This is a genomic window from Paraburkholderia sediminicola, from assembly GCF_046030555.1.
Lineage (GTDB): Bacteria > Pseudomonadota > Gammaproteobacteria > Burkholderiales > Burkholderiaceae > Paraburkholderia > Paraburkholderia sediminicola_E.
In genome coordinates, this window is sequence record NZ_JAQQCH010000001.1 from 461,374 (window position 1) to 575,468 (window position 114,095).

The following is a 114,095-nucleotide window of genomic DNA, read 5'->3' on the forward strand; positions in this document are numbered from 1 at the left end:
GCGCCGATGCAGGTGTAGCACTCCAGCGCGCTCTCGACCACCACGCGGAACCCGTAGACATCCAGCACCTGTGAGAACGACAACTGCTTGTCGCGCATCTTCTTGTAGATACTGAAGATGGTTTTCTCACGGCCGGTGACTTCGGCGTCGAGCTTCGCGTCGACAATCGCGCGCTGCACCGACTCCAGAATCTTGCCGACCACTTCCCGCCGGTTGCCGCGCGCGGCCTTGACGGCTTTTTCGAGCGTGGCGTAGCGATGCGGGTTGAAGTTCGCGAAACTCAGGTCCTGCAGTTCGCGATAGGTATTGTTCAGGCCGAGCCGGTGCGCGATCGGCGCGTAGATGTCCAGCGTTTCGCGCGCCACGCGGCGGCGCTTCTCATGCGGCACCGCACCCAGCGTGCGCATGTTGTGCAGCCGGTCGGCGAGCTTCACCAGAATCACACGGACGTCGCGCGCCATGGCAAGCAGCATCTTGCGGAAGTTTTCCGCTTGCGCCTCTTCGCGATTGCGAAACTCCATTTTGTCCAGCTTCGACAACCCGTCGACCAGTTCCGCGACCTTCGCGCCGAATCGCTCGGCGAGTTCGGCCTTGGTCACGCCCTGGTCTTCCATCACGTCATGCAGCAGCGCCGCCATCATCGCCTGGGCGTCGAGATTCCAGCCGGCGCAGATTTCCGCGACGGCGACTGGATGCGTGATGTAGGGCTCGCCGCTCTGACGATACTGGCCGAGGTGGGCTTCGTCGCTGAAATGGAACGCCGCCTTGATGTCCTTGATCTCTTCCGGCTGCAAGTAGCCGGCCAGAACGGATGTCAGCTTGGCGATCGAAACGACGTCATGCCGGCGCGGTTGCTCCGGCGTGGCGGTCGGCCCGAACAGATGGCGAAATGACTGTTCGAGGACTGCGTCGATGTACTTCCGTGCAGACGAGGGCGAGTCGGTGTCGTGTTCCACTTCCGTGGCGGTGGGCGGTGTAGCACTCAATTTCGCCTCCGTAGCGGTTAGGGTTGGACACCGGTCTGCACGTTGATGCAATTACATGTGGCAAATACGTGTGGCAAATGCGGGCAATCGAAAACGGAGCAGTGCGCCTTAAACAGGCACCTTCTTCAGCATTTCGACGCCAACCATGCCAGCTGCGATTTCACGCAACGCGACAACCGTGGGCTTGTCGCGGCTTTCGATCTTCGGCGTGTGGCCTTGCGCGAGCTGACGCGCGCGATAGGTTGCGGCAAGCGCGAGTTCGAAACGGTTCGGGATCTGTTTGAGACAGTCTTCGACGGTAATGCGGGCCATGTTGGATTCCTTCTCAGTATGTTGCTTATTCTACCTTATGTGCTCGACACACCGCCGCGCTCACGCGTGTGGCAGGTGAATGCCGAGCTGCACGAAAAGCTGCGTGTGGCGCGCGTATTGCGAGGCGAAGCGCGAACGCGTCGCGGCCACGAGGCAGCGCAGTTCACCGAGCGCGCGTTCGAAGTTGTCGTTGATCACGACATACTCCGCTTCGGCCGCGTGCGCCATCTCGCTGCCGGCGGCCAGCAGACGGCGCGTAATCACGTTCGGTTCGTCCTGGCCGCGCTTTTTCAAACGCTCTTCGAGCGCATCCAGAGACGGCGGCAAAATGAAGATTTCAACTGCGTTGTGAAACTGTTTCTTCACCTGTTGCGCGCCTTGCCAGTCGATTTCGAGCAACACGTCATGCCCGCTCTTCATCTGCTCCTCGATCCACACGCGCGAAGTCGAGTAGTAGTTGCCGTGCACTTCCGCGCTTTCCAGAAACTCGCCAGCCGCGTGACGCGTCAGGAAATCGTCGACCGTCGTGAAGTGATAGTGCTCGCCGTCCTGCTCCTTCGGACGCGGCGGGCGCGTCGTGTACGAAATCGACAGACGAATCGCGTCGTCGCCGGCGAGCAGCGCGTTCACGAGCGTCGACTTGCCCGCGCCCGAAGGCGCGACCACCATGAACAGGTTGCCGGGATAAGCACCGGCGTAGGGGTTGCGCGGTGCGCTGGTTTCGCGTGTGTGGTCGGTCATGTTATCGAGGCTCCTGCCTTACTCCAGATTCTGTACTTGCTCGCGCATCTGTTCGATGAGCAGCTTCAGGGTCATCGACGAATCGGCCAGTTCCTTCGCGGCCGCCTTCGAGCCGAGCGTGTTCGCTTCGCGATTCAATTCCTGCATCATGAAGTCCAGACGCTTGCCGACCTTGCCGCCCTTCTCGATCACATGACGCGTTTCGTTCAGGTGAGCCGTGAGGCGCGACAATTCTTCGGCGATGTCGATGCGGATGCCGTACATCGTCACTTCCTGGCGAATCCGTTCGTTGATTTCTTCGCGCGAGACAATCGTCGCTGCCGTATCCGGCGCGGCGATACCGAGCGCTTCCTGCAAGCGCTCAACGATTTTCTGCTGATGCTTGGCGATCAGTTCCGGCACGAGCGGCGTGATCTTCGTGACGATCGCTTCCATCTCGGTGACGTTGGCGAGCAGCATCGTCGCGAGTTGCGCGCCTTCGCGGCCGCGCACGTCAATCAGATCGATAACCGCCTGCTTGCCGCATGCGAGCACCGCGTCGCGCAGCACTTCCGGCGCCACGCCGGTTTCGGCCAGCACGCCCGGCCAGCGCAGAATTTCGCCGGTACGAAGACGCCCGGCTTCCGGGAACGTCGAGAGTACCGTGCGTTCGAGCAGGGCCAGTTGCGCGAGCGCATCGCGATTGACCGAGCCCGCGTTAGCCGACTGCTCACTGCGCTGCAGGTTGATACGAATGTCGACCTTGCCGCGCGAGAGCTTGTTCATCAGCATTTCGCGCAGGGTCGGCTCGCAGACGCGCACGTCTTCCGGCATCCGGAAATTCAGATCGAGAAAGCGCGAGTTCACCGTGCGCAGTTCGACCGATACGCTCACGCCGCCTGTGCCCGAGGCCGCGACGAGTTCGCGCGTGGCGCTCGCATAGCCAGTCATGCTGTAGATCATCGTATTTCTCGCGATTGTAGCCATGCGTTTGACGATGGCCAGAGAGTCGAATCGCCCGGCGTGTACGAGACGCGGAGCGGGGAATCCGCATTATCCCATTTTTACCGACTGGACCGCATTGCACGACCGCCGCCGCCCGGGAAGTGTCATCCCGCGCAGGGCCCCGCCGCAGGCGGACGGCCGTCCGGCGGACAGGCGGCCCCGCGCCTGACGCGATCGGCGGTAAAATCGCGCTTTCCCTCCCGCTTTTCTTCCAGACCGATCCCAACATGACCAACAACACCCAACGCCCCAGCGGCCGCCCGGCCAATCAGCTGCGCGACGTGCGCATCACGCGCCACTACACGAAGCATGCGGAGGGCTCGGTGCTGGTCGAATTCGGCGACACCAAGGTCATCTGTACAGCGAGCATCGCCGAGAGCGTGCCGTCGTTCCTGCGCGACCGCGGCCAGGGCTGGCTGACCGCCGAATACGGCATGCTGCCGCGCGCCACGCATACCCGCAGCGACCGCGAAGCCGCGCGCGGCAAGCAAACCGGCCGCACCCAGGAAATCCAGCGTCTGATCGGGCGCGCACTGCGCTCGGTGTTCGATCTCGAGAAACTCGGCGCGCGCACGCTGCATATCGATTGCGACGTGATCCAGGCCGACGGCGGTACGCGCACGGCCAGTATCACCGGCGCGTTCGTGGCCGCCCACGACGCGGTGGCCAAACTGCTGGCTACCGGCCGCATCGAAATCTCGCCGATCAGCGATTACGTCGCCGCGATTTCGGTCGGCGTGTACGACGGTCTTCCGGTGCTGGATCTCGACTACGACGAAGATTCCCAATGCGACACCGACATGAATGTGGTGATGACGGGCGCGGGCGGCTTCGTCGAAATTCAGGGCACCGCCGAAGGCGTGCCTTTCTCGCGCGATGAAATGAATTCGCTGCTCGATCTCGCGAGCGACGGCATCAACACGCTGATCGCGAAGCAGAAAGAAGCGTTGGAGCAAAAGAGTGAGTGAGGTTCGTCAAGGCAACAGGGCTGTTGCGTCCGGTTCGCCGTTGAAAAAAGTCGTGCTGGCGTCGAACAACGCGGGCAAGCTGCGGGAGTTCGCGGCACTGCTCGGCGCGGCCGGTATCGACCTGATTCCGCAGGGCGAGCTCAACGTGCCGGAGGCGGAAGAGCCGCATCCGACTTTCGTCGAAAACGCGCTGACCAAGGCGCGGCACGCGGCGAAGCTCACCGGCCTGCCCGCGCTCGCCGACGATTCCGGCTTGTGCGTGCGCGCGCTGCGCGGTGCGCCTGGTGTCTATTCGGCGCGCTACGCGCAGCTTGCCGGCGGCGAAAAGAGCGACGCGGCGAACAACGCCAAGCTCGTTTCAGCCTTGCAGGGTGAAACCGATCGTCGCGCGTATTACTACTGCGTGCTGGCGCTCGTGCGTCATGCGGACGATCCCGAACCGCTGATCGCCGAAGGCCGCTGGCATGGCGAAATGCTCGACGCGCCGCGCGGCAAACATGGCTTCGGCTATGACCCGTACTTCTTCCTGCCTTCGCTGAATGCAAGCGCCGCGCAACTCGAACCGGCGGTGAAGAACGCCAGCAGCCATCGCGCGATTGCCTTGCGCCACCTGCTCGCGCGTTTGACGGAGGAAGCGTGATTCCGATCAAACCGGCGCCGGTCGATATCGGCAACGGCGTCATCAAGGCATTCACGTCGCCAGGCAGCATTCGCCTGACGTCGTTGCCGCCGTTGGCGTTGTATGTGCACTTTCCGTGGTGCGTGCGCAAGTGCCCGTATTGCGACTTCAACTCGCATGAATGGAAAGGCGACACGTTCCCGGAAACCGAGTATCTCGACGCGCTGCGCGCCGATCTCGAATTGGCGCTGCCGCTCGTGTGGGGCCGCCAGGTCCATACGGTATTCATCGGCGGCGGCACCCCCAGTTTGCTGTCGGCAGCGGGGCTCGACCGGATGCTGTCCGACGTGCGCGCGCTGCTGCCGCTCGACGCCGACGCGGAAATCACACTTGAAGCCAACCCGGGCACCTTCGAAGCCGACAAGTTCGCGCAGTTTCGCGCGAGCGGCGTGAATCGCCTGTCAGTGGGTATCCAGAGTTTCAATGAGGCGCATCTGAAGGCGCTCGGCCGGATTCACGACTCGGCGCAAGCACGGCATGCGGTCGAAGTGGCCGCGACCACTTTCGACAATTTCAACCTCGACCTGATGTTCGCGCTGCCGCAACAGACGCTCGCGGAATGTCAGGCTGACGTGGAGACCGCGTTGTCATTCGCGCCACCGCATTTGTCGCTGTACCACCTCACGCTCGAACCGAACACGCTGTTTGCGAAATTCCCGCCTGCCCTCCCCGACGACGATGCGTCCGCCGACATGCAGGACTGGATTCACGAACGCGCCATGGCCGCCGGTTATGAACGCTACGAGGTGTCCGCGTATGCGCAGCCGCATCGGCAGAGCAAGCACAATCTGAACTACTGGCGCTTCGGCGACTATCTCGGTATCGGCGCGGGCGCGCATACCAAGCTGTCGTTTCCGAACCGCGTGCTGCGTCAGGTGCGCTACAAGCATCCAACCACCTTCATTGAGCGGGCGTTGGCCGGCACGGCGGTGCAGGAAGAGAATGAGGTCGGGCCGCGCGATCTGCCGTTCGAATTCATGCTGAATGCGCTGCGACTGGTGGAAGGGTTTCCAGTGCATCGATTCATCGAGCGCACGGGGATGTCGATGACCTCGATCGAGCCGGCTTTGCAGGAGGCGGAACGTCGCAAGCTGATTACGCGCGACCACGAAAAGATCGCGCCGACGCCGCTTGGCCAGGCCTTCCTGAACGATCTGCAGGGGCTGTTTCTGAAAGATCCGCAGTGATTGCAGACCCGCTGAGCGCCGCAACGAGGATTTTTCAGGTTACAATTTAGGGCTTGGAGGTGTGGCCGAGCGGTTTAAGGCACCGGTCTTGAAAACCGGCGAAGGAGTGATCCTTCCGTGAGTTCGAATCTCACCGCCTCCGCCAGACGATTAATGAATACGGGCCTCTCGGCCCGTTTTTCATTTCTGGCCATCAAAGAACCCGCCAATCGGCGAATGCGAAACATGTCGAATGGGTAAGCAACTGTAAATAAAGCCCGATTAGACCGAGGCTTCGTAATTTGCTGTCACAAGGCAGGCCGAACGAATGCGGCTGCCGGCTCCTCCAAGTCGTAAAGGGGGAGGAACCATGCTCAAATTACTGCTTGCGATAGGTTTCGGATTGGGCCTTTCCGGATGTATCGTCGCCCCACCGTATGGGTACGCACCGGCATACGGATACGCCCCTGGCTACTACGCCGCCCCGAGCGTCAGCGTCGGTGTTGGCGTCGGCGGTTATTACGGCGGCCGCGGCAGGTGGTAAGTTCTGGCCAGGCCGGGACCCCGCTGGTATCCGCAGGTATTCGTTAACCAGTCAATCCCCTGGCGCCGCCCACGTTAAGGGGAACCCCTCTCTCAACATCTCGCTCCCCTGGCCGATATCAAGACTATCTGTGCTGTCAGCACACGCCAGGGAGTCGTCCATGAAAGTCCGCACTTTAGTCGTTGCATTGACCTGGGTTGCCGCGAGCACGGGCGTAGTGTCCGCGTTTGCCGGCACGTCGACAGCGCTGTCCGACGATGACAGCGCGGCGGTGTTCGGCTCAGCCAGGTTGTCCAATCTGCAGGAAGTCGGCGGCAGCGCGAAAGCTGGCGCGTCCGCCGCTATCGTAGGAGCGAACGCGCTGAGAGGCGCAAGCGGCAACATCGGCGTGAACCTCTCAGCCGGTGCGCTGAACGCGCAGGCCAATCAGATTGCCCTCGTCACCACATCGCAAGCTGCGATCGTCTCGCAACAGAATCTGCATACCGTCGCGCGGTTGACGGGCCGCGCCACCGCACAACTCAGTGCCGGCTCACTGGCGGCAGTGAGCGGCAACGTCGGCGTGAATATCGCGTCCGGCGTGGGCAATGCGCAGTTCAACGGGCTCGTGGTTCACTGAACCGGCGACGCCTCGATACCGCAACGACTTAAATCAGCGCGGTCACCTCGACCTCGACCTTCAAGCCGTAATGCAGATGTGGAACCGGCACGACGGCCCGCGCTGGCCGGGCTTCGCCTGCCCAACGCGCGTAGATCTGATTGAAACTCGCCCAGTGTTCGACATCGGCGATATAGACGCGCACCTGCACCAGTTGCGCAATGTTGCTGCCAACGCCTTCGAGCGCTGCCTGCACATTGGCCAGCACCTGTTCTGCCTGGACCTCGAACGAGGCTTCAGCGAGCTTCTCGCCCTGCGCGTTGATCGGCAACTGTCCCGAGACGAAAACAAAACCATTCGCAATCGCGACGTGACTGTAATGGCCGCCCGGCTTTGCCAAAGCAGCGGGATTGTCCATGTGCGGCAGATGCGCGTCGTGCTGGCTAACAGCCATGAGTAAAACTCCAAAGGGGATAGCGCCTTCGCGGCGGGTGATGACGCACACGCGACGCACCCGCGACGCACCCGCGACGCACATGACGCTGCCTGCCGCCACACACCTGAGACCCGTCACACGCTAAGCACGTCCAGCTTCTCGCGCGCGTCGGCGCAACGGCGATTCAGGTCGCGATGCATCAACTGGCTGTCGAGCAGCGCTGATACATCAGACAAACCGTAATCAAAGCGCAAGACGTATTCGATGTCTGTGTAATCGTGATAGGCGCCGCTGTCTGCCAGCTTCTGCGCTTCGGCGAAAGCTGCATGTTGCCGCTCGCCGTTCATCAAATCTCTGATCGCCATGATTGCCGCTCCGAGGAACAGTGACTCCATCATAGCAATGCAAATTGAAACGCACGGTCGCGCGCACGCAACACCTGGTGTTTTCCGTAGTCGCGTGAGTGAGTTAGTGCGAAGCGTGCAAGCCGGCGTGCCGCGCGCTTGCACGCCAGGCAACCGTACCGTATGCACCATTCAGCGGCAAACACGCACCTTGTGCATCTTCAAGCGGCAGCGACGGGCACTTTCATTCCGTGCCATTTGACGACCAGAATCCGGCCGGCGTAACACAGCACGCCCGCGACACCCACAACGACGCCCATGCCCTTGGGCGAGCCATCCTGCCAGAGCCCAACCGCAAGACTCGACAGCGCGCCGAGCGCAAGCTGCACAGCGCCGAACACGGCGGCCGCGGCGCCGGCATTCACCGGATAGCGATGCATAAGATCGGTCGTGCAGTTAGCAGACAACAGCCCCACCACCCCGACCACGAAGAACAACCCGAACACGATTGACCACAGCCCGCCCCACCCTGTCAGCGAAACGAGACAGACGAACAAGGACGCGATGCAACTCACGGTCGCGGCAAACGAAATGATCGGCAGCGAACCGAGCCGGCCGACGAGCCGCGTATTCATGAAGTTACCGAACATGATGCCGACGATATTCAGCGCGAACAGAAAGCCGTAATGCTGTGCCGATACATGGAAATATTCGATGTACACGAACGGCGTCGCGGTGATGTAAGCGAACATCGACGCGAACGCCATGCCGCCGCACAGCATGTGCCCCCACGCGACCGGATCGCGCAGCAACTTGCCATAAGCACCGAACGATTTCAGCAGTGCCGAGTGCGCACGCTTTTCGCGCGGCCACGTTTCCGGCACCTTGAGGAACGCGGTCACCGCACACACCGTACCGAATAGCGTCAGCACGATAAAGACGACGCGCCAGCCGCCAAGCAACAGCAACTGGCCACCGATCAGCGGCGCGAGCAACGGCCCGATTGACGTGACGATGGCGAGCATCGACAGCACGCGCGCGGCATCGGTCGGCCCGTGCGCGTCGCGGGCAATCGCGCGCGCCAGTACCGAGGCTGCGCCCGCGCCGAGCGCCTGCACGAAACGAAACGTCACCAGCGACCCGATCGAAAACGACAGCGCACATGCCACGCTGGCCAGCGCATACATGATGATGCCGCCGAGCAACACGGGCCGGCGGCCATAGGTATCCGACAGCGGACCGTAAAGCAGCATCCCGATCGAAAAGCCGAACATGAAGCTCGTGAGCGTGGTTTGCGCGGCGCCGGTGCTGATGGCGAATGCCTGCGCGATCGTCGGCAGGCTCGGCAGGTACATATCGATGGAAATCGGCCCGCATGCGGCAAGCGCACCGAGCAACAGAATCAGCCGGCCATCGGGCCGGCTTCTGGTGACGTGAGACATGGGAATCCAGATGAAGCGCCGCGCCGTCATCGGCAGCGAAACGCGGTGAAACGGGGAAAACAGCAAATGACGACCCCAATTGTACGCGACGGTTAAACCATCCACCGCGCCCAGGCATGGCGGGGCGGCCCGCCCATGCGCCGCGACAAGCGCGCCGCCGATCGGTTAAGCTGCCGCGAGAACGCTTTCTGGCGTCACACAAACCGGTCCGCTGCGCCCTTCCACACTGCCCGCCCCAACCCTTACATGACTGCTTTCCTGTTGATCTGGAGCCCCAAGAAATGGCCACGGCCCGAATTGCCCGACGTGGCGAAGCGGGTTGCCGCAGGCATAGCGGTGGCTGACGTGTGGGGCTGCGGATTTGCCCGCAGCATCCTGCCTGGCGATCGCGTGTTTCTGCACCGTGTAGCACAGGAGCCGAAGGGCATTTTCGGCTCTGGCTACGTGACGCGCGCGCCGTACGAGGTCCCTGACTCCGCGACGAAGCGTGGCTACCGCTTGTGCATCGACTTCGTATACGACTGGGTGGTCGATGCCCACGAGGGCGTCGTGATTCCGCGCGAGGCGTTGCGCACGCATCCGTTTTCGGTGCAGACATGGGACGCCCAGAGCTCGGGCACAGTTATCAAGCCGATCGCGGAAGGCGCGCTTGAAAAGCGCTGGGCGGAGCTCACCGGCAAGCGCAAGCCACCGAAGCTTGACGCCCCGAGGGGCCTCATCCGTTCCAGCAAAGTAACGGCTCACAAGGCGGCAGCGGAAAAACCCGCGGCAGAAGGTCACACAAGGACGAAGCCAGCGGCAAAACGCCCGCCCAAGGTCCAACCACCGCCCCAGGATTGATGAAGTACCCATCGGCGCGCGCAGCGCCGCCGGAAGAATGACGCCCTTGTCATCAAGGCTGAATGTGCGAGGGCACAGATTCCAGATGCACCACTACCGCGACTGCGCGGGGGACCCGCTTAAGAATGAGCGGTTGAGCCGCTTTCTTTGCTTATCTTTCTTTGCGGCGGCAAAGAAAGTAAGTGCCGCCCCGCACAGGGGCAACGCTAATAGACCACTAAGAATTCAAGAAAAGCCGCAGAAAACAGCAACCCGCCCCAACACTGCCCAACCCAAAACCTCTTCACGCTGACTCCGGTACAATTTCCCCATCACCCCTCAGCGCCACGCGGAGCGCAAAAACCAGCCCCCGCGCCGCTGCGCAACCCAAATTCCAGCCATCACCATGTCTAAAAACCAGACTCTCTTCGAGCGCGCGCAGCGCACCATCCCCGGCGGCGTGAACTCGCCGGTCCGCGCATTCCGTTCGGTAGGCGGAACGCCGCGCTTCATCGAGCGCGCGCAAGGCCCCTACTTCTGGGACGCGGACGGTCAGCGCTATACCGACTATATCGGTTCGTGGGGCCCGATGATCCTCGGCCACGTCCACCCGGAAGTGCTGGAAGCGGTCCAGCGCGTGCTGGGCAACGGCTTCTCGTTCGGCGCGCCGACCGAAGCGGAAGTGGAAATCGCCGAAGAAATCTGCAAACTGGTGCCGTCGATCGAACAGGTTCGCATGGTGTCAAGCGGTACCGAAGCGACCATGAGCGCGCTGCGTCTCGCGCGCGGCTTCACGAACCGCAGCCGCATCGTCAAGTTCGAAGGCTGCTATCACGGCCACGCGGACAGCCTGCTGGTCAAAGCCGGCTCGGGCCTGCTCACGTTCGGCAATCCGACTTCGGCGGGCGTGCCGGCCGATATCGCCAAGCACACCACGGTGCTCGAGTACAACAACGTCGCGGAACTCGAAGAAGCGTTCAAGGCGTTCGGCAACGAGATCGCCTCGGTGATCGTCGAGCCGGTGGCGGGCAACATGAACCTCGTGCGCGCCACGCCCGAATTCCTGCAAGCCTTGCGGCGCCTGTGCACCGAATACGGCACGGTACTGATTTTCGACGAAGTGATGTGCGGTTTCCGCGTCGCTCTGGGTGGCGCGCAAGAGGTCTACGGCATCACGCCAGATCTGACGTGTCTGGGCAAGGTGATCGGCGGCGGCATGCCGGCGGCAGCTTTCGGCGGCCGGCGCGACATCATGGCTCACCTCGCGCCGCTCGGCGGCGTCTACCAGGCCGGCACGCTGTCGGGCAATCCGATCGCGGTCGCGGCGGGCCTGAAGACGCTGCAACTGATCCAGGCGCCGGGCTTCTACGACACGCTCGCCGCCCGCACCGCGCGTCTCGCGCAAGGTCTCGCGACCGTCGCGCGCGAAGCGAAGGTGCCGTTCGCGGCCGATTCGCTCGGCGGCATGTTCGGCCTGTACTTCACCGAATCGGTTCCGACCAGTTTCGCCGAAGTCACGAAGAGCGACGTGCCCCGCTTCAATGCGTTCTTCCACAAGATGCTCGACGCAGGCGTGTACTTCGCGCCATCGGCGTATGAAGCGGGCTTCGTTTCGATCGCGCACGACGACGCGATCATCGACGCGACGATCGACGCAGCGCGCGGCGCGTTTGCCTCGCTCGCGGCCTGAAACCGGCGAGACGCAAAACCCGCCGAAACCAGCCTAGCCACCGTACCCGACCGGATCCCGATGTTTTCGCAAACCGACTTCGTCCATATGGAGCGCGCGCTCGCACTGGCCAGGCGCGGCATGTACACGACCGACCCGAATCCGCGCGTCGGGTGCGTGCTGGTCAAGAACGGCGAAGTGATCGGCGAAGGTTTCACGCAGCCGGCCGGCCAGGATCATGCCGAAGTGCGGGCGTTGAAGGACGCGCGTTCACGCGGCCATGATCTGCGCGGCGCCACAGCCTACGTGACGCTTGAGCCATGCAGCCATTTCGGCCGCACACCGCCGTGCGCGAATGCGCTGATCGAAGCGCAGGTCGATCGTGTGGTGGCGGCGATGGAAGACCCCAATCCGCAAGTTTCCGGGCGTGGCCTCACGATGCTGCGCGACGCCGGCATTGAAGTTCGCTGTGGACTGCTCGCCAACGAAGCGCACGAACTGAACATCGGCTTCGTGTCGCGCATGACACGCGGCCGCCCCTGGGTCCGCATGAAAGTGGCGGCGTCGCTGGACGGCCGCACCGGCTTGCCGTCGGGCGTCAGTCAATGGATTACCGGCGAAGCGGCGCGCGCCGATGGTCATGCATGGCGCGCCCGCGCGTCGGCAATCCTGACGGGTATCGGCACCGTCAGAGAAGACGATCCGCGCATGACCGTGCGCGCCGTCGACACGCCGCGCCAGCCGCAACGTGTGCTGATCGACAGTCAGCTCGACGTGCCGCCCGAAGCACAGATTCTGGCCGGCGCACCCACGCTGATTTTCTGCGGCAATCTCGACGAGCGCCATGCCGAGCGAGCCAGCGTACTGCGTGATCGTGGCGCGGAAATCGTGCAACTGGCGAACGCGGCGGGCAAGGTCGACCTGCCCGCCATGCTGAAAGTGCTCAGCGAGCGCAACGTCAACGAACTGCACGTCGAAGCGGGCTACAAGCTGAATGGCTCGCTGCTGCGCGAAGGCTGTGTGGACGAACTGCTGGTCTATCTCGCGCCTAGCCTGCTCGGCGTGGATTCGATGAGTATGTTCAATCTGAACGCGCCGGAAACGCTCGATGGCCGCACGCAACTGAGCTTCCATACAGTCGACCGCATCGGCGACGATCTGCGAATTCTCGCGCGCTTTGTGCCCCGCTCCGCGCCGGATCCGGCACCCGAAGCCGGAACCGGAACCGAGCCCGCTCCACAACCAACTCCGAATTGATCAAGGATTAGTACGATGTTTACAGGAATCGTCGCGGCGGTGGGCCGCATCGAATCAGTCAAACCCCTCGGCACGGACGGCGACGCGGGCGTGCGTCTGAACGTCGAAGCCGGCGGGCTCGATCTCGAAGACGTCCAGCTCGGCGACAGCATTACCATCCAGGGCGCCTGCATGACGGTGGTGGAAAAAGGCGCCCATTCGTTCGAGGTGGACGTGTCGCGCGAAAGTCTGAACTGCACGGTCGGTCTCGGCGAACCGGGCGAGGTCAATCTCGAGAAGGCGCTGCGCGCGCATGACCGGCTCGGCGGCCATATCGTCTCCGGCCACGTGGACGGACTCGGCACCGTCACGCATTTCGCGCCGGTCGGCGAGTCGCACGAACTGCGCGTGCTGGCGCCGCGCGAAATTGGCCGCTATCTGGCTTACAAAGGCTCAATCACGGTTAACGGCGTGAGCTTGACCGTCAACTCGGTTAAAGATCGCGAAGACGGCTGTGAGTTTTCGATCAATCTGATTCCGCACACGGTGCAGGTGACGTCGCTGAAGAATTTGCGCGAGGGTTCGCAGGTGAATCTGGAGATCGATCTGATTGCGCGGTATGTGGAGCGGATGCTCTCGGCATCGCAGGACGGCCAACAGCCGTTGAAGTAATCGGATTGACGGGCCTTCCCCGTCATCGCAGTCCAGCGGTGTCGGCTGGAAGCGTTTTTTTGGTCGCCTGCCGTAGCTGGACGCAGCCGCTAGTTCGTTGCCGTCGCAGCTTGAACGCCGAACCCGATCCGCTGACGGACATCCAACTGTTGGAGTGACCTACGGGCGGCGTTCATTGCGAACGCCGCCCGGCCTCGCGGCTCCCGCATCAACGAACCGGTCGGTTACGCTTCAACTACGTCTCACTTGCGCTTCAATTGCGAGAGGTCCCGCACGGCGCCACGGTCAGCGGAGGTCGCCAGCGCCGCATAGGCCTGCAACGCCTGCGACACCACGCGTTCACGATCCACCGGCAGCCAGGCCTTGTCGCCGCGTGCCTCCATGGCTTCGCGACGGCGCGCCAATTGCTCGTCCGACACCGCCAGATGCATCTTGCGATTAGGAATGTCGATCTCGATCACATCGCCTTCTTCCACCAGACCGATCGTGCCGCCTTCGGCCGCTTCCGGCGAAGCATGTCCGATCACCAGGCCTGACGAACCGCCCGAGAATCGGCCATCGGTAAACAGCGCACAGTTCTTACCCAGGCCCTTGGATTTCAGATACGACGTGGGGTAAAGCATTTCCTGCATGCCCGGGCCGCCCTTGGGGCCTTCGTAACGGATCACGACCACATCGCCCGCCACGACCTTGTCACCCAGAATCGCTTCAACGGCGTCGTCCTGGCTCTCGAACACGCGCGCGCGCCCGGAGAAGACCCACTGCGATTCGTCGACACCCGCGGTCTTGACGATGCAGCCCTTCTCGGCAAGGTTGCCGTACAGCACGGCGAGGCCGCCGTCTTTCGAATACGCGTTCTGCTTGCTGCGGATACAGCCGGTCTTGCGATCTGTATCGAGCGACGTGAAGGTGGCTTCCTGGCTGAATGCGACGGTGGTCGGAATGCCGCCCGGCGCCGCGCGGAAGAGTTTCTGCGCTTCTTCGCCCGCGCCGCCAGCGACGTCCCACTTGGCGATGGCATTGCCCAGTGTGCCGCTATGCACATTGCCGCACGACAGATCCAGCAGCTCCGCACGCGCCAGTTCGCCGAGAATGCCGGGGATGCCGCCGGCACGGTGCACGTCTTCGATATGGAATTTGTCGGTGGCGGGCGCCACTTTGCACAGACACGGCACTTTGCGCGAGATGCGATCGATGTCGGACATCGTGAAATCGACGCCGCCTTCCTGCGCGGCTGCCAGCAGGTGCAGGACCGTATTAGTCGAACCGCCCATGGCCACATCAAGCGCCATGGCGTTCTCGAATGCCTGCTTGCTGGCGATGTTGCGCGGCAGAACCGAGGTGTCTTCTTCCTGATAGTAGCGGCGGCACAGGTCCACCACCAAACGGCCGGCCTGTTCGAACAGGCCCTTGCGCCATGCATGCGTGGCGACGATCGTGCCGTTACCGGGCAACGCCAGACCGATTGCCTCGGTCAGGCAATTCATCGAGTTCGCCGTGAACATGCCCGAGCAGGAACCGCACGTCGGGCAAGCGCTGCGCTCGATTTCCGCCACTTCCGCGTCGCTGACCCGGGAGTCACCCGCCTTGATCATGGCGTCGATCAGGTCGATCTTGGCGATCACCTGGCCGTCTGTCGGCGATTTGACCTTGCCCGCTTCCATCGGACCGCCGGAAACGAACACGACGGGGATGTTCAGGCGCATAGCGGCCATCAGCATGCCCGGGGTGATCTTGTCGCAATTGGAGATGCAGACCATGGCGTCGGCGCAATGCGCGTTGACCATGTATTCCACCGAGTCGGCAATCAGTTCGCGCGAGGGCAGCGAATACAGCATGCCGCCGTGACCCATGGCAATGCCGTCGTCCACCGCGATGGTGTTGAATTCCTTGGCCACACCGCCGGCCGCTTCGATTTCCTTCGCGACCAGCGCGCCGAGATCGCGCAAATGCACATGACCCGGCACGAACTGGGTGAACGAGTTCACCACGGCGATAATCGGCTTGCCGAAATCGTCGTCTTTCATTCCGGTGGCGCGCCACAAGGCGCGGGCGCCGGCCATATTGCGGCCATGAGTCGATGTGCGTGAGCGATAGTGCGGCATGATCTTTCTCGAACGGGTTAGCGGGGATTGGTTTTCTGGATTCTGGAGGAGGCCTTCGCGGGCGCGACGAATTATAGCAACGTCGCCCTGTCAAACCGCCGCCAGACAGCCCAACGGCCTGGCCAAACGGCCTATGCCACCCGGCCTAGGCGACTTGGGGGCGCGCGTGGCGTAAAATACGCGCTTTCTTCGAAAATCTCCCGCCAACATGACGCTCGCCTCCACCCAAGAGATCATTGCCGAACTGAAATCAGGCCGGATGGTGATCCTCGTCGACGAAGAAGACCGCGAAAACGAGGGCGACCTTGTGATCGCCGCCGAATTCGTCACGCCGGAAGCGATCAACTTCATGGCGCGCTACGGTCGCGGCCTGATCTGCCTGACGCTCACCCAGGAACGCTGCAAACTGCTGAACCTGCCGCTGATGACCTATCGCAACGGCACGCAGTACGGCACAGCGTTCACGGTCAGCATCGAAGCAGCCGAAGGCGTGACCACGGGCATCTCGGCGGCCGACCGCGCCCGCACGATCGCCGCGGCGGTCGCGCCTGATGCGAAGGCCGAGCACATTGTGCAGCCGGGGCACGTGTTCCCGATCATGGCGCAGCCCGGCGGCGTGCTGGTGCGCGCCGGCCACACCGAGGCCGGCTGCGACTTCACCGCGCTGGCAGGCCTCATGCCCGCTGCGGTGATTTGCGAAGTCATCAAAGACGACGGCACGATGGCGCGCCTGCCGGACCTGATGGAATTCGCCAAAGAGCACGATCTGAAAATCGGTACGATCGCGGATCTGATTCACTACCGCAGCCGTACCGAATCGATCGTCGAGCGCATTTGCGAACGGACTATGCAAACCGCGCACGGCGCGTTTCGCGCGGTGATGTATCTCGACCAGCCGAGCGGCCAGCCGCATATCGCACTGGTGCGTGGCACACCGAATCCGGAGCACGAGACGCCGGTGCGCGTGCACGAGCCGCTGTCGATGCTGGATCTGCTCGAAGTCGGCAAGTCGACTCACTCATGGACGCTGGATGCGGCCATGAAAGAGATCGCCCAGCGCGACCTCGGCGTGATCGTCCTGCTGAACTGCGGCGATTCGAAGGATCATCTGGTCGACGTTTTCAAGGCGTTCGACTCGAAAGAAAAGGCTGAGGCGCTCAAACGCCGGCCGGTCGACTTCAAGACGTACGGTATCGGCGCGCAGATTCTTCGCGAGCTCGGTGTCGGGAAGATGCAGGTGCTGTCGAACCCGCGCAAGCTGGGCAGCATGTCGGGTTACGGCCTCGAAGTCACTGGTTTCGTACCCATGCCGGGCAGCACCGCACAGGCTCCGCAACAAGGCTGATCCGACCATTCACGCGCTTAAGCGCCAACTCAAAACACTACGGAATTCACATGGAAATCGGACAATACCAACCGAATCTCGACGGCGACGGACTGCGTATCGGCATCGTCCAGGCGCGTTTTAACGAACCCGTCTGCAACGGCCTCGCGGATTCGTGCATCGAAGAACTCGAACGCCTCGGCGTGACCGGCGAAGACGTGCTGCTGGTCACCGTACCGGGTGCGCTGGAAATCCCGCTGGCGCTGCAAAAGCTCGCCGAAAGCGCGCAATTCGACGCACTGATCGCGCTAGGCGCGGTGATTCGCGGCGAGACGTACCACTTCGAACTGGTGTCGAACGAAAGCGGCGCGGGCATCACGCGTATCGGTCTCGACTTCGGCATTCCGGTCGCGAACGCCGTGCTGACCACCGAAAACGACGAGCAAGCTGTCGCACGCATGACCGAGAAGGGTCGTGACGCAGCGCGCGTGGCCGTCGAAATGGCGAACCTCGCGGTCGCGCTCGAGCAACTCGGCGGTGACGACGAGGAAGAAGACGAAGAAGAGGAAGAAGCATGAAGAGCGCACGCCGACGCTCCCGCGAACTGGCCACGCAGGGGCTTTACCAGTGGCTGCTGTCGGGCTCGCCCAGCGGTGAAATCGACGCGCAGCTGCGCGGCGCGCAGGGCTTCGACAAGGCCGACCACGAACACCTGGACGCCATTCTGCACGGCGTGATCCGCGATTCTGAAGCGCTCTCCGCGGATATCGCACCGTGCCTCGACCGCCCGATCGACCAGCTTTCGCCGGTCGAACGCGCTGTTCTGCTGGTCGCCGCGTTCGAACTGAAGAATCATGTCGATATTCCCTATCGCGTGGTCATCAATGAAGCGGTCGAACTCGCCAAGACGTTTGGCGGTGCAGACGGCTACAAGTACGTGAACGGGGTGCTGGACAAGCTGTCAGCGCAATTGCGCGCTGCCGAAACGCAGGCGGCTCGCAAGCCTTGAGGGCAAGGCGGGACGAGCGCGCAAGGCGCTGTCCCGCTTTTGCCTATGAACTGGATTTGATCGTATGAACTCCGTGACCGAACCCTTGGTGCGGCTTGCTGCCCGCGTGGATGCCATCCAGCCTTTCTATGTGATGGAACTGGCAAAGGAAGCCGCGCTGCTCGAGCGCGATGGGCGCGACATCATCCACATGGGAATCGGCGAACCCGATTTCACCGCCCCCGAGCCGGTCATCGAAGCGGCCGCGAGCGCCCTGCGCCGCGGCGTCACGCAATACACCAATGCGCTCGGCCTGCACGCGCTGCGCGAGGCGATCTCGGCGCATTACGCTGACTTCTACGGCGTCAGCGTCGATCCGGCGCGGATCGTCGTCACCGCCGGCGCGTCTGCCGCGCTGCTGCTGGCTTGCGCCGCGCTGGTCGATCGCGATGACGAAGTGTTGATGCCCGACCCGTGCTACCCGTGCAACCGCCACTTCGTGATCGCCGCGGAAGGCAAGCCGGTGCTGGTACCAAGCGGGCCGGCGGAACGCTTTCAGCTGACCGCCGCCGACGTCGAGCGCTTGTGGAACGAACGCACGCGCGGCGTGCTGCTGGCGTCGCCGTCGAACCCGACCGGCACGTCGATCGAACCGGCCGAGCTCGAACGCATCGTCAAGACCGTGCGGGCACGTGGCGGCTTTACGATCGTCGACGAGATCTACCAGGGCCTCAGCTACGACGCCAAGCCTGTCTCGGCGCTCTCGTTCGGCGATGACGTCATCACGGTCAACAGCTTCTCAAAGTACTTCAACATGACCGGCTGGCGTTTGGGCTGGCTGGTGGTACCGCCCGGCATGGTCGGCGCGTTCGAAAAACTCGCGCAGAACCTGTTCATCTGCGCGTCGGCGCTCGCGCAGCATGCGGCGCTGGCCTGCTTCGAACCGGAAACAATCGCGATCTATGAAGCGCGCCGCCTCGAGTTCAAGCGCCGCCGCGACTTCATTGCCCCGGCGCTCGAATCGCTGGGCTTCTCGGTGCCGGTGATGCCCGACGGCGCGTTCTACGTGTACGCCGATTGCCGGACGGTTGCGCATCAGGCGGCCGGAGACAGCGCGGCGCTCACCAAAGAGATGCTGCACGAAGCGGGCGTGGTGTTGGTACCGGGTATGGACTTCGGCACGCACGCGCCGAAGGATTACATCAGGCTGTCGTATGCAACCGCCCTGCCGAAGCTGGAAGAAGCCGTCGAGCGGCTGGCGAGGCTCTTCGGACGGCACTGAACGAACGGGCATGCGCGCTGCGCTGGGGTTTGAGCTGGCTCCAAAGGGACCTACGCTGGCCTTGGCGGGTGCCATGCCTGATACGCACCCCGCGGCCGCGCGCTCCATCGCACAAGCGCGCCAGCCATAAAAAAAGGACACCCTCGGGTGTCCTTTTTTGTTGCGGCCGCTCTCGCGTCACGTCAACGGGGTTACGCAGCCAACAACCTCAAGCGCCCAACTCCGAAGCCGATGCCACATGCTTGGGCGCATTGGAGCTGGCGTCGTCCTGCTCGGACACAGGCGTCTTCACCGTCGTTGCCGCGCTCAGCGGATGACCGGCGTCGAGCGTCACCTGCACGCGCTTGCCGTTAGCTGATGCCGTAGCAGCCGTAGCCGTGTTCGACGCCGTCAGAACCGGAGCCTGCGGTGCATTGATCGGCACCTTGCGACCACGCGCCACATCGCGCAGGCGGCCACGCTCGGCCATCACCTTGGCGCCATAGCCACCGTCGTCCTGCGAGGTCGAGCCGACGTAGAGACGCAAGCCACCCGGCAGCGAACCGCCGCGTGCGATGCAATCCTTCAGCACCAGCGCACCCACCTTGATGTTCGCAACCGGTTCGAGCGCCGCGCTCTGACCGCCGAAATACTGGAATTTGTCCGAGTGGACCTTGGACATCACCTGCATCAGGCCCTGCGCGCCCACGCCGCTCTCGGCGTACGGGTTGAAGCCCGATTCGATTGCCATCACGGACAACAGAAGAAGCGGGTCGAGACCGACTTCGCGGCCGGTGTCGAATGCTGCCTTTACGAGCTCGCTAACGGGCTCCTGAGCGACGCGATAGCGCCGCGCCAGGTACGACGCGACCAGGTCCTGCTCGCGGGTCGAGACCAGCACACGATCGTCGCGTGCGTCGGCCGAGACGCGCTGTGCCGGGATGAGCCGCGCCAGCGCCGAGACGCTTTGCATGGTGCGCGGGTCGAGGCCGTTCAGCGCCGCCACGCCCATGCCGGACGTGCCGGTGCCGTCGAAGGCGCTGTCATAGCTGGTATTGCTGACGGTGACGTCATTGTTGCCGTTGTTCGCGCCGCTAGCGGCGTCGCTGCTGGTCGAATTCGCGGACAGCGAGTCGTCAGAGGACGCGCCAGGCGGTCCAAAAGCCGGCAGCGGGTTGCCCTGCAGCAGACGGGCGGGACCGGCTTGCACAGCGGCGGAAATGACCGGCATCAGCTTGGCGGCAAGTGGGCCGCGCCAGGCCGGCATCAACCACAGTGTCATTGCCAGCACGACAGCGATTCCGCCGACGATGCTGAACAGGTGATGACTCATTCGCGTCCCGCGACGCAACGCACCACGCACAACTTGCGCAATACGTTCATCGGGACGCCACGATAACCAGGCGTTCATTCAGATCTCCCATGTTGCATGATCCGCGAACTCCGCCAGTTGAACAGGCGGTAACACACGTTCGCAGAGTCAAGACATCGCGCGCTCTGTCTGGTAAGGGCAGCAGCGACGTCGGGAAAACGGCAAATACCGTTTGTGGGGAGCCGTCTCGAAAGCGGCCCGCGGCATGCCAAAAAACATGCGGGCGGAGGCTCCCACGCGAAAAACCAGCGTCAATTGGCGCTGGCGAGGTCTTCAGTAAGACCGTCAAATACCGTGCAGGGGGTCGGTAAACGGTGACGCGTTGCGTCTGCTGGGACCGGGGGCAGTGGTAAAAAGGTTCACGCCCTGCAACCAATGTGGACGGATTCTATGCAGGGTTTTATAGATCGTCAACACTATAGATAGGCAAATGTATAACTAATTGTAATAATGAACGGTGTTCAGTCCGTCCAGAACCGCGCGGTGCGCGCCTCTTGAGCTATCTCAATTACTCCTTGCGATGTAGGCCATTTGGCCAATCTACGTCCGCCTGCCAACACAGGTAAAATCGACAATCGTTTTGGCACCGCGAAACCTGCGGCACCCTCCTTTTTGCCGCTTGCGCGGCCCTTTACCGCACCAGATGAAATACAAAGACCTGCGCGATTTCGTCGGCCGTCTCGAAACGATCGGTGAACTGCGCCGTATCTCGCAAAACGTCTCGCCAATCCTGGAAATGACCGAACTGTGCGACCGCGTGCTGCGCGCCGGCGGTCCGGCGTTATTGTTCGAGAGTCGGCAGCAGCATGCGTTTCCGGTCCTCGGCAACCTGTTCGGCACACCGCGCCGCGTTGCGCTCGGCATGGGTATCGACGCGCAGGCAGGTGAAGGCGATGGCGCAGCGCTTGAGTCGCTGCGTGACGTCGGCCGCCTGCTCTCCGCATTGAAGGAACCAGAGCCGCCGAAGGGGCTCAAGGACGCGGGCAAACTATTCTCGCTCGCGAAGGCGGTGTGGGACATGGCGCCCAAAACGGTAAGCGCGCCACCCTGCCAGGAAATCGTCTGGGAAGGCAACGATGTCGACCTCGGAAAGCTGCCGATTCAGACCTGTTGGCCAGGCGATGCAGGACCACTGATCACATGGGGCCTGACCGTCACAAAAGGTCCAAATAAGAGCCGACAAAATTTAGGCATATATCGCCAGCAACTGATCGGGCGCAACAAACTGATCATGCGATGGCTCGCGCATCGCGGCGGTGCGCTCGATTTCCGCGAGTTCGCGCTGCAGAATCCGGGCAAACCGTATCCCGTGGCTGTCGTGCTGGGTGCCGATCCGGCAACCATCCTCGGTGCGGTCACGCCGGTGCCCGACACGCTCTCCGAATACCAGTTCGCCGGGTTGCTGCGCGGCGGCCGGACCGAACTCGCGAAGTGCATCACGCCGGGCGTCGACGGCTTGCAGGTGCCCGCGCGAGCGGAGATCGTTCTGGAAGGCTTTATCTATCCGCAGGAAGGCACGCCCTCGCCCGCTCCCGCAGGCGCACCGCCGCGTCCGACGAAGGGGGCGTCCGCTGGCTATGAACACGCGCTCGAAGGCCCCTATGGCGACCACACCGGCTACTACAACGAGCAGGAGTGGTTTCCCGTCTTCACGGTCGAACGCATCACGATGCGGCGCGACGCAATCTATCACTCCACCTACACCGGCAAACCGCCCGATGAGCCCGCCGTGCTCGGCGTCGCGCTCAACGAAGTGTTCGTGCCGCTGTTGCAGAAGCAGTTCACCGAGATCACCGACTTCTATCTGCCACCCGAAGGATGCAGCTACCGGATGGCGATCGTCCAGATGAAGAAGAGCTACCCGGGTCACGCCAAGCGCGTGATGTTCGGCGTGTGGAGTTTCCTGCGGCAGTTCATGTACACGAAGTTCATCGTCGTGGTCGACGAGGACGTGAATATCCGCGACTGGAAGGAAGTGATCTGGGCCATCACCACGCGTATCGATCCTGCGCGCGACACCGTGCTGGTCGATCGCACGCCGATCGACTATCTGGATTTCGCTTCGCCGGTGGCAGGTCTCGGATCGAAGATGGGGCTCGACGCGACCAACAAATGGCCGGGCGAAACCGATCGCGAATGGGGCCGGCCGATCGAGATGGACAAAGCGGTCAAACAGCGGATCGACACCTTGTGGAATGAGTTGGGTCTGTAAAAACAGCCCTCGAATCACACGGTTGAATTTTTAGGATTCTGTCGGCATCGAAGCGATCCGGTCACCCGCCGGATCGCGCGCGCTCGAACAAGTCTGAATAACAAAACTGATGGAGCAGTTGCGCGGATGCATGCCTTTTCAATGATGTCGGATGGATTTTTTCTGTCGTTGTCGTTGTGCCTGGACATCGGCCTTGTCAACGTCGCGATGATTTCGCTGACGCTGTCGCATGGCTTCAAACCTGGCTTCTGGCTAGGCCTGGGTTCCTGTTTCGGCGATCTGGTTTACGCGGCGCTCGCGCTCGCGGGAATGGCGGCGTTGCTGCAGTTCGAATCGGTGCGCTGGGTGGTGTGGATCGGCGGCGCGGCGATCCTGCTGTTTCTCACCTGGAAGATGGCGCGTGAAGCGCTGTTCCCGGCGTCGGCCCCTCCCGTCGCAGGAGAAGCGGATGCCAAAGCACCCCATCTTTCCCCGTGGCGCGGTTTCTTGCGCGGGGTCTTGCTGGCAATGTCATCGCCTTCGGCGATTCTGTGGTTCGCAGCCGTGGGCGGTGCGCTAATCGCGAAAGCCGGCGCGACCAGTGTGACGACTGCGCCGGTGTTCCTCGGCGGCTTCTTCCTGGGTGGCTTGTGCTGGACAATTTTTATCTGCGGGCTCGGCAGCCACGGACGCAAACGCGCCGGTACCGGTTTGCTACGCGTGTGCCACGTGTTGTCCGCGCTGCTGTTCGCGTACTTCTCGTATAGCGTGATCGTGAACGGGTATCGCGATCTGATCGTACAGACCGCACAACAGGTTGCTAGCTAAAAAAGGAACGGCTCGCCTTGGCGAGCCGACTTCCGTCGATTTCAACGTGCACGCAACTTGAAGCCAATCAGGCCAGATACTGCGCCAGCTTCGCCAGATCGACGTTGCCACCGCTTACCACGACGCCCACGCGTTTGCCCTTCACCGGCACGATACCGTTGAGCACGGCAGCCGCGGCGAGACAACCCGTCGGCTCAACCACGATCTTCATGCGCTGCGCGAAGAAACGCATCGTCTCGATCAGTTGCTCGTCGCTAACCGTTTCGATCCGCGCAACCAGCTTCTGAATGATCGCGAACGTGTAGTCACCGAGATGCGTGGATGCAGCGCCGTCGGCAATCGTTCGCGGCGCGTCGATATGCACGATCTCGCCGCGCGCGAGCGATTGCTGGCCGTCGTTGCCCGCTTCGGGTTCAATGCCGATCACGGTGCACGCCGGACTCAATGCCGCCGCCGACAATGCGCTGCCACCGATCAGTCCACCACCGCCGAGGCAAACGAACAGCATGTCGAGCGGGCCGGTTTCTTCTATCAATTCCTTAACCGCTGTACCCTGCCCCGCGATCACGTGCGGATGGTCGTACGGCGGAATCAGCGTCATGCCGCGCTCCTCAGCGAGCCGCCGGCCGATCTCTTCGCGATTCTCGGTGTAGCGGTCATAGCTGATCACTTCGCCGCCATAACCCTTGGTCGCCGCAACTTTGGCAGCGGGCGCGTCGTGCGGCATGATGATCGTCGCGTGAATCCCTGCAAGGCGCGCCGATAGCGCAATCGCTTGCGCATGATTACCCGACGAGTACGTCAGCACACCCGCTTTGCCCTGCTCCGCGTCGAAATGCGAAATCGCGTTGTAGGCGCCGCGAAACTTGAAGGCACCCATGCGCTGAAAATTTTCGCACTTGAAGAACACCGACGCGCCCGTGCGCTCGTTAAACGTGCTCGAGGTTAGAACGGGGGTACGGTGAGCGATGCCTTCCAGACGCGCAGCGGCGTCGAGTACGTCGTCGAAAGTGGGAGCGGGAAGCGCTTGCATCGGCGAGACTCTCCAAAAGCGTTGGCGAAATAGCCATTCTCCCAGCTTCGCCTACGCTTTGGTACGTCGCCGCACAAATACAAACGGCGTAACCCGGCGATCAAGCCGGCATTACGCCGTCAACCTACGTCTGCGCTTTTCTTGCGATTAGCGGCGGTAGTAACCGTGGCCGTAGCCGTGGCCATAGTAACCGCGACCGTAGTAGCCGTGATGGTAATAAGGACGGCCATACCCACCGTAATACCCACCCACCACGACTGCCGGCGGAGCGTAATAGCCCGGCGCATAAACCACTGGTGGCGGCGGCGGTGCGTAATAGACCGGCGGCGGCGGAGCATAAACCGGATACGCCGGCGCGATCGGAATGCCAATACCTATACCGACAGAAACGTGCGCCTCTGCAGCAGTAGCGAACCCCACGCCGAGTGCGGCGGCAACAACAAACGGAACGATCTTTTTCACTTTTATTCTCCTGGCGCGGCCCACTAAGGTCGCCGACTTTGCATGCCTTGCATGCTATGAAATCAATGTATCGAAAAAGCCCGCGCATAGATGTTCGCATTTGTTGCAAATTGCAATTGGCGGCAATAGGTCGGAATTTGCGTCCATGCGACGCCAGCCGGATACAAGGTCTAACCGGCTGAGAACCAAGGGTTTGCCAGCGGGCGAGGGCACACAAATCCACTGCTTTGTGGGTCCTGCGGGCTCAGGCACTCACTTGTCAGTAATCTTTGATTACAAATTAGCTTCAATCCTGACGGCCCAAATGAAAAATGCCCGGCGCAATTGCGCCGGGCATCTCTTACTCGTGAGCAAACGGTGTTTTCAGCCTACCTTCACGTAGGCGAATTCTCTGGAGACGTTGGGCGGGACATACGCGCCGCTGATACGTACGCGTGGCGTCAAACGCTTCTTCTGGTCCCACCAGCGACGGCGCTGCGAATGCGTCAAGAACCGCAAGTGCTTTCGGTAAGAAAAAATATTCATCGTTACCTCCGGAATCTGACTGCGAGACGAAAAACCCGGAACAGCGACTGCCAAACCAGCTCATGAGGAAATTGTGAGCAGTTTTCGGACCCGCAGGGCGTGTGCGACCAGATAACCGACCGGACGCGCCATATCGCGCGCGAACTGATCAGAGGAATGCCGGTCCCGAGACGCGCCACTGACGGGCGGATGCGATACTTCTGCTTTCCCGTTCAAGTGTCCCGTCTGGAGCACGCAACCATGTCCCAGTCCTCTCTGCCGCGCCTCGGCTTCATCGGAGCGGGACGGCTCGCGCGCTGTCTCGCGCTGAGCTTTTCCCGCGCCGGCTATCCCGTCACGGCGGTGGCGAGCCGCACGGCGGCCTCGGCCAGCCGGCTCGCCAGTCAAATCGAACATTGCGCGGCGTTCGACGATCCACAACAGGTCGTCGACGCCGCCGATATTGTCTTTTTAGCCGTTCCCGATGACAGCATCGGTTCGACAGCGCACACATTGCGGTACGCGGCGGACGCGGCGAGCGGCCCACAAGGTAAAGCGCTCGTGCATTGCAGCGGCGCCTCACCGGTCGAACTGCTGGCCCCGGCGCGCGATCAGGGCGCCTCGATCGGCGGCTTTCACCCACTCTACCTCTTTAGCGGCGACCTCGCCGACGTCGAACGGATCGCCGGTTGCTCGGTAACGATCGAGGCCGATGGGGCGCTCAAAGACGCGCTGACGGCGCTGGCCGTTGCCTTGCGCTGCCATCCACTGTCGATTCCAGCGGGCGGCCGCATGCTGTATCACGCCGCCGCGCATTACGCCGCCAGCTTCGCACTGTGCAGCCTCGCCGAATGCGTAGCGTTGTGGCGCACACTTGGCTTTGCTGAAGAAGACGCGCTGCGCGCGCTGCTGCCAATGCTTTCCGGCACCATCGAAACTGCTCGCGACAAGGGCCTGCCCAACGCGCTCGCCGGTCCGGTGTCGCGCGGCGACACGGGCGTCGTGGAGAAGCAGTTGGCGTTGCTGGAAGGCCTCGGCGGCGATCACGCCGCGCTATACGGTTTGCTATCGCGGCGTGCGGTCGGGCTGGCCGAACGCCGCGCCAAACCGCCCGCAGCGATCGAGGCGATTGCCGAGGCGGTGGAAGAATCGCTCAACCGGTCGCTGAATCAGGCCGCAGCAGGTGCAAGCGTCAAGTAAGCCGTGATAATGTGACGTCCGGCGCCGCGCGCAATCCGCCAGCGCCGCGCCTAGGGACCAACAGACGAGAACGCACAATGATCAAGGTCAGCATCCTCTATCCGTACCGGGAAAACGGCCACTTCGACGTGGACTACTACTGCGTCACGCACATGCCGCTTGCGGCGAAGCTGTTCGGGCCGTCGCTGAAAGGCTGGTCGGTAGATGTCGGCATCAATGCCGGGCCACCGGGAACGCCGCCGCCGTACGTCGCCGCGGGTCACTTCCTGTTCGATAGCGCGGACGACTTCTACAAGGTCTTCAAGCCGGCCTCGGAGCGCCTGGTTGCCGACATCCCGAATTACACCGACGGTGGCAACGGCACGATTCTGATCAGCGAAATCAAGATTTCTGTGTGATATCCCGTGGCTGGGTGCGGCTTGGCGGCATGCAATTCGCCAATTAACCTGACTCGAACATCTGGAAATTGATCTACTGCGTCCCCATTTGTGACGCGTAACGCGCCTCCCGCAGGAATGGCGCAGGCAATCCAAATGAACCCGCCGGTGCACCGATCGGTCAGCGCCGGCATCCCGCGGCCGATCGACGGCCGTCATCCGAAGGATAAGGACACGAGATGTTTGGCGATATCGCCCGTTTTCTGCTCAATACCGTCTTTACGCTGTTCGGCGCCGCGTTGCTGCTGCGCGCATGGTTGCAGGTCGTGCGCATGCCGCCGTACAACCCCGTCACGAACGCCGTGCTGCACGCGACTAACTGGATCGTGCTGCCATTGCGGCACATCCTGCACAGCACGCGCAACATCGACTGGGCAAGCCTGGTCGCGGCGCTGCTTGCGGCAATCATTTATGTGGTGCTGATGGTCGTGCTCACGGGCGCCGATCCGCTCACGCTCGCGCCGACCCTGCTGATCGTCGCGGTGCTGACGCTCATCAAGTGGGCGCTGAACCTGATCATCTGGATGACGATCCTGATGGCGTTGCTGTCATGGCTCAATCCGCGCTCGCCGGCCATGCCGATCCTGTACCAGCTGACCGCGCCGTTCCTGAATCCGCTGCGCCGTGTAGTCCCGCAACTCGGCGGCATCGACCTTTCGCCGATTCTGCTGTTCGTGATCGTGCAGGTGCTGCTGATGGTGGTGACGCGTGCGGCCGTTCAGTTGACCTACTTCGTGATCTGAACAGGCCCTCTGCGCCTTCTGAGTAAGGGTGGCGGCAGCGCGATTTGCGCTAACCGCCCCTTCCCGAGTAGAATCGTGCGCTCTGCGGGCGTCGTATAATGGTAATACCCTAGCTTCCCAAGCTAGAGCCGTGGGTTCGATTCCCATCGCCCGCTCCAGATTCTTTTTAGCTCACCTGGCGATTGGCCAGGCGGCTTCGCGAAAAGATCTGAATCTGCCGTACTTTCCGCCAGTTACACCCTCCCCGCCTGTCATCCGCTGCGCCCATCCAGCACATGGCCGAAACGAAGCCCGCCAATAGAAGCTTGTTCAACTCTCAACACCAGTGGTTTGCTTCCCACACCAGACGCGCTGATGCAGCGGTGTGATACCGCCCGAGAATATAGCGAATCCCGCCCTGACATTCCTCGACAGCATTACCGAACGACTTTTCGCCATTCGGATTCAATTCATACTGAGGTCGTAACAGTTGGTACATCCCGCGTGTGCACAACTTCCCGCTGCGCGTGTCCACCATGCCACCGGACTCCTGCGCCATTAACCACAGTAAATCGTTGAATTGCGTGAGCGCCACGCCTTCAATGGCCATGGATTTACGAAGTGCATTCTGGGAGGTAGTCGGAACCGCAGTTGGATCGATAGCGACCCAATCCGTTTTAGCGGCTTTAGCCTGACGATGATTGTGTGCGTGTTTGCCCATAGTGGATTTTCGTTTAGATAATCGTTGCAACAGGATGGCTTACAACGCGATTAAATCATACGAATGGCTGTCATGGTTATGAAAACGTAATCTTGGTACCAACGTCAGGCCATCTTTACGCCGGCCATCGTCTGGACGCACCCTTTTCGGGTGTGCTACCTTACGCGCACTTGCAACGCCCGCTCCACCTTCCTGCTGAACCGTCAGCAGAATCCAGCACGAGCCGCCTCCCATGAAGGCGGCTTTTTTGTAGTGGCAGCGGCCGGGCATAGTGATTCGAGCGAACCGCGTCGGCGAGCAGCGGCTCGTGCCGCACAGGCACACACGGCGCCTCGTAACACGCCATGCAAGCCGCCAGGCCCTCACCCTTGAGCAGTATCGACAATGATCCACGATCCAAACGACACCGGCCTGCCGGACCAACTTCCGCCGGCTTCCATCGAAACCGAAGGCCAGGCGGCCGACACCGGTACCGGCTCCGACGCCCCTCAAGATGAAGCCTTGCATCGACGCCGCATCCGCAGCTTTGTCACGCGTGCGGGTCGCGTGTCGACCGGCCAGCGCCGCGCGATGGACGAACTCGGTCCGCGTTTCGTCGTGCCGTTTACCCCGCAGCAACCCGACTGGAATAGCGTGTTCGGCCGCGCCGCGCCGCGCGTGCTGGAAATCGGCTTCGGGATGGGCGCGACCACCGCGGAGATCGCCTCGCACCGTCCCGACGACGACTTCCTCGGCGTCGAAGTTCACGAGCCAGGCGTCGGCGCGCTACTGAAGCTGATGGGCGAGCAGGAACTGTCGAACATCCGCATCATCCAGCACGACGCAGTCGAAGTACTTGAACAGATGATCGCGCCGGACAGCCTCGACGGCGCTCATATCTTCTTTCCGGACCCGTGGCACAAGGCGCGCCACCACAAGCGCCGCCTGATCCAGCCGAAGTTCGTCGCATTGCTGGTTTCGCGTCTGAAACCGGGCGCGTATCTGCACTGCGCGACCGACTGGCAGAACTACGCCGAGCAGATGCTCGAAGTGCTCGGCGCCGATCCCGCGCTGGAAAATACCGCCGACGGCTACGCACCGCGCCCCGAATATCGTCCGGTAACGAAGTTCGAACGCCGTGGGCTAAAACTTGGGCATGGCGTGTGGGACCTGGTGTTCAGGAAGCGCGTCGCGTCATAACACCGCGCACCACACCTCGTTCGCCGTAAGGAAAAAGGTCCGCAAACGCGGACCTTTTTTCATGACTCGACAGATAAGCGGAGACTCAGTCCGCCCAGCTCAACGCACCGCTATAGCCGACCAGCAGGATCAACAGACCGAAGCCGATCCGGTACCACGCGAACACGGTGAAATCGTGCGCTGCGATATAGCGCAGCAGCCAGCGCACGCAGGCGAAGGCGCTGATGAAGGCCGCCACAAAGCCGAGCGCGAAGCTGCCCAGCGCGTCGGCGGACAGCAGGTGCCAGTCTTTATACAGCTCGTACGCCGTCGCGCCGAAGATGATCGGAATCGCGAGGAAGAAAGAGAACTCGGTGGCGACGCGCCGTTCGAGGCCGAATAGCATCCCGCCGATGATCGTCGAACCGGAGCGCGACATGCCCGGGATCAGCGCGAAACATTGAGCAAGGCCAACTTTCAACGCATCCAGCGGGCCGAGATCGTCGACGTTCTGAACGCGCGCCGCCACGTCGCCTCGCGCGCGCTGACGCGCTTCCGCCCACAGGATTACCACCCCGCCCGCCACCAGCGCGAACGCGACCGGCACCGGTGAAAACAGCGCCGCCTTGATGGCCTTCTCGAACAGCAAGCCAAGCACGACCGCCGGAATCGTCGCGATGATCACGTTCAGCGTAAAGCGCCTTGCGTCAGGCCGGCTGGGCAAGCCGACCACCACGCTGCCGATGCGGCGGCGAAACTCCCAGCACACGGCCAGAATCGCGCCGAGCTGGATCACGACATCGAACGTTTTCGCGTGTTCGTCCGTGAAATTGAGCAGACTGCCCACAACGATCAGATGGCCGGTGCTCGACACCGGCAAAAATTCCGTCAATCCTTCGACGACGCCCAGAATCAGCGCCTTGCAAGCCAATAGCCAGTCCATCCGTGACCCTCATCGCTGTAGATAGTCGGAACGAACAGGGTCAGCACGATATGCGCGCGGCCCTGCCGGCCGCGCGCAGCGTCATTTCTCGACGATTTGCACGCGTATGCCGTTTGTAAGGATGGTGATTGTACCGGGTTCGTAATTCACGCCGGCAAATTGCAGTTGTTCGGGCTTGAAGGTGTAGATCGGATAGTTGGTCAGCAACTGCGTGGCGAGCACGGCCGCCGCGGCATTGATCTGCTGCGTGTAGGCCTGCGCCTGCCCACTTACGCTGACATTGTCGACATTCGGCGACTTCAGCACGACCGACTTGCTGGCGGCGTCGTAGGCCAGTTCGCTCGACAGCGTGAAGACGCCGTCGACCGGTTGCGGCATGAACGGGCTCACAAGCCGCGCGTCGAGCTTCACCGAAACGCGGTTCGCGTCCGGCAGAAAGCCGACCACCGGATTCGTCAATGCGACGTCAAACACTTGCGAAACCGTGCGCTGATACGGGAATTTACGCTGCACCGCGTCCTGCACCTGCTGCTGCGAGAACGTGTAATGCGAAGGGATGAATGGAAAGGTCGGCGTCGCGCAGGCCGCCAGCGACACGGTGATGCCAAGTGCGGTGCAGCCTGCCAGCGCGGCAAGCAGGAAGCGGCGCCGGGTCGGCGCAGCGGGTCGAGTCATGCGAAATCTCCTGTGGAAGCCTTCTCAAGCATGCAATTGCATTGGGTCGCCTGGATTCGGATCAATGGATGACGTGGCAGTTCGCTCAGGCGCGCTATCCGTGCGCCGTCGGCTGCGGTTGAGTCTGCGTTTCAAGCTGCATGAGCCACGCGAGCGCTTCGCTGCGGTTCGTGCCACACATCTCCATCTGCGGTTGCAGTCCGGAGCAGCACGCCGGCCGCTCCGGCTGACCGAAGATCGCGCAACGCAGATCGTCGCCCAGTTGCACGCAGCGCACGCCCGCCGGCTTGCCATTCGGCATGCCCGGGATCGGGCTCGAAATCGACGGCGCAATGCAGCACGCGCCGCAATCGGGGCGGCACGCGTGACCGGCTACATGGAACGGGGACTCGCGCTTCACAACGCTATTCGGCACATCACTCACGACATTTTTCCTGAACTCGACAACACACAACGCTATACCAGACCCGCATTGTGCCACCGCATCCCGTGCGACCTTTTTACACAATCCGCCAGAGGGTCGCCCAACTAAACTTGATGCGTAGAAAGGCCACGCTCAAGAGGCGTCTGCGCTGTTCAATCCGGTGGTGCCAACCGCCACCGGCTCTTGCCTCTTCCGCGGTGGCCGTCAAACTTGAGCCTCTCATGACCACCGCCAATACGCTATTCCGCCCTGACCTCCTCGCGAAATACAACGCGAACGGTCCACGCTATACGTCCTACCCGACCGCCTTGCAGTTCCACGACAAGTTCGATCCCGCCGACTATTTGCGCGCCGCCGCAGATCCAGGCGCTTCCGCCACCGATCTATCGCTGTACTTCCACATTCCATTTTGCGACACCGTGTGCTTCTACTGCGGTTGCAACAAGGTCGCCACGAAAAACCGCGCACACGCGCGTCCCTATGTCGCACACCTGAAGCACGAAATGGCATTGCAGGCAGCCTGTTTCGACACGCGACGCCCCGTGTCGCAATTGCATTGGGGCGGCGGCACGCCCACGTTCCTGTCGCACGAAGAAATGGCGGAACTGATGGCCGCGGCGCACGAGCACTTCGCGTTGCTGCCCGATACCGAAGGCGAATATTCGATCGAAGTCGATCCACGCGAAGCGTCGCCCGAGACCATTGCGCATTTGCGCACGCTCGGCTTCAACCGGCTGAGTCTCGGCGTGCAGGATTTCGATCCGGTGGTGCAGCAGGCGATCAATCGCATTCAGCCGATCGAGATGACTGCGTCGGTGATGCAAGCCGCGCGCGATACGGGGTTCCACTCGATCGGTGTCGATCTGATTTACGGGCTACCGCATCAAACGGTCGACAGCTTCAGCCGCACGCTCGACACGATGATCGAACTCGCGCCCGATCGCCTTTCGGTGTTCGCGTATGCGCACATGCCGCAGCTCTTCAAAATGCAACGGCAGATGGACGCCGCCACGCTGCCTTCGCCAGCCGTACGCCTCGCGATCCTGCAACAGGTGGTCGAGCGGCTCACGGGTGCAGGTTACGTCTACATCGGCATGGATCACTTCGCCCTGCCCACCGACGAACTCGCGCGCGCGCAAGCGCAGCGCACATTGCATCGGAATTTCCAGGGGTACAGCACGCGCGCGGAATGCGATCTGATCGGTTTCGGTGCATCGTCGATCGGCAAGGTCGGCGACGTGTACGCGCAGAACGCCAAGGACCTGCCCAGCTATACCGCGGCAATCGACACAAACAAACTCGCGATCACGCGTGGCGTGCGCCTCACTGCGGACGACCGTCTGCGTCGCGATGTGATCACGCAATTGATGTGCAATCTGGAACTGCGCTTCGATGAATTCGAAGCCGCGTACGGCATCGGTTTCGCCGATACGTTCGAGCCGGAACTGGAACGGTTGCGCGGCTTCGAGCAGGACGGCCTGGTGTCGATGAGCACCCGCAAGCTCGAAGTGCAGATGGCCGGGCGCATGCTCGTTCGAAACATCGCAATGGTGTTCGACAGCTATCTCGGCCAGCAGACGCTCGAACGATTTTCACGCACGGTTTGACGGTTAAGCATACGAAGAAGGCAACCGGCTTGCCCGTCGTCGAATTTTCCGCCATAATCTGCGTCTTCGCCGCGCGGCCTCCTCTGGCGCGTGCGCTAGAAGACCTGCCCAGGTGGTGAAATTGGTAGACGCAGGGGACTCAAAATCCCCCGCCGCAAGGCGTGCCGGTTCGATTCCGGCCCTGGGCACCAAGTGAAATCAAAGAGTTAGCGTCCCTCCTGCTACTTTGAGATACCGCGAAATACCCTCTTTTTCGCGAAAAATTTTCCCAGTTTGTCACACGTCTAAACGTTGACGCTCAACGTATCCTTTGCAATACTCCTTCCCATGCTGCGGGGAGGCAGGTCACACTCCCCTGTCCTGCAGGGACGAGATCAACTGCGGGGAACTGCCCATCAATAGTCGACGTCGGGTCGACTCCCTCGATCGGTGGAGAAGCGGCAAGCCACTATGCGAATGCGGGTGCAGAGAGCGCTCATCAGATTGAGCGTTAGAGATTAAGAGGTCCACGGGCCAAACCTATCTCGCTTGCACCGCGCCGCTGTCTCCAATTTCCCGACTTTTCCTAGCTTAGGCCCGTGGGCCGACCCGGTTGCACCGGGCCGTTAGGGAAAGTCCGTGCCAACAAACCATAGCCCCACTCTCGACCTACTCGAGACGTTGTTCCCCGGTCGCCTGTTAATACGCGCTACTGAGGCCGGTGAATGTCTAAGCCTCGCAGAGCAGACGACGCGCAATAAGCTGCACGCCGGAACATTCCCCGTGAAAACCGTGCTGCTAGGCGGCAAGCGTCTCGTGAAAAAAACCGACCTCGCCCGCTATATCGACGAGCTCGGCATCGATAAGAAACAACGCGGCCGGCCGACGAAAGCCTCAGTGATCGCGCTTGAGCGAGGTGGCCAATGAGGGGCGCGGGCGCAGATCCGCACGTGCTCGCTTTGCTCGGCCAGCGCGAAGCAGAAGCTATGGCTCGCCTCGGAGCCCGGCAGCAAGAGGAGAAACAACAGCAGCTCTCTCTCTTCCTGCCAGGCATGGAAGAGCACATGCGAGCCATGCCAAATTACCTTAGTCGGTCGCCCGTATTTGCCCCAGTTACCCCTGAAAAAAACCAGCGATATGAGGGTGAGGTACTGTACGAAACCGAGCTCGTGACACTGAAGGGCTGGGGTAAGCAACTCTGCGAGGACCACGCGGACATCTGGCTGCACTCCATGCACCTTGCCTCAACGTTAGGAATTCCTGCAGTGATCAACCGCGCGGAATTTCTGTGTGCGTTGGGCCGCAATACAAGTGGAGCCAGCTACCGCTGGTTGCACAAAGGCATCACTGCTCTAAGCACGTTTTCCATCGCGATCGAAGCCCGCTCAAAAAACGGAGAAACTAAATACAGCATCGGGTATCACCCGCGGAGCCGCCTGATGAATATGCTGGGTGGCTTGGATTACGACGACAAACTCGACGAGTATTGGCTCTTCGTGGACGAGCGTTGGCGGCAGACCTTTAGCAATCAAGAGTACGGGTTCGTCGACTGGGACAAGCGTCTGCAAATCGGCCGGAATCAGGACCTAGCGAAAAGCTTGCAGCGACTCGTGTCAACTTCCGTAGACACCGTCCAGAGGCATAGCTTGGAGTCGCTAAAGGTTCGCGCCCGGTACACCAGTCCAATGCGCAAATTTCGGGGTGCGGTGAAGCGCGCAATGGAAGAACTGGAGCGATGCGAGATCATCGCCGGTGGTCGGATAGAGCACAGTACTAAAGGCAAGGAGCAGGCCGTATGGACAAAGCTATGAGCCACCTGCCCGAATGCTGCGTTCGTTCGCCGGCGCACGGTGCTCTTCCTTCGGAACCAGGCGAGCGAGACGGCCACTTCCGCGTCGTAATGGCGTTCCGCCCCGATCGTAATGGCGTTCCGCTTTGTCGTAATGGCGTTCCGTTTTATCGTAATGGCGTTCCGCCCTCCCCTCGGAAAGCCGCGCCTGCATTGAGATTTCGGGCATCTAGACGCCCTCTACCTTTCTTCTACCTTCTTTCTACCTGGTGTCCCCTGTGGACAAGTAAACCATTGTTCACGGACGCCGCAGGTTGGCGAACGCAAATAGCTCGCCGACCCATCGGGTCGCCATCCGTGCCGAGAATCGGGATCTGTCCGACCGCTCCCTGCCAGCTCGAGGCCCCATTGAGGCTTGAGTCCAGTTCGCCGGAGTCGTTGTTGTTGATTCGAGATGCAATGCTCATTGGGGCAAGGCCCGCTAGGGTCGCGTCAGGCCCGAAGGGCTCGGTCGCGGGGAGACGGTGGGCGGGTGCGGCATCCCGGCCTAAGCCGGGACTGTCCACACTCCGGTGTGGGCAGCGCAGCCGTCCACGGGCGGGCGCGGGTGCACCTCAGACCTGCTTCCCTCGCACTGCTGTTACGCGCTGTCTGCGCGTAATAGGTCTCCATTCGATGCCAGCGTTAAAACAGGAAACTAATCATGAGTGAAATTCTCGGGGCCTTGTTCGCGGTTTTGGTCGGCATGATGTACTTGCCGCAGGTCCAGAACGGGATCACGACGCAGCGTCACGTCATGGCAGACGTCACGACTGCCCAGCAACAACAGCAGTGGGTGTTAGCAGTGTCGAGCTACGTATCTCAGAACAATGCCACGTACCTGTCGACGGCCAACGCGACGACACCCATCCCGATCTCGGTCGCGGCTGTGAAGGCGGCCAATGTGGGCTTGCCGGTCGGCTTTACGGGTACAAACCCCTTCAATCAGACGTGGGCGGCTGCCGTCACGCAATCGTCTGCCGGCAATTTTCAGGTACTCATCTATACGACGGGTGGCACGCCGATCAAGGATCAGGAGCTGGGCTTAATCGCGCGCGCCGCAAATGGCATAGGCGGCATGATTCCGACGAACAACTCCGGGGTGTATCCGGGCGGCGCCGCGACCGCTTACGGCGCCTTTGGTGCGTGGCAGATCCCGACTGCTCCCTATAGTGTTGCAGGCGGCAGCCCGGCGTCGCTGCTGACCTTCAGCAACGGCGCGCTGACCAGTAACTACCTCTACCGCAACGCGGTGCCTGGGCAGCCGCAGTTGAACAACATGAACACGACGCTAGGCTTGAATGGCAACGACATCAATAACGTCGGCCAGCTAAATGCCAATAAGGTCGTTATAGCGGGCGGGAGCAACCTGCAGATCGGCAACAGCAACATCTACGGCGATTACAGCGGAAATACCGCGATGTATCAGGACGGGCAGCTGTTCATCCAGCATCACGATGGGTCGGCGGCAGATATTGCGATTGTGGGCACCGTGAATTCGAATGGCAACCTCAACCTGAATACGTCGGGTGCCCAGATCACCGACCCGGGACGACTGCATATCAACGCGGGTGAAAATTTGTATCTGCAGCCATGGTCAGGGGGCAGCACGATCGTTGGCGGTGGTGGTGGTAGCGGTCAGCTGCAGGTGACGGGGCATCTTCAGGCGGATCAAGCAATTGATTCCAACAGCTACATTAAACCTGGGAACATCGCATCCGTCGGCGCTGGGTGCAGTCCATGGGGAGCGATCGGGTCCGACGGTAGCCAAGCGCTATTTTGTCAATCCGGCGTGTGGAAAACGGCAGGATCGCCCGACGCGGTGTACGTCTTCACAGGTGCTACCTTCAATACGAGCGTGACGCTTTCGAACGGGTATGGGAAGTTGTTGTTCGTCACGGCGTTCGGCGGACAGAACACGTGCAATAACTCGAATGCGTACGATCTACAGGCCTACGTCGACGGCGGATACGTAGGCGGTGTATCGAGCAACCAGAGCGGCGGCGCAGCGACCGATTCATACACGTTTCTCGTCCCAATTGGCGCGACCTACACAGTCACGTCGACCCCCTATCTCTGTGGCAGCGGGGTCATCCAGTTGACCGCGGCGACGGTCGGGTGATGGACGTCGATCGCCTTGTCAATCCGGCGTCTGGAAGACGGCCGGCCAAGAATCCTCGGGCACGATGTGCAGCGGAGTCACGATAGATGGATTCACGGGGCAACCGGCCGGCGGCGGTACTCTCTTTGACACACGCCAGGGGCTCGCGTTCATGACCCAACAGTGTCCTTCCGGATATCACCTCTCGACGCCATACGTGGTTTCTGCAAATTGGTTTTTCACGTGCGTTAAAGCGTAGGTCACCTGTGACGCATTTGGCCACCACATAAACACGCGATTCGGTCACAAGTGACTCATCTTTGAAGGACCGGTAATGCGAAGGAGTCACCTGTGACGCAAAGCCAGAATCCAACTTGAAAGTTCGCAATCACATGTGACGCATTTTTGTGATCGATGTTCGCCGCCGGTTCGTTTTCCGGAAAGAGAATCCACGTCATCAAGCTACATGTGACGCATTCCAACAAACCCAAAGCGTTACCCAGCGCCCCCTAGGGAGCTGAGTAACGTACAGACACCAAGCAAATAACTCCGATGCCCAACATTACTAGAACTCCGAAAACAGAAGCGGCGTACGCGATCAAGGCAATGCAGATCCGCTCCCGAGCTGCCCGTGAACTCGGCTACTTTTCACCCTTTTCGATACCCCCAATGGCCATCGTCGATCACCTGATAGGACGCAAGCCAACTATCGGAAAGAACACGTGGAAGCAATACAAAAACGCTCTCCGTAGCCATTTTCAAGAGCTCGCCAACGAATCAAACGAATCCGTCGCCATCGAAGAGCTCACGGCCGCGATTGCCGCGCTTGGCTCGGAGCCATCGACCGGCACGCTCAAGCATGGCACCCGAACTTCGGCTACCAAACAAAAGCACTTCAAGCGCACGGACCTCGACAAGTTCGTCGACTACCTCGGGGCCAATGTCGGCCGGCACAAGTTCGCGAACGCCCTTCGCACCTGGCTACTCGCTGCCCGATTGACAGGACTGCGGCCCAGCGAATGGCAACACGCCGGCCTGACTGAGATTGGCGGGCGAACGTGCCTGACGGTGCGCAACGGGAAGGCGACGAATGGTCGAGCGAACGGCGAGTTCCGCACGCTCGATCTGTCGAAAGCGACGGCGGCCGATATGGAGGCTCTAACGGACATGATGGAGATGCTCGAAGGGTACCTGCGCGAGATCACGTTCGAACGGCTGCAAGAGTGTCTGATGCATTACATGAAGCGGGCAACGCGGGCGTGTTTTGAGCGTCGCAAAAGGTACCCAACTTTGTACTCCCTCAGACATCAGTTTGCGGCCGATGCTAAATCATCGGGCTGTACGCAGGCAGAGGTTGCTGCGTTACTCGGGCAGGCGACCGATGAAACGGCCGGGTGTCATTACGCACGAGCCGTTAGCGGGGAGTCGTCGGTCAGGGTCTCGCCGACTGATGCCGACGCCAATCGTGTCCGCGCTAAAGCCCGGGCGTATCCGTCCCGGCGTGCGCAGTCCCATCGTCCTTAATCACGTACTCGGTGATGAAAATGAAACAACGTCTAGTTTTTGCACTTGCGCTCGGCTTCAGCGTCTGCGGAACAAGTTTGGCTGTGCCCTTGGCCGACAACCCATGCGGCGTGCCGGATCCAGACACGCTCGCGCATGAACCGGTGTGCACGGATCTTAGTTGTGTTCCCTCGAGAATGGCGCAAGCCAAGCAGGTCAACCAAGAATCTAAATGCGAGTTCGAGCGTCTCCAGCCGCCGGCCGTCGGCTTGGCACCACCGCTGGAGATTCGGATTCAGGGTGGGCATATGTGAAATGCTCGCTTGCTGCCACGGGTATCCTGCGAGCGACGGCTACCAGACACGTGCGATTAGCCGATGCTACACTCGTTTGCTTGCAGATCCGGCAGGGCAGCTTTGTCGACTTCGCTAGTTCATGTGCCATGCGGTTTCGACGCTGACCGCATGATATCTATCGTGCAGCACCATATCGCACTAAAAGCAACCTCAATCGCCTCTCTGCACGACTCTCCGAACCCGCGGATAATTGCGTTGCTCGATCTGAGTCGTGTTTTTCACGTCAGATTTTTGGGCGCAAATTTCGATCGTAGTTTTTGGAATTGATTTTTTGCTTAGAAATTTCTCCACAAACCTATTGACAGGTAAATTTCTAGTGAATAGATTTAAGTTGTGCGGTAAAAGGCCCGCAATGTTGCGGACCTCCCACCTTAGTGGTTGAACGCCATGAAGGCGTAAGTAATTGCCATCATCGCGTACAGCCACGAGATAGCAGCGTAGCAGTTGCCAGTCATGGCAACCTCCTTTTGCTGGGTTAAGGAAAGCGGCTCGCCGGACGTTTGGTAGACCTAAGGCGGGCCGCGCTCTTTAAGGCACGCGATATGCGGTATGCCTTGGAATTAATCCTAAACCCTTTTAAATTTTTTTTCACGAACTACGTTGCGAAAATCGCGCCGCACCCGTCTCCCGACACTCAGCACTTGTATTCAGTGTTAAATCTCCTACAATCCTTCCCCTTCCAGTCTCGTTGAGTCAACGCCTGTTTGGCCTTGACCATTGCGCTTTGTCACCCCCGCTTCCATTGCGACGGTTAGCCCTTTCGAAGCGGCCACAGTGTGTTGCATGTTTGATGGGCACGCCCTCGTAGCGATGCCATATAGCTCTTCGACACTCCAGCCATTTACCTTGATCGAATTGGTTTACCTTTCGTTGAGGCCGTTGATGGCGTCTTGATCATTTCACGACGCTCGGAGATGACACTCTCCAAGAACTGAGCGAGTTACAGTTCACGATCCAAAGGGTCTACGTAAGCGCCCTGTTGTTACAACGCGTGGCTCAATCTAGTTGCTCTGTCGATCAAAAATGTCGTTGTAGCGGCTTACTGACCTTTTTCGCAACGATTAGCCATCGGTTTGTTCTCGAACAGCACCAGCGACTATCTATGGCATCGGCACTTCTCCGTCACTCTCATGCGCAGAGTCAATCATCCGCGATGCAGTGGTCATGCTAGGATTTGCTTACAAATTCAAAGGGGACCACCATGCCAATGTGCAGCGCATGCTCGGAAATTGTTCAAGACAGACGTGGCGCGCCAGGTCACGATAAGCTGAAGCTAACCGAAACAAAGAAGACCAAGCCCTTTGCGCAAGCGGCAATCCAACATCGCTATTACATTTGCGAAGATTGCGGCACGAACTGGTGGTACGAGGACGACAAAAACGACCACCATGCTGGCTGGACAGCTCGCAGTTAACGTTCGGCATCAGATGTTCTCGTACGCTGTCTTTTGACCCAGGCCGCGCATTCGGGTGTCGCTGTGGTCGCGTCACCATCCCCATAAACTTTCACCATTCGGCGCCGACGATCACCTGTACTTGTCACCGGAGCAAAGACAAAACCCGCTCGCCGCGTGGCACTGTCCGGGGGCTGCGTTGCATCCCCCGGACATGCCGGGAGCGTTGGGCCTCGTTCCGTGCGTCAAGGGTGGCTCGCGTTCGCGAGCCACGGGCGGAATCCGCCCGCGACGCCCTTGACCCACGGCCCAAGGCGGGTCCCCCAGCAGGTGTATTCCTGCCCTTGGTGCAGGTGCTTCAGGTCACAACGGCATTGTTTGAAGGCAGTCCTGCGGCAGGAGCACCCTGACCCGCTCAAGGCAGCATTAGCAAACTACTGCGCCGGCGTGGCGAGGAAGGTGATCGTAACGCTGACGTCGTGCGCCGGATCAGGAATCGTCACGGAGCGTCCAAGTTGGAACTGCCCTGCGGTCTCCGTCGAATCAAATCCAATATTGCTCGCCAATCGAACATCACCGCACCAGCCGAAGTGTGCGGGCGGCCCGTAGTTTTGGAACTTGGCGCCGGCTCCCGTTATTTTTGCTACTAGGCGATTACCTTCGAACACGGGTCCACGTTCGATGTCGATTCTGACGCCATCAACTACGGGCACGTCCGCAACGTTCATTTTGCAGTTGTTCGGATTGTCAAACTGAGAATGGCTTTGGCCGTGCGGACCAAAGCTGACAGGCGCACCTAACGGTACCAACTTCTCTTCCTGAAAATCGCCGTACGTCTTCGAAATGACATCGACTCTCACAAGGAGTGGCTCCGCCACCCGTGAGTGTCCTTCTGAGTTCGTGTCGGCAGCTGCGCAGCGCATAACCAAGGCAACGCCTAAGCCAACGACAATGGCGAATTTTCTCATGCAGATGTTGTCTGAATTTTCACCACTGCATAACGGCCAGCCAAGTTGAAACTTGAGTAGAGTCGACGCCGCGCGCCGCGCCATTCAGTGCGCGTTTCGCCGACAATCCGGGCACACAAGCACACCAGCGGCACGCTGGAGTGTGGAGAACCTACAGGCACAAGATGTAATTAGCCGGAATCTCACACCGCGAGGTGGCCAATTACCCTGACGAACCGATTGCGACCTCTGGCATTGCCGACCTCGCGCCGCTCGAGGGATGCGCCGCGCGGTCGGTGGCAACATTAGGGTTGCGGTAGCCGCGCTGTTCGCTAGCGCCCTCTCGTAATTCGCCGGCATCTAGCCGATCAACCGGTGTCGGCAGCATGCCCTTGGGCGAATGAATCGATTCCACCACGGTGCTCGGCGATCCCACCGTGTTGGTCGGGAACACCGCATACCAAGCACTTATTCCGGCGAAAATCAAACCAACAAATCCGATACCAACGCTGGTCATCAGTGCGTACTTCGCCCAATTCAATGACTGTGCGCCGATCGCGACAGAAGCAGCGGCCTGGTCGAGCGATTGCTTTGTCGCAGCGCTGCTCTCCTGGGCTGCCCTTGCCATGTCCAATGTCGTATCGCGAATCATGTCATGGATGGCCGCGATAAGAAGTGCGGAATCATTCGCGCGTTGTTCCAGCCTGTCCAACGCCTGTTCCATGTTTGCAGCGCTTTCTGCCGTGGCCTTGGCTGACTCAGCGGTAGGATTGATGAGAGGCGGAAGACTGCTAATGGCCGGCGGAACGCGCTCCGTGGCGAACGCTGGAAGGGCCTCTTTCAATCGGGCCGCGTGATCGTAGCTTGCCCTCTCAGCTATCGACTTTGGCACCTGCGCCACAGAAGCTGCAAGCTTGGCGATCGAGCTTTCTTTTTGTAGGGTTTCAATGGCTCTCAATGCAGGCGACCTTGCGAGAGCGCCCATACGAAGCTTGTCCGCGAGTCGCGTAGCGTTCGCAATGGAGGCGCGAGCGCCTGTGGAGATGCTAGGCCCAAGAGCGTTGAGGATCTTTCGGTAGGAGGCGCCGACGGCCTCAATCTGCTTCCGAAGCTCTGTTACGACTCGTCCCTTCGGGTCAGGCTCGCCTGCAGCTTCGCCCTCGCTGGTCCACTCTTCGGAGACAAGAAGCTTGCGGGCGAAGTCATCAAGTTCGGCGCCCGTCACGTCGTTTGCGAGCGCGTCGGTAATCGGGATCAATTGCCCGTCATCACCATTCGTTCGACCGATTTGGCAGAGCAGGCAACGCAACTTGGCTTCGTCGTCGGTACCTTCACGCTCAAACTCGATGGCGATCCTCTCCAACGTGTTCGCTAGCATGGGCGTGACATGGACTATGCCGGCGTGACTGGTTACGAAATCGAAAGCAGGATCGGCATCGAGCGCAGCAACAATTTCTTCGCGCGAAAGAGGCTTGTTGGGTTCTTGTTGCCCGCCGGTCGCGTCGCTCATCCGTCGTTCCGCTGAATTTGTAGAAGGACGAATTATACGAGCGAAAGGAGCGCGGGCTGCCAATGGCTATCGCGCCCATGGTGAACATTTATGGGGCGCACTCGTGGCACTTCCACGACTACGAGCGTCCGTCCCATGGTCTTTCACCTTTGCGAACATGAGTCGACGGCCGAAGACCCAAGTTTCGACGTATACGGATGCTCAACGCCCCATAAACTTTCACCTTACAGCGAGACTCGTCGCCCAGAGTTCACGCCCGCGGTCCTCGAATGGATGGCACAAATTGCATCATGCAACGTGAAAGCGTTGTGAGTGCCAGAGGTCCCATAGGCGATCGACAACACCAACTTCGCTGAGACGCTCTGGCGCCCATTGTGCGCTGAGGGTTAGCGCCTGGTGAAGCGACCAGCCCCAACGGGCCTCCGGTTCCGAGCTGACGTCGTACACATCCATGGTCATTATTAGCCGTTGAAAGGTTGCCCACCTGCTGGACAGTGTAGGTCTATACAGGCCCTCAAGCCGGCGCAAAAACACTGCCAGGATGGTCGCAAAGGTCCACCAGTGCCCCTCTCCAGCGACCCACTCGGACTCGGCATGGGCTACCACGTGCGCTAATTCGTGGCTCAATACTTTGTAAAGGCGATTGGATTTCAGAATGCTCTCGCGTACACAAAGGCCACCGTTTGGGGCGCTCGCGTAGACGAGCGGTCGCATACACCATGCCTCGACTGGCAACTCCGGCCGCTCATGCTCCCCGATGACCTGGACAAAGTAGGTCTTGTCCAGCTGCAGCGCAGCGTCCATCTCCGCGAGCAGCGATCTGAGACGGGGCGGGCATTGGGCCTCCCCGTACCCCTCGATTTCAAAGGGCATCGTCTCCCTCGAGCATGTGTGCGACGAAGACCGGCGCGACCGATGCGCCGATCGCCGTTACGGTGGCCAGTCGATAACCGTCGACCAGCGCGCGCAAATGAGGTTGGCGCGGTTGCCATGATGGCTGCAAGTTGTTTGCCAGCGCGTAGAGAATTCGCAAGGCCTGGAGGCGTGCCAATCTCGAGCGCGATGCGTGCTGAAAGCCTGCCACAATCATTTCCAGCCCCGGTTGAATCTGGGAAACCGCCGTGAAGGTCTCTCTGTCTGGCCGGTCATCGACACTGGGATCGATCTCGTGCAGGAGGTCGAGCAGAATGTCGACGTCGATGCAGTAGTCGTTCGTCGTGAGGTTGCTAAAATTCTCTACAGCCATGGTTCACCTCTTCGAAAGGGAAGGTGGGTTGTGGTCAGGCTCGAGCAGGTGTTCCAGCACCTGACCGAGCCGCTCTGATCATCACCGCGTCAACGTCTTTGTTGTTAGTTCCCGTGCGGCCTTTTCCGCGATTAGGATTTTGGCCGTCTCCAACTGGGCCTCCAACTCGGCTGCATAGCTCTGCCATTCGCCTATCGTCGTCCTGAGACGACGCGCTTTGGCACGCCCCGCGGAGTCGCCAGATCTCATTCCATTCCAGTAATCGGCTGATGACATTGAGCCTCCTGATTGTGGGGCTGGTGTTCAATTATTCGGCCACCAGAAGCTGCTGCCAACGCGCTCGCGCTGACCGTCGCGAGCACTACCAGATCTTCCGGTAACAATGCAACACGTCCGACCATCGAGCGAGATTTCGCCACATTTCATGTAACCGGTCGCCCGCTTCAGCCGCTTCCTCAACCGCGGCAACAAGCATCGCCGGCGGAGCCTCATCAAGCAAAACTGCGAAATGCGATTCGAATCCTGACGGAATAATTCCTCCCGTCAGCGCCTGCTTGAGAAGTTCAGGCGTCAATGGCTCACGATGGCTCACGCTGGCCGTAGTGGCGCACCGCTGCAAAGCACTACCGGCCTTACGATAGCTGCAGAGGTTGACCCCCAAAACCCGTAGAATGGCTTGGACTTGGTTCCACCCGATGTCCTCCAGTACACCAGCCTCAAGCCGCTCGACCACAAGCCGTTCGATGCCTGCAAGCTTAGCGAGCTGCGAAGTGGAAAGCTGGAGTTCGGCTCGTCTAGCTGCGATTAGCGGCCCAAGCTCATACAGGTACATAAGGACGACCTTTTTATATCGTGACTCAATTCCTCACGACTGGTAGCGAAGGCGCTCGTAGCACCGCTGGTCGTTGGCATCACGTTGATCCAACGTCCGCGAATGCGGTCGGTTGCAGCAACGGATGCTGCCCGCGCTTGATTAGTTCACGTTGTTGGGCAAGACCAGACATATGTCCGACCGCTCGATAAATACGCTCACATAGCTGGCGCCAGCCTGGCCAGTAGTTCGAGTGATCCCTGAACTGATCAACGTCCCAGATATCTTCCCACCATGGACGCTCTGAGGCATCGCGCAGAATCATCAGCGGATGAGCATTGCCGTTTAACAGCGCTTTGTACCCAGACGGCTCAAGGAGATAGCTCTTGATTACCTTTACGGCGGCTCGGGTTGACGATGGACGACAGTAGTACTTGTAAAGTAATTCAAGCGTTACTGAAAGTGCCGCAAGCGCTCTTTCGCCGCCCGCTCCAATCTCTTCGCTCACGTGAATTGGCGTAGACCAAGTCGTGCAGTGCCAGTCTTCATACTGCTTGACTATCGTCAACTGACCAGCTTCGTTGTTTTGCCGGACTATGTGAAGGAATTGGACCGGCTTGTCGCTTCCGATATCCAACAACCATTGCGTTGCTTCGGCCGGGTCATCTGAAAGTCGGTAGGTGTCCACCGGGAACTTACAGCGGTCCCCATGCTGCAGCCAAGCTGGCACAGCGCCGAGGTAACAAGCCACCGCCTCAAGTTGCCCGAAGGAAGGCTCCGCTTCACCAGTGAACCAATTTTCCACGTGCTCGGCATAGTCTTCGCCGATGGCTTGCGCAATGTGTGAGGGTTTGATCGATCTTCCGTGGTGCGCTTTGTTCACTTGGTCCAATAAGTCGGTCAGCCGTGCGGCGACTTCTGCGCGGCGCGCACTGCGCACGTGTCGCTGCATCAAGGGCTCTACCCACGAGCGCAACGCGAAACGCGCTTCCGCTTCAACGGACCTGTCATGCTGTGCTGCAAGCGTCTCCAAACCGCTCAACACTTCCGGGGGGATGCTCCGCACCGCCATTTTCCCCAACATTTTGCCTCCGATCAATTTGATATCAAATTGAATCCTATGAGGAAATCGATTTCGCGTCAAGTTGATATCATTCTGTTTCAGTCGTTTGTTGGTTGCGGGCATGGGCCCAGACAATTGGCAGATGGCGAAGGCGAGTGCGCATATGAACAGGGCTGATCCGACCGACTGCAGGGTCGCTTTTCACACTGGCAGACGCCACGACGCAAGGCATTGAATGGACAAATGGCGCGTCAGCCCAGCAGCTCTGCTGCCAGTCATATCGCCGCACGGCAGCTTTCGTCTCCGGGGCTGACGGCGGCCGCCGATGCTAGAATTCGCGGAAACCGCCCTGCGCTGAAATGACCGACGCCCTTCATCTATCCCCGCCTGTGCTCGACTGGGCCGCCCACCAAGCGGGCAGCTCCCTACGCGAGCTGGCGGAGCGCGTCTCGACGCGAGCTGCAGCAAACATCGAGCGCGGCGAGCTTACTGCTGCGCAGGCGATGAAGTTCGCGAAGGAAGCCGGCGTCCCGTTTGGATACCTGTTCCTGCCGGAACCACCACCTCAACGTCAGCCGTTACCCATCGCGGACTTTCGGACTCTGCCGGACAAACACCCGCTGAGCAAAGATTTCTACGATGTTTTCGACGACATCGAGTTCAAGCAGGCTTGGTATCGGGAGTATCTTCTGCGCGAGGGCGCGGCCCCACTTCCGTTCGTCGGCCGCTTCGCGGGGCAACGGGTCAAGGCTGGGACGGTTGCGGACGATATTCGCGGTACTTTGAAGCTTGAACTCAACAGTGTTGCGGCCCGCAACGCCGATGATCTCTACTCGTACCTCGTCACTAAAGCAGAAGCCGCCGGGGTTCTCATTTTCAAAAACGGCATCGTAGGAAACAATACTCATCGCCCGCTTTCCGTGTCTGAGTTTCGCGGCTTCGTAATCAACGACGATTTGGCGCCAGTGGTGTTTGTCAACGGGGCAGACGCACCCGCCGCTTGGACGTTTACGCTGGTGCACGAGCTGGCACATGTCTGGCTCGGCGAATCCGGTATCTCTGATAGCGCCCCGGGGAGCCAAAACAAGCACGAGATACTTTGCAACGCGATCGCCGCCGAGGTTCTCGTCCCACAGATCGAATTTGCAAAAGCATGGTCGGCCGTTCAAGGCACGGTACCCGAGAAGATCTCGTTGCTGCGACAGCAGTTCCGAGTAAGCGGCCTAGTGATTGCGCGACGGGCGCTTGACCTGCAGCTTGTGCCACATGATGTCTACGATGCGTTCTACCAAGACGCACGCAGGCGGTCGGCCAGCAAGGGCAAGGAAAGCGGCGGTGATTTCTATTTGACGCTGGCTGTCCGCAACAGCAAGTCGTTTTCGCGCAAGGTTGCAGCGCTGGCGACGTCCGGCGGGATCAGTTTCCGGGAAGCAGGCCAACTGCTCAATACGAATCCAAATAACGTAGCGGTCTTCCATGCCAAGCAACGAGCGCTTTCTGCTTGACTCCGATGTCTTGATCAGCGCGAAGAATCTCCACTACAGCCCCAAGTATTGCGGGGCGTTTTGGGATTGGATCTTACAGGCGCATCAGGTCGGAAAGGTTCTCAGCATCGATAAGGTGCGGGACGAGCTTCAGGTCGGCAAACAAGAAGATCTGTTGCATGCTTGGTCGCAACGCCCCGAGTTGTCAGATTTTTTCGTGTCAAGCAAGCCGGCGACAGCACAATGGGGAAAATTGGCGGTGTGGGCAACTACTCGTACGCCAACATATCTGCAAGCGGCACAAGACAAGTTCCTAGATGCCAAGTCGGCTGATGCATGGCTGATCGCGTACGCCTCTACGCAGACCGATGTCACAGTGGTCACCAACGAGAAAGCCGAACCTGCCAGCAAGAGATCAATCAAGTTGCCTGATGCGGCTAACGCCTTGGGCGTGAAAACTATGACGCTGTTTGAGCTGCTTCATCTCCACGCGCATGGGACGTTTTCGTTCCAGATGTAGAACGGCCGCCGACAAACGGAATGCGGATTATCGCTGCCAGCGGAGACCTATAGATTTCTCGACACACCCTACGAACCTGACGCAGGTCGGGTCGTCAAGGCCGAACAGCCCTCAGCACAACGCCATCCCATCCGAACAGTACCCGGCGCCCATCCATCCGATATACCGCCGTACAATTCGCGCTGTCGAGTAGTGCGGTCCTTGCCGGAAGTCCGGTATCTTCAAGGTTGATGCCGAAATCATCTTTTAGGCGGGATGCTGTGTCCACAATGCCAACTCTGAAACCCTGATGAGGCCTGCAGCGCTCACCGCTAAACTCGATGCCGGCCGGCGAGATATTCAGCACCTGACCCAGCAGCTTTCTTGCCTCTGGGATTCCGCCTGAGGTATTGCCATAGCCGACAACATCGGTAACCGTCCACTTCCCCTGGAAGTCACTAACAGAGGGCTCTGCCGCTTTTGCACTAATCAGAGACGCGAAAAAACAGAGGGCAACGCTTGCGCAAATCCGATGCAGCATTACTGTCCTCCTTGCCGGAAGGGAGCAGTTTCGCGCTGTCGCCTGTTCAACAGTCCCTGACTGACTCTCGGCGGCCCGACTGGTCGGCCGTTGCGATCACGAGGCGTGATCACGATATTGCGAAGCATGTGCTGCGCGACGGACCGCATGTCGCCATCATTGGCCGGCGTGAGCGCCTGCCGGATATTCTGCGTAGACGAGTTGTAGGCAAAGGAGACTGCAGCGTCGAATTGCGCCTGCGTCAGCTGATGGTCGGTGACGGTTGCCCTGACCACCCGCTCCGCTTCTCTTACGCGAGCCTCAAGGATCGCGTTAGCCTGTTCCGGTAGCACCGTGCGCTGCAATTCTTCCTGCGTGCAGGGGCCGAGGTGCGCCAGCGTGCCGATGCCCCATGTGCAGTTTCCGTTAATGGGAGCATCGTTGTAGTAGTGCATTACGACACCCTCGTTAAAGCGAAGCGCCGCGTATCCCGCTGCGCTCATCCGCATGTTCTCGTTAGCCATAGTGTCCTTCGATGCAGTTTGCTGCCCATCGGCAGCCGGCGTCAAATCGTGCCATAAGGATGAGCCGGTGGACACAGGCACCTATCAGTTTGGATAGGTCGCTAGGTGCGAGGGCGCGTCACTTGTGAAGCATATGTACCTAGGCATGCTTCAGATAGTCAGACGGGCACCCGTCATGGCGCCGTCGGCCAAAAAATTCCGTCGCTTGCCTGCAATTCGAGCTCGATCGTCGCCGGCATCCCGGCTCGCGGGTCGGCCGGGGTGAAATTGCAGCCCACTACGTCCCAATCGGCTTCCAGCATTTTCGCCACGTGATTGGAATCGTACATGTCGAGCACGTTTTGATTCCCGCGGAGCGCTGCGACGAACACATTGGCGGGTAATGAAATTTTCATGCGGCGGGAGCCTGGAGAAAATGAGAGATTTCCGGGGAGTTGGCTGTCAAAGCGACCAGTCTCCCATGGGGCCAGCTGGGGACCGTACGCCCATCGATTGAAATCTAGGCGCTGCAAAAGACTCGTTTGTGTGCTCGTGAGAGGGCGTTTGGCCTGTGGGTTGCGGTAGAGCGACGCACGAGCGACATTGCGCGGGCGGTGACCGTAACCCAGCGCCGTTTCAATGCTTACGATTATTGCAGCAGATAGGGAATGATTTCGTGCAAAGGCTTCGCGCACTGCGTCCTCTACGGTCGGCAACCATGGGCCTCCGCTTCGCACCGCTGGGCTCTGGTCGCTTCCGATGCATACAACTCTTGTCTCATCCAACTTGTGCTGCGCTGCCTTGTCCTCGAGACGGCGAAAGATGGCATGTTGCTTGAAGTGTGACGCCGCCTCCTGAAGCAGGCCGCCGCCTCCTGTGAAAGGACCTTTCCGTTCGGGGTCGTAGTCAATTGTGACTGTGTAGGTACCGAGGGTGACAGCGTGATATTGGTCTGGCGCACTCGCGATCGAGGCGAAGAAAGCCTGAATTTCGGGATCTCGAAAAAACCGCTTGCGGTCGTCCAACTGAGGCACAGTTCGAATGGGCCCTGCAGCATTCGAGCTATCACCGGTGAATTGATAGCGGAGCTTGAACGCCTTGATCGACCGGTGTTCAGCCATCTCGTACACCCATTCGATGAGAGCATCGGAGCGGCGCTCTTCGCGCCAAAAGCGAGGGTACAGATACGCAGCCTCAATCCAAAGTGTCTCACCGCCTTCAGCTACAAGTTCTATATCGGGGCTCGCCCCTTCAAGAGGTTCGTACTTGACGCGACCTATTTGACCAGCGGCTTCCAGCACAAGCAGTTCCCACACAGCTGCAGCGCGGCTTTGTGCATGCCGCAGATTGCCTCGAACTCCCTCCAATCTTGTTCCGGCTAGCTTCTCGCATTCGGCTAGCAGGACCGCAGCTTGTTTTTCATACAACATCGGTGGTTTTCCAGTTGCAGGCGTCGACGAATGTGATCGGGGATGCTTGGTCGCGGGACGCAGTAGCGCGCCGCGATCTGACGGATCTTAGACCGAGAGCGCCAAGCATTGCACAATGCTCGTGCGAATTGCAACGCGGTTACCCGATGTCGGCGTGATCGTTTCGAACTTGTGCGAGCAGCCGCATTTGGGTGGTGTAGCACGTCAGCGCGCGGCGGCGTCTCTTTGACTTACCCATATTTCTCAACCGTGGCGTGATCAAGTTCGCATTGCAGTGCTATCCGAAGAATTGATGATGCGCGCCACTGTCAAAACATCGCATCGACGTGCTTGAAGATTAGTCCTTTGAGCCAGTGCCGATTGTCAAATTGATCGATGATCGCGATATCGACCTTGAACCGTTTGTTCGGCTCTCGGTGTTTTGGTAAGAAGTGGAAGCTGACGCGCACCCGTGTCATTTCATTAGGCGGTATCGGATAGTTGCCGGAATACTGCGAGCGTAGATCCTTCACCGTGGTATCGCCACGTTCTGTGCGACTTAGGACGCCCCACCGCCTATAGCGAATCAACGCGCCCGCCAGCCGCACGTTGTCGGTCCACACGTTGGTTGTGTTGAAGTCTCCGACGATTTGTAACATCGGCTTGTCGCCCATTTTCCCCATCGACCACCACAACGCATTGATGCGCGGTTGCTGGATCGCGACGATCGTCTTTGTAGGCAGCCCCGCCGCGTGATCGTTGCCGGCGAGACGCGCGCGACACCAGGCGAGCGCGTGTGTGACCTTGGAAATGATCTTTCCGAGGTTCGCCAGCACGCCCATCACAGAGGTAATGCCAGCGATGCCCGCAGTAATAGTCGCCCATGTTGGAATCTGCATGATCGATCTTTAAGTTTGCTGGTCGCTACCGGGCAGCGTGCTGCCGGCCTCTCAGCAGTCGGTCGTCGAAGGCCCACAGCAGAAGACGGGCCACGTTCAGCATGTCATCGAGCGTGGGGCGGTGGGTACCCTCAAGTGTGAGCCCAGCGGGTTCGCAGGCCTTCGCCATGCCGACTTTTTTGCCCACTCGCTGGGCTTTGGCAAACAATCGCTTTGCATCTTGGTACGCCAGTGCGATCGGCTCTCAACCGCGCGCGGTTTTCGGTCGCTGACGGCCCACCATCTTACGGCGTGAGGATCAGCATGGGGCGGGCCAGCCGCCTGTCGTAGCTGACCTCGACGCGCGAGAGAGGCTCAGCCGTCTGCCACCCGGGCAAGCCTGCGGCGTGGACGTTCAGCCTCACATGATGTGCGTCGCAGTGCTCAACCCGCCCTTCTGTCTGCTCCCGCGCGCCTGGGGCCGGCCGATCATCTTGCAAGCGCCGACCACGACTTTCGAGGGTGATCGGCAGTCCGCGCATGCGTAAAATGGCGCGAGCCTTGTCGTTGCGGCTGGCGATCAACTCGTCGAGCTGATCGGGTGACGCATTTACCGACTCGGAGCCTCTCCGAACAAACGCCGGACCGGTGAAGTGGGGCCGCTGGTCACTTTCGGCGACCTCCACGGCGACGACTGCGCTATCTTCCGCGTTGAGAACACGAGCCGTATAGCGGATCGGGGGGTAGCAGGTTTCGGCGGCCTCGCGTACGCGCCGCTGCGCAGCGTCAGAATTCGCCACGCCGATGACAGCCCCCGTCCTGTCGTGGATGCCAATAAAGAGGATACCGGTTTGATCGGGCGCCAACGTGTTCGCAAAAGCGCACAACGTCTTTCGTAGTTGTTCCTGGTTGACGCCGTCAGGTTTGCGTTCGACGAAGTTGTCCTCGGCATCGCGCAGGCGGGCTAGCAATTCCTCGTCTGTCATGGACGCTGCTCCCTTGTATTCGGCCGGGATTGGGCACACAGAGTCATCACCCGCGGATAAAACCCACCCAGTCGTAGGCGTTTCAGACCAGAAGCGGCCGTTCACGAACACGCTTGCAATGCGGCGTCGTGCCAGAAGTGGTTTTTTCGCCCCACGTCAGCTTATAGGTAAATTTCTCAGATCAAGCTCCAGCGCCGAGAGAAGATTCACCTGCACAAGGACAAAACGAGAAGGATCAAGCAATTCCGGCGCCTTCAAACCTGAATATCGCTCGAAGGTGGTGCCGATATTCTTCCGTTTCTTCCTCACCTTTCCGGCGTCTCCGTGGTCAACGTCATGCTGGAGGTCCGTACGAAGAGTGTTGACGTCCACAAACGAAGTTGGTAGTTCACTAAGGCGCTGTCCAATGCTTTCTTTGAAAAGGAAGTATAGGTTGCCGACAAAGTTAGAGTAGTCATTGAAATCTTTTACTGGCTTTTCGATGGAGCGGAGTGCTTTGGTGGTTTTATTCGTCGCCTTAAACATATCCTCGCCATGGACCGCAGCGTACGATGTATTTAGTCGGTTGATATGTGTCGCAATACTATCGGCAAGTTCTTTGACGCGCGGATGGATACCGTTTACAAGTAATGTGGAGGCCTCGAAGGCATCGGCAAATGCACTACTTTTCAAGAAAGCTTTTCGCAGCAAAATCTCTTGCCGAATCCTAGCACCTGCCTTTACGTTGGCATTAATAGATTTTTGAAACCGAATAAAATCGTAATCCGTGGCAGCTTGCCCGAGCTCAACTTGACGGGCCAACTCGTTAAGAAACCACTCGATAAAGGTACCGAAGTGACTTTCTAAGCCGCCTGCCTTGCCAGTTTCTACGCAGCGGCACGCTAGTGACATTACCGACTGTACGATTGTCCGGTTCTTGAGTTTCTGCTCTTTCTTCGGAAAAGCAGCGTGCAGAAAATCAAGCGCACCTTTAATACGTTTTGCCACTGCAGAAGTGGTGGAAAAATTTTTCTGAGATTCGAAAACTGCTTTGACGTCTTCAAATCGTAACGATGCCTCGATGCCCTCGACCTCAATCGTAGCAACCTTGGTAGCTATATCGAAGTGAGCGAGACGTGTATCACCCAGCGCCACGGATTCCACGAAAAAGCCATGCTTCGTAAGGGATCGACAAAAGTCCCGCAGCTTACTGTGCACCGAATTGAGCTTTTCACTGCTGCTCAATGGAAGTCCTTGTTGGAGCCGCTGGAAAAACTGCTTTAGTTCTTCCTCGGAAGCATCTTCTATTTCATCGAATTCAATTTCAAAATCATCAAAAGCATCAGAGAATTTTGGCTTAAGATCCTTATAAAATGGACCACCAAAAGTACCTGTTGATTCTTCACTCAGATTCAATTCGTTGGCGAAAAATTCATAGACAGCGGCTAAGCGCTGTTGTCCATCAACGACCTCCAGTTCGTCGTCGTCGAGTCTCAGGAAGTAGAATTTAGGAAGCTTCCAGCCGCGGAGAATACTGTCGATCAACTGCTGCTTTCGCTCGGTGTTCCACACTTCGCCGCGCTGCCACTCAGGAATTTCATATCGGTCTCTACGCTTGTAGATCTTGTCCAACGCCCGCTGACCAGGTTTCATCTTCATTTTTTCTAACCTTAAATTGTCGGCCTGAACGCACTCGCGCATTCGTCTATAAATGAGTAGCAGTCGGATCTTGCGCCTCAACAGGCTCGCTGCTGCAGATGTGGCGCCGCTGATTATATCGCTGGCATACATCGAAGGGTCGGAGACCTCCGTTACTATCTTCACACCCCGAAGCGCGAGGTGTTGATCAACCAAGCCAGACATGATTGCTGCGGCGACACGACAGTGACCCGACATCTGGCCGACAGATCAGGGTGTCGGCCAAGGGCGAACCGTATCATGCATTATCTACCGGGCGGCATCTCATGGGTGCACGCACAAGACTTCAGCGACATAATCGGCAACCGTATTGATCCACGCGGAAGACTCCAAATATGGCAGAAAACGGAAATGAGCTCGCTCCCATCATCCAGCTTGGCCGAGCATTCGCGGGTTGGATCGAAAAGAATCAACCGCTGCTCGCGTCGATCGCGATCGGTGTTCAGGGGCTGGCGAGCGAATTCGTCGGGTTTGCGAACCGTTTGCACTCGCACTTTGATGCACGTATGGAGGTGTACCCCGAGCTCGCAAACTGCGCTCTATCGCTCGCGAAGCGGGGATGGTTCATGAGCGGCTACTTCGCCTTGTCAGAGCTTGATCAGCTCGCGCGTCAAGCGGCGAGCGGTACAAGCCTAGAAGATCTCGAAACCCTGCTTGCAAAGCTCTACACCGAAGACCTGACCCATCATCTCGAGAGCATTATCGCCGAACACCCGGCGCGGGCTTTCGCCATCCGTCCTGCTGTCGATGCCCATTTGCGAAGTGAGTACGCCCTCTCAGTACCGCTGTTTTTCGCTCAAGCCGAGGGCGTCTGCTTTGAGAATGCCAAGAAGTATCTTTTCCAGGGCCAGTCTGAAGAGCGGGTGGCGCATGTCGCGCAGCTCGAACTGGCCGCACTTGCGGCGGCACCGAGCGACAACCCCGTAATGGGTTTCTACTCACTCCTCTACGAAATGATGTGGACATCCGTCAGCGAACGGTTGCCGATCGCCTACAACCACAAGGACCGAGAGCGGTTCGACTACAACGGCCTTAACCGCAATACGGTACTCCATGGCATTGCGATGGAGGAATATGCGACGGAGGAAAACAGCCTAAAAGCCTTCTCGCTGCTCAGTTGCATGGCAGCACTGATGTCGAAACAACAGAGAGCCGCTCAGGGTGCATCCGTCCAAGGTGATGACGCGTCGTCCTCGTCGGCTGTTTAGGTAAGCGTTATGCCATGCGATCAACTTCGATCTGCCGCTGCCGGCGGCCGTAAGAACGAATTTGCATCTTCGACCCGAAGGACATACATCAGCTCGCGTTGCCCGCCTCCGGCGGTAACTTCGCCTTGTTTAGTTTTCGCGCCAGCCCGTCGGCACGTAGATGGGTGTAATCCTTCAACATCTGTAGCGTCTTGTGGCCGGTAATCGACGCTGCCTCAATTCGATCCAACCCCAATTCGAACAACCGACTTGTAGCCTCGTGCCTCAGATCGTGAAATCGAAGCCCTTCGATATCAGCGCGTTCACACGCTTTCTCCCAAGCCGAACGCAACTCCGACGTCTTTATCGGGAAAACCGGGCCGCCCTTCAGCGGTCGTGGCATGTCGCCGAGGATCTCGCAGGCGGTAGCCGTCAAAGGAACTATCCGCGCTTCACCGTTTTTTGTATCGTGAAGCATAGCCGTCCCATGGTCACCCATTATCCGCAAGTCTGACCAAGTCAGCCCGAGAAGTTCACCCTGCCGCATGGCCGTCTCGATCGCCAGCTTAACCATCGGTAGCACCACGGCAGCTTTACGAGCCTTCGTGAGCTCGGCGAACAAGCGCAGTTCCTCCCCTTCTTCCAGTCGGCGGTTTCGGGATCGCCCGGAACGCGGCAGCTCGATCTCCCTTACAGGATTCTTGACGTCCATCCGCCAGCGCTTCCGCGCGATCATAAAGACGTGCGACAGAAGCGCAGCGAGCTTACGTTTGGTGGAATCGGATAGCGCCGCTCCGTTCATCGGCCCCCGCTGCTCCCGGTGCAGGCCATTGAGGAAGGCAACAACGTCCTCCGGAGTGATGCGGTAAAGGCTCTTTTTCGCAAGTGTGCTGCGTTGAATCCGGGCGATCTTATGCGCCTCGGATTCCGACGACTTCTTTTTCGCCGAGATCTCTTTCTTGTATCGGTCGAGGATCGTAGACAGCGTCGCTGCTTTCACATCGTTGCGCTTCGCACGTGTTTCGAGCAAACGCTTCGCGTCCGGATCCAGTGTCAACGCAGCGCGCTTCGAGTCCCGAAACGCCCTCGCCTCGTCGAGCGAGTCGAACGTCCCGACAATCCGGTGTCCGTCAACCATCAGCTTGACTTGGAATGAGAACGGGCCGCGCTGGTAGATCCCCCGTTCGATTGTCTTGTTTTTTCTCAATTTGTCCCAGTAATTCTGCCGGAATATTGGGAATAGATTGTACAGCGGGCTTCTTAGCCATCAAAGTCAGGGGACTCAAAATCCCCCGCCGCAAGGCGTGCCGGTTCGATTCCGGCCCTGGGCACCAAAAAAGATTCAGGCCGTACCGTATAAAATCAAAAAGCCCCGCCCAGCCAAGCTGCGCGGGGCTTTTTGTTGCCCTTTGCGAATCATTGTCAGCAATAACTGCCTGGTAAATAAGTGACGTTCCGCCGCAGACTGAAGCTTTGCTCGAAATTGGGCGATCCGACGCCCATGGCGCCGGCGCCCAATATTTGCCTTACTGCCCTGCCACCCGCGCGCCGCCATGCAGCGCAGCACGCCGGCGCTTGAACACATAGCCGCCCCACATCACAACAAGCCAGGCCGGCACGAGCCATACCGAGACCGACAGGCCCGGCGTCATCGCCAGGATCACGAGGATCAACGCCATGAAGGCGAGGCAGATCCAGTTGCTGACCGGGAACCAGAACGACTTGAACACGAGCGTCTCGCCTGCCGCCACCATAGCCTTGCGCGACTTCAGATGCGTCAGGCTGATCAGTGCCCAGTTCAACACCAACGCGGCCACTACCAGCGCCATCAGCAAACCAAGCGCTTCGGCCGGGATCAGATAGTTGATGATCACGCAGGTGAACGTGGCGAGCGCCGACAAACCAATCGCCATATACGGCACGCCGCGCCGGTCGACCTTCATCAGCGCGCGCGGTGCGTTGCCCTGTTCCGCGAGACCGTAGAGCATACGGCTATTCGCATACACGCCGCTGTTGTATACCGACAGCGCCGCGGTCAGCACCACCACGTTGAGGATGTTCGCGGTCAGCGTCGAGCCGATCTGCGAGAAGATCATCACGAACGGGCTGCCGCCAGCCGCCACCTGATTCCACGGATACAACGAAAGCAGCACCGCCAGCGAGCAGATGTAGAAAATCAGGATCCGGTAGATCACCTGATTCACGGCCTTCGGAATGCTCTTTTGCGGGTCGGCCGCTTCAGCGGCCGTAATACCGATCAACTCGAGGCCGCCGAACGAAAACATGATGACCGCGAGCATCATGAATAGACCATGGAAACCGTGCGGGAAAAAACCGCCTTCGGCCCAGAGATTGGTGATCGAGGCTTGTGGGCCGCCGTGGCCGCTGATCAGCAGATAACCACCGAACAGGATCATGCCGATCACCGCTACCACTTTGATGATCGCAAACCAGAATTCGGTTTCGCCGTACGCCTTGACGTTGGCGAGATTGATTGCATTGATGACGGCGAAGCACACCAGCGCCGATACCCACGTAGGCACGCCCGGCCACCAGTAATGCACGTAAGTGCCGACCGCGGTCAACTCGGCCATACTCACGAGCACGTAGAGTACCCAGTAATTCCAGCCGGACAGAAAGCCGGGAAAGTCGCCCCAATATTTGTACGCGAAGTGGCTGAACGAACCAGCGACCGGTTCCTGCGCGACCATTTCGCCAAGCTGCCGCATGATCATGAAGGCGATGATGCCGCCGATCGCGTAGCCGAGAATCATCGACGGGCCGGCCGCCTTCAACACGCTGGCGGAGCCGAGAAACAAGCCGGTGCCGATCGCCCCACCCAGCGCGATCAGCTGGATGTGGCGATTCTTAAGCCCGCGCTTCAGGCCGTCTTGCTGCTGTGCACTATTCAAATTGCGCCCCAGTGTATGGATATCGATCACCTCATCAGACTTATGGTCCGCCCCGGCAGAACCTGAAATTTTACCGCGGCCGATATTACCTAAATACTGGGAGCAACCCGAGCTTGGTTCTGCGCCGCACTTAACGGCGAGGATAGTGATTGTCACTGGCGTGGGGCTTCTGTATGTTGCCCTATCGAGGTTTCAGCCTTCGGAGATTCAACATGTCGCCCAAACGTCTGCTTTGCGCCGCTGCTTTGTGTCTCTGCTTCGCTGGCGCGGGCGCCCTCGCGCAAACCGCGGCGCCCACGGCAGAACCCGCCGCCGAACCCCCCGATATGCTTGGCATGGAGTCGAGCGCGCCGGAAGCGCCGGCCCCGCCGCCCGCAGCACCTGCGACGCCGGCCGCAACGGCGCCCACGCCCACCGCCCCCGCCACGCGAGGGGCGAGCAGCCCCCCACCGCCCGCAGCGCCGATGACCGGCCCCGTACGCAACGTCGTGCTGGTTCACGGTGCGTTCGTCGACGGGTCGAGCTGGAACGGTGTCGTCGCGAAGTTGCAGCAGAAGGGGTATCACGTGAGTTCGGTGCAGAACCCGCTCACGTCGCTTGCCGACGATGTCGCCGCCACCCGTCGCGTCCTCGCGCGCCAGGATGGCCCGACCATTCTGGTGGGGCATTCATGGGGCGGTGTGGTGATCACCGAAGCCGGCGCGAACGCGCCGAACGTCGCAGGTCTCGTCTACGTGGCGGCGATCGCGCCGGACCTGCATGAGTCGACGATGGACCTGATGAAACGCGCGGCGCCGATGCCCGCAGGTCAAGGCATCACCGCGGACTCGACAGGCTTCCTGTGGCTCGACCGCAGCAAGTATCACGCCGATTTCGCCGCCGACGTGCCCGAGAATCTGACACGCGTGCTCTCCGCCGCGCAGCAACCGATCGCCGCGCGGGCGTTCAGCGAAACGGTCAGTCAGGTGGCGTGGAAAGAGAAGCCGTCATGGTACGTGCTGACCACCAGAGACCGCGCCGTGTCGCCCGCTGTCGAAAAATTTATGGCCGACCGGATGGGGGCGAAGATCGTGCCGATCGCATCGAGCCATCTGGTGCCGGTATCACACGCGGGTGCTGTTGCGGATGTAATCGATCGCGCGGCGCGGGAGTTGAGCCGGCAACAGTAAGCCGTAGCCGGCTTGATGCGTATGCGCGAGATCAGTCGCGCATGCGCTGCTGCAAGCAAACGCATTGGCGCTTGAGCGCAATCGGGCTCACCCAAACCCTCAAGCCCTCAAGCCCTCAAGCGCACTCAAACATCAAAACGGATGCAAAGCGCCAACGCGCCAGGAGTTCAACGTCCCTCAGCGCAGATTCGTATTCGCCAATTCGACCACCTCATCTCCGCGGCCATTCAACACCGCCCGCAGCATATACAAACTGAACCCCTTCGCCTGCGCCCACTGAATCTTCGGCGGTAACGCGAGTTCGTGCTTCGCCGTCACCACATCGATCACCGCGGGTCCAGGATGCGCGAATGCCTCGCGTAACACGGGCTCGATGTTCTCTGACAATTCGACTCTCGCGCCATAGATACCCGCGCCGCGCGCAATCGCCGCGAAGTCGGTGGCGGCGAGATCGGTGCCGCTTTCGAGGTAACCGCCCGCCTTCATCTCCATCGCGACGAAACCGAGCGTGCTGTTATTGAACACGACCACCTTGATCGGCAGATTCAGCTGGCGCGCCGTGAGCAGATCGCCAAGCAACATCGACAAACCGCCGTCGCCCGACAGCGAAATCACCTGACGCCCTGGCTCCGCTGCTTGCGCGCCCAGCGCCTGCGGCATCGCATTGGCCATCGAGCCGTGATTGAACGAGCCGTGCAGACTGCGCTTGCCGTTCATCGTCAGATAGCGCGCCGCCCAGAGCGTCGGTGTGCCGACGTCGGCGGCAAACACGGCGTCTTCGTTGGCCACTTTGTCGATGATGCTGGTCAGGTATTGCGGATGAATCGCCCGGCCCGGATCAGATGGACGAGCCAGATCGTCAAGATCTTTGCGCGTATCGGCGTAGTGCTTGCGGGCGTTCTCGAGGAAACGCCGATCGGTCTTGCGCTTGATCAACGGGAGCAGCGCCTGCAAGGTCGCCTTGACGTCGCCCACGAGGCCCAGCTTCAAGGGCGCACGCTTGCCGAGCGCCGAGCCGCGCCGATCGATCTGCACCACGTTGCCGTGCGTCGGATAAAAATTGCGATATGGGAAATCGGTGCCGAGCATTACGAGCGTGTCGCATGACATCATCGCGTGATAGCCGGAGCTGAAACCGATCAGGCCGGTCATGCCGACGTCGAACGGGTTGTCCCACTCCACGTATTGTTTGCCACGCAATGCGTGCACGGCGGGCGCGCCGAGTTGATCGGCGAAGGCCACCACTTCGTCGTGCGCGCCCGCGCACCCGCTGCCGCACAGCAGGGTCACGCCGCCGGCCTGATTCAGCATATCGGCGAGCCGGTCGAGATCCGCGCCGGAGGGCACCACGGTCGAGCGTTCGAGCGTGCCTGCCCACGCCGGCGTTTCGTCGGGGGCTTCGCCAAGCGCGACGTCGCCAGGTAGCACGATCACCGCGACGCCACGCTCCTCGATCGCCGTGCGCATGGCGCGAGCCAGCACGCGCGGAAACTGCGACGGGTTCGTCACCAGTTCGACGTAGTGGCTGCACTCCTTGAACAACTCCTGGGGATGGGTTTCCTGGAAGTAGCCCAGGCCGATTTCCGAGGACGGAATGTGCGCGGCGATCGCGAGCACGGGTTGATGATTACGATGACAGTCGTACAGGCCATTGATCAGATGCAGGTTGCCGGGACCGCAACTGCCCGCGCAGACGGCGAGCTTGCCGGTGGCCGCCGCATCGGCGCCCGCGGCAAAGGCGGCGACCTCTTCGTGGCGTGTATGCATCCAGCGAATCGAGCCGAGCCTTTGCAAGCTATCCGACAGGCCGTTCAGACTGTCGCCCGTTACGCCCCAAATCCGTTCGACGTCTGCTGCCGCCAGTGTTCTGGCCAGATAATCCGCGATAGTCTGCTTGCCCATGCTGTACTCCGCTCAGTGAGAAAGACGGTACCTCTGGAATGCCAGAGAGTACCGCTTCCTCGCAAAACGTGTCTCCGCGCGGGCAGCGTTTTATCGAAACGTAAGCATGAGGGGCGGCCGTGCTCGCAGACGGCATGCGTCCTCGTCGCGCACCTCAGCGCAGCATGAACGACATCGCCGAGAGACAGTTCAGCATGCGCACCGCATGTTCCGCCGACTCCGCGCTAAAACGCAACGTGACGGCATCGATGCGTGTGAGCGTCGGCCATTGGCAGAACAGATCGGCCAGCGCGGTCGTTTGCACACGCAACTCACATTCCACGGGCTTCGTGGCAGCGCGCGTGGCTTGCGGCGCGTGGCCTTGGTCGATGTAATGCCGCACCACTTCGCGCGCGGCACTTTCGATTGCATCACGGGCGCTTGCCGGTGTTTGCGTCACGCCGCTCGCATGCCCCGTCGCACTCTTGGTGACGACAAAACGCGCGCCGGGAAAACGGGGCGCGGTTTCTTCCGCGAAAACATCGTCGCCGGATAAAAGCGCTACCTGTGCGCCATATTCTTCCGCTAACGCGCCATACAATCCTGCCTCGCCTACTTCGACGCCATTCAGCAAGACGCGCGCGAACGCGAAGCTGTTGATCGTATGCGAGAGAATGCCGCGCGTTTGCGACCTCGCGTGATAGCCGATCATGAAGACCAGCGCCGCGCCGTATTCGAGGCCGGCCATCATGCCGAGCGTACGCGGTTTGCCGAGCACCACCTGGGCGCGAGCATCGAGCAGATCCGGCAGCAGATTGCGGAAGCCGCCATGCGAATCGTTGACCCACACATGTGTTGCGCCACCTGCGAACGCACCTTCAATCGCGGCATTGGCCTCGAGTGTCATCCAGCGACGCGCGGCTTCGTATTCGCCGTTGCCCGCGCGCGTTTGTTCGGGGTGGAACACGCCGGCTACGCCTTCGATGTCGGCAGAAATCAGGACTTTCATCAGGGAACTTACTTGAGAAGTTGAACGAGGTCGGGAGCGGTGTCGTGCAGCGACAGGCGACGATGGCCGTCGCGGCCCGTAACGGAAGTCGCGCTCCAGAGTGCATCGACGATCGCTTGCTCGACGCTGTCCGCGCAGGCACGGAAAAGCGGATCGAGGCGTGCATCGGCGAGTACTGGCGGCAGCGCTACAAAGTCGGATTCGTGCGGCACGGTGTAGGCCGTCGAAAATGCCAACGCGATATCGCCGCTGCCGTGGCCATACACCGAACCGGTTCGTGCGAGACCGGCCGCAGCGCGCAATGACAACCGCTTGAGTTGGCGAGCGTCGAGCGGCGCATCGGTGGCGACGATCATGATGATCGAGCCTTGCTCGGGTTTCGAGGCGGTTGCTGGGATCGTTGAGCTTGCTGGCGTTGCCAACGTTGCCGACGTTGCTAAGGGTGCCGTGCTGGCTGCGGCGGCTTTGGCTGCGCGTTCGGCCAGCACACGACCGAGCGGCGCGCCGTCGATCGTCAGCATCGGCAGGCGGCCGAAGTTCGCCAGCACGAGTGCGCCGACCGTATAGCGCCGCCCTGCCACATCGACCACGCGCGATGCATTGCCAATGCCGCCTTTCAAATCGAAGCACGACATGCCACGGCCTGCACCAACCGAACCACTCGCGACGTCAACACTCGCCGCTTTATATGCTTCGGCGAAATGCCGTTCGCTTACCGCCAACGCCTGAATATCGTTCAGGTATCCGTCATTACATTCGAACACCAGCGGATTGATCGTCGACCATTCGCGACCGATTCGCGGATTGACCTCAATTGCAGCGCGAATCTGCCCTTGGGCAACGGCGGCCACGCCAAATGTATTGGTCAACGCAATCGGCGTCTCCAGCACACCGAGTTCCTCAACCTGCACGAGCCCGATGCTTTTGCCAAACCCGTTGATCACCGACGCAGCCGCAGGCACCTTGTTCAGAAACGGATCGCCACGGTGCGGACGAATGACGGTTACGCCGGTTTGCACGGCGCTTTCATCCAGCGTGCAATGTCCGACCGTCACGCCTTCTACGTCGGCAATCGTCCCACGGGAGCCGCTCGGCAACACACCGATATGCGGTACGCTTTCACCTGCAGTACCCGTGAAACTCATGGCCGGTCGAGCTTGGGATCGAGCGCATCGCGCAAACCGTCGCCGAGCAGATTGAATGCCAGCACGGTGAGGAAAATTGCCAGACTCGGAAACAGCGCAATATGCGGCGCGGTGACCATATCGGCGCGCGCTTCGTTGAGCATCGCGCCCCATTCGGGCGTCGGCGGTTGCGCGCCGAGTCCGAGAAACGACAAGCTCGCCGCCGTGATGATCGACGTACCGATCCGCATGGTGAAGTAGACGACGATCGACGAAATCGTCCCCGGCAAAATATGCCGCACGATGATGGTCCAGTCCGACGCACCGATGCTGCGCGCCGCTTCGATATACGTGAGTTGCTTGAGCATCAGCGTATTGCCCCGCACGAGACGCGCAAACGCCGGGATGCTGAAAATCGCCACGGCGCAGATCACATTGATCATGCCGTTGCCGAGAATCGCGACCACACCGATCGCCAGCAGAATGCCGGGGAAGGCGAATAGCACGTCGGCAACGCGCATCGTGATGCGGTCCCACCAGCCCTCGTAGTAGCCGGCCAGCAAACCGAAGAACGTGCCGATCAGCGCGCCGATCGCCACCGACAGAAAACCGGCCGCGAGCGAAATACGCGACCCCGCCAGGATGCGACTGAAAATATCGCGACCCAGCGAATCGACGCCGAACCAGTGCGCGGCCGAGGGTGCCGCATTCAATGCGTCGTAGTCGAAGAAATTCTCCGGATCGTACGGCACGATATGTGGCGCGAGAATCGCGACCACGATCAGCAGCAGCACGAAAATACCGGCGCCGAGCGCCACATGCTGCTTGCGGAATTTGCGCCAGAATTCGCTCCACGGCGTGCGGATCGTGCTTTCTGCGAGGGCGGCCTTGGCCGCATTCGCCTCAGTGGCTGAGATACTCATGCGGGCCTCACTTGAAACGGATAGTCGGGTTGATCACGGCGTACAACACGTCCACGACCAGGTTGATGATGATGAATTCGAGCGAGAACAGCAGCACTTCAGCCTGAATCACCGGATAGTCACGCATCGCCACGGCGTCCACCAGCAGGCGTCCGAGGCCCGGCCAGTTGAATACCACTTCGACGACGATCGAGCCGCCGAGCAGAAAGCCGAATTGCAGGCCCATCATCGTGATGACAGGAATCATCGCGTTGCGCAGGCAATGTTTGACGATCACGAGCCATTCGGGCACGCCCTTGGCGCGCGCGGTTCGCACGAAGTCTTCATTCATCACTTCGACGAACGACGCGCGGGTGAAGCGCGCCATCACCGCCGCCACTGCCGCACCGAGCGTGAGCGAAGGCAGCACGTAGCTCTGCCACGAACCGTCGCCGACGATGGGCAGCCAGCCGAGCTTGACCGAAAAAATCTCCATCAACAGCATGCCGAGCGCGAAGGCGGGAAACGAAATGCCCGACACCGCCAGCGTCATCCCGAGCCGGTCGGGCCAGCGATTGCGCCACACCGCCGAGACAATGCCGATGCCCATGCCGAGCACCACCGCCCACACCATGCTGGTGAGCGTGAGCAGCAGCGTCGGCATGAAGCGCTCGCCAATTTCCTGGCTGACCGGCCGCTTGCTGCGCGTGGAGGTGCCGAAGTCGCCGTGCGCGATCTTCACGAAGAAGTTGACGAACTGCTGCGGCATCGGCTTATCGAGGCCGAGATCGGCATGCACCAGCGCAACAGTCGCTTCGTCTGCTTCGGGACCGGCCGCGAGGCGCGCCGGATCGCCGGGCAACAGATGGACGAACAGGAACACCAGCACGGCGACAATGAAGAGCGTCGGCAGCAGGCCAAAGATACGTTTGACGAGGAAAGTCAGCATGAAACCAATCCGGCAATGATGCGGGCAACGAAGAATCGTCAGAAAGCGGCCGCCCGGCCGGCGTGTTCGTCTGGAACACGCCGCACCGAACGATCAGCTCATCACTTGATCGCGATCTCGTCGAAATTGAACGAGCCGTCCGGCGCGACATACGCGCCCGACAAACGCTTGCTGCGCGCGTACACGACCTTTTCCTTGACGAGGAAGATCCACGGCGCGTCGGCCCAGATACGTTTTTGCGCGTCGGTGTAGAGCGCGGCCTTCTGCGTGCGGTCGGTGGTTTCGAGCGCCTGCTTCAGGTCGGTATCGACCGTGTCGTTCCTGTAGTACGCGGTGTTGACCATCTTCGGCGGGAACGAGACCGACCCGAGCAGCGGCGTGATCGCCCAGTCCGCTTCACCCGTCGACGACGACCAGCCCGTGTAGTACATCCGCACCGGTGCAGTCGCCGGGTCCTGCGCGCTTTCCACCTTGGCGACGCGTTGACCCGCCTCGAGTGCTTCAACCTGCGCCTTGATGCCGACTTGCGCCAGTTGCTGCTGCACGAACTGAATCACCTTCTGCGCGGTCGAGTAGTTATAGGCGGACCACAGCGTCGTTTCGAAACCGTTCGGATAACCCGCTTCCTTCAGCAACTCACGCGCCTTCGCCGGATCGTACGGCCAGGGGCCAAGCTTCACCGCGTAATCAACCCCCTGCGGCACCACGCCATCAGCGGGCGTTGCGTAACCGGCGAACGCGACCTTCGTCAGCGCGTCCTTGTTGACCGCATAGTTCAGCGCTTCACGCACCTTCGGATTGTCGAACGGCTTCTGGTTGACGTTCAGGCTGATATAGCGCTGGATGATCGAAGGCGATGCGATCAGATCGACCTTCGGGCTCGACTGCAATTGCGCCGCCTGTTCGAACGGCACCTGGAACGCGAAATCCGCTTCACCGGTACGCATCAATGCAGCACGCGTGTTGTTGTCGACCACCGGTTTCCAGTCGATCGCATCGACCTTCGGATAGCCCTTCTTCCAGTAGCCGGCGAACTTCTTCACCGTCAGGTCACCTGCCGGGTCCCACTTCACCAGTTCGAACGGACCCGTGCCGACCGGATGGAACGCGATGTCCTTGCCGTACTTCTTCAGCGCGTCAGGGGAAATCATCACCGCCGACGGATGCGCCAGTACGTTGACGAACGCCGAGAACGGCGCCTTCAGGGTGATTTTCACCGTGTACGGATCGACCACTTCGGTCTTCTCGATACGGTTGAACATGTTGTAGCGCTTGAGCTTGTTCGCCGGATCGGTCACACGGTCGAAGTTCGCTTTCACTGCCGCGGCATTGAAGTCAGTGCCGTCCTGGAACTTCACGCCGTGACGCAGCTTGAACGTGTAGACCTTGGCATCCGGGCTCGCTTCGTAGCTATCGGCCAGCACGTTGATCAGCTTCATATCCTTGTCGAAACCGAACAGGCCCTGATAGAACGACTTCGCGACGGCTTGCGACAGCGTGTCGTTCGCATCGTACGGATCGAGCGTCGTGAAGGTCGACGCAACGGCCATCACGGCCGTGGTGTCGGCGTGCGCCACACTGCCCGCGAGCATCGCGAACACCACCGCGCCGCCGCTGACCAGCGCGCGCAAACGAAACGGAGAAGACGGGACCAGCAGGTTCATGAGGTTGGCTCCAGGCTGCGAATTGAAACAGGGTTATGTGCTGCGAGAGAAATTTTTTGCTTCAGGTTGGGCACTGCATTCGAAGCTGCGTTTGGGTCTGCGTTTGGGTCTGCATTCGAGTCTCCGCGCGCGCCTAGTAAGCGCCGCCGACCCGATGCTGAGCCACGAAATGGTCCGTGCCGACTGCAACCAGCGGCGCTACGACCGGCTCGTCGTTCAGCGAGCGGATCGGGCTCGGAATCTCATCGGCGGCGAGCATGCGTTTCGCGTGACGTCGCGCCGGATCGGCGACCGGCACGGCACCCATCAGCTTCTTCGTATAGGGATGCTGCGGCGCTTCGAACACTGCGCGGCGCGGACCGATCTCGACGATCTGCCCGAGATACATCACCGCGACACGATGGCTGACACGCTCCACCACTGCCATGTCATGCGAAATGAACAGATACGCGACGCCCAGCTCGCGTTGCAGATCGAGCATCAGGTTGACGATCTGCGCCTGCACGGAGACGTCCAGCGCGGAAACGGACTCGTCCGCGATCACGACTTTCGGATTCAATGCGAGCGCACGCGCAATCGCGATACGTTGCCGTTGGCCGCCCGAAAATTCGTGCGGATAGCGGCGTGCGGCTTCAGGCGGCAAGCCGACCTTTTCGAGCAGCCACGCAACGCGCGCCTGGGCTTGCGCCCCTTGAGCGACGCCATGCACGAGCAGCGGCTCCATGATCGAGAAGCCGACCGTCAAGCGTGGATTCAGCGAAGCGAACGGGTCCTGGAAAATGAACTGGATATCGCGCCGCAGCGCTTGCAACGCAGGGCCTGTGAGCGAGCTGATTTCCTTGCCATCGAATTCGATCGAACCGCTCTGGCTTTCCACCAGACGCAGCAACGAGCGGCCCGTTGTCGATTTACCGCAGCCCGACTCGCCGACCAACGCGAGCGTTTCGCCGGGCCGCAGATCGAAGCTGACTTTCTCAACCGCATGCACGCGGCCCGTCAACCGTCCGAACACACCGCTCTTGACTGGAAAGCGCGTGATCAGATCACGCACCCGCAGAATCGGTGGGGTGCTGTCATGGATCAACGGTTGGCTTTCTTGCGCGACAGCGGCTGCGGGACGAACGGCTTCGTCGGTACCGGTGAGCGCCGCCTGCTCGATGGTCAGAATCGGAAACTTGGCGGGCAGATCGGTGCCCTGCATTGCGCCGAGACGCGGAACCGCAGCGAGCAATGCCTTCGTATAAGGATGCGAAGGCGCGGCAAACAGCGTATCCGACGCCCCCTCTTCCACTTTCTCACCGCGATACATCACCAGCACGCGATCGGCCACTTCGGCCACCACACCCATGTCGTGCGTGATGAAGATCACGCCCATGTTCATCTCGTCCTGCAGGCCGCGAATCAATTGCAGGATCTGCGCCTGGATCGTTACGTCGAGTGCGGTGGTCGGTTCGTCAGCGATCAACAGAGCGGGCTTGCATGACAGCGCCATGGCGATCATCACGCGTTGGCGCATGCCGCCGGATAGCTGATGCGGAAAACGGGCGGCCACCCGACGCGCTTCCGGAATGCGCACGAGTTCAAGCAGGCGCAGCGTTTCGGCATGCGCGGCAGAACGGCTCTTCCCCTGATGCAAGGCAATCGCTTCGCTGATCTGATCGCCGACCGTGAACACCGGATTGAGCGAAGTCATCGGCTCCTGGAAGATCATCGCGATGTCGGCGCCGCGAATCGAACGCATCGTGCCGGACGACGCTTTCGCGAGGTCGATCACGCTGCCGTCGCGGCGCCGGAAGGCGATGCTGCCACCGGCAAGGCGCCCACCGCCATGCTCGATCAGCCGCATCAAGGCAAGCGATGTCACCGATTTACCCGAACCCGATTCGCCGACGATTGCCAGCGTCTCACCACGCTCGACAGTCAGCGAGAGATTGCGCACCGCATTGAAAGTTTTGTCGCCGCTGCGAAATGCGACCGACAGATCGTCGACCGCAAGCACGCGTTGCGGCGGCAAAGTTTCGGTAAGCGGTCGAGCGGTGTGCGATGAAGTCGGCACGATGGTTCCTTTGGATTCGGACGCAGCTAACGGTGATTCAAACGAAAATTCAAGCGGTAGTTCAAGCGACGGCGCAGCGAGAAAGCATTAGCGATAGATCGCCGTCACCGGTGTCTCGCCGATCCGTGCGAATCCGCGATACATGCCTTCGGTATTGAACGGCAGGGTGACGTTGCCGCGCGCATCGACGGCAATCAATCCTCCGCGTCCGTCGATCTTCGGCAAACGGTTCATCACCACGTCGTGCGCCGCTTCTTCGAGCGAGACGTTGCGGTATGCCATCTGCGCCGCGACGTCGTACGCGGCGACCATGCGCATGAACATCTCGCCGGAGCCCGTGGTCGAGACCGCGCAGGTTGTGTCGTCCGCATAGCAGCCCGCGCCGATCAGCGGCGTATCGCCGACCCGGCCAACCTGCTTGTTGGTGACACCGCCCGTCGAGGTCGCGGCCGCCACGTGGCCATGCTGGTCGAGCGCGACCGCGCCCACCGTGCCGAACTTGCGATTCGGATCGATCGGCTCGTGCGGCATGGGGCCGTCGTCGTTCGAAGACGGCGCAGCGGCCAGCGTCGCGCCATCGTGATCGAGCATGGCGCGCTGCTGGCCGCGCGCGAGTTGCCATTGGCGATGACGCGCTTCGGTATGGAAATACTCCGGCTCGACGAACTCGAGTCCTTGTGCGGCCGCGAAGGCTTCGGCGCCTTCGCCCGTGAACAGCACGTGTTCGCTGGCCTCGAGCACGCGGCGCGCCGCCAGAATCGGATTGCGTACGCGCGTCACACAGCAGATCGCGCCGGCGTCGAGCGTGCTGCCGTCCATGATGGCCGCGTCGAGTTCATGCGTGCCAGCCGCCGTGTAGACCGCGCCGCGGCCCGCGTTGAAGAGCGGGCAGTCTTCGAGCAGACGCACGGCTTCGCTGACGGCGTCGAGCGCGCTGCCGCCGTCAGCGAGGACGCGCTGGCCAGCGCTCAGCACGGCGTGCAAAGCTGCGTGATAGTCGGCTTCGGCGCTGGCCGACATCGATGCGCGCAGGATCGTCCCTGCCCCGCCGTGAATGGCAATGACTGCGTTGGTGTTCATTTTTTGGCTTTCATAGTGCGGGTGGTACGGGTAGAAGCGCGCGTGGGCTTTTCAGCAGTGCTGGACGGTGCGGCCTGTGGGTCGGCTCGCGGGTCGGTAAGCCAGGGCAATACGAATTCGCTGACACCGGCCGCGGCCTTGACCGAACGTTGGGCGCGATACGCAACCGCATCGCAGAGGGCTTCGATCACGGCCAGTACAGCGGAATCGGCATTGGCCGCAAGCCGCCGTTCCGAGCGAATATAGAGCGCGAGATCGGCGAATTGTGCGAGCGGCGAGCGCGGACTGTCGGTTAGCGCAAGCACGCGTGCGCCGCGTCCTGCCGCACGCCGGGAGAGTTCGATGGTGTCTTCGACATAACGCGGAAACGCAATGCCGATCACCAGATCGCCGTCGTCCGCGGTGAACAGGCGCCGCGCGGCATGCGAAGGTCCGCCGATCAACGCGAGCGACTGCACGTTGTCGTGATACGGCATCAGGCCGTGTTCCATCAAGCCGGCGAGAAACGCGCTGGCCCCGTAGCCGAGCACGAACACGCGGCGCGCGGCGATGATTGCTTCAACTGCTGCTTCGGCCGCGGTGCTGTCGATCGCGGTGCGTGTGGAATGGAGATTGGCCGCGGCCTGTTCGAGCAGCGCATCGAGCAGCGCGTCACCGGAAGCGAGCGACTCCTGCGCGCTGCGCAGCCGCTCGACCGGCGCGAGGGTCGCTTCGAAACCGCGCACGAGCGCTTCGCGAAACTGCGGATACCCGTCGAAGCCGAGCGCGCGCGCGAAACGATTCGCCGTTGCTACCGACGCACCGACCACGCTCGCCAGTTCGTCGATCCGCATGGTCGCTGCGCGGAACAGATTCGCCAGCACGTATTCGCCCATACGACGATGGATCGGCGTGAGGGTTGGCATCGCTACAGCGATGCGCGCGGCGATGGCCTGCTCGGCGGGGGTCGAAGCGACGGACGAGTGATGGATCATGCGAGCGAGCCGGGGCATTGGCTGTAATCAAAATGAATGAAAGTATATTTACATAGAAATCTCGCAGAAAAAAATTAATTTTCATTTTCAAGGGTTTTCACGGACGTGCTGCGGCGCGTCGGCACGCCACGGGGCCATCCGATGAAAATCAGTTTTCATTGTGCGATCGCGGCGCCTTCGGGAACGTGCGCAAGCCGTGCCGCCGGCGACATAACAATGATCAGCGCCTGCACGAGGAAAGCCGCGGCAGCCGCGACCAGACACGCCTCCATCCCCCAGCGCGCGCTGATCGCCGCGCCGAGCAACGCGCCCAGCGGCCGCGCGCCATAGGTCGCGGTGCTGTTGAGTGCCGAGACGCGGCCCATCATCCGTTCAGGCGTAATCGCCTGACGCAGTGTGGTCGAACCCACCACCCACAAAATCGGGCCGGCGCCGAGCAGGAAGAAGCTGAGCATCGCCAGCCAGAACGACGGCGCGAAAATCGTCGCGACCATCACGAGCGAGGCAAGCAAACCGCATGTCGGTCCGATGATCAGCACGCGTCCGAACGCGAGACGCCGCGCGATGGCCGGTGCGGCGAGCGCACCGCACACCATGCCGACGCCGTACGCGCCGAGCGTCACACCGACCATCGACGCATTCAATCCCAACCGATGAACGGCGTACGGCACATACACCGCTTGCAACACGAAGAAACCGAGGTTGAAGAAGATCGCGGTAGCAAGCATCGGACGCAGCAGCGCGTCGCGCAGCACGAAGCGCGTACCGTCGCGCAGTTCCAGCAGGAAGTGACGCTCGGAAGCGGTCGCTCGCGGTGGTTCGCGCAGCCCCGCGAGCAACGCGACGGCTAACGCCGATAACCCGGCCGCGCAGCCATACGCCCATCCCGCGCCGATCCAGCCGACCAGCACGCCACCGAGCGCCGGCCCCGCCGAATACGCAACACTGCGCGCCAGTTCGAGCCGGCCGTTGGCCTGGGCGTATGCCTCGCGCTGCACGATCGACGGCACCAGCGAAGGCGCCGCGACGTTGTAGGCCACCGTGCCGGTTGCGGCAATGAAGCCGAGCGCGGCAAGCAGCGGCAAGCTCAGTGAATGCGTCATCACAAGCAGCAGCACGCACAGCATCGCGACCACGCGCACGCTTTCGGCAAGCGTCATCAAGGTGCGGCGCGAGCGGCGGTCGGCCCAGACGCCGAGCGGAATCGACAACAGGAGAAACGGCAGCGTCTGCGCGGTTTGCAGCAGGCCGGTCTCGCGCGCGCCGGCGCTAAGCGCGAACACGGCGACGAGCGGCGCGGCGGCGAGGCTGATCTGCTCGGCGGATTGTGCGACCAGGTTCGACCATGCGAGCCGCTGGAATGCGGGCGGCAGACGAATCGCGGATGAAGACGGGGAAGTGGAAGTGGCGTGCATCGATGAACTCCTGCGACGGGATGGGGAAAGACCATCGTCGTCGCTATGACGCCGCGCGGCGCTCCGCTTCTTGCGGTGTTATTCTTCGCTCGCCATGAATCTCGAAAGCATCCTCTTCACTCAAGGTTTCGGCTCGCGCCGCCAATGCCGGGCGCTGATCCGCGACGGCCGCGTGAGCATCGGCGGCTCGGTCTGCGCCGATGCCGACGCCGATTTCCCAACCCATGACAGCACGTTCTGCTTCAGCGTGGACGAGGTCGTCTGGCCGTATCGCGAGCACGCCTATCTGCTCCTGAACAAGCCCGCCGGCTACGAATGTTCGCGTGACCCGCAGCATCATCTGAGCGTGTTCAGCCTGCTGCCGCCGCAGTTCGCCGAGCGCGGCGTGCAATGCGTGGGCCGCCTCGATCAGGACACGACCGGCCTCCTGCTGCTCTCCGACGACGGCAAGTTCGTTCACCTGTTCACGTCGCCGAAACGCAAAGTGCCGAAGCGTTACGTCGCGACCACGCGTCATCCCATCGACGACGTCCAGTTGAGTGCCTTACGCGACGGTGTCTTGCTGCACGGCGAGCCCAAAACGATCGCCGCCGTCGACGCCCAGGCGCGCGGCGACCACACGCTTGCCCTCACCGTGATGGAGGGCAAGTATCACCAGGTCAAGCGAATGATCGCGGCAGCCGGCAACCGTTGCGAAGCGCTGCATCGCGAGCGGATCGGCGGCCTCGCATTGCCCGCGACGCTTGCAGAAGGCGCATGGCAATGGCTCGACGAAACCGACCTCGGATCTTTACTGAGCGGGTAAACCGGTAGGTCCCTTTCAAAGCCTTGATCCATCAGGAGAATCATGTGCGCGGCCACACATAGGCCCTACGGGACCTCCGATTAGACGCTGCATCGCAGCATGCTCTTCCTTACAACTCGCCCTATACTCGGTTAAACAAAGACTACAAAGGGTTCAAGGAGGGGCGCCATGGTCATCCACGACACTATCGAAATCTCGTCCACGATGATTGCTTTCACGTGTCTCGGGCTGGTTCTGGTCGGCGGACTGCTGGTCACCATGCGGCTGCGGCACAAATATCATCCGAACCTCATCGGCGCACTGATTGGCGCAATGCTGTGCTTCCTGCTACTGGAGGCATTGCCGGCTCTGACCTAAGGCTGCGAAGCCGCGCGTAGGAAATCCTCGACGCTCGGATATCGCAAGCTCACGCGCAACTCCTCCTTGAGGCGTCGATTGACGAGGCGCCTCGATTCACGCATGAAGGACAGCAGGGTCGGCTCGATCTGCTGCTCCGCCTCCGCGCGCGTGATGCGCGGCGCGCGCTCGAGGCCGAACGCATCGGCCACCACATCGAAGTACTCGCCCATTTTCAGCGACGTATCGTCGGACGCATGAATCGCGCGCCCCGGCCGCCCGTGCGTGGCAAGGCGCACGAGAATCGCAGCGAGGTCGTCGGCGTGGATATGGTTGGTGTAGACGTCGTCAGCGTCGATCAAGGCTGGAGTCCGCTTTTCCAGCCGCGCGAGCGGCAGACGGTTGCCTGCGTAGATGCCCGGAATCCGCGCGATGCTTGCGGCCACCACGCCTCGCGCGGTGGCGCGCCGCAATTGCCGCTCGGCCGACACGCGGCGCTTGGCACGCGCATTGGCCGGCTGCGATGCGCGCGTCTCGTCGATCCACGCGCCGCCGCAATCGCCGTAGACGCCTGTCGTGCTCGCATACACCAGTCTCACAGGCGCGTGCGGAGCGGCGGTCCGGCGCACCCTGTCGGGTACAATATTGGCTGCTTCAGATTCCGCCCACGAGGCACTCATGTTGCGCAACCCGCGGCGCAGCCGCCCGACCGGCGCCACCGCGCCGCGCGCGGCACGCAGCGCCCGATCGCGGCGCGCGCTCAGCGTAGCAAGCAAGGCACGGGTTCGGCGGTCGTCATCGCCGGTCTTTTGCGGCGGCGCGAGATGCAGCACCGTCGGTGCGAGGCCTGCAAGCCGTTTCAGGCTGCGGCGCGCGTCGAGATCGCCGACCAGCGGCGTGACCCCGGCGGCGCGCAATTCGGCGCTGCGCCCGGCGTGGCTGGTGAGCGCGAAGATATGCGCGCGTGGCCGCAACAAGGGCACGCAGCGCATGCCGACGTCACCGCAGCCAACAATCAAGACGCGCGGCCGGCGTAAATTTCGTGTCGCTTTCATGGTGGACGCATTGTAGCCGTCAAGCGCGGCAGGTACCGCACAGGTGATACAGCGGGTCCGATAACGATTACCGACTTTTCGATTTCGAACACTCTATGGCATTTAACGTCACGCTCCGGCAAAGCGGCCGGCAGTTTCAGGTAGAACAGGACGAACCGGTCCTCATCGCCGCATTGCGGCAAGGCATCGGCCTGCCGTACGGCTGCAAGAACGGCGCCTGCGGATCCTGCAAAGGCACCGTGGTCAGCGGTCAGATCGAACAGCGTCAGCATTCGTCGTCGGCCTTGTCGAACGACGAAAAGACGCGTGGCATGGCGCTCTTCTGCTGCGCGACGGCGTGCTCCGATCTCGAAGTGGACATTCGCGAAGTGGCCGGCGTGGGCGACGTGCAGGTCAAGAAACTGCCGTGCCGCGTGAACGCAGTCGAGCGCAAGGCCGACGACGTTGTCGTACTGAAGCTGCAATTGCCCGCTAACGAGCGCCTGCAATATCTGGCCGGCCAGTACCTCGAATTCATTCTGAAGGACGGCAAGCGTCGCAGCTATTCGATGGCGAGCGCGCCGCACACGGAAGGTCCGCTCGAATTGCATATCCGTCACATGCCCGGTGGCGCGTTCACCGATCACGTCTTCAATACGATGAAGGAGCGCGACATTCTGCGCTTCGAAGCGCCGCTCGGCACCTTCTTCCTGCGTGAAGATTCGGACAAGCCGATCGTGCTGCTGGCCTCGGGCACCGGCTTCGCGCCGCTGAAGGCGATCGTCGAACATGCGGTCTTCAAGAACCTGAACCGGCCCATGACGCTTTACTGGGGCGCACGCCGCAAGAAAGACCTGTACCTGCTCGATCTCGCCGAACAATGGGCTCGCGAGATCCCGAACTTCAAGTTCGTGCCGGTGCTGTCAGAACCGGACGCGGGCGATGCGTGGACAGGCCGTGTCGGCTTCGTGCATCGCGCGGTGATCGAAGATTTGCCGGATCTGTCGCCGTACCAGGTGTATGCGTGCGGCGCGCCGGTGATGGTCGAGTCGGCGCAGCGCGATTTCACCCAGCATCATGGGCTGCCGGAAGACGAGTTCTACGCGGATTCCTTCACGAGCGCGGCGGATCTGGCGAACGCAGTTTGAGTGCGTGAACGGCCTGATCGAAACGCGACTGGGCCGTTCGTGAACAACATGTCAGCATTGAGGCGGATGCGCAAAAATCCCGCTTGACGCCAATTTGTGCGAATTCATGGTTTACACCAGCGCTTTCCTTGTCGTATTCTTTGGCGCATGAACCGCATCCAGTCCGAACTTCGACGTCGCCGCTCGCCGCTCCCTTAGGGACGCCGCTGGCTTCGTCACGGATTCGCGCCGCACAAAGGCGCAAGCAGTTCGAATCATGAAAGCCACGGCATGCCGTGGCTTTTTTGTTTGCTTTTTTTGCGTTCCACCAACCGCTCATTAACCCCTCACCCGCTGTCTGGAGCCTGCCGTTATGAATTTCAATGAGTACCCGATCGAGTCGCTGATGTACATCACGAACCGGCCCGACATCGTTTTCACGCACGGCAAGGGCTCGTGGCTCTACGACAATAACGGCAAGCGATACTTGGACTTCATCCAGGGCTGGGCAGTCAACAGCCTTGGCCATTGCAACGACGGCATGATCGAAGCGCTGAACAAGCAGGCGCAACTGCTGCTCAATCCGTCGCCAGCCTTCTACAACGGTCCGATGGCACAACTCGCTGGGCTGCTGACGCAACACAGCTGTTTCGACAAGGTGTTCTTCGCGAACAGCGGCGCCGAAGCCAACGAAGGCGCGATCAAGCTCGCGCGCAAGTGGGGCAAGAAGTTCAAAGACGGCGCGTTCGAAATCATCACGTTCGATCACAGCTTCCACGGCCGCACGCTCGCGACCATGTCCGCAAGTGGCAAGCCGGGCTGGGACACGATCTACGCTCCGCAAGTGCCGGGCTTCCCGAAAGCGGATCTGAACGACATCGCGTCGGTTGAAAAGCTGATCAACGCGAAGACGGTCGCGGTCATGCTCGAGCCGATTCAAGGCGAAGGCGGCGTGATTCCCGCCACACGCGAGTTCATGCAGCAACTGCGCGCGCTGACCAAACAGCACAACCTGCTCCTGATCGTCGACGAAGTGCAAAGCGGCTGCGGCCGTGCCGGCACCCTGTTCGCGTACGAACTGTCGGGCATCGAGCCGGACATCATGACGCTCGGCAAGGGCATCGGCGGCGGCGTGCCGCTCGCGGCGCTGCTCGCAAAAGCCGACATCGCCATCTTCGAACCGGGCGACCAGGGTGGGACGTACAACGGCAATCCGTTGATGACCGCGGTCGGCTATTCGGTGATCTCGCAATTGACCGCGCAGGGCTTCCTCGAGGGCGTGCGCGCGCGTGGCGAATATCTGCGCGCCAGGCTACTCGAACTGTCGGAAGAGCGCGGCTTCGAAGGCGAACGCGGTGAAGGTCTGCTGCGCGCCCTGCTGCTCGGCAAGGACATCGGCAACCAGATCGTCGAGAAGGCGCGCGTGATGCAGCCCGACGGCCTGCTGCTGAACGCAGCGCGTCCGAACCTGCTGCGCTTCATGCCGGCGCTGAACGTCACGAACGAAGAAATCGACCAGATGATGGCGATGCTGCGTTCAATTCTCGACACGCTGTAATCACCCAGGAAAGCGCGTATGACGACGACCCCAACGCTATCGATCCGCTGCTTTGACGTGCGTGACACCGATGCCGTGGTCGCGCTATGGCAGGAAGCGTTCCCCGAGTATCGGGACGTGACAAGGCCGCAGCGCAACCCGCATCTGTCGATCGCGAACAAGCTGACGACGCAGCCGGAACTGTTCTTTGTCGCAGTGCTCGGCGAACGTATCGTCGGCACGGTGATGGGTGGCTACGACGGGCACCGAGGCTGGCTGTATTCGCTCGCAGTGGATGAATCGTTGCGTCGTCACGGGATCGGCACGCGTCTGGTCGCGCATGTCGAAAACGCGTTGACCGAACGCGGCTGCCCGAAGCTGAATTTGCAGGTGCTATCCGCGAAAGCCGACGTGCGCGCGTTCTATGAGGCGCTCGGTTATCGCGCGGACGCAGTGGTCAGTCTCGGCAAGCGCTTGGGCCAACTGGCGGAAGCGCCGGCAGCTTAGCCGCAGATAAGCGCTTGAATGGAAAAAGGCCGCATGCCTGAAAGCATGCGGCCTTTTTTTACAGCTAAAGCGAACTTGGTCCGGGCTATTCACCCAGCACTCATTCTCCCAGCTTATTCACCCAAATAAGCGGCTCGCACCTTTGGATCATCCAGCATCTGCTTCGCGTCGCCGGACATCGTAACCAAACCCGAGTCCATCACATAGCCGCGGTTCGCCGCCTGCAACGCGAGACGCGCGTTCTGCTCGACCAGCAGCACTGTCATGCCTTCGGCCGAAATCGCCCGCACCACTTCGAAGATCTTCTCGACCATGATCGGCGAGAGACCCATCGACGGTTCGTCGAGCAACAACAGCTTCGGCTTGCTGATGATCGCGCGCGCCATGGCCAGCATCTGCTGTTCCCCGCCCGACAACGTGCCCGCGTACTGCGAGGCCCGTTCCTTCAGGCGCGGAAAGAAGCCAAACATACGATCGACGTCCGCCTTGATGCCATCCGTGTCGGTACGCAGATAAGCACCCATCTGCATGTTCTCGACGATCGACATGCGCGAGAAAATGCCGCGGCCTTCCGGCACCATCGCCAGACCGCGCTTGAGCAGCTCGTGCGCCGGGATGCCCTTGATCGACTCGCCCATGTACTCGATGTCGCCCGCCGAATACGGCTTCAGACCCGTGATCGCCTTCATCGTCGTGGTCTTGCCCGCGCCATTCGCGCCGATCAGCGTGACCAGTTCGCCCTGCGCAACTTCGAGGTCGATACCCTTGACTGCCTGGATGCCGCCGTAATTGACCTGCAGGCCCTTGATTTTCAACATTGCCGTAGCCATTAGTGGACCCCCGCACCCAGATAAGCTTCGATCACCTTCGGATCCTTCTGCACGTCTGAAGGCAGACCTTGCGCAATCACCTTGCCGTAGTCGAGCACCGTCATCTGGTTGCACAGACCCATCACGAGTTTCACGTCGTGCTCGATCAGCAGGATCGTCTTGCCGTCGCTGCGGATCTTGTCGAGCAGCTTGGTCAGTTCGACCTTTTCCGTTGCGTTCATGCCGGCAGCCGGTTCATCCAGTGCGAGCAGCTTCGGATCCGTTGCCAGTGCGCGGGCGATTTCCAAACGACGCTGGTGACCGTACGACAGATTGCGCGACGTGTAGTCCGCGTACTGCGCAATGCCGACGTACTCCAGCAGTTCGATCGCACGCTCCTTGATCTCGCGCTCTTCGCGGCGCTCGGACGGCGTCTGGAACACTGCGCCGATCAGGCCATGCTTCGTGCGCACGTGGCGCCCAACCATCACGTTTTCCAGCGCAGTCATGCCACCGAACAAACGGATGTTCTGGAACGTACGCGCAATCCCCGCCTTCGCCACCTGGTAGACAGCGGTAGGCGTGTATTCCACGTTGTCGAGCTTGAACTCGCCCGAATCCGGCGTATACAGACCCGTGATCACATTGAAGAAGGTCGTCTTGCCGGCGCCGTTCGGACCGATCAGGCCATAAATCTGGCCCGACTTGATCTGCAGACCGACGTCGGACAATGCCTGCAGGCCGCCAAAGCGCTTGTTCACGCCTTTCACCGACAGGCGGATCTGGTCGCTGCCTACGCTGTTGTTTACGTTATCGCTCATATGATTTCTCCCCGGGCCTTAAGCGCGCACCGGCTTCTTGCCGCTGCGCTTCGCCAGTTTCGCAATCTTGTCTTCGTGCTTCGGCGCCGGCCACAGGCCTTCCGAGCGGTACAGCATGATCACGACCATCGCGAGGCCGTACAGCAACTGACGGATCACCTCCGTATCGACGATTTCGTGGCCGAAGATCGCGTTCTGCAGCGGACCCATTGTCGAACGCAGGAATTCCGGGAACACCGAAAGCAGCACCGCACCGAGAATCACACCCGGGATGTGGCCCATGCCGCCGAGCACCACGCACGCCAGCACCACGACCGACTCCCAGAACGTGAACGACTCCGGCGACACGAAGCCCTGGAACGAGCCGAACATCGCACCCGATAACCCGCCGAACGACGCACCCATCGCGAAGGCCAGCAGCTTCACGTTACGGGTGTTGATGCCCATCGCCTTGGCGGCGATTTCGTCTTCGCGGATCGCGGCCCATGCACGGCCGATACGCGAGTGCTGCAAACGCGTACAGACCCAGATCACCAGCAGCGAACACAGCACGAACAGGTAGTAGTACAAGTACACCGACGGGAACTGCATGCCGAACAGCGAATGCGTCTGCGCGAGGCTGAAGCCACCCACCGACACTGGATCGATCCCCGTGATCCCCTTCGGACCATTGGTGATATTCACTGGACGGTCGAGGTTATTCATGAAGATCCGCACGATTTCCCCGAAGCCCAGGGTCACGATCGCGAGGTAGTCGCCACGCAGACGCAGGGTCGGCGCACCGAGCAGGATCCCGAAGGTCGCGGCGAGCCCCATCGCGATCGGCACGATGATCCAGATCGGCGCATGCAGGCCGCCCGGGAACAGATGCGCAATCCATTCGAACTGCGAGGTCAGATGCGGCGAGCTCAGGAGAGCCGCGACGTACGCGCCGATTGCGTAGAACGCGATATAGCCCAAGTCCAGCAGGCCGGCGAAGCCGACCACCACGTTCAGGCCCAGCGCGAGCATCACGTACAGCATCGCGAAGTCGAGCACGCGGACCCAGTAGTTGCCGCCGGCCGCGCCGATGATCATCGGCGCCGCGATCACGAAGATCGCGGTGATGATGCCGACCGTCAACGTCTTCGTCAGGTTCTTTTCAGGGATGAGCGTCGTGGACGGCTCGATCGGTTGAATTGAGGTCATGTCTGTTTACTCCTTATGGCCCGGGATCAAGCGCGATCCGCAACACGTTCGCCGAGCAGACCCGACGGACGGAACACCAGCACGATGATCAGCACGATGAACGCGAACACGTCCTGATAGTTACTGCCGAACACACCGCCCGTGAGGTTGCCGATATAGCCCGCCCCCAACTGTTCGATCAGACCGAGCAGCACGCCGCCCACCATCGCCCCGCCGAGATTGCCAATCCCGCCCAGCACCGCCGCGGTAAAGGCCTTCAGACCTGGGATGAAGCCCATATAGAAGTGTGCGTTGCCGTATTCGGACGCGATCATCACACCGGCCAGAGCGGCCAGCGCCGAGCCGATCATGAAGGTCGCTGAAATCACGAAGTTCGGGTTCACGCCCATCAGGCTCGCGACGCCCGGGTTTTCGGCGATCGCACGCATCGCGCGGCCGAGCTTGGTCTTGTGAACCAGCAGCAGCAGACCGCCCATCACAAGGAACGCCACCACGATGATCACGATTTCAGTCATCGATATCACGGCGCCAGGCGTCGTGTCGGTGGCCTTGATCACGTTGATCGGGTCAGTGGGCAACAGCTGCGGGAACGGCAGCGGGTTGCGCGACCAGATCATCATCGCGAGGGTTTGCAGCAGGATCGACACGCCGATCGCGGTGATCAGCGGAGCGAGACGCGGCGCTTTACGCAACGGCCGGTAGGCCACGCGCTCGATCGTGTAGCCGACCGCGGCGCAAACCACGGCTGCAATGATCAACGCGATACAGAGCGTCGGCACATTGCCGAGGCCGGGGAAGTGGTTCTGAAGCACGCCTATGGCTGAAAGCGCAACCATCGCGCCCACCATCAACACATCGCCATGCGCGAAGTTGATGATGCCCAAGATGCCGTAAACCATCGTATAGCCCAGTGCGATGATGGCGTAAACGCTGCCAAGCACCAGCCCGTTGAGGACCTGCTGGATGAAGATATCCATTTAATGCTCCTTAGCCCGTGCGACTGGATTCGCGTTCTTCATCAGCCGGTGGGCGGTGATGCGGTACGCCAATCTCAACGGCACTGCGGGTACTGATGTAAAAGACCGGTAAGGGTTACCCGCTACCCGGTTCGTCTTACGACTGTGATGCAGCCGCTAACTTACCGATGGCGGATGCAAAAACGGCACCGTTGGGTGGTTTCGGTGCCGTCAGGCTAAACGTCCCGTCATCACATCTTCACGACGTCGAGGACCGCTTTCTTGCCGTCCTTGAAGTCGTAAAGCGTAATGGCGCCCTCTTTCAAATCACCCTTGTCGTCGAACGCGATGTGGCCGATTACCCCGTTGTAATCGGTGGACGGCATCGCAGCCAGCACCTTGGGCGCCTCGATCGAATTAGCGCGCTTCATTGCATCGACAATCACGTACACAGCGTCATACGTGAACGGCGCGTAAATCTGCACCGGTGTGTGGAAGCGGTCGACGTACTTCTTCTCGAAGTCCGCTCCCTTGTCCATTTTCGAAAGCGCGAGTCCTGCCTCCGAACAGACCAGGTTTTGCACGGCGGTTCCCGCCAGCTCACCCACCTTGTCGGTACACACACCGTCGCCGCCAAGGATTTTTGCCCTGATACCGAGCGCCGCCGCCTGTTTGGTAAACGGCCCGCCCGTCGCGTCCATTCCGCCGAACATGATGACGTCCGGCTGAACACTTTTGATCTTTCTAAGGACGGCCTGAAACTCCGTAGCCCTGTCATTCGTGGCTTCGCGTGCGACGATCTTCGCCCCGCTCGCCTGTGCGGCCTTCGCGAACTCGTCGGCCAGTCCCTTGCCGTAGACGGTCGAGTCATCCACGATCGCGATGCGTTTCGCGCCGAGCACTTTCGTCGCGTAATTGGCAAGCGCCGGGCCCTGCTCGGCATCGGTCGCGACTACCCGATAAGTCGTCTTGAAACCCTGCTGTGTGTACCCCGGATTCGTCGACGACGGCGAGATCTGCACGATCCCGGCATCGCTATAGATCTTCGAGGCCGGAATCGACACGCCCGAATTCAGGTGCCCGATCACGGCGACGACATGATCGTCGACGAATTTCTCTGCGACCGCCGTTCCCGTTTTCGGGTCCGCGGCATCGTCCTGCGCGTCGAGCTCCAGCTGGATCTTGTGACCGTCGATCGTCAAACCCTGCGTGTTGATTTCCTCGACCGCCAGACGCGCGCCGTTTTCATTATCTTTACCAAGATGCGCAATGCTGCCCGTCAAAGGAGCCGCATGGCCGATCTTCACAATAGTCGCCTCGCTTGCCGGTGCTGCCGCCGCTGCCGGAGCCGATGCACCTGCTCCCGCCTCGCCATCCGGTTTCTTGCCGCACGCGGTCAACATCGCAACCGCGGTCACGATGGACACGGCGTAAGCAAACTTGACTCGCATTAAGTAGGTCTCCTGCGCCTTGCAAAATCCGTTGTTCGGGACCCGGAGGCCTTGAGAACGCGCGCATTGTAACTCCAATTATGCGACGCGCAATATTGTTGAAACGGTGGGGTTTTCCTGCATTGCAACCTTATTTTGAGAGAGAAATTCGGCAACAGGCGCAACCCGGTTGCGCCTATTTTTTGTGCATCAGTTGCACCACCGCTGCACCCAATGGCATCAAGTGTTGCAGCGATATGGCCCGATCCCTGATTGCACCGTGCTTCGCGTTAAGTATTACGTTTCTGTTGATATCAGGAAGCGCGCACTATTTTAGTGCGTCAAAAATCATGGGGGCGCGTTTGTCACGTTTTAAACGGGGCCACATCAGTGGAAAATTGATTAAAAACCAAATCACAATTCAAAGGAATTTGTATGGGAGCACACTAAAAACACCTGCTCCCGATGATCTGGCACTTTATTAACGAAGCACTCACAGATCTGCGGACGTAAAAAAAGCGCGCCCTTAGGCGCGCTTTTCTTTCAATAACGTCGGCTGATTGTCAGGCAGGCAGACCCAACCCGCGCGGCAGCGGAAACGCAATGTTTTCCTCGATGCCCTCGAGCGCACGCACATTGCGCACGCCGAGCTCACGCAACCGGCCGATCACCGCTTGCGCGAGCGCTTCCGGCGCCGAGGCGCCCGCCGTCACACCGATCCGGCGCTTGCCTTCGACCCACATCGGATCGATCTGATCCGGCGAGTCCACCATATAGGAAGGCACGCCAAGCTTTTCGGCCAGCTCGCGCAACCGGTTCGAATTCGAACTATTTGGGCTGCCAACCACGATCACGACGTCGCATTGCGGCGCCATGAACTTGACCGCGTCCTGGCGGTTTTGCGTGGCATAGCAGATGTCCTGCTTCTTCGGCTCGCGAATCGCCGGGTATTTCGCCTTCAGGGCGCCGATGATCTCCGCTGCGTCGTCGACTGACAGGGTGGTTTGCGTAACGAACGCGATCCGTTCGGGATCAGCCAGCTGCAAGGCCTGCACGTCTTTGATGTCTTCCACCAGATGCATGCCTTCACCCGCCTGACCCATCGTACCCTCGACTTCAGGGTGGCCCTTGTGGCCGATCATCACGATGTCGAAGCCGTCCTGGCGCATCTTCGCGACTTCGATATGCACCTTGGTCACGAGCGGGCAGGTGGCGTCGTACACCCGCAGCCCACGCGACTCAGCTTCCGAGCGGACCGCTTTCGACACACCATGCGCGCTGAAAATGACCGTATTACCGGCCGGCACTTCTTCCAGCTGCTCGATGAAAATGGCGCCTTTTTTGCGCAAATCCTCGACAACATAGGCGTTATGGACGATTTCGTGGCGCACGTAGATCGGCGAACCGTGCAGCTTGATGGCCCGCTCGACGATTTCGATGGCCCGATCGACGCCGGCACAGAACCCACGCGGCTGCGCCAGCAGGATCTCGGCTTCGGCAAGAGTCGTATCCGTGATGCTCATGTTTACAGAATCCCGATGATTTTCACTTCAAACGCCAGCGCCTGGCCGGCAAGCGGATGGTTGAAATCGAACAATGCAGACGTTTCGCCGACTTCCTTCAGGACGCCGGCGTAGCGACCGCCACCCGGCGCGTTGAATTCGACCAGGTCACCCGGCGAAAAGTCCTCGCCGATCATGCTGTTTTCGCGCAGCGTGGCCAGCGAGACCCGCTGGATCAACTCCGGATTGCGCGGACCGAACGCCTGACCCGGCGTTAGCTGAAAGGTCGAATGGTGGCCCACCTTCAAACCCAGCAAAATGTCTTCCAGCGGCGGCGCCAGTTGGCCCGCGCCGAGCAGCAGCGTGGCCGGCCTGTCGGTAAACGTATTGATGACTTCAGCGCCATCGGCAAGGGAAAGCCGGTAATGAAGCGTGACGTGTGAACCGGGCTTCACTTCGGAAATGTCGATGATGCTCATGCAATGCTCGCTCAGTCGAAGCGCGCTGCACGCGTGCGCCGCGGGCGCAGTCGACGCGTGTGGCAAACCCGTCGGGGTGCCGTGCGCAAAGCGTCTATTGTAAGCCACATAGCGGGCGGCGGCTTGGGTCCGTCGCGCGCTATGTGGCAGGGCCGGGCACCGCGCGCCGCCCTAAACCCGAACTGGAGGACCCATCTATACATGGTCGACTATGCCTGCACATTAAACAAAGCAACGCTCGAAACGGCGTTGCCGGGGTCTGCCACACCCGCCGCTCCAGCACCCGCCCTGACGTTGCCGCTCGCCGGTGTCGCAGTTGGCAATACCGCAGCCGGTAATAGCGGCAGCACCGCCGACGCCACCGCGGGCGCCGGCACACCTGCAGCTCGGCCGCTCGTACGAGGCAAATGGCATAAAAACGACATGCCGCGCGAACGCCTGATCGAGGAAGGACCCGGCGTGCTGTCGGATACCGAAATGATCGTGCTGGTACTCGGCTCGGGCCTGCCCGGTCATGATGTGTTCAATGTCGCTCGCACCCTGTTCGAGCGGTTCGGCTCAATGCGGGCGATGCTCGACGCAACCTATTCGGACTTCGACGGCCTGCGCGGCATCGGCCCGGCTAAAAAGGCGCAGTTACTCGCCATCATGGAGATGGCGCGGCGCTCGCTGGTCGATAGAATGCGGGGCCGTTCACTGATGAATTCGCCTGAAGCCGTGCAAGACTATCTGCGCCTGCGCATAGGCGGCAAGACGCAAGAGGTTTTTGTGTCGCTCTTTCTCGACGCCCGGCATCGATTGATCCGCTGTGAGGAAAGCGCACGCGGCACGCTGACACGCATGGCGGTGTATCCTCGCGAAATCGTGCGGCGTGCGCTGAGTCTGAATGCCGCCAGTCTGATCGTCGCGCATAATCACCCTTCCGGCGCCGTCCAGCCGAGCGCAAGCGACTGCCGGCTAACGCATACGCTGCGTGAAGCCCTTGCGCTGATCGACGTGCAGCTGATCGATCATCTGGTGATTGGCGCGGATCACACATACTCGTTTGCCCGTGCTGGCTGGCCGTGACACGGCGTGAACCAGGGTCGCGGCAACGTTGCGCCATCTTCGGCATCGCAAATAAGGTTTGATTTTGCGGCTTTTTTTCCGCTATAATTCCGGTTTGCCTATTTCCAACCCCCTGTTCCGAAGCCACCAAGGCGTTCCGGAAAGGAAAAGCGACTCAAGTTCCAGAAACTTAAGCGCGGCTCTTTTCGGGAAACTTTCACGGCGTTCGAACTCAGAATTAGCGTATTAGGAGTGCTCTCATGGCACGCGTATGCCAAGTAACTGGGAAAGCGCCGATGAGCGGCAACAACGTTTCCCACGCGAACAACAAAACCAAGCGCCGGTTCCTGCCGAACCTGCAAAACCGCCGTATTTGGGTGGAAAGCGAAAACCGTTGGGTGCGTCTGCGCGTTTCGAACGCCGGCCTGCGCCTGATCGACAAGAACGGTATCGACGCTGTGCTCGCGAATCTGCGCGCACGCGGTGAAGCCTAAGGAGTAAATCATGGCGAAAGGCGCACGCGACAAGATCAAGTTGGAATCGACCGCAGGCACGGGTCACTTCTACACGACGACGAAGAACAAACGCAACATGCCGGAAAAGATGCTGATCAAGAAATTTGATCCGGTCGTCCGTAAGCACGTTGACTACAAGGAAACCAAGATTAAGTAAATCTTGGCTCCTGCCTGACGAAGGCAAAGCATTTGCAAAAAAGCCTCGCATTCATGCGAGGCTTTTTTGTTTTCTGCGTCCTGATATCGCTCTGTTTCAGCCGTCGTTTGCCCATCAGTGCGGTCTTATCCCATTCGGCCAGCTTTCCCTCAGTCGTCTCGACGCGTATCCTTTCTCGTTTTAGCGGCATGCACACAGCATGCCGTCACGGCAAAACGAAAGACGGAGATGCGGGCGATGGAATTCGATGTGGCGATTGTCGGTAGCGGTCTGGCAGGTTTGAGTGTCGCGCTCAATCTCGCGGAGACCCGGCGAGTTGCGGTGGTCGCCAAGCGATCGATGACCGAGGGTGCGAGCGATTGGGCGCAGGGCGGCATCGCCGCCGTACTGGATTCGGCAGACAGCATCGAGAACCATGTGCGCGACACGCTGATTGCCGGCGGTGGCCTGTGCGACGAGGCAGCCACACGCTTTATCGTCGAGCATGGGCGTGCCGCGATCGAATGGCTGATTGAACAAGGCGTGCCGTTCACCAAAGACGACGCCGCCGAACTCGGCTTTCATCTGACGCGCGAAGGCGGCCATAGCCATCGCCGGATCATTCATGCTGCGGATGCAACGGGCCATGCCGTGGTCGCCACGCTCAGCGAGCGTGTACGCCGCCATCCGAACATCACCCTGCTCGAAGACCACTACGCGATCGATCTGATTACATCCGACCGTCTCGGTCTGCCAGGCCGCCGCTGCCACGGTTTATATGCACTCGATCTGCAAAGCGGCCGCACCGTAACAATCGAAGCGCCGCATACCGTGCTCGCCACCGGCGGCGCCGGCAAGGTCTACCTGTACACCACCAACCCCGACACTGCGACCGGCGACGGCATCGCAATGGCGTGGCGCGCCGGCTGCCGCGTCTCGAACATGGAATTCATCCAGTTCCACCCGACCTGCCTGTTCCATCCGTATGCAAAGTCGTTCCTGATCTCGGAAGCAGTGCGCGGCGAAGGTGGCATTTTGAAGCTGCCAGACGGCACGCGCTTCATGCCGAACCACGACGAACGCGCCGAACTCGCGCCACGCGACATCGTCGCGCGCGCAATCGACTTCGAGATCAAGAAACGCGGCATCGATTGCGTGTATCTCGACATCAGCCATCAGCCACCTGAATTCCTGCGCGAGCACTTCCCGACAATCCTGGCCCGCTGCCTCGAATTCGGCATCGACATCACCAAAGAGCCGATCCCGGTGGTGCCTGCAGCGCACTATACGTGCGGCGGCGTCGTAACCGATCTGGCAGGCCGGACCGATCTCAGCGGCCTCTATGCGGTTGGTGAAACGTCATGCACAGGCCTGCACGGCGCGAACCGGCTGGCCAGCAACTCCTTGCTCGAGTGTCTCGTGATTGGACGCTCTGCTGCGCAGGCCATCGAGCAAGAAGGCTTCAGCGCCGTTGTTCACGCGCCGCTGCCGGACTGGGACGAAAGCCGCGTGTCCGATCCGGACGAAGAAGTGGTGGTCGCGCACAACTGGGATGAACTGCGCCGCTTGATGTGGAACTACGTCGGCATCGTGCGCACGGACAAGCGGCTCGCGCGAGCCAAGCATCGGCTTGCCCTGCTCCGTGACGAGATTCACGAGTATTACGCGAATTTCAAGGTGAGCCGCGATTTGCTTGAGTTGCGCAACCTGGTCGACGTAGCGTCGCTGATCGTCGAAGGCGCTCGCTCACGACGGGAAAGTCGCGGCCTGCATTTCAGCCGCGATTGGCCGGCCACGCTGCCCAAAGCGCTGCCGACGGTGCTGTCGCCGGAGCACGTACGCAATCGCAACGTGTGATTGCCAGAAACTGAAATGAAAAGGCCATCGCCGGTTATCCGGCGATGGCCTTTTCACTGATTACACAAGCTTAAGCCTGGACGCGTGCGCCTCAGACGATCCGCATCGAGTAATCCGTTGCGCGTACATCTTTGGTCAGCGCACCGATCGACACGCGATCCACGCCCGCTTCCGCGATAGTCCGCACCGTCTCGAAGTTCACCCCGCCGGACACCTCCAGCACTGCCCGCCCTGCTGTGATACGCACGGCGTCGCGCATCGCATCGAACGAAAAGTTATCCAGCAGAATGGACTGCGCGCGGTGTGCCAACGCGATTTCCAATTGCGCCAGCGTTTCGACTTCGATCTGGATCGACACGCCCGCATTCAGCGCGAGCGCCGCGTCCATTGCCGCGCCAACACCGCCCGCTGCGGCGATGTGGTTTTCCTTGATCAGAATGCCATCGTACAAAGCGAGCCGCTGATTCGCCCCGCCGCCGACGCGCACTGCGTATTTCTGCGCGAGCCGCAAGCCCGGCAAGGTCTTACGCGTATCGAGGATATGCGTTTGCGTATGGGTAATGGCGTCGACATAGCGGCGCGTTGCGCTCGCCACGCCCGAGAGCAGTTGCAGGAAATTCAGCGCATTGCGTTCAGCAGTCAACAGCGCACGGACAGGACCGCGCAGCTCGCAGACCGGCGTATCCGCTGTCATCCGATCGCCTTCGCGATAACGCCACTGCACGTCGATACGTGGATCGACCTGGCGCATCACCGCGTTGAACCAGGGCACGCCGCATAGCACGGCATCTTCGCGCACAATGATGCGTGCATCGCGCACGTCGTCTGCGGGCACAAGGCGGCCAGTCTGATCGCCTGCGCCAATATCTTCGGTCAGCGCGTCGGCGACGTTGCGCGCCAACGCAGCGTCGAACGCGGCGCCGTACTGCGCATGAATCTCCGCGAACAGCGGCGAGACCGCCTCGACCTGATTGCGTTCCACCGCGCCCATTACGCTGCTCCCACGTTCGAATACAGATGCGCGTCGCGCGCGAGATCGCCGCTGGCTTGCACGCGCTTCTTGTGACGCGCCGCGAAGTCGAGCATCCGGTCGATCGGCAGACGGGCCCGCTCGCCGATCGCTCGGTCGACGAAGATTTCGTTGTGGCCGAGGTCGAGCACGTCGGCCAGATTGGCGAGGCCGTTCATCGCCATCCACGGACAATGCGCGCAGCTCTTGCAGGTCGCGCTGTTGCCAGCCGTCGGCGCGGCGATCAGCGTCTTGCCGGGCGCGGCGAGCTGCATCTTGTGCAGAATGCCGAGATCGGTCGCCACGATGAAATGCTTCGCGTCGAGTTTTTGCGCGGCGTCGATCAACTGGGTTGTCGAACCCACCACGTCCGCTTGCGCGACCACGTTAGCCGGCGACTCCGGATGCACCAGCACTTTCGCGCCCGGATACTCAGCGCGCAGCAGATCGAGTTCAATGCCCTTGAATTCGTCATGCACGAGACACGAGCCCTGCCACAGCAGCATATCGGCGCCGGTCTTGCTCTGGATGTAGCTGCCGAGGTGACGATCCGGCGCCCAGATAATCTTTTCGCCGCGCGCGTGCAGATCGGCAACGATTTCCAGCCCGATCGACGACGTCACCATCCAGTCCGCACGAGCCTTGACGGCCGCGCTAGTGTTCGCGTACACAACCACCGTGCGATCCGGGTGAGCGTCACAGAAAGCCGAGAATTCATCGACAGGACAGCCCAGATCGAGCGAACAGGTCGCGTCGAGATCGGGCATCAGAATGCGCTTGTCCGGACTAAGTATTTTCGCGGTCTCGCCCATGAAGCGCACGCCCGCCACCACCAGCGTTTGCGCCTCGTGATCGCGGCCGAACCGCGCCATCTCCAGCGAGTCGGCCACACATCCGCCGGTTTCGTCGGCGAGTTCCTGCAACTCCGCGTCGACGTAGTAATGCGCGACGAGCACCGCTTTCTCGCGCTTAAGCAATGCGCGGATGCGCTCCTTCAGCGCCACCTTCTGTTCCGCCGACGGCATGTCGGGCACCTTCGCCCACGCCTGCCCGATCCCGCAAGTCGTGCCCTGCGCCTGTGGCCGGTCGTATTCGACGGTCCTGATCGCCTGCTGATCCATGATCTCCTCTGCCTTCGCTCTGCCCGCCGCGGACCGTCAATCGTGTGTCGTTGACATATCCCGCCGCCCAAAAAGCAAAACCCCGCCAACGCGGGGTTTTGTGACGTAACGAAATTTTAAAGGATTTCGCGATCAAGCATAACGACGTAGACGCATCGCGAATTCTTGCAGTGCTTTAATACCACTCTGTTCAGCGCGATGACACCAGTCTTGCAGCTGAATCAACAATTGATCGCGCGACGCATTCGAGCGCTCCCACATCGCCGCCAGTTCATTGCGCATGTCGATGTAGGTCTTCAGCTTCTGGCTGTTCGCGAAGATTTGCGGCAACTGACGCTTCTGCGGCTCGTCGAGACCTGCTTCTTCCTTGTGGAACCAGCTACGCGCACCGCGCATCACCTGATACTTCTCGCGCGCGCCGACTTCCTTCAGATGGGCCAGCTCCTGGCGATAAGCGCGCTTGAGCGCCTTGCCGTAACGCGCCATCACTTCGTAGCGGTTCGCCAGCACGGCTTGCAGCGTGTCCTGATCGAGCACCAGCTTGCCGGAAGTCAGACGCGGCGTAGGCGCGATCTTCTTGACCTTGGCGAGACGGAACGCCGACATGATACGGATGTACATCCAGCCGATATCGAACTCATACCACTTATTCGACAGCTTGGCCGACGTGGCATAGGTATGGTGATTGTTATGCAGCTCCTCACCGCCGATGATGATGCCCCACGGGAAGATGTTGGTGCTCGCATCCGACGAGTTGAAGTTGCGGTAGCCCCACCAGTGCGCGAGGCCGTTCACCACGCCAGCTGCCCAGAACGGGATCCACACCATCTGCACAGCCCAGATGGTCAGACCGACGACGCCGAATAGCGCGACGTTCAGCACCATCATCAGGCTCACGCCGAGGATCGGGTACTTGGTGTAGACGTTACGTTCCATCCAGTCATTCGGCGTGCCGTGACTGAACTTGCGCATCGTTTCTTCATTCTTGGCCTCGGAACGGTACAGTTCCGCACCTTCGAGCACCACCTTCCAGATGCCGCGCGTTTGCGGGCTGTGCGGATCTTCTTCGGTCTCGCACTTGGCGTGGTGCTTACGGTGAATCGCGGCCCATTGGCCGGTCAGCATGCCGGTGGTCATCCACAGCCAGAAACGGAAAAAATGACTGACGACCGGATGCAGCTCCAGTGCGCGGTGCGCCTGGCAGCGATGCAGATAGACCGTCACGCCAATGATCGTGATGTGCGTCGCGACCAGGGTGTACAGCACAAGTTGCCACCACGAGAAGTGGAGCAAGCCATGGGCAAGGAAATCAAGCAAAGAATTCAACAAGGCAATTTACCTGTGGAACAAGAGACGCCAGACACACGCAAAATGCGCGCGTCAAGAAAGTGAAAGCATACAGCGGGATTGGACGATATTCTACTTGAAGCGTTCCAAGTGTTTGTAACAAATAGGGATTTTTTGTGTGACATCAATAGGATGGAACGCGTCGGAGGTCATTTTGAGACCAGCCGGCGCGTTCGAAGTGCCCGTCAGCGGGCGCTGTCGGCCTGATTAGCGGCAGGAGTGGTCATTGTTACCGCCTGCGGCATCGCGTCGCCCACATTGCCGACGATTCGCACTTCGCGTTGCGCAAAAGGAATCGAGATGCCGTGCTCGGAGAACAGACGCCAGACGTTGCGATTGACCGCCGAGCGCACGCCTGAGGTCCCAGTCGCTGCGTCTTCGATCCAGAAGCCCAGTTCGAGATTGATGCCGTCGGTGCCGAAGCTCGCGAGATAGGGCGTGGGCGCCGGTTCCTGCAGCACTCGCGTGACATTTTGTGCGGCCTGGGCAAGCAGCGCCATCGCCTGCTCGACGTCGGAGGTGTAGGCGACCTGCACGGCCACCTTGGCGTAGCCGCGTGTCAGATAGGAGGACTGGTTCTGCACCACGTCCGTAATCAGCTTTTCGTTCGGAATCAGCGTTTCGATGCCGTCCAGCCCGCGCACCACCGTGTACCGCGTACGGATCTGCGTGACCATGCCCTGCAAGCCGCTGACGTTGATCGTGTCGCCAATACGTAGCGAGCGGTCGATCAGGATGATGAAACCCGAGACGTAGTTGCTGGCGATCTTCTGCAAGCCAAACCCAAGCCCCACACCCAGCGCGCCGCCGAACACGCCCAGCACCGTGATGTCGATGCCGACTAGCGACAGGCTGATCAGCACCGCCGCCAGCACGAACGCAGCACGGCCGACCCGCGCCACCACCACTTTGAGGTTGGCGTCGAGCGTCTTTGAGCGCATCAGGCGGTCTTCGAATGTGGCGCCGAGCCACATCGCGACAATCATCGTCACGCACACCCACAGGAGACCCGTGGTCAGCGAGAGCAGCGTCATGTGCGCGTTCGCGACCCTGAAGCGCACGCTGCCCATCCAGTCGATCACGTCGTCCTGAATGCCCATTACAGTGAGCACCATGCCGATCCAGACGATCAGCGAGACGATCTTCTCGACCAGGAACAACCACGGATGCGTCGCGCCGTCCTGGCTGAAGACTCGACGCGCGAGGAAAAATACAATGTAGATCAGGCCAATACCGAACAGCGGCACGAGCGCGAGATCGAGCAGCGCGGTGTGCATGAACTGGCCGGTGATCGCACGTGCAAGCCAGACGAGCGCCGCGCCAATCAGGGGAAAGAACGCGCGGTTCAGGCTTTCCGCGCCGAAACGCAAGGTCTGATACCGCGTCTGGCGCCGCAAATCGAGCGCCCGGCGCAGCAGGCGCGCGAGCAGCCACGCGACGAGGAGCGTCCCAAGCAGCACGCCGACCTGCCACAGCATGACCGGCTGGCCGAAGTCGCGCGCAAGGTCGCCGAACATGTGGGGGAAAATGCGGTTTTGCATGATGTCGCCGAAATCGCCGGCGCGAAGGGCTCAGGAAAAGAACTCGGCGCGCCGGCAGATAGCCTGTTGCGTTTAGCTCTGGCGTTCCAGCACGGCTGCGAAGAAACCGTCAGTGGCGTGAAGGTGCGGCCACAGCGACAGGTAATCGCCCATTTCCAGATCGATGCGCTGCTCGGCGAGCACGTCGCGCGCCGGCACCAAGACGAAGTCCGGATGGTCGGCGAGGAACTGCTTCACGACCGCTTCGTTTTCCTCTTCCAGAATCGAGCAGGTTGCGTAGACGAGACGGCCGCCCTTCTTCACCAGACGCGAGGCGCTGGCCAGAATCGAGGCCTGCTTCGGCGCCAGTTCAGCGACCGATTCCGGCGACTGGCGCCACTTCAGGTCCGGATTACGGCGCAGCGTACCCAAGCCGCTGCACGGCGCATCGACCAGCACGCGGTCGATTTTGCCGGCCAGACGCTTGATCTTCGCATCGTGTTCGCTGTCGATCAGCACCGGATTCACGTTCGACAGGCCGCTGCGCGCAAGGCGCGGCTTGAGCTTGGCCAAACGCCGCTCGGAGACGTCGAAGGCGTACAAACGCCCGGTGGAACGCATCGCCGCGCCCAGTGCCAGCGTCTTACCGCCAGCGCCCGCGCAGAAGTCCACGATCATTTCGCCGCGCTTGGGGGCGACCAGCGAACACAGCAACTGGCTGCCCTCGTCCTGCACTTCGACCCAGCCCTGCTGGAACGCGTCCAGCTTGGTGAGCGGCGGCTTGCCGACCACCCGCACGCCGAACGGTGCGAACGGCGTCGCGCCCCCTTCGATGCCGGCTTTCGACAGCGCGTTCAGTACCTCGTCGCGGCTCGCCTTGATCGGGTTCGCGCGCAGGTCCAGCGGCGCCGGGTAGTTCAGCGCGGCGGCCAGTTGCGCCAGTTCTGCAGGTTCAAAGCGCTTGGAGAGCGCCTGATAGATCCAGTCGGGCAGATTCAGGCGAATCCGCAGCGGCAGGCTTTCCGGGTCGATTTTCGCGACGTGTTCGAGCCAATGCGATTCGGTGTCCGACACGAACGGCTTGAGGGCCGTGCGGCCCGCCGTCTGCATCAATCCCAACAAGGCCATGCGGCGCGCCGGGCTGCCCGCGCCGCCTTCGGCCAGATGGGCGAATTCCATCCGGCGGCGCAGCACCGCGAAAACCGCCTCGGCAATCACGCCGCGCTCGCCGTGCCCGAGCTTCGGATGCGCGCGGAAAAAGCGGCTCGTCGTGGCGTCGGCCGGGCCGGTGAGTTTCAGGACTTCAGCCAGCAAAGTCTCGGTTTGTCCAATCAAAAAACCATGTAATCTCATGCGCCCTCTCCGGCGGTGTGACCGGCAAAGAGCCATTGCGGCTCCGGCGGCGTAAGCGTGACACGCAAGCCGTCGAGGGCAAGACGCCCTTCGACGAACCAGCGCACCGCGCGTGGATAGATAATGTGTTCGGTTGCCAGCACGCGTTCGGCGAGCGTGGCAGGGGTGTCGCCAGCCTCAACGGGGACGGCCGCCTGCGCGACGATCGGCCCGTGATCCAGCTGCGACGTGACAAAATGCACTGACGCGCCGTGCAGCCGCACGCCGGCGTCAAGTGCCTGTTGATGGGTTTTCAGGCCCGGAAAGCTCGGCAGCAGCGACGGATGCACGTTCAGCATGCGTCCGGCGTAGTGATCGACAAAACCGGCCGTGAGCACCCGCATGAAGCCGGCGAGCGCGACCAGATCGGGCGCGAAGCTGTCGATTTCTTTCGCCAGCGCGGCGTCGAAACTGTTGCGATCCGGAAACTGGCGATGGTCGACCACCGCCGTGGCAATGCCGTGCGACGCTGCGAACGCGAGGCCCGCGGCGTCAGGACGGTTGGCAATCACAGCGGCGACTTGCGCCGCCCAGCCCTCGTCCGCGCAGGCGCGAATGATAGCCTCCATGTTGCTTCCCCGTCCGGAAATCAGGATGACGAGTTTTTTCATCCGCGGATTTTATCATTCGGGGGACACTGAAACGGCGACGCGCCGCCGTCTCGTGCGCTGAGCGTTTATAATCGTTTGTTTTGCGGCACCTCGGCCGCCCTACCTCAAACCCGCTATCGTGAGAGTCTTCCGCGGTCTTCCCAATGCCGAAAGCCGTGCGCCCTGCGCACTGACCATCGGCAACTTCGACGGTGTCCACCGCGGCCATCAGGCTTTGCTCGCCCACGTCCGGGCCGCAGCCGATGCTCGCGGCCTGCCCGTTTGCGTGATGACCTTCGAGCCGCACCCGCGCGAATTCTTCAACCCCGCTGGCGCGCCGCCGCGAATCGCCATGCTGCGCGACAAGCTCGAGGCGCTGCGCACCAACGGCGTCGACCGGGTCGTGGTCGAGCATTTCAACCACACCTTCGCGAGCCAGTCGCCGGACGCGTTCGTCGAACGGATCATCGTCAATGGGCTGCATGCCCGCTGGGTGATGATCGGCGACGACTTCCGCTATGGCGCCAAGCGCGCGGGCGATTTCGCCTCGCTCAAGGCCGCGGGTCAACAGCACGGTTTCGAAGTCGAGCAGATGGCAACCGTGGCGGATCCGTCCGGCGCGCGCATCTCCAGCTCGGGCGTACGCGCGGCGCTGGTGGCGGGCGATCTCGACTCGGCGCGCGCCGCGCTGGGCCGCGACTACCTGATCAGCGGCCATGTCGTGCATGGCATGAAGCTCGGCCGCGATCTTGGTTTCCCCACGCTCAATCTGGCGATCGCGCACAAGCGTCCGGCGCTCGCCGGTATTTTCGTGGTGCGCGTGCATGGCGTGGCGGACGAACCGTTGCCGGGCGTCGCCAGCCTCGGCCTGCGTCCCACCGTCGACGATTCCGGCCGTGTGCTGCTCGAAGTACACCTGCTCGACTGGCACGGCGATGCGTACGGCAAACTCGTGCGCGTCGAATTCCTGAAAAAACTGCGCGACGAGGAAAAATACGTCGACCTCGAAACGCTGACTGCCGCCATCGCGCGCGACGTCGCCAACGCCCGCGCGTGGTTTGCGGCTGTCGGCGCCGGCACGCCGGGCAGCCGCTCCACCGGTTTCGCCACCTCGGCCACCGACCGAATTAGATAGCCGCCGCGGTACATGCGAGCGCGGCAAGCGCGGCATGTACCCACTGCTGCGCGCATCGAAGGGCGTCCGTGGATCACGCGACATGCCTGCCGGGCGCGCCCAACGCCCTGCGCTTCATGCGCATACCGCAGCCTCGCTGCGCTTAGAAAGAATTCACCGCGACCTCATTATGAGCAACAAGAAAGCCGATTCGAAACCGCAGTCACGCTACCCGGTCAACCTGCTCGACACGCCGTTCCCGATGCGTGGCGACCTGCCCAAGCGCGAGCCGCAATGGGTCAAGGAATGGCAGGAACGGAAGGTCTACGAGACGATCCGCGCAGCCAGCAAGGGCCGTAAAAAGTTCATCCTGCACGACGGCCCGCCGTATGCGAACGGCGACATCCACCTCGGCCACGCGGTGAACAAGATCCTCAAGGACATGATCGTCAAGGCGCGCAACCTGGCGGGCTTCGACGCGGTCTACGTGCCGGGCTGGGATTGCCACGGCATGCCGATCGAAATCCAGATCGAAAAGCAGTTCGGCAAGTCGCTGCCGGCCGCTGAAGTCATGCAGAAGGCGCGTGCTTACGCGACCGAACAGATCGAGAAGCAGAAAATCGGCTTCCGCCGTCTGGGCGTGCTCGGCGATTGGGACAATCCGTACAAGACGATGAACTTCACGAACGAGGCCGGCGAAATCCGCGCGCTCGCGAAGATCATGGAAAAGGGCTACGTGTTCCGCGGCCTGAAGCCGGTCAACTGGTGCTTCGACTGCGGTTCGGCATTGGCCGAAGCGGAAGTCGAATACAAGGACAAGACCGATCCGACCATCGACGTGCTGTTCAGCTTCGCCGAGCCGGAAAAGACCGCGCAGGCCTTCGGCCTGAATGCGCTGCCGCGCAACGAAGGCGGCATCGTGATCTGGACCACCACGCCGTGGACCATCCCGGCCAACCAGGCGCTGAACCTGCATCCGGAAATCGTCTACGCGCTGGTCGATACGCCGCGCGGCCTGCTGATCCTGGCTGAAGAACGCGTTGAAGCGTGCCTGAAGCAATACGGCCTCGAAGGTACGATCGTCGCGACCACGCCTGGCGCCAAGCTCGTCAACCTGCGCTTCAATCACCCGCTCGCGTCGGCGCATCCGAGCTACAAGCGCACGGCGCCGGTCTACCTCGGCGACTACGTGACGACCGAAACGGGTACGGGCGTGGTGCACTCGTCGCCGGCATACGGCGTGGAAGACTTCGTGTCGTGCAAGGCGCACGGCATGTCGGATTCGGACATCATCAACCCAGTGATGGGCGACGGCCGTTACATCGAATCGCTCGCGCTGTTCGGCGGCCTGTCGATCTGGGCGGCCAACCCACAGATCGTCGAAGCCCTGCAGGCTGCCGGCTCGCTGCTGCGCACCGAGAAGTACACGCACAGCTACATGCACTGCTGGCGCCACAAGACGCCGATCATCTACCGCGCAACCTCGCAGTGGTTCGCCGGCATGGACGTGAAGCCAAACGACACCGACAAGACGCTGCGCGAAACCGCGCTCGAAGGCATCGAGAACACCGCCTTCTATCCGTCGTGGGGCAAGCAGCGTCTGTTCAGCATGATCGCGAACCGCCCGGACTGGACGCTGTCGCGTCAACGTCAATGGGGCGTGCCGATGGCATTCTTCGTGCACAAGGAAACCGGCGAACTGCACCCGCGCACGCTGGAGCTGCTCGAAGAAGTCGCGCAACGCGTCGAGAAGGCTGGCATCGAAGCATGGCAAACGCTCGACCCGCGCGAACTGCTCGGCGACGACGCGAACATGTACGAGAAGAACCGCGACACGCTCGACGTCTGGTTCGATTCGGGCACGACGCATTGGCACGTGCTGCGCGGCTCGCATAAAGACGAACTGCAGTTCCCCGCCGACCTGTATCTGGAAGGCTCGGACCAGCACCGCGGCTGGTTCCACTCGTCGCTGCTGACCGCCTCGATGCTCGACGGCCGCCCGCCCTACAAGGCGCTGCTCACGCACGGCTTCACCGTCGACGGCGAAGGCCGCAAGATGAGCAAATCGCTCGGCAACGGTATCGATCCGCATGAAGTGGCGAACCGCCTAGGCGCGGAAATCATCCGTTTGTGGATTGCGTCGACCGATTACTCGGGCGAACTGGCGATCTCCGAAGAGATCCTGAAGCGCGTGACGGAAGGCTATCGCCGCATCCGCAACACGCTGCGCTTCCTGCTCGCGAACCTGTCGGACTTCGACTTCGCGCAACACGCGCGTCCGGTCGAAGACTGGCTCGAGATCGATCGTTACGCAGTGGCACTGTCGGCGAATCTGCAAAACGACATCCTCTCGCATTACGACAAGTACGAGTTCCACCCGGTGGTCGCCAAGCTGCAGACGTTCTGTTCGGAAGACTTGGGCGGCTTCTATCTGGACGTGCTGAAAGACCGTCTGTACACCACGGCGGTTGACTCCGTCGCGCGCCGTTCGGCCCAGACCGCGCTGTATCACATTGCCCAGGGTCTGCTGCGCCTGATCGCGCCGTTCCTGTCGTTCACGGCTGAAGAAGCATGGAAGATCTTCTCGCCGAACAGCGAAACGATTTTCACCGAGACCTATCACGCGTTCCCGGCAGTGCCGCAAGCCGGTGCCCTGCTCGACAAATGGACGCTGCTGCGCGCCGCACGTAGCGACGTGACCAAGGCGCTGGAAGAAGCACGTGTGGCGAACCTGATCGGCTCATCGCTGCAGGCCGAAGTCGAAGTCCGCGCAAGCGGTGCGCGTTACGACGCGCTCGCCAGCCTCGGCGACGACCTGAAGTTCGTGCTGATCACGTCGGCGGCGAACGTTGTGAAGGTCGACAGCGAAGCGGAAGAAGGCGTCGAAGTGATCGCCTCCAAGTATCTGAAGTGCGAACGCTGCTGGCACTACCGCGCGGACGTCGGTGCAAACGCCGAACACCCCAATCTGTGCGGCCGCTGCTTCAGTAATCTGTTCGGCAACGGCGAAACGAGGAGCGCGGCATAATGGCAAGAACCATGTCGAAAACGTCGACCGGAAACAGTTCGCTGGCGCCTTGGCTCGGCGTCGCGCTGATCGTGATCCTGTTCGATCAGCTGACGAAAATCGCGGTGCAGAAGGTGTTCGCCTACGGTGTTCCGCATGAGGTCGCGCCGTTTTTTAACCTGATCCTCGTGTACAACCGTGGCGCCGCCTTCAGCTTCCTCGCGATGGCGGGCGGCTGGCAGCGCTGGGCGTTCACCGCGCTTGGCGTGGTCGCGGCGCTCGTGATCTGCTACCTGCTCAAGCGTCACGGCGGACAGAAGATGTTCTGCACGGCGCTCTCGCTGATTCTTGGCGGGGCGCTCGGCAATGTGATCGACCGGCTCGCGTACGGCCACGTGATCGACTTTCTCGATTTTCACGTCCGCACATGGCACTGGCCGGCGTTTAATCTCGCCGACAGCGCGATCACGATCGGCGCGATCCTGCTCGTGCTCGACGAGTTGCGGCGCGTGCGCGGCTCGCGGTAACGCGGGTTACTTTGCCCGCTTTGGCCGGTATCAGGGCCGAGCCTGGGTCATGCTCGTGACTACGGCGGCCACGCTTAAAGGCCATATTTAAAGGCCGTGCCCCGCTGTCACGAACACGGCCGAGCGGTATGTCCGGTTTGAAGGCCGGTGGCGGTGACCGTGCCACCACCGGCCACCACGCTTTGTCGGAGGCTTTCGTTGGCAACCGCAGAACTCGCAGGAAAACACCTCGTCCTCGGCATGACGGGCGGCATTGCCTGCTACAAGATCGCCGAACTCACGCGCCTGTTGACCAAGGCCGGCGCAACCGTGCAGGTCGTGATGACCGAAGCGGCCACGCAGTTCATCACCCCCGTCACGATGCAGGCGCTCTCCGGCCGCCCCGTCTACACGAGTCAGTGGGACGGTCGCGTGCCGAACAACATGGCGCATATCGATCTGTCGCGTGAAGCCGACGCGATCGTCATTGCACCCGCCTCTACCGACTTCCTCGCCAAACTCGCGCACGGCATGGCCGACGATCTGCTCTCGACGCTGTGTGTCGCGCGCGATTGTCCGCTGCTTGTCGTGCCGGCAATGAACCGGCAGATGTGGCAGAACCCGGCCACCCAACGCAACGTCACGCAGTTGCGCGCGGACGGCATTGACGTGCTCGGCCCCGATTCGGGTCCGCAAGCGTGCGGCGAAGTCGGCGACGGACGCATGCTTGAAGCGGCCGCTACTTACGAAGCAATCGCGTCGTTCTTCTCCCCCAAGATCCTGTCCGGCCGCCGCGTGTTGCTGACCGCCGGTCCGACCTTCGAACCGCTCGATCCCGTGCGCGGCATCACCAATCGTTCGAGCGGCAAGATGGGCTTTGCATTGGCACGCGCCGCGCAACAAGCGGGAGCCGAGGTGCATCTGGTCGCCGGCCCCGTCGCGCTGGAAACGCCGTGGGGCGTGTTCCGCGAAGACGTGCAAACCGCGCAGCAAATGCACGACGCGGTGATGCGCTCGGTCGCCGATGCCGACATCTTCATCGGCGTGGCTGCGGTGGCCGATTGGCGGGTCGATCACGCCAGCGATCACAAGATCAAGAAGACCGCCGACCGCGCACTGCCCACTTTCACGTTTGTCGAGAATCCGGACATCCTGGCATCGGTCGCCAAACTCCCGCATCCGCCATTCGCAGTCGGCTTTGCCGCGGAAAGCGGCGACCTCGAACTGCACGGCGAAGAAAAGCGCGTGCGCAAAAACGTGCCGCTGCTGATCGGCAATCTTGGGCCACTCACTTTCGGTCTCGACGACAACGAGGTAATCCTGTTCGAAGCAGGCGGTGCAACGAAACTGCCGCGCGCAGACAAGCAGACGCTCGCGCGCGCCCTGATCATTGAGATTGCCAGGCGTCTGCCCGACACAAGCCTGATCCGCTAAAGCCGCGCGCGGCGGCGCGCGCTGCGTTCGCCGCTGTGCGTCTGGCGCACCGAATTATCTGTATCTGGAGCAGTACTGACATGACGCTACTTTCCGTGCTCGATCAAACGCCCGTGATCGGCGGGCACTCAGTGGCGGACGCGATCGCGGCCACCGTCGAACTCGCGCAGCTTGCTGACGATCTCGGCTACACGCGCTACTGGTGCGCCGAGCATCACGGCTTGCGCGGCGTGTCGAATCCCTGCCCCGAGGTGATGCTGGCGCGCCTCGGCAGCGTAACCAAACGCATTCGACTGGGCTCCGGCGGCGTGATGTTGCCGTACTACAGCCCGTTCAAAGTCGCCGAGCAATTCATGATGCTCGAGGCGCTGTTCCCGAACCGCATTGATCTCGGCGTGGGACGCGCGCCGGGCGGCGACATGCAAACGGCACAAGCCGTGGCCGCCGGCACCTACAATCGCGGCGACATTTTCCCGCAGCAGGTTGCGGATCTGGTCGGTCTGATGCACGGCACGCTGCCCGACGATCACATCGCGCACGGTGTGCTGCTCCAGCCGCAGATCGCCACGCGCCCGCAACTGTGGATGCTCGGTTCGAGCGAATTCGGTGGCTTGCTGGCGGCCCAACTTGGTATCCGCTTCGCATTCGCGCACTTCATCAACGCACATTTCGGGCACCAGGTGGCGCTCGCCTACCGCGAGCGCTTCAAAGGCAGCCAGGAAGCGCACCAACCCTATCTGGCCGCCGCCGTATTCGTGATCTGCGCGGACACCGAGCAGGAAGCAGCCGACCTGGAGAAAGCCGTCGATTTGCGCCGAGTGCAAATGGCTTATGGCCTGAATGAACCGATCCCGACAATTGAACAGGGCATTGCGCAGGAGTACGGCGAGCGCGAGCGACTGGTGATCGACCGCGAGAAACCGCGCAGCATCATCGGCACGCCGGAAACCGTAACCGAACGCATGCAAGACTTGCAGGCGCAGTTCCAGGCCGACGAATTGATCGTGCTCACCGTAGCGGGCAGCTATCGCGCCCGGTTGCGTTCCTATGAACTTCTCGCCGACGCGTTTCAACTCGGACGCCGGGCCTCCACTCCTTAAACCTTCGAACCTGCATGAAACTCGACCTGAAGATTCTCGATGCGCGCATGCGCGAACAACTCCCGGCCTACGCAACCACCGGTAGCGCGGGCCTTGACCTGCGCGCTTGCCTCGACGAACCGTTGACGCTGAAACCCGGCGAGACCGCATTGGTGCCGACAGGCCTCGCGATTCACGTCGGCGATCCAGGTTATGCGGCGTTGATCCTGCCGCGCTCGGGGCTCGGTCATAAGCACGGCATCGTGCTGGGCAACCTGGTTGGCCTGATCGATTCGGATTACCAGGGTCAGCTGATGATTTCGACGTGGAATCGTGGCGAGACCACGTTCGTATTGAATCCGATGGAGCGTCTCGCGCAGCTGGTGATCGTGCCGGTGGTGCAGGCTGAGTTCAATATCGTGGATGATTTTGCGGAAAGCGAGCGTGGCGCCGGTGGTTTCGGCAGCACGGGCAAGCACTAAGGATGCCGTATCACTCTGCGGCATGGATTGCAAAGTAACGCGATCCAAAACACAAAAAACAGAACGGCGCGGGGTTCAACCCGCGCCGTTCTGCTTTCAGAGGTACGACTAAGACTTACTCGACCGACTTATTCAACTTCAACCGCTTCCGGATTCGGATTGCGCGGCGCCGGATGCTCGTCAAAGGTCAACTGCACCTTATCTTCCGCATCCACGTCGACCGTCACGCGACCGCCATTCATCAGCTTGCCGAACAGCAACTCGTCGGCCAGTGCACGACGGATCGTGTCCTGAATCAAACGCTGCATCGGACGCGCGCCCATCAACGGATCGAAACCGTGCTTGGCGAGGTGCGCCCGCAGCGCGTCGGTAAAGAGCGCGTCGACCTTCTTCTCATGCAGCTGATCTTCCAGCTGCATCAGGAACTTGTCGACCACGCGCATGATGATTTCTTCATCGAGCGAGCGGAAGCTGATCGTCGCGTCCAGACGGTTACGGAACTCCGGCGTGAACATGCGCTTGATGTCGACCATTTCGTCGCCGGTTTCCCGACGATTCGTGAAGCCGATCACCGACTTGCCCATTGCCTCGGCGCCCGCGTTCGTCGTCATGATGATGATGACGTTGCGGAAATCTGCCTTCCGGCCGTTGTTGTCCGTCAGCGTGCCGTGGTCCATCACCTGCAGCAGCACGTTGTAGATGTCCGGATGCGCCTTTTCGATTTCATCGAGCAGCAGCACGCAATGCGGCTTCTTCGTGACGGCTTCGGTCAATAGACCGCCCTGATCGAAACCGACATAGCCCGGCGGCGCGCCGATCAAACGGCTCACCGCATGACGCTCCATGTATTCCGACATGTCGAAGCGGATCAACTCGATCCCCAGCGTGAACGCCAGTTGCTTCGCCACTTCCGTCTTGCCGACGCCCGTCGGGCCGGAGAACAGGAACGCACCGATCGGCTTGTCCAGCTTGCCGAGGCCTGCGCGCGCCATCTTGATCGCGGCCGACAGCGCGTCGATGGCCGGATCTTGCCCGAACACCACGCTCTTCAGATCGCGATCCAGCGTTTGCAGCTTGCTGCGATCGTCTTGCGACACGCTTTGCGGCGGGACACGGGCAATCTTCGAGATGATTTCCTCGATCTCGTTCTTGCCGATGGTCTTCTTCTGCTTCGACTTCGGCAGGATGCGTTGCGCCGCACCCGCTTCGTCGATCACGTCGATCGCCTTGTCCGGCAAATGACGATCCGTGATAAAGCGTGCCGACAGCTCAGCCGCCGCCGACAGCGCACCCGACGAATACTTCACGCCGTGATGTTCTTCGAAGCGCGACTTCAGGCCCCGCAGGATCGCCACCGTCTGTTCGACGGTCGGCTCGGTCACGTCGACCTTCTGGAACCGACGCGACAAGGCCGCGTCTTTTTCGAAGATGCCGCGATATTCCGTGAACGTGGTCGCGCCGATGCACTTGAGCGTGCCCGACGACAACGCCGGCTTCAGCAGATTCGATGCATCCAGCGTGCCGCCCGACGCGGCACCCGCGCCGATCAGCGTATGAATTTCGTCGATGAACAGGATTGCGTGCGGACGTTCCTTCAATTCTTTGAGGACGGTCTTCAGGCGCTGTTCGAAGTCGCCGCGATACTTGGTGCCGGCGAGCAGCGCGCCCATGTCGAGCGAATACACCTGCGCGTCGGCCAGAATATCCGGCACTTCGCCGCGTGTAATGCGCCAGGCGAGCCCTTCGGCGATCGCCGTCTTGCCGACACCGGCCTCACCGACCAGTAGCGGATTGTTTTTGCGCCTGCGGCACAACACCTGCACCACGCGCTCGACTTCCGACTCGCGCCCGATCAGCGGATCGATTCGGCCGTCTTTCGCCATCTGGTTCAGGTTCTGCGTGAACTGGGCGAGCGGCGTTTCCTTCTGCGCGGCGGCTTCGTCGGACTCGGCATTCGCGTCGCTCGCTTTCGCGGCGTCGGTGCTGCTGGTCTTGGCGATGCCATGCGAGATGAAATTCACCACATCCAGACGCGTCACGCCCTGCTGTTGCAGGTAGTACACCGCATGCGAATCCTTCTCGCCGAAGATCGCAACCAGCACATTCGCGCCGGTCACTTCCTTCTTGCCATTCGAGGTGGATTGCACATGCATGATCGCGCGCTGGATCACACGCTGAAAACCCAGCGTGGGCTGCGTGTCGACGTCGTCCGTGCCAGGCACGGTAGGCGTGTTGTCATGAATGAAGTTGCGCAGGTTCTGGCGCAGATCCTCGATATTGGCCGCGCATGCACGCAACACCTCCGCGGCCGTTGGATTGTCCAACAGTGCCAGCAAAAGATGTTCGACCGTTATGAACTCGTGCCGCGCCTGGCGTGCTTCCATGAACGCCATGTGCAGGCTGACTTCCAGTTCCTGGGCAATCATGCTTCCTCCATCACACACTGCAGCGGATGCCCGGCCTGCCGTGCGTGGGTAACGACTTGCTCGACTTTGGTCGACGCGATGTCCCGCGTATAGACCCCACAAACTCCCCTGCCCTCGCGATGCACCTTCAACATTACCTGTGTTGCGGTTTCTCGATCTTTATTGAAATATTCCTGCACGATCATCACGACAAATTCCATTGGCGTGAAGTCGTCATTCAGCAGCACCACCTTGTACATGGAAGGCGGCTTCAGCTTCTTTTCCTGCCGCTCCAGTACGGTGCCGTCCTGCTTGTCCGGGATAATCGCCATACACCCATTCTAAACAACTAGGACAGGCCCGCAATCCTGTCAAAACCCGGCCAACCGGCCGGTGAGCCCGTTCGCTATCACCTGATGGGTATTTACCCCCAACGGCGTTGCGTCATTCGACGAGCCGATCGCGGAGCCGGCCCCTATCCTGTGATGCGTCGCAACCGTGCTGCGCCGCAGTCGGATCGAGTATCGCACAACCTGCCAGCACTGGCTGAAGGCACTCGCCCGGCCAGCGGACGGTGCGCGACCCGCAGAACAGCATGTGAGTCGATTATGCGACTTTTCAAGACGGCACGCTCGGGCAACCGCACATAAGAAAATAAAAGCGGGAAAAACCCTGGAAAACGCCTGTTTGCAACGCGACAACGGCGTCTCAAAATTTTCTTGACACTCGAATAAAGAGCCTCAACAATCAAGCTGGCACTTTTTTCAGCGAGCCATAAATCGAAAAAATGCCGATGGTGAGCTTGTGAGGAGGGAGCGGCTGCATCACGCGGTCGTCGAGCTTTTCGAGGGCTCGTGGTAGTGACATGAGTTACAGGGGAAGTTGGAATGGCAACTGGTACGGTCAAATGGTTCAATGACGCAAAAGGTTTCGGATTCATCACGCCTGACGAAGGGGGTGAGGATCTGTTTGCACACTTCTCGGCCATCCAGATGAATGGGTTCAAAACCCTCAAGGAAGGTCAAAAAGTAACCTTCGAGGTCGTGCAAGGCCCGAAAGGCAAACAGGCATCGAACATCCAGGCACCTGCCTGAAACTGTTCGTTACCCGTCCTTTGAAACCCGGCTTCGTGCCGGGTTTCTTTTTCGGGCGTCTCCTTCCAGTTTCGGGTGATCGCGGCCGCGATCCCGGTCGGCAGGCAAACCTCGTCCCAACTATCGGAAATTCCACCGGCTTTCCGTAAGCTTTCGGCTTCCCCTTTGCCAGCGTGTATGCGATTTAGACGCCGCAGAAACAAAAACCCCGGCCACCTCGCGGCGCCGGGGTTTTGAATTCGAGCTGGAGAACCCAGCGCGCATCGCTTACATATTCTCGATCAACACCTGGCCAAAGCCCGAACACGACACTTGCGTCGCGCCTTCCATCAGGCGCGCGAAGTCATACGTGACCCGCTTCCGCAGAATCGACTTTTCCATCGACTTGATGATCAGATCGGCCGCTTCGGTCCAGCCCATGTGACGCAACATCATCTCGGCCGAGAGAATTTCCGAACCCGGATTCACGTAGTCTTTGCCGGCGTACTTCGGCGCGGTGCCGTGCGTGGCTTCAAACATGGCGACCGAATCCGACATGTTCGCGCCCGGCGCGATCCCGATACCGCCGACTTGCGCGGCCAGCGCGTCTGAAATGTAATCGCCGTTCAGGTTCAGCGTGGCGATCACGTCGTATTCAGCCGGACGCAGCAGGATCTGCTGCAGGAACGCGTCGGCGATCACGTCTTTCACCACGATGTCGCCACCCGTTTTCGGGTTCTTGATCTTCATCCACGGACCGCCGTCGATCAGCTCCGCGGCGAATTCCTTCTGCGCCAGCGCATAACCGTAGTCGCGGAACGCGCCTTCGGTGAACTTCATGATGTTGCCCTTGTGCACCAGCGTGACCGAGCGACGCTCGTTGTCGATCGCATACTGGATCGCCTTGCGCACGAGGCGCTCCGTGCCTTCGCGCGACACCGGCTTGACACCGATCCCTGAGGTCTCCGGGAAGCGGATCTTCTTCACGCCCATTTCTTCGCGCAGGAACTTGATGACCTTCTTCGCGTCTTCCGACCCGGCAGGCCATTCGATGCCGGCATAGATGTCTTCCGAGTTCTCGCGGAAAATCACCATGTCAATCTTTTCAGGTTCACGCACCGGCGAAGGTACGCCTTTGAAGTACTGCACCGGGCGCAGGCAAACATACAGATCGAGTTCCTGACGCAGCGCGACGTTCAGCGAACGGATACCGCCGCCGACCGGCGTAGTGAGCGGCCCTTTGATCGAGACGACGTATTCCTTCAGCACCTGCAGCGTTTCTTCCGGCAGCCACACATCCGGGCCGTACACCTTGGTCGACTTCTCGCCCGCGTAAATTTCCATCCAGTGGATTTTCTTCTTGCCTGCGTAGGCTTTTTCTACCGCGGCATCCACTACTTTCAACATCACCGGCGTGATGTCGAGGCCCGTTCCATCGCCTTCGATATACGGAATGATCGGCTGGTCGGAAATATTGAGCGAGAAATCTGCGTTGACAGTGATCTTGTCACCGCCGGTCGGGACCTTGATGTGCTGATACGGCATGATCGGACTCCAGTGAAGGCTGTGCTGAAAGCTGATGGGAGACTGCGGAAACTGGGTGCTCCTCGCTACGCGCAATGCCGGACGCCCGCGAGCGGCCTGGTCGCCTATTCTAGCCCACGCCGACGCAGCAACGAGCCCATAGTGGCTCGGGGTTTTCCAACATTGTCGAAAATCAGAACCGGCAAGCTGTTTACTCTTATGTCTTATATAAGACAAATGACTTGCGGCGACTTATTATGCATTATTATTCCGCCATTTACTATCGAGCCGACGCCTCTCCGGCCTGCGTGGCATACCCCACCGCAGCCGACGCTGCTCGACCTTCATCGATCTTCCTATGCGACTTCTCGCCCTGAACAAACCGTTCGGCACCATCTGTCAGTTTTCGCCGCACGAAACGCGCGCATCGCTGGCCGACTGGGTGAAAGTGCCCGGCGTCTATCCGGCGGGCCGACTCGACTCCGATAGCGAAGGGCTGCTGCTCCTTACCGACGACGGCGCGCTGCAAGCGCGCATCGCCGAGCCGCGCCACAAACTTGTCAAACGGTATTGGGCGCAAGTAGAAGGCGCGGTCGATGACGCCACGTTGAAGAAGCTCGCACGCGGCGTCGATCTCGGCGATTACGTGACACGGCCCTGCCGCGCCGAATACGTCGAGCCGGCCGACTCGCTATGGGCCCGCACGCCGCCAATCCGCTATCGGGCCGCGATTCCGACCACGTGGATCGAGTTGTCGATCACCGAGGGCAAGAACCGCCAGGTGCGGCGCATGACCGCGGCGGTCGGTTTTCCGACGTTGCGCCTCGTGCGCGCCGGGGTCGGCGCCCTTGATATTTTTTCGCTCGGACTTCAGCCGGGAGAGAGTGTCGAATTGCCGCTGCAGGCGCCTTGGGAAGGCATCGCCTGAATGCGTTTACCCACGCGCCATGTCTGCATCGATCTCGCATCAAACCTGTATTTTGATCAGCCGCGACAAAGCTAACTCGTTGTATCCGCAAACAAAATAGCGCGTGAAACCAACATGAAAAACGCGTGAAACAATTGCGTCCGTATTCGTTGCGCAGTCATTCATTTGCCTCAGCACGTCCGCATATAAATTTTCCACAAAAAACACGTCAACCGGTGCGCAAGCTCACGCGTTATTCGACGCAGATGCCGCCCGAAGCTATCCGGCATTCAGCCTTAAGGGCCTTTGCACACGCCGCTCTCGCGGTGAGTACAGGGAGTCTGAGCGCTAAACAGACGTGTCGAAAAATTTGTTCGATGCGGCTGTCAACCGAAAGGTGGATGGCACGTTTACCGACATGACTCTACATATAACCGGGTCATTTGGTTAATCAACTCAAGCTGAGGATTTCAAAATGAACAAACTGATCGCCGCTCTGGTCGCTGGCCTCTTCGCAACGGCAGCATTCGCACAAGCTTCGGCACCGGTGGCAGCATCGGCAGCTCCGGCAGCAGCTGCTTCGTCGGCAAAGAAGACCACGAAGAAAGCTCACAAGAAGTCGCACAAGAAGGCAGCAGCTGCTGCTGCAGCTTCGGCAGCTTCGGAGTAAGTTCGTTGTAAAAACGCAGTCAAGAACTCGCTTCATTGCCGTTCTTACGGCGTTGAAAGGCAGATCCCCGCAAGGCGATCTGCCTTTTTGTTTTTGACGCGCTCGCGTAACATTCGCGGGTTAATTTCCAGCAAGGAGTCATGCCGTGCGATTTCCCATGCGCTCGTTGATTGCGCGTTTCGCCGTTGCCGTTGCACTGCCGCTCGCCGCGATGTCGTTCGTCGCGAGCACCGCTGCCCCCGCTCATGCGCGAGACATGCCGGCCGGCGCGAAGCAGCCCGGCGACTTTCCGCGCGCGAAGCTGACCGCGGGCATGTTCGTGATCGACGCAGCCGTCGCCGCCAACGACGCGGACCGTGAACAAGGTCTGATGTATCGCACGACCCTCGCGCCGAATGAAGGCATGCTGTTCGTCTTCAATGAAACCGCCGTGCATTGCTTCTGGATGAAGAACACGTTGATCCCGCTGTCGATCGCTTTCATGCGCGCCGACGGCACGGTCACCGACATCGACGAAATGCAGGCCGAGACCACCAACAATCACTGCCCGAAGAACAACGGCGTGTATGCATTGGAAATGAGCAAGGGCTGGTTCTCGTCGAAAGGCATCAAACCGGGGATGAAGATCCAGGGCTTGCCGGCCGCGCAATAACAGCGCGCCGACCACGGCGATACCCTGCCGCTTCATCAGCGGCCGCTTTTCAAAAAAAGCCGATGCCTTTCACGAGGCACCGGCTTTTTTGCGTTCAGAGCGAGGCCGGCACTGCGCGGCGGCGGCCCGCGCCGGCCCGTAAGCCCATGTCAGCAGGCCTTCACGCGTAGCTGGCAAGATTCCTGCAAAAGACGGGCCGACGCGCTATCCTTGTATTCTTAGCAAAAGCAGCAAAAAGGCTCCCCGGGCAGCACAGACTGCCGCCCGGCAAGCGTTTCAGGCGCGCCATTCCAAGGAGGTTCACGTGCCCCGCAAGACTCCCATCGAGCGCTACCGGAATATCGGCATTAGCGCTCACATCGACGCCGGCAAAACCACCACCACCGAGCGCATCCTGTTCTACACAGGCGTGACCCACAAGATCGGCGAGGTTCACGACGGTGCTGCGACGATGGACTGGATGGAACAGGAGCAGGAGCGCGGCATCACCATCACGTCGGCGGCCACCACCGCCTTCTGGAAGGGCATGGCCGGCAACTATCCCGAACATCGGATCAACATCATCGACACCCCGGGTCACGTCGACTTCACGATTGAAGTGGAGCGCTCGATGCGCGTGCTCGACGGCGCGTGCATGGTGTACGACTCGGTAGGCGGTGTGCAGCCGCAGTCAGAAACGGTATGGCGTCAGGCGAACAAGTACAAGGTGCCGCGCATTGCGTTCGTCAACAAGATGGACCGTGTGGGTGCGGACTTCTTCCGTGTGCAGCGGCAGATTGCCGATCGTCTGAAGGGCGTCGCGGTGCCGATCCAGATTCCGGTTGGTGCGGAAGATCATTTCCAGGGCGTGGTCGATCTCGTCAAGATGAAGGCGATCTATTGGGACGAAGAGAACCAGGGGATCAAATTCGAGTACAGGGAGATCCCCGCCGAGCTCGCGGCAACCGCGAAGGAATGGCACGACAAGATGGTCGAAGCCGCCGCTGAAGCGAGCGAGGAACTGCTCGACAAATATCTGGGCGGCGAGACGCTGACCGAAGAGGAAATCAAGCACGGCATCCGCGTACGCACGATCAAGAACGAGATCGTGCCCATGCTGTGCGGCAGCGCGTTCAAGAACAAGGGCGTGCAGGCCATGCTCGACGCGGTGATCGACTATCTGCCGTCGCCGCTCGACATTCCCGCGATCAGCGGTCACGACGAGTACGACCGCGAAATCGAGCGCCATCCGAAAGACGACGACCCGTTCTCCGCCCTCGCCTTCAAGATCATGACCGACCCGTTCGTCGGCCAGCTGATCTTCTTTCGCGTGTATTCGGGCGTAGTGAATTCGGGCGATACGGTCTACAACGCCACCAAGGAAAAGAAGGAACGCCTTGGCCGGATCCTGCAGATGCATGCGAACGAGCGTAAGGAAATCAAGGAAGTCTACTGCGGCGACATCGCCGCGGCAGTCGGCCTGAAAGAAGCGACCACGGGCGACACGCTGTGCGATCCGCAGCATGTGATCATCCTTGAAAAGATGATCTTTCCGGAGCCGGTGATTTCGCAGGCCGTCGAGCCGAAGACCAAGGTCGACCAGGAGAAGATGGGCATCGCGCTCAATCGTCTGGCGCAGGAAGACCCGTCGTTCCGCGTCCAGACGGATGAAGAATCCGGCCAGACCATCATCTCCGGCATGGGCGAGTTGCACCTGGAAATTCTGGTCGACCGGATGAGGCGCGAGTTCGGCGTCGAGGCGACCGTCGGCAAGCCGCAGGTGGCTTACCGCGAAACGGTGCGCAACAAGGTCGAGGACGTCGAAGGCAAGTTCGTCAAGCAGTCGGGCGGCCGCGGCCAGTACGGCCACGCGGTGATCACGCTCGAACCGTCGGCGCAAGGCAAGGGCTACGAATTCGTCGACGCGATCAAGGGCGGCGTGATTCCGCGTGAATACATTCCGGCAGTCGACAAAGGCATTCAGGAAACGCTGAAGGCCGGCGTGCTGGCGGGCTATCCGGTGGTCGACGTGAAAGTCACGCTGACCTTCGGTTCGTACCACGACGTCGACTCGAACGAAAACGCGTTCCGCATGGCCGGTTCGATGGCGTTCAAGGACGCGATGCGCAAAGCCAGGCCGGTACTGCTCGAACCGATGATGGCCGTCGAAGTGGAAACGCCGGAAGACTTCATGGGCAACGTGATGGGCGACCTGTCGAGCCGGCGCGGGATGGTGCAAGGCATGGAAGACATCGCCGGCGGCGGCGGTAAACTGGTGCGCGCCGAAGTGCCGCTCGCCGAGATGTTCGGTTACTCAACATCGCTGCGTTCAGCCACGCAAGGCCGCGCGACGTACACGATGGAGTTCAAGCACTACGCTGAAACGCCGAACAACGTCGCGGAATCCGTGATCAATGCGAAGCATAAGTAAGCGCTGAGGGTTGCAATACGCCATGCGCTGCGGTGCAACCCAGGCTGCAATGAAGGCAAACAGCACCAAGCCCGTCCCTTGTGGACGGGCTTTTTTTTCGTCCAGGACGCCGCCCACGCCGGCAGGCAACACACACGTTTTTGAACGTGCAAAAATGCCAGACGGCGCTGCGTCCAGCACCCGGACGGTCGCCCCCGAGGAGACACACCATGAGCCAGGATCACGAACACCCGCATTACAAGGATGAGCAACCGTCGGCGCCGATCGACTGGCGCGAGCACGGTGTCAAGGTCATCAAGGGCGACCAGCTCGATAGCAATACCGCGCAAACGCCGGGCATGAATCGCGCGGCGGCGATCAACGCGGCGCGCGTCGGCGCGCAGAAAATCTGGGCCGGCACCGTGACGATCCATCCGAATGCGAAGACCGGGGCGCATCATCACGGCGCGCTCGAGAGCGTGATCTACGTGGTGCGCGGCCAGGCGCGCATGCGGTGGGGCGAGCATCTCGAGTTCACCGCCGAGGCCGGGCCGGGTGATTTCATTTTCGTGCCGCCCTATGTGCCGCATCAGGAAATCAACGCGAGTACCGACGATCCGCTCGAATGCGTACTGGTGCGCAGCGACAATGAAGCGGTGGTGGTGAATCTGAACATCGACGCGGTGGAAGCACCGGAAACGGTTTTCTGGGTCGATCCGATTCACAAGCATCCGCACGACCACTAAATCTTTTCACCCGACTCATGACGCCGACCGCTTCGCTGCGCCCTCGCCTCATCACGCTGTATGCCGTACTGATCGCCGCGAATCTCGGCACGTGGGCATGGGCGCTGATCGCGTTTCGCCACTATCCGCTGCTGCTCGGCACCGCGCTGCTCGCGTATGGCTTCGGCCTGCGCCACGCAGTGGATGCGGACCACATCGCAGCGATCGACGCCGTCACACGCAAGCTGATGCAGACCGGCAAGCAGCCGCTCGGCGTGGGCCTGTCGTTTTCGCTGGGCCATTCGACGATCGTGATTCTGGCGACCATCGGCATTGCGTGGACCGCGCATTCGCTGCACGGCCGCTTCGAGACCTTCAAGGCGGTAGGCGGCACGATTGGCACGGTCGTGTCGGCGGTGTTTCTGCTGGTGCTGGCGTGTGTGAATCTCGTGATTCTGCGTGACGTCTGGCGCCGCTATCGCCACGTTCAACATGGC

The 114,095-nt window shown here is 60.8% G+C and carries 105 protein-coding genes and 4 tRNA genes (2 of these 109 only partly in view); 54 read left to right on the top strand and 55 right to left on the bottom strand.

The features are described 5' to 3' along the window. From PQQ52_RS02155 to PQQ52_RS02170, 4 genes are all read right to left on the bottom strand, one after another. Positions 1-986 carry the 5' end (the start) of a RelA/SpoT family protein gene (locus tag PQQ52_RS02155; protein ID WP_408206402.1) on the bottom strand. It extends 1,369 nt beyond the left edge of the window, so 986 of the gene's 2,355 nt are visible here — the first part of the coding sequence; its start codon is at positions 984-986; its stop codon lies beyond the left edge, outside the window. Between the two features lie 108 nt (positions 987-1,094). Then, positions 1,095-1,298: a DNA-directed RNA polymerase subunit omega gene (gene rpoZ, locus PQQ52_RS02160; protein WP_073427086.1), complete on the bottom strand. Its 204-nt coding sequence runs from the start codon at positions 1,296-1,298 to the stop codon at positions 1,095-1,097. A 60-nt stretch (positions 1,299-1,358) separates the two neighbouring features. Further along, positions 1,359-2,039, bottom strand: coding sequence for a guanylate kinase (gmk, locus tag PQQ52_RS02165; RefSeq protein WP_408206404.1), 681 nt, complete (start codon positions 2,037-2,039; stop codon positions 1,359-1,361). Between the two features lie 18 nt (positions 2,040-2,057). Continuing rightward, positions 2,058-2,981 carry a YicC/YloC family endoribonuclease gene (locus PQQ52_RS02170; RefSeq protein WP_408206406.1) on the bottom strand — a complete coding sequence of 308 codons (924 nt, stop codon included), beginning with the start codon at positions 2,979-2,981 and terminating at the stop codon, positions 2,058-2,060. A 269-nt stretch (positions 2,982-3,250) separates the two neighbouring features. Here PQQ52_RS02170 and rph point away from each other — a divergent pair, with 269 nt between their 5' ends. The 5 genes from rph to PQQ52_RS02195 all read left to right on the top strand — a co-directional run bounded on the left by rph (position 3,251) and on the right by PQQ52_RS02195 (position 6,999). Beyond that, positions 3,251-3,991: a ribonuclease PH gene (gene rph, locus PQQ52_RS02175; RefSeq protein WP_408206408.1), complete on the top strand. Its 741-nt coding sequence runs from the start codon at positions 3,251-3,253 to the stop codon at positions 3,989-3,991. Then, positions 3,984-4,631, top strand: coding sequence for an RdgB/HAM1 family non-canonical purine NTP pyrophosphatase (rdgB, locus tag PQQ52_RS02180; protein ID WP_408206410.1), 648 nt, complete (start codon positions 3,984-3,986; stop codon positions 4,629-4,631). The genes rph and rdgB overlap by 8 nt, the downstream gene beginning before the upstream one ends. Then, entirely contained in the window at positions 4,628-5,857 is a 1,230-nt protein-coding gene (hemW, locus tag PQQ52_RS02185) for a radical SAM family heme chaperone HemW (RefSeq protein ID WP_408206412.1), read from the top strand. The genes rdgB and hemW overlap by 4 nt, the downstream gene beginning before the upstream one ends. A gap of 55 nt (positions 5,858-5,912) precedes the next feature. Then, positions 5,913-6,002, top strand: a tRNA-Ser gene (locus tag PQQ52_RS02190). 538 nt (positions 6,003-6,540) lie between these two features. Further along, positions 6,541-6,999 carry a FapB/FapC family functional amyloid domain-containing protein gene (locus PQQ52_RS02195; RefSeq protein WP_408206414.1) on the top strand — a complete coding sequence of 153 codons (459 nt, stop codon included), beginning with the start codon at positions 6,541-6,543 and terminating at the stop codon, positions 6,997-6,999. A 28-nt stretch (positions 7,000-7,027) separates the two neighbouring features. Here the strand turns inward: PQQ52_RS02195 and PQQ52_RS02200 are convergent, their stop codons facing one another. The 3 genes from PQQ52_RS02200 to PQQ52_RS02210 all read right to left on the bottom strand — a co-directional run bounded on the left by PQQ52_RS02200 (position 7,028) and on the right by PQQ52_RS02210 (position 9,200). Continuing rightward, entirely contained in the window at positions 7,028-7,432 is a 405-nt protein-coding gene (locus tag PQQ52_RS02200) for a RidA family protein (RefSeq protein WP_408206416.1), read from the bottom strand. A 116-nt stretch (positions 7,433-7,548) separates the two neighbouring features. Continuing rightward, a complete protein-coding gene (locus tag PQQ52_RS02205; RefSeq protein WP_325045684.1) occupies positions 7,549-7,779 on the bottom strand; it encodes a hypothetical protein in 231 nt (76 codons plus the stop codon). A gap of 200 nt (positions 7,780-7,979) precedes the next feature. Next, positions 7,980-9,200, bottom strand: coding sequence for a Bcr/CflA family multidrug efflux MFS transporter (locus PQQ52_RS02210; RefSeq protein ID WP_408206418.1), 1,221 nt, complete (start codon positions 9,198-9,200; stop codon positions 7,980-7,982). Positions 9,201-9,446: 246 nt separating this feature from the next. Here PQQ52_RS02210 and PQQ52_RS02215 point away from each other — a divergent pair, with 246 nt between their 5' ends. From PQQ52_RS02215 to PQQ52_RS02230, 4 genes are all read left to right on the top strand, one after another. Further along, positions 9,447-10,040: a hypothetical protein gene (locus PQQ52_RS02215; RefSeq protein WP_408206786.1), complete on the top strand. Its 594-nt coding sequence runs from the start codon at positions 9,447-9,449 to the stop codon at positions 10,038-10,040. 385 nt (positions 10,041-10,425) lie between these two features. Beyond that, the gene (gene hemL, locus PQQ52_RS02220) at positions 10,426-11,709 is read left to right on the top strand and encodes a glutamate-1-semialdehyde 2,1-aminomutase (protein ID WP_408206420.1); all 1,284 of its coding nucleotides are present in this window, start codon (positions 10,426-10,428) and stop codon (positions 11,707-11,709) included. A gap of 60 nt (positions 11,710-11,769) precedes the next feature. Then, positions 11,770-12,945, top strand: a complete 1,176-nt coding sequence (gene ribD / locus PQQ52_RS02225) for a bifunctional diaminohydroxyphosphoribosylaminopyrimidine deaminase/5-amino-6-(5-phosphoribosylamino)uracil reductase RibD (protein ID WP_408206422.1) — start codon at positions 11,770-11,772, stop codon at positions 12,943-12,945. Positions 12,946-12,960: 15 nt separating this feature from the next. Further along, positions 12,961-13,596 carry a riboflavin synthase gene (locus PQQ52_RS02230; RefSeq protein ID WP_408206424.1) on the top strand — a complete coding sequence of 212 codons (636 nt, stop codon included), beginning with the start codon at positions 12,961-12,963 and terminating at the stop codon, positions 13,594-13,596. Between the two features lie 242 nt (positions 13,597-13,838). Here PQQ52_RS02230 and ilvD read toward each other — a convergent pair whose 3' ends face one another. Next, positions 13,839-15,701 (bottom strand): dihydroxy-acid dehydratase, encoded by a 1,863-nt coding sequence (ilvD, locus tag PQQ52_RS02235; RefSeq protein ID WP_408206426.1) that lies wholly within the window; start codon positions 15,699-15,701, stop codon positions 13,839-13,841. Between the two features lie 208 nt (positions 15,702-15,909). Here ilvD and ribBA point away from each other — a divergent pair, with 208 nt between their 5' ends. The 4 genes from ribBA (at position 15,910) to PQQ52_RS02255 (ending at position 19,295) form a co-directional block, all read left to right on the top strand. Then, positions 15,910-17,046, top strand: a complete 1,137-nt coding sequence (gene ribBA / locus PQQ52_RS02240; RefSeq protein ID WP_408206428.1) for a bifunctional 3,4-dihydroxy-2-butanone-4-phosphate synthase/GTP cyclohydrolase II — start codon at positions 15,910-15,912, stop codon at positions 17,044-17,046. Positions 17,047-17,096: 50 nt separating this feature from the next. Next, a complete protein-coding gene (ribH, locus tag PQQ52_RS02245; RefSeq protein ID WP_006050161.1) occupies positions 17,097-17,603 on the top strand; it encodes a 6,7-dimethyl-8-ribityllumazine synthase in 507 nt (168 codons plus the stop codon). Next, entirely contained in the window at positions 17,600-18,034 is a 435-nt protein-coding gene (gene nusB, locus PQQ52_RS02250; protein WP_408206430.1) for a transcription antitermination factor NusB, read from the top strand. The genes ribH and nusB overlap by 4 nt, the downstream gene beginning before the upstream one ends. Positions 18,035-18,098: 64 nt before the next feature. Continuing rightward, the gene (locus tag PQQ52_RS02255) at positions 18,099-19,295 is read left to right on the top strand and encodes a pyridoxal phosphate-dependent aminotransferase (protein ID WP_408206431.1); all 1,197 of its coding nucleotides are present in this window, start codon (positions 18,099-18,101) and stop codon (positions 19,293-19,295) included. Positions 19,296-19,503: 208 nt separating this feature from the next. On the opposite strand, the gene PQQ52_RS02260 is transcribed toward PQQ52_RS02255, so the two are convergent. After that, a complete protein-coding gene (locus PQQ52_RS02260; RefSeq protein ID WP_408206432.1) occupies positions 19,504-20,685 on the bottom strand; it encodes a transglycosylase SLT domain-containing protein in 1,182 nt (393 codons plus the stop codon). Positions 20,686-21,289: 604 nt separating this feature from the next. Here PQQ52_RS02260 and PQQ52_RS02265 point away from each other — a divergent pair. Beyond that, positions 21,290-22,858: a UbiD family decarboxylase gene (locus PQQ52_RS02265; protein WP_408206434.1), complete on the top strand. Its 1,569-nt coding sequence runs from the start codon at positions 21,290-21,292 to the stop codon at positions 22,856-22,858. 126 nt (positions 22,859-22,984) lie between these two features. Continuing rightward, a complete protein-coding gene (locus PQQ52_RS02270; protein WP_408206435.1) occupies positions 22,985-23,665 on the top strand; it encodes a LysE family translocator in 681 nt (226 codons plus the stop codon). 67 nt (positions 23,666-23,732) lie between these two features. On the opposite strand, the gene PQQ52_RS02275 is transcribed toward PQQ52_RS02270, so the two are convergent. Together PQQ52_RS02275 and PQQ52_RS02280 are read right to left on the bottom strand one after the other, a co-directional pair. Further along, positions 23,733-24,698 carry a threo-3-hydroxy-L-aspartate ammonia-lyase gene (locus PQQ52_RS02275; RefSeq protein WP_408206437.1) on the bottom strand — a complete coding sequence of 322 codons (966 nt, stop codon included), beginning with the start codon at positions 24,696-24,698 and terminating at the stop codon, positions 23,733-23,735. A 147-nt stretch (positions 24,699-24,845) separates the two neighbouring features. Beyond that, complete coding sequence (locus PQQ52_RS02280) at positions 24,846-25,160, bottom strand: hypothetical protein (protein WP_408206438.1); 315 nt, start codon at positions 25,158-25,160, stop codon at positions 24,846-24,848. A gap of 765 nt (positions 25,161-25,925) precedes the next feature. Here PQQ52_RS02280 and PQQ52_RS02285 point away from each other — a divergent pair. The 4 genes from PQQ52_RS02285 (at position 25,926) to PQQ52_RS02300 (ending at position 28,202) form a co-directional block, all read left to right on the top strand. Then, positions 25,926-26,864, top strand: coding sequence for a Rossmann-like and DUF2520 domain-containing protein (locus PQQ52_RS02285; protein WP_408206440.1), 939 nt, complete (start codon positions 25,926-25,928; stop codon positions 26,862-26,864). A 77-nt stretch (positions 26,865-26,941) separates the two neighbouring features. Next, positions 26,942-27,262, top strand: a complete 321-nt coding sequence (locus PQQ52_RS02290; RefSeq protein ID WP_325044170.1) for an EthD family reductase — start codon at positions 26,942-26,944, stop codon at positions 27,260-27,262. Positions 27,263-27,480: 218 nt separating this feature from the next. Then, positions 27,481-28,044, top strand: coding sequence for a YggT family protein (locus tag PQQ52_RS02295; RefSeq protein WP_408206442.1), 564 nt, complete (start codon positions 27,481-27,483; stop codon positions 28,042-28,044). Positions 28,045-28,128: 84 nt separating this feature from the next. Next, a tRNA-Gly gene (locus tag PQQ52_RS02300) sits at positions 28,129-28,202 on the top strand. A gap of 158 nt (positions 28,203-28,360) precedes the next feature. Here the strand turns inward: PQQ52_RS02300 and PQQ52_RS02305 are convergent. Next, positions 28,361-28,744 (bottom strand): hypothetical protein, encoded by a 384-nt coding sequence (locus tag PQQ52_RS02305; RefSeq protein ID WP_408206444.1) that lies wholly within the window; start codon positions 28,742-28,744, stop codon positions 28,361-28,363. Between the two features lie 384 nt (positions 28,745-29,128). On the opposite strand from PQQ52_RS02305, the gene trmB reads away from it, so the two are divergent. Continuing rightward, positions 29,129-29,923, top strand: coding sequence for a tRNA (guanosine(46)-N7)-methyltransferase TrmB (gene trmB / locus PQQ52_RS02310; RefSeq protein WP_408206446.1), 795 nt, complete (start codon positions 29,129-29,131; stop codon positions 29,921-29,923). An 85-nt stretch (positions 29,924-30,008) separates the two neighbouring features. Here trmB and PQQ52_RS02315 read toward each other — a convergent pair whose 3' ends face one another. From PQQ52_RS02315 to PQQ52_RS02325, 3 genes are all read right to left on the bottom strand, one after another. Beyond that, positions 30,009-30,845, bottom strand: coding sequence for an undecaprenyl-diphosphate phosphatase (locus tag PQQ52_RS02315; RefSeq protein ID WP_408206448.1), 837 nt, complete (start codon positions 30,843-30,845; stop codon positions 30,009-30,011). Positions 30,846-30,926: 81 nt separating this feature from the next. Then, complete coding sequence (locus PQQ52_RS02320; RefSeq protein WP_408206450.1) at positions 30,927-31,520, bottom strand: DUF1439 domain-containing protein; 594 nt, start codon at positions 31,518-31,520, stop codon at positions 30,927-30,929. A 94-nt stretch (positions 31,521-31,614) separates the two neighbouring features. Further along, positions 31,615-31,944 (bottom strand): YkgJ family cysteine cluster protein, encoded by a 330-nt coding sequence (locus PQQ52_RS02325; RefSeq protein WP_408206451.1) that lies wholly within the window; start codon positions 31,942-31,944, stop codon positions 31,615-31,617. Between the two features lie 221 nt (positions 31,945-32,165). Here PQQ52_RS02325 and hemN point away from each other — a divergent pair, with 221 nt between their 5' ends. The 7 genes from hemN (at position 32,166) to PQQ52_RS02360 (ending at position 39,276) form a co-directional block, all read left to right on the top strand. After that, entirely contained in the window at positions 32,166-33,551 is a 1,386-nt protein-coding gene (gene hemN / locus PQQ52_RS02330; RefSeq protein WP_408206453.1) for an oxygen-independent coproporphyrinogen III oxidase, read from the top strand. A gap of 106 nt (positions 33,552-33,657) precedes the next feature. Next, positions 33,658-33,742 (top strand) — tRNA-Leu (locus PQQ52_RS02335). Positions 33,743-34,313: 571 nt separating this feature from the next. Beyond that, positions 34,314-34,457 (top strand): hypothetical protein, encoded by a 144-nt coding sequence (locus tag PQQ52_RS02340; protein WP_408206455.1) that lies wholly within the window; start codon positions 34,314-34,316, stop codon positions 34,455-34,457. 23 nt (positions 34,458-34,480) lie between these two features. Further along, positions 34,481-35,341, top strand: a complete 861-nt coding sequence (locus tag PQQ52_RS02345; protein ID WP_408206456.1) for a replication initiation protein — start codon at positions 34,481-34,483, stop codon at positions 35,339-35,341. A 681-nt stretch (positions 35,342-36,022) separates the two neighbouring features. Next, entirely contained in the window at positions 36,023-37,480 is a 1,458-nt protein-coding gene (pilV, locus tag PQQ52_RS02350; RefSeq protein WP_408206458.1) for a shufflon system plasmid conjugative transfer pilus tip adhesin PilV, read from the top strand. 648 nt (positions 37,481-38,128) lie between these two features. Next, positions 38,129-38,983 carry a site-specific integrase gene (locus tag PQQ52_RS02355; protein ID WP_408206460.1) on the top strand — a complete coding sequence of 285 codons (855 nt, stop codon included), beginning with the start codon at positions 38,129-38,131 and terminating at the stop codon, positions 38,981-38,983. 20 nt (positions 38,984-39,003) lie between these two features. Further along, on the top strand, positions 39,004-39,276 hold the full coding sequence (locus tag PQQ52_RS02360; protein ID WP_408206462.1) for a hypothetical protein: 273 nt from the start codon (positions 39,004-39,006) through the stop codon (positions 39,274-39,276). Positions 39,277-41,145: 1,869 nt separating this feature from the next. Here the strand turns inward: PQQ52_RS02360 and PQQ52_RS02365 are convergent. The 5 genes from PQQ52_RS02365 to PQQ52_RS02385 all read right to left on the bottom strand — a co-directional run bounded on the left by PQQ52_RS02365 (position 41,146) and on the right by PQQ52_RS02385 (position 46,411). Then, a complete protein-coding gene (locus tag PQQ52_RS02365; protein WP_408206464.1) occupies positions 41,146-41,571 on the bottom strand; it encodes a hypothetical protein in 426 nt (141 codons plus the stop codon). Positions 41,572-41,881: 310 nt separating this feature from the next. Next, on the bottom strand, positions 41,882-43,168 hold the full coding sequence (locus PQQ52_RS02370; RefSeq protein ID WP_408206466.1) for a hypothetical protein: 1,287 nt from the start codon (positions 43,166-43,168) through the stop codon (positions 41,882-41,884). A gap of 862 nt (positions 43,169-44,030) precedes the next feature. Continuing rightward, positions 44,031-44,414: a hypothetical protein gene (locus PQQ52_RS02375; RefSeq protein ID WP_408206468.1), complete on the bottom strand. Its 384-nt coding sequence runs from the start codon at positions 44,412-44,414 to the stop codon at positions 44,031-44,033. A 361-nt stretch (positions 44,415-44,775) separates the two neighbouring features. Further along, positions 44,776-45,246, bottom strand: a complete 471-nt coding sequence (locus PQQ52_RS02380) for a helix-turn-helix domain-containing protein (protein ID WP_408206469.1) — start codon at positions 45,244-45,246, stop codon at positions 44,776-44,778. A gap of 79 nt (positions 45,247-45,325) precedes the next feature. Next, positions 45,326-46,411, bottom strand: a complete 1,086-nt coding sequence (locus tag PQQ52_RS02385) for a FitA-like ribbon-helix-helix domain-containing protein (protein ID WP_408206471.1) — start codon at positions 46,409-46,411, stop codon at positions 45,326-45,328. Between the two features lie 236 nt (positions 46,412-46,647). Here PQQ52_RS02385 and PQQ52_RS02390 point away from each other — a divergent pair, with 236 nt between their 5' ends. Together PQQ52_RS02390 and PQQ52_RS02395 are read left to right on the top strand one after the other, a co-directional pair. After that, the gene (locus PQQ52_RS02390) at positions 46,648-47,793 is read left to right on the top strand and encodes an ImmA/IrrE family metallo-endopeptidase (protein ID WP_408206473.1); all 1,146 of its coding nucleotides are present in this window, start codon (positions 46,648-46,650) and stop codon (positions 47,791-47,793) included. Beyond that, positions 47,765-48,292 (top strand): DUF4411 family protein, encoded by a 528-nt coding sequence (locus tag PQQ52_RS02395; RefSeq protein WP_408206475.1) that lies wholly within the window; start codon positions 47,765-47,767, stop codon positions 48,290-48,292. The genes PQQ52_RS02390 and PQQ52_RS02395 overlap by 29 nt, the downstream gene beginning before the upstream one ends. Positions 48,293-48,386: 94 nt before the next feature. On the opposite strand, the gene PQQ52_RS02400 is transcribed toward PQQ52_RS02395, so the two are convergent. The 6 genes from PQQ52_RS02400 to PQQ52_RS02425 all read right to left on the bottom strand — a co-directional run bounded on the left by PQQ52_RS02400 (position 48,387) and on the right by PQQ52_RS02425 (position 54,409). Beyond that, on the bottom strand, positions 48,387-48,812 hold the full coding sequence (locus PQQ52_RS02400) for a hypothetical protein (protein WP_408206477.1): 426 nt from the start codon (positions 48,810-48,812) through the stop codon (positions 48,387-48,389). Next, entirely contained in the window at positions 48,812-49,315 is a 504-nt protein-coding gene (locus PQQ52_RS02405) for a lysozyme (RefSeq protein WP_408206788.1), read from the bottom strand. The genes PQQ52_RS02400 and PQQ52_RS02405 overlap by 1 nt, the downstream gene beginning before the upstream one ends. A 173-nt stretch (positions 49,316-49,488) precedes the next feature. Continuing rightward, entirely contained in the window at positions 49,489-50,724 is a 1,236-nt protein-coding gene (locus PQQ52_RS02410) for a hypothetical protein (RefSeq protein ID WP_408206479.1), read from the bottom strand. A gap of 308 nt (positions 50,725-51,032) precedes the next feature. Continuing rightward, entirely contained in the window at positions 51,033-51,602 is a 570-nt protein-coding gene (locus tag PQQ52_RS02415; RefSeq protein WP_408206481.1) for a hypothetical protein, read from the bottom strand. 284 nt (positions 51,603-51,886) lie between these two features. Beyond that, a complete protein-coding gene (locus tag PQQ52_RS02420) occupies positions 51,887-52,567 on the bottom strand; it encodes an AlbA family DNA-binding domain-containing protein (protein WP_408206483.1) in 681 nt (226 codons plus the stop codon). A gap of 156 nt (positions 52,568-52,723) precedes the next feature. After that, positions 52,724-54,409: a GmrSD restriction endonuclease domain-containing protein gene (locus PQQ52_RS02425; RefSeq protein WP_408206485.1), complete on the bottom strand. Its 1,686-nt coding sequence runs from the start codon at positions 54,407-54,409 to the stop codon at positions 52,724-52,726. A 170-nt stretch (positions 54,410-54,579) separates the two neighbouring features. Here PQQ52_RS02425 and PQQ52_RS02430 point away from each other — a divergent pair, with 170 nt between their 5' ends. After that, complete coding sequence (locus PQQ52_RS02430) at positions 54,580-55,452, top strand: hypothetical protein (protein WP_408206487.1); 873 nt, start codon at positions 54,580-54,582, stop codon at positions 55,450-55,452. Between the two features lie 88 nt (positions 55,453-55,540). On the opposite strand, the gene PQQ52_RS02435 is transcribed toward PQQ52_RS02430, so the two are convergent. Continuing rightward, positions 55,541-56,638, bottom strand: a complete 1,098-nt coding sequence (locus tag PQQ52_RS02435) for a site-specific integrase (RefSeq protein ID WP_408206489.1) — start codon at positions 56,636-56,638, stop codon at positions 55,541-55,543. A 46-nt stretch (positions 56,639-56,684) separates the two neighbouring features. Between PQQ52_RS02435 and PQQ52_RS02440 the strand changes: the two genes are divergently transcribed. Beyond that, positions 56,685-56,765 (top strand) — tRNA-Leu (locus tag PQQ52_RS02440). Positions 56,766-56,957: 192 nt separating this feature from the next. On the opposite strand, the gene PQQ52_RS02445 is transcribed toward PQQ52_RS02440, so the two are convergent. Then, positions 56,958-58,343 carry an amino acid permease gene (locus PQQ52_RS02445; protein ID WP_408206491.1) on the bottom strand — a complete coding sequence of 462 codons (1,386 nt, stop codon included), beginning with the start codon at positions 58,341-58,343 and terminating at the stop codon, positions 56,958-56,960. 212 nt (positions 58,344-58,555) lie between these two features. On the opposite strand from PQQ52_RS02445, the gene PQQ52_RS02450 reads away from it, so the two are divergent. Continuing rightward, positions 58,556-59,512, top strand: coding sequence for an alpha/beta fold hydrolase (locus PQQ52_RS02450; protein ID WP_408206493.1), 957 nt, complete (start codon positions 58,556-58,558; stop codon positions 59,510-59,512). 177 nt (positions 59,513-59,689) lie between these two features. Here the strand turns inward: PQQ52_RS02450 and poxB are convergent, their stop codons facing one another. The 10 genes from poxB to PQQ52_RS02500 form a co-directional block, all read right to left on the bottom strand. Next, positions 59,690-61,414: a ubiquinone-dependent pyruvate dehydrogenase gene (gene poxB, locus PQQ52_RS02455; protein ID WP_408206495.1), complete on the bottom strand. Its 1,725-nt coding sequence runs from the start codon at positions 61,412-61,414 to the stop codon at positions 59,690-59,692. A gap of 154 nt (positions 61,415-61,568) precedes the next feature. After that, complete coding sequence (locus PQQ52_RS02460) at positions 61,569-62,402, bottom strand: M55 family metallopeptidase (RefSeq protein WP_408206497.1); 834 nt, start codon at positions 62,400-62,402, stop codon at positions 61,569-61,571. Positions 62,403-62,410: 8 nt separating this feature from the next. Next, positions 62,411-63,547 carry a DmpA family aminopeptidase gene (locus tag PQQ52_RS02465; protein WP_408206499.1) on the bottom strand — a complete coding sequence of 379 codons (1,137 nt, stop codon included), beginning with the start codon at positions 63,545-63,547 and terminating at the stop codon, positions 62,411-62,413. Continuing rightward, the gene (gsiD, locus tag PQQ52_RS02470; protein WP_408206501.1) at positions 63,544-64,449 is read right to left on the bottom strand and encodes a glutathione ABC transporter permease GsiD; all 906 of its coding nucleotides are present in this window, start codon (positions 64,447-64,449) and stop codon (positions 63,544-63,546) included. Before gsiD ends, PQQ52_RS02465 begins: the two co-directional genes overlap by 4 nt. Before the next feature lie 7 nt (positions 64,450-64,456). Further along, positions 64,457-65,377 (bottom strand): glutathione ABC transporter permease GsiC, encoded by a 921-nt coding sequence (gsiC, locus tag PQQ52_RS02475; RefSeq protein WP_408206503.1) that lies wholly within the window; start codon positions 65,375-65,377, stop codon positions 64,457-64,459. A gap of 101 nt (positions 65,378-65,478) precedes the next feature. Next, positions 65,479-67,041 carry a glutathione ABC transporter substrate-binding protein GsiB gene (gene gsiB / locus PQQ52_RS02480; RefSeq protein ID WP_408206505.1) on the bottom strand — a complete coding sequence of 521 codons (1,563 nt, stop codon included), beginning with the start codon at positions 67,039-67,041 and terminating at the stop codon, positions 65,479-65,481. 133 nt (positions 67,042-67,174) lie between these two features. Beyond that, positions 67,175-69,097, bottom strand: coding sequence for a dipeptide ABC transporter ATP-binding protein (locus tag PQQ52_RS02485; RefSeq protein ID WP_408206507.1), 1,923 nt, complete (start codon positions 69,095-69,097; stop codon positions 67,175-67,177). Between the two features lie 87 nt (positions 69,098-69,184). Then, the gene (locus PQQ52_RS02490) at positions 69,185-70,177 is read right to left on the bottom strand and encodes an isoaspartyl peptidase/L-asparaginase family protein (RefSeq protein ID WP_408206509.1); all 993 of its coding nucleotides are present in this window, start codon (positions 70,175-70,177) and stop codon (positions 69,185-69,187) included. Then, complete coding sequence (locus tag PQQ52_RS02495) at positions 70,174-71,151, bottom strand: MurR/RpiR family transcriptional regulator (RefSeq protein ID WP_408206511.1); 978 nt, start codon at positions 71,149-71,151, stop codon at positions 70,174-70,176. The genes PQQ52_RS02490 and PQQ52_RS02495 overlap by 4 nt, the downstream gene beginning before the upstream one ends. Positions 71,152-71,306: 155 nt before the next feature. Beyond that, positions 71,307-72,566 (bottom strand): MFS transporter, encoded by a 1,260-nt coding sequence (locus tag PQQ52_RS02500; RefSeq protein WP_408206512.1) that lies wholly within the window; start codon positions 72,564-72,566, stop codon positions 71,307-71,309. A gap of 94 nt (positions 72,567-72,660) precedes the next feature. On the opposite strand from PQQ52_RS02500, the gene PQQ52_RS02505 reads away from it, so the two are divergent. Together PQQ52_RS02505 and PQQ52_RS02510 are read left to right on the top strand one after the other, a co-directional pair. Next, complete coding sequence (locus PQQ52_RS02505) at positions 72,661-73,371, top strand: pseudouridine synthase (RefSeq protein ID WP_408206514.1); 711 nt, start codon at positions 72,661-72,663, stop codon at positions 73,369-73,371. A gap of 168 nt (positions 73,372-73,539) precedes the next feature. Further along, on the top strand, positions 73,540-73,728 hold the full coding sequence (locus PQQ52_RS02510) for a hypothetical protein (RefSeq protein ID WP_408206516.1): 189 nt from the start codon (positions 73,540-73,542) through the stop codon (positions 73,726-73,728). Here the strand turns inward: PQQ52_RS02510 and PQQ52_RS02515 are convergent. Further along, positions 73,725-74,762 carry a Rossmann-fold NAD(P)-binding domain-containing protein gene (locus PQQ52_RS02515; RefSeq protein ID WP_408206518.1) on the bottom strand — a complete coding sequence of 346 codons (1,038 nt, stop codon included), beginning with the start codon at positions 74,760-74,762 and terminating at the stop codon, positions 73,725-73,727. The genes PQQ52_RS02510 and PQQ52_RS02515 overlap by 4 nt on opposite strands. Before the next feature lie 95 nt (positions 74,763-74,857). On the opposite strand from PQQ52_RS02515, the gene PQQ52_RS02520 reads away from it, so the two are divergent. The 3 genes from PQQ52_RS02520 to PQQ52_RS02530 all read left to right on the top strand — a co-directional run bounded on the left by PQQ52_RS02520 (position 74,858) and on the right by PQQ52_RS02530 (position 77,912). Beyond that, the gene (locus tag PQQ52_RS02520; RefSeq protein WP_408206519.1) at positions 74,858-75,889 is read left to right on the top strand and encodes a CDP-6-deoxy-delta-3,4-glucoseen reductase; all 1,032 of its coding nucleotides are present in this window, start codon (positions 74,858-74,860) and stop codon (positions 75,887-75,889) included. Positions 75,890-76,241: 352 nt separating this feature from the next. Beyond that, positions 76,242-77,426 (top strand): acetylornithine transaminase, encoded by a 1,185-nt coding sequence (locus tag PQQ52_RS02525; protein ID WP_408206521.1) that lies wholly within the window; start codon positions 76,242-76,244, stop codon positions 77,424-77,426. A gap of 18 nt (positions 77,427-77,444) precedes the next feature. Beyond that, positions 77,445-77,912 (top strand): GNAT family acetyltransferase, encoded by a 468-nt coding sequence (locus tag PQQ52_RS02530; RefSeq protein ID WP_408206523.1) that lies wholly within the window; start codon positions 77,445-77,447, stop codon positions 77,910-77,912. Between the two features lie 113 nt (positions 77,913-78,025). Here the strand turns inward: PQQ52_RS02530 and PQQ52_RS02535 are convergent, their stop codons facing one another. The 7 genes from PQQ52_RS02535 to PQQ52_RS02565 all read right to left on the bottom strand — a co-directional run bounded on the left by PQQ52_RS02535 (position 78,026) and on the right by PQQ52_RS02565 (position 85,097). Then, positions 78,026-78,742, bottom strand: coding sequence for an ABC transporter ATP-binding protein (locus PQQ52_RS02535; RefSeq protein ID WP_408206524.1), 717 nt, complete (start codon positions 78,740-78,742; stop codon positions 78,026-78,028). Beyond that, positions 78,742-79,542, bottom strand: coding sequence for an ABC transporter ATP-binding protein (locus PQQ52_RS02540; protein WP_325045346.1), 801 nt, complete (start codon positions 79,540-79,542; stop codon positions 78,742-78,744). The genes PQQ52_RS02535 and PQQ52_RS02540 overlap by 1 nt, the downstream gene beginning before the upstream one ends. A gap of 18 nt (positions 79,543-79,560) precedes the next feature. Then, positions 79,561-80,730, bottom strand: a complete 1,170-nt coding sequence (locus tag PQQ52_RS02545) for an ABC transporter permease subunit (RefSeq protein WP_325045347.1) — start codon at positions 80,728-80,730, stop codon at positions 79,561-79,563. 26 nt (positions 80,731-80,756) lie between these two features. Next, positions 80,757-81,707: a branched-chain amino acid ABC transporter permease gene (locus tag PQQ52_RS02550; RefSeq protein WP_408206526.1), complete on the bottom strand. Its 951-nt coding sequence runs from the start codon at positions 81,705-81,707 to the stop codon at positions 80,757-80,759. Between the two features lie 230 nt (positions 81,708-81,937). Continuing rightward, a complete protein-coding gene (locus tag PQQ52_RS02555) occupies positions 81,938-83,137 on the bottom strand; it encodes a branched-chain amino acid ABC transporter substrate-binding protein (RefSeq protein ID WP_408206528.1) in 1,200 nt (399 codons plus the stop codon). Positions 83,138-83,679: 542 nt separating this feature from the next. Beyond that, positions 83,680-84,639: a 4-hydroxy-3-methylbut-2-enyl diphosphate reductase gene (ispH, locus tag PQQ52_RS02560; protein ID WP_408206530.1), complete on the bottom strand. Its 960-nt coding sequence runs from the start codon at positions 84,637-84,639 to the stop codon at positions 83,680-83,682. Between the two features lie 2 nt (positions 84,640-84,641). Further along, positions 84,642-85,097 carry an FKBP-type peptidyl-prolyl cis-trans isomerase gene (locus PQQ52_RS02565; protein WP_169489088.1) on the bottom strand — a complete coding sequence of 152 codons (456 nt, stop codon included), beginning with the start codon at positions 85,095-85,097 and terminating at the stop codon, positions 84,642-84,644. 201 nt (positions 85,098-85,298) lie between these two features. On the opposite strand from PQQ52_RS02565, the gene radC reads away from it, so the two are divergent. From radC to nadB, 4 genes are all read left to right on the top strand, one after another. Beyond that, positions 85,299-86,165 (top strand): RadC family protein, encoded by an 867-nt coding sequence (gene radC, locus PQQ52_RS02570; protein WP_408206532.1) that lies wholly within the window; start codon positions 85,299-85,301, stop codon positions 86,163-86,165. 239 nt (positions 86,166-86,404) lie between these two features. Next, the gene (rpmB, locus tag PQQ52_RS02575; protein WP_408206534.1) at positions 86,405-86,638 is read left to right on the top strand and encodes a 50S ribosomal protein L28; all 234 of its coding nucleotides are present in this window, start codon (positions 86,405-86,407) and stop codon (positions 86,636-86,638) included. 10 nt (positions 86,639-86,648) lie between these two features. Next, positions 86,649-86,816: a 50S ribosomal protein L33 gene (gene rpmG / locus PQQ52_RS02580; protein WP_006050116.1), complete on the top strand. Its 168-nt coding sequence runs from the start codon at positions 86,649-86,651 to the stop codon at positions 86,814-86,816. A 237-nt stretch (positions 86,817-87,053) separates the two neighbouring features. Then, on the top strand, positions 87,054-88,652 hold the full coding sequence (gene nadB / locus PQQ52_RS02585; RefSeq protein ID WP_408206536.1) for an L-aspartate oxidase: 1,599 nt from the start codon (positions 87,054-87,056) through the stop codon (positions 88,650-88,652). 91 nt (positions 88,653-88,743) lie between these two features. Here nadB and nadC read toward each other — a convergent pair whose 3' ends face one another. From nadC to purN, 6 genes are all read right to left on the bottom strand, one after another. Beyond that, complete coding sequence (gene nadC / locus PQQ52_RS02590) at positions 88,744-89,643, bottom strand: carboxylating nicotinate-nucleotide diphosphorylase (RefSeq protein ID WP_408206538.1); 900 nt, start codon at positions 89,641-89,643, stop codon at positions 88,744-88,746. Beyond that, complete coding sequence (gene nadA / locus PQQ52_RS02595) at positions 89,643-90,782, bottom strand: quinolinate synthase NadA (RefSeq protein WP_408206540.1); 1,140 nt, start codon at positions 90,780-90,782, stop codon at positions 89,643-89,645. The genes nadC and nadA overlap by 1 nt, the downstream gene beginning before the upstream one ends. A 132-nt stretch (positions 90,783-90,914) precedes the next feature. Then, positions 90,915-92,111 (bottom strand): DesA family fatty acid desaturase, encoded by a 1,197-nt coding sequence (locus tag PQQ52_RS02600; RefSeq protein ID WP_408206542.1) that lies wholly within the window; start codon positions 92,109-92,111, stop codon positions 90,915-90,917. Between the two features lie 203 nt (positions 92,112-92,314). Next, positions 92,315-93,670 carry a mechanosensitive ion channel family protein gene (locus PQQ52_RS02605; RefSeq protein ID WP_408206544.1) on the bottom strand — a complete coding sequence of 452 codons (1,356 nt, stop codon included), beginning with the start codon at positions 93,668-93,670 and terminating at the stop codon, positions 92,315-92,317. A gap of 72 nt (positions 93,671-93,742) precedes the next feature. Beyond that, on the bottom strand, positions 93,743-95,002 hold the full coding sequence (locus PQQ52_RS02610) for an RsmB/NOP family class I SAM-dependent RNA methyltransferase (RefSeq protein ID WP_408206546.1): 1,260 nt from the start codon (positions 95,000-95,002) through the stop codon (positions 93,743-93,745). Beyond that, positions 94,999-95,652, bottom strand: coding sequence for a phosphoribosylglycinamide formyltransferase (gene purN / locus PQQ52_RS02615; protein WP_325044634.1), 654 nt, complete (start codon positions 95,650-95,652; stop codon positions 94,999-95,001). Before purN ends, PQQ52_RS02610 begins: the two co-directional genes overlap by 4 nt. Positions 95,653-95,770: 118 nt before the next feature. Between purN and PQQ52_RS02620 the strand changes: the two genes are divergently transcribed. From PQQ52_RS02620 to dut, 6 genes are all read left to right on the top strand, one after another. Beyond that, positions 95,771-96,766 carry a bifunctional riboflavin kinase/FAD synthetase gene (locus tag PQQ52_RS02620; RefSeq protein WP_408206548.1) on the top strand — a complete coding sequence of 332 codons (996 nt, stop codon included), beginning with the start codon at positions 95,771-95,773 and terminating at the stop codon, positions 96,764-96,766. A 169-nt stretch (positions 96,767-96,935) separates the two neighbouring features. After that, entirely contained in the window at positions 96,936-99,773 is a 2,838-nt protein-coding gene (ileS, locus tag PQQ52_RS02625; RefSeq protein ID WP_408206550.1) for an isoleucine--tRNA ligase, read from the top strand. Then, entirely contained in the window at positions 99,773-100,279 is a 507-nt protein-coding gene (gene lspA, locus PQQ52_RS02630; protein WP_408206552.1) for a signal peptidase II, read from the top strand. Before ileS ends, lspA begins: the two co-directional genes overlap by 1 nt. A gap of 198 nt (positions 100,280-100,477) precedes the next feature. Then, complete coding sequence (gene coaBC, locus PQQ52_RS02635; RefSeq protein ID WP_408206554.1) at positions 100,478-101,692, top strand: bifunctional phosphopantothenoylcysteine decarboxylase/phosphopantothenate--cysteine ligase CoaBC; 1,215 nt, start codon at positions 100,478-100,480, stop codon at positions 101,690-101,692. Between the two features lie 80 nt (positions 101,693-101,772). After that, complete coding sequence (locus PQQ52_RS02640; protein ID WP_408206556.1) at positions 101,773-102,792, top strand: LLM class flavin-dependent oxidoreductase; 1,020 nt, start codon at positions 101,773-101,775, stop codon at positions 102,790-102,792. A gap of 14 nt (positions 102,793-102,806) precedes the next feature. Next, complete coding sequence (dut, locus tag PQQ52_RS02645; RefSeq protein WP_175050897.1) at positions 102,807-103,253, top strand: dUTP diphosphatase; 447 nt, start codon at positions 102,807-102,809, stop codon at positions 103,251-103,253. Positions 103,254-103,381: 128 nt separating this feature from the next. Here dut and clpA read toward each other — a convergent pair whose 3' ends face one another. Beyond that, positions 103,382-105,679, bottom strand: a complete 2,298-nt coding sequence (gene clpA / locus PQQ52_RS02650; protein ID WP_120289911.1) for an ATP-dependent Clp protease ATP-binding subunit ClpA — start codon at positions 105,677-105,679, stop codon at positions 103,382-103,384. Beyond that, entirely contained in the window at positions 105,676-105,990 is a 315-nt protein-coding gene (clpS, locus tag PQQ52_RS02655) for an ATP-dependent Clp protease adapter ClpS (protein WP_006050100.1), read from the bottom strand. The genes clpA and clpS overlap by 4 nt, the downstream gene beginning before the upstream one ends. A 555-nt stretch (positions 105,991-106,545) precedes the next feature. On the opposite strand from clpS, the gene PQQ52_RS02660 reads away from it, so the two are divergent. Continuing rightward, on the top strand, positions 106,546-106,752 hold the full coding sequence (locus PQQ52_RS02660) for a cold-shock protein (protein WP_007180614.1): 207 nt from the start codon (positions 106,546-106,548) through the stop codon (positions 106,750-106,752). A 267-nt stretch (positions 106,753-107,019) separates the two neighbouring features. Here the strand turns inward: PQQ52_RS02660 and icd are convergent, their stop codons facing one another. Further along, positions 107,020-108,276: an NADP-dependent isocitrate dehydrogenase gene (icd, locus tag PQQ52_RS02665; RefSeq protein ID WP_408206559.1), complete on the bottom strand. Its 1,257-nt coding sequence runs from the start codon at positions 108,274-108,276 to the stop codon at positions 107,020-107,022. Positions 108,277-108,613: 337 nt separating this feature from the next. On the opposite strand from icd, the gene PQQ52_RS02670 reads away from it, so the two are divergent. The 6 genes from PQQ52_RS02670 to PQQ52_RS02695 all read left to right on the top strand — a co-directional run. Next, positions 108,614-109,183 (top strand): pseudouridine synthase, encoded by a 570-nt coding sequence (locus PQQ52_RS02670; protein WP_408206561.1) that lies wholly within the window; start codon positions 108,614-108,616, stop codon positions 109,181-109,183. Positions 109,184-109,637: 454 nt separating this feature from the next. Continuing rightward, entirely contained in the window at positions 109,638-109,832 is a 195-nt protein-coding gene (locus PQQ52_RS02675) for a hypothetical protein (protein WP_408206563.1), read from the top strand. A gap of 145 nt (positions 109,833-109,977) precedes the next feature. Next, positions 109,978-110,484 carry a DUF192 domain-containing protein gene (locus PQQ52_RS02680; protein WP_408206565.1) on the top strand — a complete coding sequence of 169 codons (507 nt, stop codon included), beginning with the start codon at positions 109,978-109,980 and terminating at the stop codon, positions 110,482-110,484. Positions 110,485-110,788: 304 nt separating this feature from the next. Next, complete coding sequence (gene fusA / locus PQQ52_RS02685; protein ID WP_408206567.1) at positions 110,789-112,894, top strand: elongation factor G; 2,106 nt, start codon at positions 110,789-110,791, stop codon at positions 112,892-112,894. Between the two features lie 209 nt (positions 112,895-113,103). Further along, positions 113,104-113,619, top strand: coding sequence for a cupin domain-containing protein (locus PQQ52_RS02690; protein WP_097390236.1), 516 nt, complete (start codon positions 113,104-113,106; stop codon positions 113,617-113,619). A gap of 17 nt (positions 113,620-113,636) precedes the next feature. Continuing rightward, positions 113,637-114,095 carry the 5' portion of a HoxN/HupN/NixA family nickel/cobalt transporter gene (locus PQQ52_RS02695; RefSeq protein WP_408206569.1) on the top strand. It continues 561 nt past the right edge of the window, so the window shows 459 of its 1,020 coding nt (coding positions 1-459); the start codon lies at positions 113,637-113,639; the stop codon falls past the right edge of the window.

Excerpts from the sequence above, each read along its gene's own strand:
- rpoZ (WP_073427086.1), bottom strand. The coding sequence starts at position 1,298 with ATGGCCCGCATTACCGTCGAAGACTGTCTCAAACAGATCCCGAACCGT.
- gmk (WP_408206404.1), bottom strand. The coding sequence starts at position 2,039 with ATGACCGACCACACACGCGAAACCAGCGCACCGCGCAACCCCTACGCC.
- PQQ52_RS02170 (WP_408206406.1), bottom strand. The coding sequence starts at position 2,981 with ATGATCTACAGCATGACTGGCTATGCGAGCGCCACGCGCGAACTCGTC.
- rph (WP_408206408.1), top strand. The coding sequence starts at position 3,251 with ATGACCAACAACACCCAACGCCCCAGCGGCCGCCCGGCCAATCAGCTG.
- PQQ52_RS02195 (WP_408206414.1), top strand. The coding sequence starts at position 6,541 with ATGAAAGTCCGCACTTTAGTCGTTGCATTGACCTGGGTTGCCGCGAGC.
- PQQ52_RS02200 (WP_408206416.1), bottom strand. The coding sequence starts at position 7,432 with ATGGCTGTTAGCCAGCACGACGCGCATCTGCCGCACATGGACAATCCC.
- PQQ52_RS02205 (WP_325045684.1), bottom strand. The coding sequence starts at position 7,779 with ATGGCGATCAGAGATTTGATGAACGGCGAGCGGCAACATGCAGCTTTC.
- PQQ52_RS02210 (WP_408206418.1), bottom strand. The coding sequence starts at position 9,200 with ATGTCTCACGTCACCAGAAGCCGGCCCGATGGCCGGCTGATTCTGTTG.
- PQQ52_RS02215 (WP_408206786.1), top strand. The coding sequence starts at position 9,447 with ATGACTGCTTTCCTGTTGATCTGGAGCCCCAAGAAATGGCCACGGCCC.
- hemL (WP_408206420.1), top strand. The coding sequence starts at position 10,426 with ATGTCTAAAAACCAGACTCTCTTCGAGCGCGCGCAGCGCACCATCCCC.
- ribD (WP_408206422.1), top strand. The coding sequence starts at position 11,770 with ATGTTTTCGCAAACCGACTTCGTCCATATGGAGCGCGCGCTCGCACTG.
- PQQ52_RS02230 (WP_408206424.1), top strand. The coding sequence starts at position 12,961 with ATGTTTACAGGAATCGTCGCGGCGGTGGGCCGCATCGAATCAGTCAAA.
- ilvD (WP_408206426.1), bottom strand. The coding sequence starts at position 15,701 with ATGCCGCACTATCGCTCACGCACATCGACTCATGGCCGCAATATGGCC.
- ribBA (WP_408206428.1), top strand. The coding sequence starts at position 15,910 with ATGACGCTCGCCTCCACCCAAGAGATCATTGCCGAACTGAAATCAGGC.
- ribH (WP_006050161.1), top strand. The coding sequence starts at position 17,097 with ATGGAAATCGGACAATACCAACCGAATCTCGACGGCGACGGACTGCGT.
- nusB (WP_408206430.1), top strand. The coding sequence starts at position 17,600 with ATGAAGAGCGCACGCCGACGCTCCCGCGAACTGGCCACGCAGGGGCTT.
- PQQ52_RS02255 (WP_408206431.1), top strand. The coding sequence starts at position 18,099 with ATGAACTCCGTGACCGAACCCTTGGTGCGGCTTGCTGCCCGCGTGGAT.
- PQQ52_RS02260 (WP_408206432.1), bottom strand. The coding sequence starts at position 20,685 with ATGAACGCCTGGTTATCGTGGCGTCCCGATGAACGTATTGCGCAAGTT.
- PQQ52_RS02265 (WP_408206434.1), top strand. The coding sequence starts at position 21,290 with ATGAAATACAAAGACCTGCGCGATTTCGTCGGCCGTCTCGAAACGATC.
- PQQ52_RS02270 (WP_408206435.1), top strand. The coding sequence starts at position 22,985 with ATGCATGCCTTTTCAATGATGTCGGATGGATTTTTTCTGTCGTTGTCG.
- PQQ52_RS02275 (WP_408206437.1), bottom strand. The coding sequence starts at position 24,698 with ATGCAAGCGCTTCCCGCTCCCACTTTCGACGACGTACTCGACGCCGCT.
- PQQ52_RS02285 (WP_408206440.1), top strand. The coding sequence starts at position 25,926 with ATGTCCCAGTCCTCTCTGCCGCGCCTCGGCTTCATCGGAGCGGGACGG.
- PQQ52_RS02290 (WP_325044170.1), top strand. The coding sequence starts at position 26,942 with ATGATCAAGGTCAGCATCCTCTATCCGTACCGGGAAAACGGCCACTTC.
- PQQ52_RS02295 (WP_408206442.1), top strand. The coding sequence starts at position 27,481 with ATGTTTGGCGATATCGCCCGTTTTCTGCTCAATACCGTCTTTACGCTG.
- PQQ52_RS02305 (WP_408206444.1), bottom strand. The coding sequence starts at position 28,744 with ATGGGCAAACACGCACACAATCATCGTCAGGCTAAAGCCGCTAAAACG.
- trmB (WP_408206446.1), top strand. The coding sequence starts at position 29,129 with ATGATCCACGATCCAAACGACACCGGCCTGCCGGACCAACTTCCGCCG.
- PQQ52_RS02315 (WP_408206448.1), bottom strand. The coding sequence starts at position 30,845 with ATGGACTGGCTATTGGCTTGCAAGGCGCTGATTCTGGGCGTCGTCGAA.
- PQQ52_RS02320 (WP_408206450.1), bottom strand. The coding sequence starts at position 31,520 with ATGACTCGACCCGCTGCGCCGACCCGGCGCCGCTTCCTGCTTGCCGCG.
- hemN (WP_408206453.1), top strand. The coding sequence starts at position 32,166 with ATGACCACCGCCAATACGCTATTCCGCCCTGACCTCCTCGCGAAATAC.
- pilV (WP_408206458.1), top strand. The coding sequence starts at position 36,023 with ATGAGTGAAATTCTCGGGGCCTTGTTCGCGGTTTTGGTCGGCATGATG.
- PQQ52_RS02355 (WP_408206460.1), top strand. The coding sequence starts at position 38,129 with ATGGCCATCGTCGATCACCTGATAGGACGCAAGCCAACTATCGGAAAG.
- PQQ52_RS02360 (WP_408206462.1), top strand. The coding sequence starts at position 39,004 with ATGAAACAACGTCTAGTTTTTGCACTTGCGCTCGGCTTCAGCGTCTGC.
- PQQ52_RS02370 (WP_408206466.1), bottom strand. The coding sequence starts at position 43,168 with ATGAGCGACGCGACCGGCGGGCAACAAGAACCCAACAAGCCTCTTTCG.
- PQQ52_RS02375 (WP_408206468.1), bottom strand. The coding sequence starts at position 44,414 with ATGGCTGTAGAGAATTTTAGCAACCTCACGACGAACGACTACTGCATC.
- PQQ52_RS02380 (WP_408206469.1), bottom strand. The coding sequence starts at position 45,246 with ATGTACCTGTATGAGCTTGGGCCGCTAATCGCAGCTAGACGAGCCGAA.
- PQQ52_RS02385 (WP_408206471.1), bottom strand. The coding sequence starts at position 46,411 with ATGCCCGCAACCAACAAACGACTGAAACAGAATGATATCAACTTGACG.
- PQQ52_RS02390 (WP_408206473.1), top strand. The coding sequence starts at position 46,648 with ATGACCGACGCCCTTCATCTATCCCCGCCTGTGCTCGACTGGGCCGCC.
- PQQ52_RS02395 (WP_408206475.1), top strand. The coding sequence starts at position 47,765 with ATGCCAAGCAACGAGCGCTTTCTGCTTGACTCCGATGTCTTGATCAGC.
- PQQ52_RS02400 (WP_408206477.1), bottom strand. The coding sequence starts at position 48,812 with ATGCTGCATCGGATTTGCGCAAGCGTTGCCCTCTGTTTTTTCGCGTCT.
- PQQ52_RS02405 (WP_408206788.1), bottom strand. The coding sequence starts at position 49,315 with ATGGCTAACGAGAACATGCGGATGAGCGCAGCGGGATACGCGGCGCTT.
- PQQ52_RS02410 (WP_408206479.1), bottom strand. The coding sequence starts at position 50,724 with ATGTTGTATGAAAAACAAGCTGCGGTCCTGCTAGCCGAATGCGAGAAG.
- PQQ52_RS02415 (WP_408206481.1), bottom strand. The coding sequence starts at position 51,602 with ATGCAGATTCCAACATGGGCGACTATTACTGCGGGCATCGCTGGCATT.
- PQQ52_RS02420 (WP_408206483.1), bottom strand. The coding sequence starts at position 52,567 with ATGACAGACGAGGAATTGCTAGCCCGCCTGCGCGATGCCGAGGACAAC.
- PQQ52_RS02425 (WP_408206485.1), bottom strand. The coding sequence starts at position 54,409 with ATGTCTGGCTTGGTTGATCAACACCTCGCGCTTCGGGGTGTGAAGATA.
- PQQ52_RS02430 (WP_408206487.1), top strand. The coding sequence starts at position 54,580 with ATGGCAGAAAACGGAAATGAGCTCGCTCCCATCATCCAGCTTGGCCGA.
- PQQ52_RS02450 (WP_408206493.1), top strand. The coding sequence starts at position 58,556 with ATGTCGCCCAAACGTCTGCTTTGCGCCGCTGCTTTGTGTCTCTGCTTC.
- poxB (WP_408206495.1), bottom strand. The coding sequence starts at position 61,414 with ATGGGCAAGCAGACTATCGCGGATTATCTGGCCAGAACACTGGCGGCA.
- PQQ52_RS02460 (WP_408206497.1), bottom strand. The coding sequence starts at position 62,402 with ATGAAAGTCCTGATTTCTGCCGACATCGAAGGCGTAGCCGGCGTGTTC.
- PQQ52_RS02465 (WP_408206499.1), bottom strand. The coding sequence starts at position 63,547 with ATGAGTTTCACGGGTACTGCAGGTGAAAGCGTACCGCATATCGGTGTG.
- gsiD (WP_408206501.1), bottom strand. The coding sequence starts at position 64,449 with ATGAGTATCTCAGCCACTGAGGCGAATGCGGCCAAGGCCGCCCTCGCA.
- gsiC (WP_408206503.1), bottom strand. The coding sequence starts at position 65,377 with ATGCTGACTTTCCTCGTCAAACGTATCTTTGGCCTGCTGCCGACGCTC.
- gsiB (WP_408206505.1), bottom strand. The coding sequence starts at position 67,041 with ATGAACCTGCTGGTCCCGTCTTCTCCGTTTCGTTTGCGCGCGCTGGTC.
- PQQ52_RS02490 (WP_408206509.1), bottom strand. The coding sequence starts at position 70,177 with ATGAACACCAACGCAGTCATTGCCATTCACGGCGGGGCAGGGACGATC.
- PQQ52_RS02495 (WP_408206511.1), bottom strand. The coding sequence starts at position 71,151 with ATGATCCATCACTCGTCCGTCGCTTCGACCCCCGCCGAGCAGGCCATC.
- PQQ52_RS02500 (WP_408206512.1), bottom strand. The coding sequence starts at position 72,566 with ATGCACGCCACTTCCACTTCCCCGTCTTCATCCGCGATTCGTCTGCCG.
- PQQ52_RS02505 (WP_408206514.1), top strand. The coding sequence starts at position 72,661 with ATGAATCTCGAAAGCATCCTCTTCACTCAAGGTTTCGGCTCGCGCCGC.
- PQQ52_RS02510 (WP_408206516.1), top strand. The coding sequence starts at position 73,540 with ATGGTCATCCACGACACTATCGAAATCTCGTCCACGATGATTGCTTTC.
- PQQ52_RS02515 (WP_408206518.1), bottom strand. The coding sequence starts at position 74,762 with ATGAAAGCGACACGAAATTTACGCCGGCCGCGCGTCTTGATTGTTGGC.
- PQQ52_RS02520 (WP_408206519.1), top strand. The coding sequence starts at position 74,858 with ATGGCATTTAACGTCACGCTCCGGCAAAGCGGCCGGCAGTTTCAGGTA.
- PQQ52_RS02525 (WP_408206521.1), top strand. The coding sequence starts at position 76,242 with ATGAATTTCAATGAGTACCCGATCGAGTCGCTGATGTACATCACGAAC.
- PQQ52_RS02530 (WP_408206523.1), top strand. The coding sequence starts at position 77,445 with ATGACGACGACCCCAACGCTATCGATCCGCTGCTTTGACGTGCGTGAC.
- PQQ52_RS02535 (WP_408206524.1), bottom strand. The coding sequence starts at position 78,742 with ATGGCTACGGCAATGTTGAAAATCAAGGGCCTGCAGGTCAATTACGGC.
- PQQ52_RS02540 (WP_325045346.1), bottom strand. The coding sequence starts at position 79,542 with ATGAGCGATAACGTAAACAACAGCGTAGGCAGCGACCAGATCCGCCTG.
- PQQ52_RS02545 (WP_325045347.1), bottom strand. The coding sequence starts at position 80,730 with ATGACCTCAATTCAACCGATCGAGCCGTCCACGACGCTCATCCCTGAA.
- PQQ52_RS02550 (WP_408206526.1), bottom strand. The coding sequence starts at position 81,707 with ATGGATATCTTCATCCAGCAGGTCCTCAACGGGCTGGTGCTTGGCAGC.
- PQQ52_RS02555 (WP_408206528.1), bottom strand. The coding sequence starts at position 83,137 with ATGCGAGTCAAGTTTGCTTACGCCGTGTCCATCGTGACCGCGGTTGCG.
- ispH (WP_408206530.1), bottom strand. The coding sequence starts at position 84,639 with ATGAGCATCACGGATACGACTCTTGCCGAAGCCGAGATCCTGCTGGCG.
- PQQ52_RS02565 (WP_169489088.1), bottom strand. The coding sequence starts at position 85,097 with ATGAGCATCATCGACATTTCCGAAGTGAAGCCCGGTTCACACGTCACG.
- radC (WP_408206532.1), top strand. The coding sequence starts at position 85,299 with ATGGTCGACTATGCCTGCACATTAAACAAAGCAACGCTCGAAACGGCG.
- rpmB (WP_408206534.1), top strand. The coding sequence starts at position 86,405 with ATGGCACGCGTATGCCAAGTAACTGGGAAAGCGCCGATGAGCGGCAAC.
- rpmG (WP_006050116.1), top strand. The coding sequence starts at position 86,649 with ATGGCGAAAGGCGCACGCGACAAGATCAAGTTGGAATCGACCGCAGGC.
- nadB (WP_408206536.1), top strand. The coding sequence starts at position 87,054 with ATGGAATTCGATGTGGCGATTGTCGGTAGCGGTCTGGCAGGTTTGAGT.
- nadC (WP_408206538.1), bottom strand. The coding sequence starts at position 89,643 with ATGGGCGCGGTGGAACGCAATCAGGTCGAGGCGGTCTCGCCGCTGTTC.
- nadA (WP_408206540.1), bottom strand. The coding sequence starts at position 90,782 with ATGGATCAGCAGGCGATCAGGACCGTCGAATACGACCGGCCACAGGCG.
- PQQ52_RS02605 (WP_408206544.1), bottom strand. The coding sequence starts at position 93,670 with ATGCAAAACCGCATTTTCCCCCACATGTTCGGCGACCTTGCGCGCGAC.
- PQQ52_RS02610 (WP_408206546.1), bottom strand. The coding sequence starts at position 95,002 with ATGAGATTACATGGTTTTTTGATTGGACAAACCGAGACTTTGCTGGCT.
- purN (WP_325044634.1), bottom strand. The coding sequence starts at position 95,652 with ATGAAAAAACTCGTCATCCTGATTTCCGGACGGGGAAGCAACATGGAG.
- ileS (WP_408206550.1), top strand. The coding sequence starts at position 96,936 with ATGAGCAACAAGAAAGCCGATTCGAAACCGCAGTCACGCTACCCGGTC.
- lspA (WP_408206552.1), top strand. The coding sequence starts at position 99,773 with ATGGCAAGAACCATGTCGAAAACGTCGACCGGAAACAGTTCGCTGGCG.
- PQQ52_RS02640 (WP_408206556.1), top strand. The coding sequence starts at position 101,773 with ATGACGCTACTTTCCGTGCTCGATCAAACGCCCGTGATCGGCGGGCAC.
- dut (WP_175050897.1), top strand. The coding sequence starts at position 102,807 with ATGAAACTCGACCTGAAGATTCTCGATGCGCGCATGCGCGAACAACTC.
- clpA (WP_120289911.1), bottom strand. The coding sequence starts at position 105,679 with ATGATTGCCCAGGAACTGGAAGTCAGCCTGCACATGGCGTTCATGGAA.
- clpS (WP_006050100.1), bottom strand. The coding sequence starts at position 105,990 with ATGGCGATTATCCCGGACAAGCAGGACGGCACCGTACTGGAGCGGCAG.
- PQQ52_RS02660 (WP_007180614.1), top strand. The coding sequence starts at position 106,546 with ATGGCAACTGGTACGGTCAAATGGTTCAATGACGCAAAAGGTTTCGGA.
- icd (WP_408206559.1), bottom strand. The coding sequence starts at position 108,276 with ATGCCGTATCAGCACATCAAGGTCCCGACCGGCGGTGACAAGATCACT.
- PQQ52_RS02670 (WP_408206561.1), top strand. The coding sequence starts at position 108,614 with ATGCGACTTCTCGCCCTGAACAAACCGTTCGGCACCATCTGTCAGTTT.
- PQQ52_RS02675 (WP_408206563.1), top strand. The coding sequence starts at position 109,638 with ATGAACAAACTGATCGCCGCTCTGGTCGCTGGCCTCTTCGCAACGGCA.
- PQQ52_RS02690 (WP_097390236.1), top strand. The coding sequence starts at position 113,104 with ATGAGCCAGGATCACGAACACCCGCATTACAAGGATGAGCAACCGTCG.